General features: G+C 61.5%; 107 protein-coding genes and 2 tRNA genes (2 of these 109 only partly in view). 51 read left to right on the forward strand and 58 right to left on the reverse strand.

Features of this window, described 5'->3' with window-relative positions; genetic code table 11:
* On the reverse strand, nt 1-475 hold the 5' portion of the coding sequence (locus ASC97_RS26745; RefSeq protein WP_057471371.1) for an N-formylglutamate amidohydrolase. 407 nt of this gene lie to the left of the window's left edge; the window shows 475 of its 882 coding nt (coding positions 1-475); its start codon is at nt 473-475; its stop codon lies off the left edge, out of view.
* Nucleotides 476-664: 189 nt separating this feature from the next.
* On the opposite strand from ASC97_RS26745, the gene cpdR1 reads away from it, so the two are divergent.
* From cpdR1 to ASC97_RS26770, 5 genes are all read left to right on the forward strand, one after another.
* Entirely contained in the window at nt 665-1027 is a 363-nt protein-coding gene (gene cpdR1, locus ASC97_RS26750) for a response regulator CpdR1 (RefSeq protein WP_003542883.1), read from the forward strand.
* An 83-nt stretch (nt 1028-1110) separates the two neighbouring features.
* A tRNA-Val gene (locus tag ASC97_RS26755) sits at nt 1111-1185 on the forward strand.
* A gap of 105 nt (nt 1186-1290) precedes the next feature.
* Complete coding sequence (locus ASC97_RS26760; protein WP_057471372.1) at nt 1291-2283, forward strand: tyrosine-type recombinase/integrase; 993 nt, start codon at nt 1291-1293, stop codon at nt 2281-2283.
* A gap of 123 nt (nt 2284-2406) precedes the next feature.
* Complete coding sequence (locus ASC97_RS26765; protein ID WP_156390476.1) at nt 2407-2730, forward strand: hypothetical protein; 324 nt, start codon at nt 2407-2409, stop codon at nt 2728-2730.
* An 838-nt stretch (nt 2731-3568) separates the two neighbouring features.
* Complete coding sequence (locus tag ASC97_RS26770) at nt 3569-4126, forward strand: recombinase family protein (RefSeq protein WP_057471374.1); 558 nt, start codon at nt 3569-3571, stop codon at nt 4124-4126.
* Here ASC97_RS26770 and ASC97_RS26775 read toward each other — a convergent pair.
* Nucleotides 4123-5031: an AbiTii domain-containing protein gene (locus ASC97_RS26775; protein WP_057471375.1), complete on the reverse strand. Its 909-nt coding sequence runs from the start codon at nt 5029-5031 to the stop codon at nt 4123-4125. The two genes, ASC97_RS26770 and ASC97_RS26775, sit on opposite strands and share 4 nt — an antisense overlap.
* Nucleotides 5032-5369: 338 nt before the next feature.
* Between ASC97_RS26775 and ASC97_RS26780 the strand changes: the two genes are divergently transcribed.
* The 3 genes from ASC97_RS26780 to ASC97_RS34800 all read left to right on the forward strand — a co-directional run bounded on the left by ASC97_RS26780 (nt 5370) and on the right by ASC97_RS34800 (nt 7744).
* Nucleotides 5370-6071 carry a hypothetical protein gene (locus ASC97_RS26780; protein ID WP_057471376.1) on the forward strand — a complete coding sequence of 234 codons (702 nt, stop codon included), beginning with the start codon at nt 5370-5372 and terminating at the stop codon, nt 6069-6071.
* A 9-nt stretch (nt 6072-6080) separates the two neighbouring features.
* A complete protein-coding gene (locus ASC97_RS26785; protein ID WP_057471377.1) occupies nt 6081-6872 on the forward strand; it encodes a hypothetical protein in 792 nt (263 codons plus the stop codon).
* A 125-nt stretch (nt 6873-6997) separates the two neighbouring features.
* Nucleotides 6998-7744 carry a hypothetical protein gene (locus ASC97_RS34800; protein ID WP_200959552.1) on the forward strand — a complete coding sequence of 249 codons (747 nt, stop codon included), beginning with the start codon at nt 6998-7000 and terminating at the stop codon, nt 7742-7744.
* Between the two features lie 506 nt (nt 7745-8250).
* Here the strand turns inward: ASC97_RS34800 and ASC97_RS26795 are convergent.
* From ASC97_RS26795 to ASC97_RS26825, 7 genes are all read right to left on the reverse strand, one after another.
* Nucleotides 8251-8709: a hypothetical protein gene (locus ASC97_RS26795; protein ID WP_156390477.1), complete on the reverse strand. Its 459-nt coding sequence runs from the start codon at nt 8707-8709 to the stop codon at nt 8251-8253.
* Nucleotides 8710-8912: 203 nt separating this feature from the next.
* Nucleotides 8913-10214 carry a virulence-associated E family protein gene (locus ASC97_RS35980; protein WP_057471378.1) on the reverse strand — a complete coding sequence of 434 codons (1302 nt, stop codon included), beginning with the start codon at nt 10212-10214 and terminating at the stop codon, nt 8913-8915.
* Complete coding sequence (locus tag ASC97_RS26805) at nt 10204-10407, reverse strand: hypothetical protein (protein ID WP_057471379.1); 204 nt, start codon at nt 10405-10407, stop codon at nt 10204-10206. Before ASC97_RS26805 ends, ASC97_RS35980 begins: the two co-directional genes overlap by 11 nt.
* Nucleotides 10400-11008, reverse strand: coding sequence for a hypothetical protein (locus ASC97_RS26810; protein WP_057471380.1), 609 nt, complete (start codon nt 11006-11008; stop codon nt 10400-10402). The genes ASC97_RS26805 and ASC97_RS26810 overlap by 8 nt, the downstream gene beginning before the upstream one ends.
* Nucleotides 11005-11385 carry a hypothetical protein gene (locus ASC97_RS26815; RefSeq protein WP_057471381.1) on the reverse strand — a complete coding sequence of 127 codons (381 nt, stop codon included), beginning with the start codon at nt 11383-11385 and terminating at the stop codon, nt 11005-11007. Before ASC97_RS26815 ends, ASC97_RS26810 begins: the two co-directional genes overlap by 4 nt.
* Complete coding sequence (locus ASC97_RS26820; protein ID WP_057471382.1) at nt 11375-11728, reverse strand: hypothetical protein; 354 nt, start codon at nt 11726-11728, stop codon at nt 11375-11377. The genes ASC97_RS26815 and ASC97_RS26820 overlap by 11 nt, the downstream gene beginning before the upstream one ends.
* Nucleotides 11729-11772: 44 nt before the next feature.
* Entirely contained in the window at nt 11773-12033 is a 261-nt protein-coding gene (locus tag ASC97_RS26825) for a helix-turn-helix transcriptional regulator (RefSeq protein WP_156390478.1), read from the reverse strand.
* Between the two features lie 216 nt (nt 12034-12249).
* On the opposite strand from ASC97_RS26825, the gene ASC97_RS26830 reads away from it, so the two are divergent.
* The 3 genes from ASC97_RS26830 (at nt 12250) to ASC97_RS26840 (ending at nt 13870) form a co-directional block, all read left to right on the forward strand.
* On the forward strand, nt 12250-12741 hold the full coding sequence (locus ASC97_RS26830) for a hypothetical protein (RefSeq protein WP_156390479.1): 492 nt from the start codon (nt 12250-12252) through the stop codon (nt 12739-12741).
* Nucleotides 12742-13067: 326 nt separating this feature from the next.
* Nucleotides 13068-13142: transfer RNA gene (locus ASC97_RS26835), tRNA-Val, on the forward strand.
* A gap of 242 nt (nt 13143-13384) precedes the next feature.
* Entirely contained in the window at nt 13385-13870 is a 486-nt protein-coding gene (locus ASC97_RS26840; RefSeq protein ID WP_443216783.1) for a hypothetical protein, read from the forward strand.
* Between the two features lie 2 nt (nt 13871-13872).
* On the opposite strand, the gene ASC97_RS26845 is transcribed toward ASC97_RS26840, so the two are convergent.
* From ASC97_RS26845 to ASC97_RS26860, 4 genes are all read right to left on the reverse strand, one after another.
* Complete coding sequence (locus ASC97_RS26845) at nt 13873-14751, reverse strand: DMT family transporter (protein ID WP_057471385.1); 879 nt, start codon at nt 14749-14751, stop codon at nt 13873-13875.
* 212 nt (nt 14752-14963) lie between these two features.
* Nucleotides 14964-15659 carry a hypothetical protein gene (locus tag ASC97_RS26850; RefSeq protein ID WP_057471551.1) on the reverse strand — a complete coding sequence of 232 codons (696 nt, stop codon included), beginning with the start codon at nt 15657-15659 and terminating at the stop codon, nt 14964-14966.
* A 100-nt stretch (nt 15660-15759) separates the two neighbouring features.
* Nucleotides 15760-15984 carry a hypothetical protein gene (locus tag ASC97_RS26855; protein ID WP_057471386.1) on the reverse strand — a complete coding sequence of 75 codons (225 nt, stop codon included), beginning with the start codon at nt 15982-15984 and terminating at the stop codon, nt 15760-15762.
* A 40-nt stretch (nt 15985-16024) separates the two neighbouring features.
* Nucleotides 16025-16270 carry a hypothetical protein gene (locus tag ASC97_RS26860; protein WP_200959553.1) on the reverse strand — a complete coding sequence of 82 codons (246 nt, stop codon included), beginning with the start codon at nt 16268-16270 and terminating at the stop codon, nt 16025-16027.
* Nucleotides 16271-16617: 347 nt separating this feature from the next.
* Between ASC97_RS26860 and ASC97_RS26865 the strand changes: the two genes are divergently transcribed.
* On the forward strand, nt 16618-17709 hold the full coding sequence (locus tag ASC97_RS26865) for a DUF475 domain-containing protein (protein WP_057471387.1): 1092 nt from the start codon (nt 16618-16620) through the stop codon (nt 17707-17709).
* 121 nt (nt 17710-17830) lie between these two features.
* On the opposite strand, the gene ASC97_RS34805 is transcribed toward ASC97_RS26865, so the two are convergent.
* From ASC97_RS34805 to ASC97_RS26880, 4 genes are all read right to left on the reverse strand, one after another.
* The gene (locus ASC97_RS34805) at nt 17831-17998 is read right to left on the reverse strand and encodes a hypothetical protein (RefSeq protein WP_200959554.1); all 168 of its coding nucleotides are present in this window, start codon (nt 17996-17998) and stop codon (nt 17831-17833) included.
* A 199-nt stretch (nt 17999-18197) separates the two neighbouring features.
* Nucleotides 18198-19715 carry a tripartite tricarboxylate transporter permease gene (locus ASC97_RS26870; RefSeq protein WP_057471553.1) on the reverse strand — a complete coding sequence of 506 codons (1518 nt, stop codon included), beginning with the start codon at nt 19713-19715 and terminating at the stop codon, nt 18198-18200.
* A gap of 11 nt (nt 19716-19726) precedes the next feature.
* Nucleotides 19727-20218 carry a tripartite tricarboxylate transporter TctB family protein gene (locus ASC97_RS26875; protein WP_057471388.1) on the reverse strand — a complete coding sequence of 164 codons (492 nt, stop codon included), beginning with the start codon at nt 20216-20218 and terminating at the stop codon, nt 19727-19729.
* Nucleotides 20215-21159, reverse strand: coding sequence for a Bug family tripartite tricarboxylate transporter substrate binding protein (locus ASC97_RS26880; protein WP_057471389.1), 945 nt, complete (start codon nt 21157-21159; stop codon nt 20215-20217). The genes ASC97_RS26875 and ASC97_RS26880 overlap by 4 nt, the downstream gene beginning before the upstream one ends.
* A gap of 339 nt (nt 21160-21498) precedes the next feature.
* Here ASC97_RS26880 and ASC97_RS26885 point away from each other — a divergent pair, with 339 nt between their 5' ends.
* A complete protein-coding gene (locus ASC97_RS26885; protein ID WP_057471390.1) occupies nt 21499-21687 on the forward strand; it encodes a hypothetical protein in 189 nt (62 codons plus the stop codon).
* A 28-nt stretch (nt 21688-21715) separates the two neighbouring features.
* Here ASC97_RS26885 and ASC97_RS26890 read toward each other — a convergent pair whose 3' ends face one another.
* The 3 genes from ASC97_RS26890 to ASC97_RS26900 form a co-directional block, all read right to left on the reverse strand.
* Nucleotides 21716-22903 (reverse strand): GAF domain-containing sensor histidine kinase, encoded by a 1188-nt coding sequence (locus ASC97_RS26890; RefSeq protein ID WP_057471391.1) that lies wholly within the window; start codon nt 22901-22903, stop codon nt 21716-21718.
* 113 nt (nt 22904-23016) lie between these two features.
* Nucleotides 23017-23409 carry a response regulator gene (locus ASC97_RS26895; protein WP_057471392.1) on the reverse strand — a complete coding sequence of 131 codons (393 nt, stop codon included), beginning with the start codon at nt 23407-23409 and terminating at the stop codon, nt 23017-23019.
* A 124-nt stretch (nt 23410-23533) separates the two neighbouring features.
* Nucleotides 23534-24601 carry an ABC transporter substrate-binding protein gene (locus tag ASC97_RS26900; RefSeq protein WP_057471393.1) on the reverse strand — a complete coding sequence of 356 codons (1068 nt, stop codon included), beginning with the start codon at nt 24599-24601 and terminating at the stop codon, nt 23534-23536.
* A 149-nt stretch (nt 24602-24750) separates the two neighbouring features.
* Between ASC97_RS26900 and ASC97_RS26905 the strand changes: the two genes are divergently transcribed.
* From ASC97_RS26905 to ASC97_RS26970, 14 genes are all read left to right on the forward strand, one after another.
* The gene (locus tag ASC97_RS26905) at nt 24751-26601 is read left to right on the forward strand and encodes an adenylate/guanylate cyclase domain-containing protein (protein ID WP_057471394.1); all 1851 of its coding nucleotides are present in this window, start codon (nt 24751-24753) and stop codon (nt 26599-26601) included.
* Nucleotides 26602-26687: 86 nt separating this feature from the next.
* Nucleotides 26688-27365 carry a response regulator transcription factor gene (locus ASC97_RS26910; RefSeq protein WP_057471395.1) on the forward strand — a complete coding sequence of 226 codons (678 nt, stop codon included), beginning with the start codon at nt 26688-26690 and terminating at the stop codon, nt 27363-27365.
* A complete protein-coding gene (locus tag ASC97_RS26915; RefSeq protein ID WP_057471396.1) occupies nt 27362-28744 on the forward strand; it encodes a sensor histidine kinase in 1383 nt (460 codons plus the stop codon). Before ASC97_RS26910 ends, ASC97_RS26915 begins: the two co-directional genes overlap by 4 nt.
* A gap of 110 nt (nt 28745-28854) precedes the next feature.
* The gene (locus ASC97_RS26920; RefSeq protein ID WP_057471397.1) at nt 28855-32175 is read left to right on the forward strand and encodes a transglutaminase family protein; all 3321 of its coding nucleotides are present in this window, start codon (nt 28855-28857) and stop codon (nt 32173-32175) included.
* A gap of 12 nt (nt 32176-32187) precedes the next feature.
* Complete coding sequence (locus tag ASC97_RS26925) at nt 32188-34605, forward strand: circularly permuted type 2 ATP-grasp protein (RefSeq protein WP_057471398.1); 2418 nt, start codon at nt 32188-32190, stop codon at nt 34603-34605.
* A gap of 5 nt (nt 34606-34610) precedes the next feature.
* Nucleotides 34611-35489, forward strand: a complete 879-nt coding sequence (locus ASC97_RS26930) for a transglutaminase family protein (protein WP_244481608.1) — start codon at nt 34611-34613, stop codon at nt 35487-35489.
* Between the two features lie 160 nt (nt 35490-35649).
* Nucleotides 35650-36870, forward strand: a complete 1221-nt coding sequence (locus tag ASC97_RS26935; protein WP_443216784.1) for a pilus assembly protein TadG-related protein — start codon at nt 35650-35652, stop codon at nt 36868-36870.
* Nucleotides 36871-37145: 275 nt separating this feature from the next.
* A complete protein-coding gene (locus ASC97_RS26940) occupies nt 37146-39608 on the forward strand; it encodes a glycogen/starch/alpha-glucan phosphorylase (protein ID WP_057471400.1) in 2463 nt (820 codons plus the stop codon).
* A complete protein-coding gene (gene glgB, locus ASC97_RS26945) occupies nt 39605-41812 on the forward strand; it encodes a 1,4-alpha-glucan branching protein GlgB (protein WP_057471401.1) in 2208 nt (735 codons plus the stop codon). Before ASC97_RS26940 ends, glgB begins: the two co-directional genes overlap by 4 nt.
* Nucleotides 41813-41832: 20 nt before the next feature.
* Nucleotides 41833-43095, forward strand: a complete 1263-nt coding sequence (glgC, locus tag ASC97_RS26950; protein WP_057471402.1) for a glucose-1-phosphate adenylyltransferase — start codon at nt 41833-41835, stop codon at nt 43093-43095.
* A gap of 3 nt (nt 43096-43098) precedes the next feature.
* Nucleotides 43099-44541, forward strand: a complete 1443-nt coding sequence (gene glgA, locus ASC97_RS26955) for a glycogen synthase GlgA (RefSeq protein ID WP_057471403.1) — start codon at nt 43099-43101, stop codon at nt 44539-44541.
* 6 nt (nt 44542-44547) lie between these two features.
* Nucleotides 44548-46179, forward strand: a complete 1632-nt coding sequence (locus tag ASC97_RS26960) for an alpha-D-glucose phosphate-specific phosphoglucomutase (protein ID WP_057471404.1) — start codon at nt 44548-44550, stop codon at nt 46177-46179.
* Between the two features lie 10 nt (nt 46180-46189).
* Nucleotides 46190-48160, forward strand: a complete 1971-nt coding sequence (glgX, locus tag ASC97_RS26965; RefSeq protein WP_057471405.1) for a glycogen debranching protein GlgX — start codon at nt 46190-46192, stop codon at nt 48158-48160.
* An 88-nt stretch (nt 48161-48248) separates the two neighbouring features.
* A complete protein-coding gene (locus tag ASC97_RS26970; protein WP_057471406.1) occupies nt 48249-48734 on the forward strand; it encodes a MaoC family dehydratase in 486 nt (161 codons plus the stop codon).
* A gap of 116 nt (nt 48735-48850) precedes the next feature.
* Here the strand turns inward: ASC97_RS26970 and ASC97_RS26975 are convergent, their stop codons facing one another.
* The 5 genes from ASC97_RS26975 to ASC97_RS26995 all read right to left on the reverse strand — a co-directional run bounded on the left by ASC97_RS26975 (nt 48851) and on the right by ASC97_RS26995 (nt 54554).
* Nucleotides 48851-49243, reverse strand: coding sequence for a VOC family protein (locus ASC97_RS26975; RefSeq protein WP_057471407.1), 393 nt, complete (start codon nt 49241-49243; stop codon nt 48851-48853).
* Between the two features lie 172 nt (nt 49244-49415).
* Nucleotides 49416-49964 carry a sarcosine oxidase subunit gamma gene (locus ASC97_RS26980; protein ID WP_057471408.1) on the reverse strand — a complete coding sequence of 183 codons (549 nt, stop codon included), beginning with the start codon at nt 49962-49964 and terminating at the stop codon, nt 49416-49418.
* Entirely contained in the window at nt 49957-52950 is a 2994-nt protein-coding gene (locus ASC97_RS26985) for a sarcosine oxidase subunit alpha (protein WP_057471409.1), read from the reverse strand. The genes ASC97_RS26980 and ASC97_RS26985 overlap by 8 nt, the downstream gene beginning before the upstream one ends.
* The gene (locus tag ASC97_RS26990; RefSeq protein WP_057471410.1) at nt 52947-53288 is read right to left on the reverse strand and encodes a sarcosine oxidase subunit delta; all 342 of its coding nucleotides are present in this window, start codon (nt 53286-53288) and stop codon (nt 52947-52949) included. Before ASC97_RS26990 ends, ASC97_RS26985 begins: the two co-directional genes overlap by 4 nt.
* A 12-nt stretch (nt 53289-53300) precedes the next feature.
* A complete protein-coding gene (locus ASC97_RS26995) occupies nt 53301-54554 on the reverse strand; it encodes a sarcosine oxidase subunit beta family protein (RefSeq protein WP_057471411.1) in 1254 nt (417 codons plus the stop codon).
* Between the two features lie 188 nt (nt 54555-54742).
* Here ASC97_RS26995 and ASC97_RS27000 point away from each other — a divergent pair, with 188 nt between their 5' ends.
* From ASC97_RS27000 to ASC97_RS27010, 3 genes are all read left to right on the forward strand, one after another.
* Nucleotides 54743-55423: a response regulator transcription factor gene (locus tag ASC97_RS27000; protein WP_057471412.1), complete on the forward strand. Its 681-nt coding sequence runs from the start codon at nt 54743-54745 to the stop codon at nt 55421-55423.
* Nucleotides 55420-56772: a sensor histidine kinase gene (locus tag ASC97_RS27005; RefSeq protein WP_057471413.1), complete on the forward strand. Its 1353-nt coding sequence runs from the start codon at nt 55420-55422 to the stop codon at nt 56770-56772. Before ASC97_RS27000 ends, ASC97_RS27005 begins: the two co-directional genes overlap by 4 nt.
* An 84-nt stretch (nt 56773-56856) precedes the next feature.
* Nucleotides 56857-57411 (forward strand): class I SAM-dependent methyltransferase, encoded by a 555-nt coding sequence (locus ASC97_RS27010; RefSeq protein ID WP_057471414.1) that lies wholly within the window; start codon nt 56857-56859, stop codon nt 57409-57411.
* A gap of 186 nt (nt 57412-57597) precedes the next feature.
* Here the strand turns inward: ASC97_RS27010 and ASC97_RS27015 are convergent, their stop codons facing one another.
* The 3 genes from ASC97_RS27015 to ASC97_RS27030 all read right to left on the reverse strand — a co-directional run bounded on the left by ASC97_RS27015 (nt 57598) and on the right by ASC97_RS27030 (nt 58783).
* The gene (locus tag ASC97_RS27015; RefSeq protein ID WP_037069613.1) at nt 57598-57825 is read right to left on the reverse strand and encodes a hypothetical protein; all 228 of its coding nucleotides are present in this window, start codon (nt 57823-57825) and stop codon (nt 57598-57600) included.
* 42 nt (nt 57826-57867) lie between these two features.
* The gene (gene rpsU, locus ASC97_RS27020) at nt 57868-58107 is read right to left on the reverse strand and encodes a 30S ribosomal protein S21 (protein ID WP_007527643.1); all 240 of its coding nucleotides are present in this window, start codon (nt 58105-58107) and stop codon (nt 57868-57870) included.
* A gap of 466 nt (nt 58108-58573) precedes the next feature.
* On the reverse strand, nt 58574-58783 hold the full coding sequence (locus ASC97_RS27030; protein WP_037069619.1) for a cold-shock protein: 210 nt from the start codon (nt 58781-58783) through the stop codon (nt 58574-58576).
* Nucleotides 58784-59213: 430 nt separating this feature from the next.
* Here ASC97_RS27030 and rpsU (ASC97_RS27035) point away from each other — a divergent pair, with 430 nt between their 5' ends.
* From rpsU (ASC97_RS27035) to ASC97_RS27050, 4 genes are all read left to right on the forward strand, one after another.
* On the forward strand, nt 59214-59429 hold the full coding sequence (gene rpsU, locus ASC97_RS27035) for a 30S ribosomal protein S21 (protein WP_057471415.1): 216 nt from the start codon (nt 59214-59216) through the stop codon (nt 59427-59429).
* A gap of 135 nt (nt 59430-59564) precedes the next feature.
* Nucleotides 59565-60431, forward strand: a complete 867-nt coding sequence (locus ASC97_RS27040; RefSeq protein WP_057471416.1) for a tetratricopeptide repeat protein — start codon at nt 59565-59567, stop codon at nt 60429-60431.
* Nucleotides 60432-60456: 25 nt separating this feature from the next.
* Nucleotides 60457-61518 carry an NAD(P)/FAD-dependent oxidoreductase gene (locus ASC97_RS27045; protein WP_057471417.1) on the forward strand — a complete coding sequence of 354 codons (1062 nt, stop codon included), beginning with the start codon at nt 60457-60459 and terminating at the stop codon, nt 61516-61518.
* A gap of 216 nt (nt 61519-61734) precedes the next feature.
* Nucleotides 61735-63414 (forward strand): sensor histidine kinase, encoded by a 1680-nt coding sequence (locus ASC97_RS27050; RefSeq protein WP_057471418.1) that lies wholly within the window; start codon nt 61735-61737, stop codon nt 63412-63414.
* 109 nt (nt 63415-63523) lie between these two features.
* Here ASC97_RS27050 and ASC97_RS27055 read toward each other — a convergent pair whose 3' ends face one another.
* From ASC97_RS27055 to ASC97_RS27080, 6 genes are all read right to left on the reverse strand, one after another.
* Nucleotides 63524-64918, reverse strand: coding sequence for an NAD(P)(+) transhydrogenase (Re/Si-specific) subunit beta (locus ASC97_RS27055; protein WP_057471419.1), 1395 nt, complete (start codon nt 64916-64918; stop codon nt 63524-63526).
* Nucleotides 64919-64925: 7 nt separating this feature from the next.
* Nucleotides 64926-65324 (reverse strand): proton-translocating transhydrogenase family protein, encoded by a 399-nt coding sequence (locus tag ASC97_RS27060; protein ID WP_057471420.1) that lies wholly within the window; start codon nt 65322-65324, stop codon nt 64926-64928.
* Nucleotides 65324-66472 (reverse strand): Re/Si-specific NAD(P)(+) transhydrogenase subunit alpha, encoded by a 1149-nt coding sequence (locus ASC97_RS27065; RefSeq protein WP_057471421.1) that lies wholly within the window; start codon nt 66470-66472, stop codon nt 65324-65326. Before ASC97_RS27065 ends, ASC97_RS27060 begins: the two co-directional genes overlap by 1 nt.
* A gap of 103 nt (nt 66473-66575) precedes the next feature.
* Nucleotides 66576-66800, reverse strand: coding sequence for an aa3-type cytochrome c oxidase subunit IV (locus ASC97_RS27070; protein ID WP_057471555.1), 225 nt, complete (start codon nt 66798-66800; stop codon nt 66576-66578).
* Nucleotides 66801-66977: 177 nt separating this feature from the next.
* Entirely contained in the window at nt 66978-67676 is a 699-nt protein-coding gene (locus ASC97_RS27075) for an N-acyl amino acid synthase FeeM domain-containing protein (RefSeq protein WP_443216787.1), read from the reverse strand.
* A gap of 213 nt (nt 67677-67889) precedes the next feature.
* Entirely contained in the window at nt 67890-70193 is a 2304-nt protein-coding gene (locus ASC97_RS27080) for a putative bifunctional diguanylate cyclase/phosphodiesterase (protein WP_057471423.1), read from the reverse strand.
* 337 nt (nt 70194-70530) lie between these two features.
* On the opposite strand from ASC97_RS27080, the gene ASC97_RS27085 reads away from it, so the two are divergent.
* Nucleotides 70531-71070, forward strand: coding sequence for a TRAP transporter small permease subunit (locus tag ASC97_RS27085; protein ID WP_057471424.1), 540 nt, complete (start codon nt 70531-70533; stop codon nt 71068-71070).
* A gap of 21 nt (nt 71071-71091) precedes the next feature.
* Complete coding sequence (locus tag ASC97_RS27090; protein ID WP_057471425.1) at nt 71092-72618, forward strand: TRAP transporter large permease; 1527 nt, start codon at nt 71092-71094, stop codon at nt 72616-72618.
* A 72-nt stretch (nt 72619-72690) separates the two neighbouring features.
* On the opposite strand, the gene ASC97_RS27095 is transcribed toward ASC97_RS27090, so the two are convergent.
* Nucleotides 72691-73797, reverse strand: a complete 1107-nt coding sequence (locus ASC97_RS27095; protein ID WP_057471426.1) for a TRAP transporter substrate-binding protein — start codon at nt 73795-73797, stop codon at nt 72691-72693.
* Between the two features lie 284 nt (nt 73798-74081).
* Between ASC97_RS27095 and ASC97_RS27100 the strand changes: the two genes are divergently transcribed.
* On the forward strand, nt 74082-74861 hold the full coding sequence (locus ASC97_RS27100; RefSeq protein ID WP_057471427.1) for a gamma-glutamyl-gamma-aminobutyrate hydrolase family protein: 780 nt from the start codon (nt 74082-74084) through the stop codon (nt 74859-74861).
* A 204-nt stretch (nt 74862-75065) separates the two neighbouring features.
* Complete coding sequence (locus ASC97_RS27105; RefSeq protein WP_057471428.1) at nt 75066-75437, forward strand: COG4315 family predicted lipoprotein; 372 nt, start codon at nt 75066-75068, stop codon at nt 75435-75437.
* 65 nt (nt 75438-75502) lie between these two features.
* On the opposite strand, the gene ASC97_RS27110 is transcribed toward ASC97_RS27105, so the two are convergent.
* The 3 genes from ASC97_RS27110 to ASC97_RS27120 form a co-directional block, all read right to left on the reverse strand.
* On the reverse strand, nt 75503-76450 hold the full coding sequence (locus ASC97_RS27110; protein ID WP_057471429.1) for a 2-hydroxyacid dehydrogenase: 948 nt from the start codon (nt 76448-76450) through the stop codon (nt 75503-75505).
* A gap of 16 nt (nt 76451-76466) precedes the next feature.
* On the reverse strand, nt 76467-77489 hold the full coding sequence (locus ASC97_RS27115; RefSeq protein ID WP_057471430.1) for a LacI family DNA-binding transcriptional regulator: 1023 nt from the start codon (nt 77487-77489) through the stop codon (nt 76467-76469).
* Between the two features lie 125 nt (nt 77490-77614).
* Nucleotides 77615-78181: a MarR family winged helix-turn-helix transcriptional regulator gene (locus ASC97_RS27120; protein ID WP_057471431.1), complete on the reverse strand. Its 567-nt coding sequence runs from the start codon at nt 78179-78181 to the stop codon at nt 77615-77617.
* 30 nt (nt 78182-78211) lie between these two features.
* Between ASC97_RS27120 and ASC97_RS27125 the strand changes: the two genes are divergently transcribed.
* From ASC97_RS27125 to cysE, 4 genes are all read left to right on the forward strand, one after another.
* A complete protein-coding gene (locus ASC97_RS27125; RefSeq protein ID WP_057471556.1) occupies nt 78212-79003 on the forward strand; it encodes a creatininase family protein in 792 nt (263 codons plus the stop codon).
* A 192-nt stretch (nt 79004-79195) separates the two neighbouring features.
* A complete protein-coding gene (locus ASC97_RS27130; RefSeq protein WP_057471432.1) occupies nt 79196-80299 on the forward strand; it encodes a CobW family GTP-binding protein in 1104 nt (367 codons plus the stop codon).
* Complete coding sequence (locus ASC97_RS27135; RefSeq protein WP_057471433.1) at nt 80299-81288, forward strand: WD40 repeat domain-containing protein; 990 nt, start codon at nt 80299-80301, stop codon at nt 81286-81288. Before ASC97_RS27130 ends, ASC97_RS27135 begins: the two co-directional genes overlap by 1 nt.
* A 9-nt stretch (nt 81289-81297) precedes the next feature.
* Nucleotides 81298-82113 carry a serine O-acetyltransferase gene (gene cysE / locus ASC97_RS27140; protein ID WP_082530185.1) on the forward strand — a complete coding sequence of 272 codons (816 nt, stop codon included), beginning with the start codon at nt 81298-81300 and terminating at the stop codon, nt 82111-82113.
* A 3-nt stretch (nt 82114-82116) separates the two neighbouring features.
* Here cysE and ASC97_RS27145 read toward each other — a convergent pair whose 3' ends face one another.
* On the reverse strand, nt 82117-83274 hold the full coding sequence (locus ASC97_RS27145; RefSeq protein ID WP_057471434.1) for a GGDEF domain-containing protein: 1158 nt from the start codon (nt 83272-83274) through the stop codon (nt 82117-82119).
* Between the two features lie 146 nt (nt 83275-83420).
* Nucleotides 83421-83657 (reverse strand): DUF6719 family protein, encoded by a 237-nt coding sequence (locus ASC97_RS27150; protein ID WP_057471435.1) that lies wholly within the window; start codon nt 83655-83657, stop codon nt 83421-83423.
* Nucleotides 83658-84306: 649 nt separating this feature from the next.
* Here ASC97_RS27150 and ASC97_RS35985 point away from each other — a divergent pair.
* On the forward strand, nt 84307-84441 hold the full coding sequence (locus tag ASC97_RS35985) for a hypothetical protein (RefSeq protein ID WP_274534180.1): 135 nt from the start codon (nt 84307-84309) through the stop codon (nt 84439-84441).
* Nucleotides 84442-84579: 138 nt separating this feature from the next.
* Here the strand turns inward: ASC97_RS35985 and ASC97_RS27160 are convergent, their stop codons facing one another.
* The gene (locus tag ASC97_RS27160) at nt 84580-85170 is read right to left on the reverse strand and encodes a GNAT family N-acetyltransferase (RefSeq protein WP_057471437.1); all 591 of its coding nucleotides are present in this window, start codon (nt 85168-85170) and stop codon (nt 84580-84582) included.
* Between the two features lie 89 nt (nt 85171-85259).
* Nucleotides 85260-86393 carry an ornithine/lysine decarboxylase gene (gene odc2 / locus ASC97_RS27165; RefSeq protein ID WP_057471438.1) on the reverse strand — a complete coding sequence of 378 codons (1134 nt, stop codon included), beginning with the start codon at nt 86391-86393 and terminating at the stop codon, nt 85260-85262.
* Between the two features lie 527 nt (nt 86394-86920).
* On the opposite strand from odc2, the gene ASC97_RS27170 reads away from it, so the two are divergent.
* From ASC97_RS27170 to ASC97_RS27180, 3 genes are all read left to right on the forward strand, one after another.
* The gene (locus tag ASC97_RS27170; protein ID WP_057471439.1) at nt 86921-87814 is read left to right on the forward strand and encodes a LysR family transcriptional regulator; all 894 of its coding nucleotides are present in this window, start codon (nt 86921-86923) and stop codon (nt 87812-87814) included.
* Nucleotides 87815-87904: 90 nt separating this feature from the next.
* Complete coding sequence (locus tag ASC97_RS27175) at nt 87905-88546, forward strand: DUF1007 family protein (RefSeq protein WP_057471440.1); 642 nt, start codon at nt 87905-87907, stop codon at nt 88544-88546.
* Nucleotides 88540-89619, forward strand: coding sequence for a nickel/cobalt transporter (locus ASC97_RS27180; RefSeq protein WP_057471441.1), 1080 nt, complete (start codon nt 88540-88542; stop codon nt 89617-89619). Before ASC97_RS27175 ends, ASC97_RS27180 begins: the two co-directional genes overlap by 7 nt.
* A 100-nt stretch (nt 89620-89719) precedes the next feature.
* Here the strand turns inward: ASC97_RS27180 and ASC97_RS27185 are convergent, their stop codons facing one another.
* The 3 genes from ASC97_RS27185 to ASC97_RS27195 form a co-directional block, all read right to left on the reverse strand.
* Entirely contained in the window at nt 89720-89935 is a 216-nt protein-coding gene (locus ASC97_RS27185; RefSeq protein ID WP_057471442.1) for a hypothetical protein, read from the reverse strand.
* Between the two features lie 75 nt (nt 89936-90010).
* On the reverse strand, nt 90011-90733 hold the full coding sequence (locus ASC97_RS27190) for a tellurite resistance TerB family protein (protein WP_057471443.1): 723 nt from the start codon (nt 90731-90733) through the stop codon (nt 90011-90013).
* A gap of 109 nt (nt 90734-90842) precedes the next feature.
* Entirely contained in the window at nt 90843-91481 is a 639-nt protein-coding gene (locus ASC97_RS27195; protein WP_057471444.1) for a 2-dehydro-3-deoxy-phosphogluconate aldolase, read from the reverse strand.
* A 156-nt stretch (nt 91482-91637) separates the two neighbouring features.
* On the opposite strand from ASC97_RS27195, the gene ASC97_RS27200 reads away from it, so the two are divergent.
* The 3 genes from ASC97_RS27200 to trhO are packed head-to-tail and all read left to right on the forward strand — an operon-like array spanning nt 91638 to nt 94013.
* Entirely contained in the window at nt 91638-92126 is a 489-nt protein-coding gene (locus ASC97_RS27200) for a CYTH domain-containing protein (protein WP_057471445.1), read from the forward strand.
* A complete protein-coding gene (locus ASC97_RS27205; RefSeq protein ID WP_057471446.1) occupies nt 92104-93012 on the forward strand; it encodes a CHAD domain-containing protein in 909 nt (302 codons plus the stop codon). The genes ASC97_RS27200 and ASC97_RS27205 overlap by 23 nt, the downstream gene beginning before the upstream one ends.
* A gap of 59 nt (nt 93013-93071) precedes the next feature.
* Nucleotides 93072-94013, forward strand: coding sequence for an oxygen-dependent tRNA uridine(34) hydroxylase TrhO (gene trhO, locus ASC97_RS27210; RefSeq protein ID WP_057471447.1), 942 nt, complete (start codon nt 93072-93074; stop codon nt 94011-94013).
* A gap of 66 nt (nt 94014-94079) precedes the next feature.
* Here trhO and ASC97_RS27215 read toward each other — a convergent pair whose 3' ends face one another.
* The 6 genes from ASC97_RS27215 to ASC97_RS27240 all read right to left on the reverse strand — a co-directional run bounded on the left by ASC97_RS27215 (nt 94080) and on the right by ASC97_RS27240 (nt 101548).
* On the reverse strand, nt 94080-96290 hold the full coding sequence (locus tag ASC97_RS27215) for a putative bifunctional diguanylate cyclase/phosphodiesterase (protein ID WP_057471448.1): 2211 nt from the start codon (nt 96288-96290) through the stop codon (nt 94080-94082).
* A 137-nt stretch (nt 96291-96427) separates the two neighbouring features.
* Complete coding sequence (locus ASC97_RS27220) at nt 96428-96979, reverse strand: NADPH-dependent FMN reductase (RefSeq protein ID WP_057471449.1); 552 nt, start codon at nt 96977-96979, stop codon at nt 96428-96430.
* Between the two features lie 46 nt (nt 96980-97025).
* The gene (locus ASC97_RS27225) at nt 97026-98399 is read right to left on the reverse strand and encodes a GH1 family beta-glucosidase (protein ID WP_057471450.1); all 1374 of its coding nucleotides are present in this window, start codon (nt 98397-98399) and stop codon (nt 97026-97028) included.
* Between the two features lie 214 nt (nt 98400-98613).
* Nucleotides 98614-99000 carry a hypothetical protein gene (locus ASC97_RS27230; RefSeq protein WP_057471451.1) on the reverse strand — a complete coding sequence of 129 codons (387 nt, stop codon included), beginning with the start codon at nt 98998-99000 and terminating at the stop codon, nt 98614-98616.
* Between the two features lie 110 nt (nt 99001-99110).
* A complete protein-coding gene (locus ASC97_RS27235; protein ID WP_057471452.1) occupies nt 99111-100298 on the reverse strand; it encodes a Gfo/Idh/MocA family protein in 1188 nt (395 codons plus the stop codon).
* Nucleotides 100299-100495: 197 nt separating this feature from the next.
* Nucleotides 100496-101548, reverse strand: a complete 1053-nt coding sequence (locus ASC97_RS27240) for a sugar phosphate isomerase/epimerase family protein (RefSeq protein WP_057471453.1) — start codon at nt 101546-101548, stop codon at nt 100496-100498.
* Nucleotides 101549-101831: 283 nt separating this feature from the next.
* Between ASC97_RS27240 and ASC97_RS27245 the strand changes: the two genes are divergently transcribed.
* A complete protein-coding gene (locus ASC97_RS27245; protein WP_057471454.1) occupies nt 101832-103604 on the forward strand; it encodes an adenylate/guanylate cyclase domain-containing protein in 1773 nt (590 codons plus the stop codon).
* 52 nt (nt 103605-103656) lie between these two features.
* Here the strand turns inward: ASC97_RS27245 and ASC97_RS27250 are convergent, their stop codons facing one another.
* The 3 genes from ASC97_RS27250 to ASC97_RS27260 form a co-directional block, all read right to left on the reverse strand.
* Nucleotides 103657-104604, reverse strand: coding sequence for a substrate-binding domain-containing protein (locus ASC97_RS27250; protein WP_057471455.1), 948 nt, complete (start codon nt 104602-104604; stop codon nt 103657-103659).
* Between the two features lie 73 nt (nt 104605-104677).
* The gene (locus ASC97_RS27255) at nt 104678-105679 is read right to left on the reverse strand and encodes an ABC transporter permease (protein WP_057471456.1); all 1002 of its coding nucleotides are present in this window, start codon (nt 105677-105679) and stop codon (nt 104678-104680) included.
* Between the two features lie 85 nt (nt 105680-105764).
* On the reverse strand, nt 105765-107288 hold the full coding sequence (locus ASC97_RS27260) for a sugar ABC transporter ATP-binding protein (protein ID WP_057471457.1): 1524 nt from the start codon (nt 107286-107288) through the stop codon (nt 105765-105767).
* A 167-nt stretch (nt 107289-107455) separates the two neighbouring features.
* Between ASC97_RS27260 and ASC97_RS27265 the strand changes: the two genes are divergently transcribed.
* Complete coding sequence (locus tag ASC97_RS27265) at nt 107456-108487, forward strand: LacI family DNA-binding transcriptional regulator (RefSeq protein WP_057471458.1); 1032 nt, start codon at nt 107456-107458, stop codon at nt 108485-108487.
* Nucleotides 108488-108606: 119 nt separating this feature from the next.
* Here ASC97_RS27265 and xylA read toward each other — a convergent pair whose 3' ends face one another.
* The 4 genes from xylA to ASC97_RS27285 all read right to left on the reverse strand — a co-directional run.
* Nucleotides 108607-109917, reverse strand: a complete 1311-nt coding sequence (gene xylA, locus ASC97_RS27270) for a xylose isomerase (protein WP_057471459.1) — start codon at nt 109915-109917, stop codon at nt 108607-108609.
* A 226-nt stretch (nt 109918-110143) separates the two neighbouring features.
* Nucleotides 110144-111604 (reverse strand): xylulokinase, encoded by a 1461-nt coding sequence (gene xylB, locus ASC97_RS27275; protein WP_057471460.1) that lies wholly within the window; start codon nt 111602-111604, stop codon nt 110144-110146.
* An 18-nt stretch (nt 111605-111622) separates the two neighbouring features.
* Entirely contained in the window at nt 111623-112648 is a 1026-nt protein-coding gene (locus ASC97_RS27280; protein WP_057471461.1) for a LacI family DNA-binding transcriptional regulator, read from the reverse strand.
* A gap of 132 nt (nt 112649-112780) precedes the next feature.
* Nucleotides 112781-114190 carry the 3' portion of a DHA2 family efflux MFS transporter permease subunit gene (locus tag ASC97_RS27285; RefSeq protein WP_057471462.1) on the reverse strand. 183 nt of this gene lie beyond the right edge of the window, so the window shows 1410 of its 1593 coding nt (coding positions 184-1593); the start codon falls outside the window, past its right edge — the gene reads right to left on this strand; it ends in the stop codon at nt 112781-112783.

The raw sequence follows: 114190 nt of genomic DNA on the forward strand, positions 1-114190 counted from the left end.
GCGTGCGGGCAATAAGCCGGCGCAGCGCAGCATGATAGGGCTTGTAGACGGCCTCGATGCGGTCGAGGCCTTCCTGCACCGACAGGCGCCTGCCGTAGATTTCCATGTTTTCTGCGACGATGCGCGGGATCGTGCCGAGACCGCCCGCAACCCTCAACGAGTTGACGTTCGCATAGGGCGGCAACAACCCGTCGAACATCCGCGGATCGAGCTCGTAGGGCTCGCGGTTCACATCGAGGTAGGCCCGCGGAAAATTGGCAACGAGCAACGGCGCACCGAGCGCGCTTGCCTCGGCAAACAACTCGTCCACGTAGTGATCTTCCGAGCGGCGGATCGAAATGCCCTGGAGCCGCGATTGCGCGATAAACTCCGGTGGATAGACGCGACCGCTGTGGGGGGAGTTATAAACGAAGGGAATTGCATGCGACACAGGCTCCCGGATCTCAAAAAGCTCGTATTCGGGGATTTCGTGCACCTTTTTCCCTCTTAACCATGCCAGGAGGCCGCCGCTTTGCCCATGTTGCCAGTTGCCGGGCTCCAAGTCCATACTATCTCATGGGGATGACGGTTCACGCAGGCAGTTCACCGGTTGTTTACTGGCCGAACTCTAGTGTAAATGGCTCAAGCCTCACGCGTAAATTCCCACTGATCAGCGGTCTGGATAATGACTCAGAAGATACTTCTTGCAGAAGACGACAACGACATGCGCCGCTTCCTCGTGAAGGCGCTCGAAAAGGCCGGCTACAAGGTGCTGTCCTATGACAACGGCGCCAGCGCCTACGACCGGCTTCGCGAAGAACCCTTCTCTCTTTTGCTGACCGATATCGTCATGCCCGAAATGGACGGTATCGAGCTCGCACGCCGCGCGACCGAACTCGATCCGGACCTCAAGGTCATGTTCATCACCGGTTTCGCGGCTGTGGCTCTGAACCCTGATTCGAAGGCGCCGAAGGATGCGAAGGTCCTTTCCAAGCCTTTCCACCTGCGCGACCTGGTCGACGAAGTGAACAAAATGCTTGCCGCATAAGGGTTCGCGCGGCGCGTGTCACAAATCCGAAAAAAGCCTATTGACGGCAAAAAGGGTTTGTGGTCTATGCGCCGCCATCGGATGGGCGTGTAGCTCAGCGGGAGAGCACTACGTTGACATCGTAGGGGTCACAGGTTCAATCCCTGTCACGCCCACCATCCGAAATCCTCCTTTAAGTCAAAGACTTATCGGAGCGGCGGTCGCCAGAAAAAACCATCGCAATTCATCGCTGTCACACCACGGTCACAGCACGAGGTTTTGCAATGGCGACAATTCGCAAGCGTAACGGCAAGTATCAGGTCCAGGTCCGCATTCAGGGCTGCACCCCCATCTCCAAAACATTCACCCGATTAGACGACGCGAAGACGTGGGCACGGCTCACCGAGGTCGAGGCCGAACAAACCGGCCTACCCGCAGATCCCCGCGCCCTCACCCGCATCACAGTAGGCAAAATCCTTGAGCGCTACCGGGACGAGGTCATCCCGAAAAAGCGCGGGCGCGAAATTGAGACGATCATCGTCAACGCGATGCTCCGTCAGCCTTGGTGCAACCGATCCCTCGCCCAGATCGACGGGGCCGCATTTGCCGAGTACCGGGACGCCCGGCTCCAAGTCGTCCAGCCCTGCACGATCAAGCGCGAACTCGGCATCCTCCAGCACGCTTTCGACATCGCCGCCCGGGAATGGGCAATCCCCCTCAGGAGCAACCCCCTCAAAGCAATCGCCAAGCCGGGGGCGTCAATGAGGCGGGAGCGGCGCATCCGACAGGGGGAACGGGCTCGCCTCTATCGGGCGGCGAGGCAGTGCCGGGTCAAGAACATGCGGGCCCTGATCTTGGTCGCCCTTGAGACGGCGATGCGACAGGGGGAATTGCTCGCGGCGAAGTGGCACGACATCGATCTCGCCGCCCGCCTGTGGCTCATCCCCCTCACCAAGAACGGCGAACGTCGGACGATCCCGCTAACGCGGCAGTGCGTTCGGTTGCTCCGCGTCTTGAAGGCCGGGGCGGTGGAGGACGGCGCTCGCGTGTTCGACCTATCGCGGGAAGCCGTGAAGTGCTCGTGGAGGCGGATCATGAAGCGCAGCGCCCTCGATGACCTCAACTTCCACGACCTCCGCCACGAGGCCATCAGTCGGTTCTTCGAGCGCGGTTTGTCGGTGCCGGAGGTCAGCCTGATCAGCGGCCACAAGGATGCCCGGATGCTGTTCCGCTACACCCACATGACCGCCGCGCATGTGCTGGCGAAACTGGACTAAGCGGCAAAGAAAAGGGCGGCGGTTCACCAACCCGAACCGCCGTCCGATTGCTAATCCGCCCGCAGATGAACATTGTCCTTCTTGAGGACGATTCGTCTACGGGACGACTTGATGGGGGCGAGGATGAGAAAAGCAATAACGATTGGGACGGCACTGTTCTTAGTTGCGGCCACAGCCAGCAGCGCGGGTTTAATGGACCGGTCAGATTGTTTGAATGGACCGACGAGCTTCTACAGTGGGGTGGACGGCGCTTTGTCCTCCCTACAAAAGCGTCTTGTCGCGTGCTTCAATTACGGCAACGAAGTCGAGGTCGAGAACCACAATGCGCAAGCCCGAGAGATCGGGTTGCTCCATGCCAAGATCGATCGACTTGAACAGCAACTGGCAATTCAAGAAAGTAAGCTTTCGATACTGGAAACGAGATTGCTTGCGGCAGCGGATAAGTAGCCCAACCAACGACAGCCAAGAGTCCCAAAAATCCCACACAATTTGCGAGGGACGTCTTGGGGGGTCGGGGGTACCCGGTATCGGCGAAAGCCCTCCCGCGCGGTCCTGAAACTGCATGGGGGGGGTAGGGGCCGAGGGGGAGCCATACGCTTTGCGCGCCGCGAGGATGATCATGTGCGGGGGCGGATGGGCGGGCCGGGCGATTGACCATCCGACCGATTGAATGCCCCAAGTGCCGCCCGGTGTGGCGCGCCGCCCCGTTCCCCCGCCCCGCTTCGGCTCAGGTCCGATATGGTCCGTGTCTCCGGGCCACGAGCCATACCATGCTCCGCTTCGCTTACCGTTTCGGAGGTGGGTATGGCTCGTTTACTTATTAAACGATATGGCCCAAGGCTGGTATGGTTGCGTCCAATTTGGACAGATATGGCCGAGGTGGGTATGGCCCTACAATTCAATTGTGGGTATGGCTCCCGCCGCTCCGGTATGGCTGTGCAACGTGGTTTACAAGCCATACCATGCTCGGCCCTCTTCCCCCCTTCCCGAGCCTCGTATGGTTGTGTGCCTTAAGCACAGGTACGTATCGGAGGGCGGTATGGTCCGTTCACCAAGTGAGCGAGCCATATCCCCACTCGGCTTTTCTTTCCCCACCTGAGGGTCGGTATGGTCGGTAAACTTAGTTTACGATATGGCCCCAACCTCCCCGCCAGTATCACATGGGCAAGCCCGAGTGATCCCCAGCCAACCCCCGCATTCCCAGTATCACAAGAGTGGTTATTGACATTTTGAGCCTACAGTATCACAGTGTCCTTAATGTCGTTGAGCCCCGGAGTTCCTCCCCATGTCACAGCTTGTCGGATACGCCCGCACCTCCACCACCGATCAGAAGGCCGGGCTCGAAGCCCAACTCCGCGACCTCCGCGCCGCAGGCTGCACCAAGATATTCCACGAGGAACTCTCCGCCCTCGCCACCAAGCGCCCCGAGCTCGACCGCATGCTGGATTACGTCCGGGAGAGGGATACCCTGATTGTGACGAAGCCCGACCGCCTTGCGCGATCAACTGCCGACCTGCTCGCAATCGCCAAGGGCCTCGAAACCGAGGGCGTGACGCTCCGCATCCTCTCCATGAACGTGAACACCGCCACCCCCACCGGCAAGCTCATGTTGACCATCCTCGGGGGCATCGCCGCGTTCGAGCGGGATTTGATGCTGGAGCGCCAGCGGGAGGGCATTGCGAAGGCGAAGAGCGAGGGGAAGTACAAGGGGCGCGCACCGACCGCGAGGGCTAAGGCGGGTGAGGTGAAAGCGCTGAAGGCGGAGGGGCTGACGGGCGATGCGATTGCCGCGCGGCTGGGGATCGGGCGGGCGAGTGTGTTTCGGATCTTGCGGGCCGATTAACTCAGCCCGTAGTATCCAAACAATGCCTTCTGCGCGACCGCGCTCCCGACTTCGAGGCCAACGCCCCAGACCCCGCTCGCTGCTTTGCCTGCCATCTTCCCGAGCCAGCCAGACACCTTCGGGCCAAACTTCTTGTCTTCCCCGATCTTCGGCTCCTCCGCCAGCGCCGCTTCCAACTCCGCAACATCCGCCGCGTCAACTCCATGTGTGGTGAGTTGATTGCGAAGGTCCTGGAGATTGCCGTGATTCACCGTGAAGTTAACGGTCGAGTGGTTCGCGTTTCCGACCACACCGGCGTTGCCGTTGATAGTCGTGTGGAAGATGTGCTGCACCGTGCCCACGGCTAGCTCTTTGGTCGTCATTCCGTCTACCTCCCCCGCGTTCGGATATTTTTTCTTGAGCGTTAAAACAAAATCTAGGACCCGGTTGCGCACGGCGTCTATGATCCCAAGCACTTGAGACGCGGAAAACTCTCCCCAGAAACTATGGATGTCGTAGCTTTCGTCGACTACCTTGCCGGGCAATAAATGGCTGTAATTGTTCATGCTTACGGTCATCGGCTTCGTGGCATCGATGTCGACCGCAATAATTGTGCCGATGGGCTGGCGGCATTGAAAGATATGAATGTCTTCGATACCGGTCGCAGCGGCCACTAGTCTCGTAGGAACGGGCATAGCGGTAGCCTTATAAGCGATGTTCGCACCGCTGGCTTTGAAAGCCATCTTTATTCGACGGTACTCGGGAACCTCAACTTCCGGGGGATACCCGTTCATCTCCAGTTTGACCCAATCCTCAAGCACGCCGCTGTCGAGATTGGAGGCAAGTACCAGCACCTTCCGCAACAGCGTCGCAACCGGCGTAGTATCGTTCACTGCGTCGTTCTGTATTTCGGCAAGTAGCCCCATTTGCGCACCCGTTTTGATGCGTGTAAATGTAGCTGTCCGCTTACTTCCCCGCTAGTGCCTAGGAGAGTTATCCGCAACTCTCAGGTCTACACTAGGAAGTCACCACTACCTTAGAACGCGATCATTCCGGTCCGATCAGAAGAAGTGTTCCACGGGTGGGTACCGAACTCAATGAAACGTCGCCACCCAATCCGTAGTGAGATCGGCGGCATCGCTTGAGGCGCACAGGCGGCAAATTATTTACGTGGACAGCAACTAATTCCTCCAACTACCCAATAGAAAAACCCGCGAAAGTTGCCAAGATCGACTTCCAAAAGCAACCGAGTAGGAAACCGGAAATGGCGCGCACGCCGACAAGAAGTATGGTCAACTTGGCTGCAATAGGGGCGGGTGCGACTATAGCGTACTTCGTCATCGTCTCAGTTCTCGCGTGGGCGGGAAATCATTGGCTCGCCACTAATGAAAATACCCAGCCGGTTAAGACGATGGTTGAGAGTACCGGCCTGAATAGTCTGGGAGATTTCTTGTCCGGCTTTTTCGCACCTGCAACGTTCCTTCTTGTCCTGGTGTCCACCTATATCCAAGGATATCTGGGAGAACGCAGCGGCGCTCTGGCGAAGGTAACTGCGAACGCGAACTACAAATTTGCGCTCCACGACAAACGTTTGTCGGTATATCGCGGGCTAAAAGAGATGAGTTGGGAGTTGATGCGAAACGGGACGTTCACCGGAGACGACTTTCCGCGCCTCGGCATACTGTTCGCTGAAGGCCAGTTTGTCTTCGGCGTAGAGGTCAACGACTGGCTGACACAAGTCAAGGAGCAGGGCGACAGGCTTCGTCTCGCAAATTGGCACCGCGATACCCTGAACTCTAGACTATCGGCTACGGGCGAATTGAGCCCGATAGATGTGACACGACTGGATGAGAGCATCGATACAGCAATAGAGATCGATCAGTGGATGTATCTCCATCTTTCCGAAGCAAGGATTGACGAGGTCATGATCCCATACCTGCGCCTCCCCGCAAATATCGACGCCTAGGGGGAGGATATGGCTAGGAAGAATGGCTGGCTGTGGTTCGGCTTTGCTGCGACGTTTTTCTATTTCTTGCTGGTTGGGCTATTCAACCAGTATGAGAGCGACTTAATTCGAGACTTTCCAAAATTGCCATTGAACGAGAAGGGCGACGCCCTGGCTGGCTTCTTCGCCCCGCTGGCGTTCCTCTGGCTGTTTGTAGCAACGATGATCCAGTCGCAAGAACTTGCCGCACAACGTCTGGAGATCGAAGAGAACCGCAAGGTAATGCAGGAGCAGGCGAACGCAGCACAAGACCAAGCATCTTTCCTAAAGGCCCAGACCGACGCGATGGGAGCGCAGACGCTACTGCTTACAAGGCAAGTAGCAATAACCGAACGAACTGCAGAAAGAGGCCACAAACTCGCGTTGTTTGAAAAACGTATCGAGACCTACAATGCGTTGATTTCGTTCGGTGCGCGGGATTGGTCAAGTATGTTATTCTCGGAACCAGACGAAGATCACCTTCTGGAGATAGCGAACAAAGCAGAATTTCTATTCGATGATGAAATAGTCAGTTGGATAAAAAGCATCATGGAAACGATCGACTACATCGGCGTTGAAACCCGGAAGGTCAATCGCGAAGAGCGAAATCGGGAGGTGGGTGGGCCGAGCTACAGAAAGCAAATTAGCGATGAAGATCTGCGAGATATCAAAAACCATCGAGACGACGCGATAGGCTGGTTCTATGAACAGCTGAGCGACTTCGTCCTGAAAAGTAAGCTCGGACACTACCTTACTCTCTACGAGCCGGAGACCCAAGTTTAGAAAAATTACTGTGGATCGACAATTGCGCACCCCTTTGGGTTGAACAAAACGTCCATGGTACAGCTTCCAATTTTGAAATTTCTCAGTAAAGCTCAACAAAACGATATCCACCTTGGGGGTGAGCAATGGCAGGGCGTTCGAAAACAGCGAGTGGAGATGCGCCTGAGAAATCGCCGATAGTCGAAGCGGAGTTGCGTCGTCGACGATCTCAGCGTTCGTTTCCGGCTTCGACTTTCGAAGAACCGCTGGAATTTGCGAAGGCAGTTTTTCGAATTGGTAGCGGCCAGCCAGTCAAGCGCCTCACCTTGTTCGACCAGTTGGGAAAGTCGCCAGAAAGCGGCGGATCGAGACAGTTGATCATAAATTCAAGCCGATACGGTCTCACCCGCGGAGGCGTGCAAGCCGAGAACATCGACCTGACGCCAGAGGGTTTGCGAGTAGTTGATGAGCAGACCAGCGCCAGAGAGCGCGCTATCTTGAGTGCCCAACTAGCGATTTCCAATATCGAGCCGTTTCAAAAACTCTACGACAAATTTGTGGGCAATAAACTTCCGGCTCACGCGGTTCTGATCGACGCAGCTAGGGACGTTGGTATCGAGTCCAACCATGCCGCCGAGGCGGTCGACACTTTTGTTGTCAATTTGCGCTTTGTGGGTCTCCTGAAAACTTTGTCGGGTGCGGAGCGAATTATCTCCCAGGATTTGCTACTCAGCGAACTTCCTAGCAGCCCAATAGGCACGTTGTCGGCGCATAGGGCATTGCCGAATGCTGGAACCAGCATCGTCACCTCGGATCATGCTCAATACCAGAGCACGTGTTTCTACATTGCTCCAAATTGGCGAAGAGCATTCCGAAGCCCGAAAACATTCTGATTTGTTCCTAGGTACCATTATCGAACCGGCACTCGAGCCTTTTCAATTAAAGGTCGTACGTGCCGATGCCATAGACAAACCGGGCGTCATTACGCGCCAAATACTTGAGTATATAATGCGATCGAGGTTGGTGATCGCGGATCTCTCCTTTCACAACCCCAATGTTTTCTATGAACTGGCTCTCCGGCATTCGGTAAAGCTACCAATCGTGCAGATCATTCGCAGTTCTGACAAAATCCCCTTTGATGTCAATCAGATGCGCACGGTAGCGATTGACACCAGCGATATTTACTCATTTGCCCCGAGGATTGACTCATATCGATCAGAAGTCGCGAACCAAGTTAGGCGAGCACTCGAAGCCGATCATATTGTAGACACACCGATATCGGTCTACTTTCCTGACATGAAGGTCACTTTTTAGTCCTCACGTTCCATCCGTTCTTAATCGGGCGGGGTATCGCGTCATCAAGCGCTATCCCTTGGGTAGATCTAAAACGATGACGTCCTTAGTTCCCGACCCGAATCCGCGCCGCCTCCAGCGCAACCGCAGCCCCTTCCCCTTCGACGACCATCCCGCGAACCGGGTCTACTTCTTCCTGCCACCCCTCCCGCGCTGGCCACTGCCCACCCCGCATCAACTCAACCCGCCGCTTCGCTATCGCCAGCCTCCTGCCAAGCGCCATCGCCGCCACCGAGTCCACCGCCGTCGCGGTCCCCGGCATCACCCGCTTTGCCTCGACCTTCCGCAGCAACTTCAGGACCTCCAGCCGCAGCTTCACGTCCTGTCCCTTGTCCTCCGCCACCCCCACGAGGTAATCCCGGGTTATGTCGAAGACCTCCACCGGGGCCTCGTATTCGATGATCGCCCCCGCCGCCTCGACGCACCGGGCCTCCGCGATGTCAGAGGAGAGCATGATGTCCAGGAGTGCCCCGAGGGCGGGGGAAATGATTTCGGCCTCAGCCATGTGTTGGTCTCCGATGATGGTTTGTTACCGTAACTAGGGGCGAAGGCCGATTGATCGGTAACGGGAATTTCTCTTGTTTTTCAATGGTGTTACCGTAGTTACCGTAGTTACCCATCTTTTCTAAGAAATCATTCAAACGGTGTCTTTGGGAAACACGGTGAGAAACGTACGGTAACTACGGTAACGGTAACACGGCCATTCGGTCATTCCCCAGCCATACCAACCTCCCGCACATACCCTTTCACCAGCGCCCCATCGATCCGCATCGCCTTCGGCCCCGTCCAGCCCAGCCGCCGCATGCAATCCGCCAGCCGCACCGTGTCATGTCGGCGTACGAGCTTCGGTTCCATCTTCAGGACCTTCTCGAACACCGTCCCCGCCGTAATACGCAACTCGTCCTCGACCGGCTTCGCGACCTTCGATAACTCGGGTTCCAGCAGTTCGTCCCACAGGTCGCCCGCCACCCTCTCCGCTTGCCGCTTCGCCGCCTCGCCCCACAGGTCCTCCGGGATCGTGATCGGATCAGCCGCCTCCGGTTCTTCCGCCGCCGCCTCCGCCCACAGTTGGTCCCGCACCTCCCGCAGCCCCGCGAGGTCGATCTTCCCCACCGCGACCGGCCAGAACCTCCGGTTCCCCGTCTGGTCCTTCAGGTACTCGGAGTCGTTCGTCGTGCCGATCATGATGCACCGTCTCGGGGCCTCCTCGACCGACCGCTGAAAGGCCCCGCGAGCCCGATCATGCGTCTTCGAGACAAAGGCCTTCACCTTCCGCACCTCGGCACCGCTGAGGCCCGCCAACTCGGGGATCTCGACAATCCACTTGCCCCGCAGCAGCTCCTGTTGCGCCTTGTAGTCCTCCCCCACCAGGATCTCGTCCGAGAAGTACTCCTCGCCCCCCGCCAGCACCTTCAACAGCGTTGACTTGCCCCCGCCCTGCGGCCCCTCCAGCACCATCACGAAATCGAACTTGCAGCCCGGCCTCCGCACCCGCCGCACGCCCGCCACCAGCACCGCCCGGCCAATCGCCCTCGTCAGCCCATCATCCGCCGCCCCGACGTAATCCCGCAGCCACGTGTCGAGCCGCTTCACCCCGTCCCATTTCAGCCCATTGAGATAGTCCTTCACCGGATCGTAGGCATTCTGCATCGCAAGCAGCCGGATCGCGTCTCGGGTGTATTTCGGCTCGGGGTCGAACCCGAGTTCCTCATTCACGAGGTCCCGCACCTTGAGCTCGATGTCATCAAGCGTCTCACCGAGACCCTCCTCGTACCCCTCGATCTCGACCCGTTGCCGGAACAGGTTGAAGCGGAACTTGATCCCGAAACGCTGGATCGCCCGTTTCGCATTGTCGAGGCTCGCCACGATCCCGCTCGGGTTTTTGATCCGCGTGAGTTCGTTGGGGTCCTTAGCGGCCTTCACCGGCACCGCCTGTTCTTTCCCCTGCTTGCGCTTCAGCGCCTCCCAGTGACCGAGCGTGACCACGTTCTTCCCTGCATCATCGGCCATGCCGCACTCCTTCCTCTCTCATCAAGAGCATCTCGACACCGTCGTAAACGGCCTGCCGAGCCAGCGCCCCGCCCTCAACCTCGTCCAGCAGGTCAAGCGCAACAAAGAACCGCTCAACCAACACGTCGAACGAGGGGACCGGCGCGGGCCTCTTCCTCGCCCGCACTCTCTCTAGCGAAACAACATCACCCATCGCGCAGCGCCTCCGTGTCAGCATGTGTAAATTCATACGCCCCGACGTGCCCGATCTCCCGGCTCAGGTCATGGTCGATGAGAACGGGATAGGGCACGGTTAGGCAGAAATGGCTGTCCTCCCCCGTGAAGCTTTCGCGTTTGGCATCCCAGCCGTCGCAGAACCACGGCCTCGACATCGCCCGGAACACGTCCACCTCGATCAGGCAAAAGCCCAAGCCAATGCCCCGCACCCGTTCCAGCCCCTGCTGATCAGTCTCGTAAATCAGTCGGCCTTCCATACCCACCGCCGTAGGCCTCACCGGACGGCGGCGGGTTGGGTAATTTGTTCCGACAAGCGACTCTCCGTGTGCAAGTAATCGCTTTAGGCCGTCACTGGGAAAGGTCATGTCCGAGTCCACAAAGAGAATGTGCGTGGCGTCCTGCGCCATGGCCTCATCGACAATGTGATTGCGGGAGACGGAAAGCAGACTTCCTCTGGGATTGATGAAACCGAAAGTTTCTCCCCTTGCCACCTCATACGCGGCGAGTGCTGCAAGGCAGAACGCCGTGTCTGTCACCATCTCGTCTCGGGTCGGAATGCCCACGACCACACGGTTCATGGCTCACCCCCATCCCGTCGCGCCAATTCCCTCTCGGCCATCACGGCGACCCGGCACACCCCAGCGGGGTCAGGCAAGCCCATCGCCCGAAGCGTCTGCACCGAGCCCACGGCCCGCTCCACGGCAGGCAGGCTGTTGAGTTCCCCCGTCCACAACTCCGGGAACAGCTGGACATACAGCCGGAAGTACTTGGCCGAGCCGGGCCACTCCGCCGCGCTCAAAACGTAGAACGCGGCGATGACGTCGAGGATCTCATCATCCGAAGGGTCCCGCCGCATGCGCGAGACCAGCTGGCGATTGATGTCTTCGGAGTTCTCGCCAAAGGTGAGGCCGAAGATCAGTTCTTGAGTACCGCGCCGACGCATCTTACGCCCCATCCGGCTTCATGGTCGGGCGGAAAATCGAGTCTGCCGCCGTACCGCCCGAGGTAGAGGGGGCCTCGTGTGCCACGCCCTGTCCAAAGGCCCCGGCGTAGGACGTGTCCTTGTACAGTTCGATGACCGAAAGCTCGCGGGCCGAGATCGGCATCTTGTGGCTGGCGTAGTACGAGGCTACCTCGCGATGACCGGCAAGGCCCTTCGCCGTGATGAGGGCAACCGCCTCGGCGTGCTCAGCCGGGAACCGCTTTGCGCCGTAGGCGAAGTTCTCTCCGGCCCGTCGGATTTCTTCGTCCGTCAGCGTTGCCCGCGCCGCCTCGGCATACTTCTGGTTCTTGTTCATCGTTCTTGCTCCATTGGTTTTCGGGGCCGCGCCCCGGTCGTGGTTCAGGCTGCGGTCGTCCGAGCGGTCTCGCATTCGGACACGGAGAAGCCGTAGGGCGAGGACCGCTTTTCGGCCCACTCCATCAGGTCTCCCTTCCGATAAAGAGGCACGCGCCCGAACCGCTTAAATTGAGGCCCAGTGCCTCGGCTCGCCATCGTCGCCAGTGTTGTCGCAACGATGGGATATCCCGCCGCATTCAACAGGGCGGCTGCTTCCGATCTGCGAAGTAGCGTCTCACTATCTGCATCTTGAGTTGAGTTCATGTATGGCTCCATGTAACGCGGTAAGATGTCAAAGTATTTCCCGCATGTGTTTGAATATATTGGGATTTATACATCAAAACAACACGCTTTTTACGTGAATTACTTAGGTGAATTATAGGCATACAAAATAAGGCACTTCAATCAGGACGCGAGTTTACACTGGAGCCAGTCAGGTATTATCTGCCATCAGCGACGATGTTCGTGGTGGGGGCTGGAATGCTGGATATCTTTCAGGGATTGGGTGCACTGGCGGGCGTGGCCAGTTTTATCTTCGTTATTTGGGAGAAGTGGTTCCGCTTCTATCCCTCGGCATTTTTGGTTGCTCATCCGCTCATAGAAGGCGGCGCGGCAAAGAGCCCGTTTCTTCGCGTGCAAAATCGAAGTGATAGACCGATCATTCTAACTTGGGCGGATGGGCCGTCGAGGACCGCATTTCGCATCGGGAAAGATCAAACGACCCGCGCACTCGTTCGGTCGCTGGTGGCAACCGAAACATCAACTCCGGTAGAGGGCCTCGCAGTAAGGGTGTTTCCCGTCTACCGGCCCGAGGGCTTTGACGATCTTGACGCGGAGGCCGTAATTGAGTTGGAGTTCTTGTGGCGCTTCGCTCAGCCTATGATTTACAAACGCGACCGACGGGTACGGATGCAAATTGACAAGCGCTCCGTGCTTACCCTTACAGACTCCGAGGACGGCGACCTCCTGTAGCGCTGCGCTCTTAGTCCAGCTGAGAGTCGGAAGGATGAAAACAGGGACTCATCAACGAACGGCCTCCGGCCTGCTCGGTCATGTTGGGTTCCTTTGAGGTGGGTATGGCTCTGTAATTCAATTGAAAGTATGGCTCACAACTCGATGAAGTATGCGGCGGTGGAGCGCTCGAAGAACTCTTGAGCAGCCCTCCCCGCCCCACAATTTCGGTCACACTACGGTCACAGTGACCGAGGGCAAAGCTTGCAAGACCGCCGCCCGCCCATTATGGTCCCGGCTGTGAAGCGTATGAATTAGCAATAGTTTTTTATGCGCCGCCATCGGATGGGCGTGTAGCTCAGCGGGAGAGCACTACGTTGACATCGTAGGGGTCACAGGTTCAATCCCTGTCACGCCCACCATCCTTTTCAAGGGCTTAGCGGGAAACCGCCGAGCCCTTTGTCGTTTCGCCGCCGGCGAACCTTCGGCCGCGGCTCGTTCCGATTGAAAATCCCCACGTGGCTTCCATTCGCCATCGAGCCTTGCCAGAAGTGAGCCGGCCAACCCGGTGATTCGACCCATTTCGGACACAGAAGAATGGCATGGCACTGCTCATGAGAGGCGCTGCCCGTACGGTGCGCCGCAACTGGATCGCTTGCGAGGTATGAAGGTGAAACTGCTAACTCTGGCAACGGCTTCGCTGTTTGCAACGGCGCTTGCTACGGCCGCCAACGCCGCACCCCAGAATTTCCCCGGCGCGCCGGGCGCGCTGACGCTTGCCGGCAAATGCGCCAAGCTCGTGGTCGGCAAGGTCGATGCGACGAAGGAGTGCCAGGGCGAAATCGCCAGCGTGACGTTGATCAACGGCCAGGTCACCTTCATTTTCACGTCCGGCGGCAAGATGCTCGGCTTCCAGGGCGACGGCACCAAGATCAAGCCGGCGTCCGCCGGCAATGTCAGCCTGCCGCTCAGCCTCATCGTCACCGGCGTCGGCCAGAAGATGACCGGCCAGGTGAAGGTGACGGGATCCTGCACGATGGGCAACCCCTACGGCGGCAAGCCGGTCGCCATCGAATGCACGGCCAAAAGCGCCGACACCGCATTCGCAGGCAATTTCCGCACCAACGGCAAGGCCCCGAAACAGAAGTAGTTTCACCGGCGAAGGAGCCTGCCGTCTATGATGAGCAGACTGGAGACGATCAACGCCATTCCAGCGAATTCGAACGGCTCCAGCCTTTCTCCCAGAAAGACCGCGCCAAGTAGGATGGCACTCACAGGCACCAGAAGCGTCACCAGGGATGCGTTTGTCGCTCCGGCGGAAGCGATGATGTTGAAATAGAGAATGAATGCGAGCGCCGTGGTGAAGACCGCAAGAACACCGACCGCTGCCCAAATTGGCACGCTTGATGTCGCGAGCGCCGCCGGACTGTAAAGAACGAAGACGATTGGCGCCATGATTGCAGTGGAGGCCGTGAGCTGACCGGTTGCCACGACTGATGGCGTGATGTCCTTGAACCGCTTCGCGTAGACGACGCCGAAAGCGTATGAGATGGCGGCACCGGTCACCGCGAGCTTCGCCCAGACCGGGCCGCCAAGATTGGACAGAAGGCCGGGGCCGATCATGATGGCGGCTCCCGAAATTCCGAGCCCTACTCCCACGAGCTTGGTCGCCGACAGCTTCTCATCCGCCGTCAGCAAGTTTGCGACGAGGATCGTCCAGAGAGGTGTCGTTGCATAAAAGATGGAGGCGAGACCGGCGCCGATCTGCGTTTGCCCGGTGAAGATCAGGGAGAACGGAATCACGTTGTTGAGCAGTGCGAGGCACAGGAACGAGCCTGGCCGTGCAAGAGCAGGCGCAAAGGGAACGCCGCGTATCCTCAGCCATAAGTGCAGAACGAATGCGGCAATGGACACACGGTATAGGACGAGGGCGAGCGGTGGAATTTCAGCCACCGCGATACGGGCAAAGAAGAACGAGCCGCCCCACAGAAGGCCGAGAAGCAGCAGTTGCCCCCAGTCGCTTGCCGACATGGACCTTGTCAACGCTGTCGCTCTCAACGGTTTGCCTATGGGATTCTGTGGCCGTCTGGACAGTCTAGCGATGCAGCGTTTCACTTGGGTGGAACGGCGATCCAATGTTCTCAGCCAATCGAAACGAGATTTCTCCTAAATCCACGCAGCTTCGAAACTGCCGCTATCGCTCCCGGTCACGATGCTGCCCGCTGCTGTATGGGTGCGCCTGATCAGGCGCACCACGCGCCGCTGCCCGGCTTGCGTGCGAGGCCTTCGTCGATGAGCTGCACGCCGATCGACCGCCCGTCGCGGGAGATGACACGCGGCGCTCCGGCCTTGCCCGGTTGCCCGGCGGGGTTCATCGCGAAGGATCCGGCATTGAGGATGTTCAAGAGCCGCAGTTTGGCGGCAAATCCGACGCGTCGTTCGCCGTCGCAGCGCGCGTCGTCGATGCCCGGGCTGACGATATCGGCAATGACGATTTTCTCGCCCTTGTACCAGAAGGTGCCGCCATCAGCGACGCAGTTGATGTGTTCTCCCTGCCCGCAGTAGCCGAAGGCCGCCTTTGCGGCCTGCGTCTGCGCCGGCGAGATCGAAACGGGTACGGCCTTTTCAGGCACGACCGGCGCCTTTGCCGGAATAGGCACGGCCGCGGGAGGCACCATGCGCGAGACGGCGGAAATCGAGGCGGTCTGCTTCGGCCCGGCATCGCGCGCCGGCTCGCTTTTTGCGACAGAGACCGCGCGCGCCGCAACAGGCGCGGGCGCATGCGCCGCCAGGATGGGCTTCACGCTCTTCCAGTTGTCGTAGACCGCGATGCCGCCAACGGCGATCGCGCCGATGATGGCCCAGGGCAATGCGCTTCCGCCTCCCCTGCCTTTTGCGCGTGTCGATGATCTGCGGCGGCGTGTCGCTGTCTTGGCCATGTGTCCGAATCCCGTGAGCGCCGGATTATCGCCGCGCAATCCTTTCGGAAAGGTTGGCGAACGACATTTGGTACCAAGCAAGTTTTTGCAGTGTCGGCCGCTATGCGGTCTGCCGCTTCTGGGATGCATCCGAGGAAATGATCGGTTTCCAATCTGCGAGCCCACTCTGTCTCGACTCCGGCCTGAGGGCGGCGGCGTTGAAATGAAAATCGTCCGATCTTTTCGCCCGACCGACCTCGATCCGGCTTTCGGCGGACTGGCGCAGCGCCTGCCACTCGTTCTCGTGTTTCATATAGACGTCCTGCGGCACTAAATCTGTCTTCATGTATCCCTCACCGACATGTTGATAACGCTGACCGCCCCTGTCAGCGGCGGGGCTTTGCAATCGTTCTCTTCTCGTCTACCGCAGGCTCTGGACCGCCGCGCGACAGGTCCGCGCCGCTCACATGGGCGGGGACATGGACATCGTGCAGCACGCCGGGGGGCAACGTCAGGTCGACCTGATGCGGCGGCATTACCTGCGCTTTTTTCATGCGGTTCGGCCGTGCCTTTTTCATTCGGTCCGGCGCTTCGGTGCGTTTGTCGGGAACGTGGGTCGAAGTGTGCATCATCGGCCTCCTTTTTTCAGCTCAACCGAATCGTAACGGCCCGGTGGTTCGATGGTTCCAAAGAAAAGCGCCATGCCACAGACCGCCCAGCCTTGACTGGCAGCGGAAGTTCACTACCTTTGCCTCATCCGTCGGCCTCAGACATCGGCTGACGGGCAACCTGGTGCCGGGCCCCTCTGGCGAGAGTTTTTACGGCGCTCTCGTGATGTCGGTACCGCCTGCAAATGAGCCGGCGGATTTTCTTCTATGAAAAAACACACCATGCCTCACGCGCATGCCCGTTGTGGTATGTCGCGTTTCTCCTGCGTATCCCTTTATCCCGAGAGTGTTCCTGGCTGCGGGGTGCGGCCATGAACCAGACCTCCACCCAGAAATCCTCGCTCAGCTATTTCCGCTGGGCATTCATCGTCACCGTCCTCGGCCTGATCCTGGGTGCTGCCCTCGGCTGGCAGACCACCGGAACGATCGGCGGCATGGCGACGGTCTTCTTCGTCTGTACGGTCCTTGCCGTGCTGGAGATTTCGCTCTCCTTCGACAACGCCATCGTCAATGCAAACAAGCTCAAGGAAATGACGCCGGTTTGGCAGCATCGGTTTCTGACCTGGGGCATCGTCATCGCCGTCTTCGGCATGCGCATCGTCTTCCCGCTGGCGATCGTCGCGATCGCGGCAAAGATCGGCCCCTGGGAGGCCCTTGTGCTTGCGGCGCGCGAACCGGCCGAATACGCCCGCATCATGAACGACGCGCATCTCCCGATCGCCGCCTTTGGCGGCACCTTCCTGATGATGGTCGGCCTCAACTACTTCTTCAATCACGAGAAAGACGTCCACTGGATCGCCGGGCTGGAAAAGCTGATGGCGCGCTCCGCCACGATCAAGGGCATTGAGATAGCGCTCGTACTGGCCCTCGTGCTGGTCTTCTCGTCCTTCCTTGAGGCAGAGGAAGCCACCACCTTCGTCCACTGCGCCATCTACGGCCTGCTGACCTTCCTCGCTGTCGAGGTTGTCGGCGGTCTGCTCGATGCCTCGCAGCAGACGATGAGCGCCGCCGCCAAGGGCGGTCTCGGCGCCTTCATCTATCTCGAAGTGCTGGACGCCAGCTTCTCCTTCGACGGCGTCATCGGCGCCTTCGCGTTGACGCAGAACCTCTTCGTCATCGCCATCGGTCTCGGCATCGGCGCCATGTACGTGCGCTCGATGACGATCATGCTGGTGGAAAAGGGAACGCTTGCCGAATACCGCTATCTCGAGCACGGCGCCTTCTATGCCATCCTGATCCTTTCGGTGATCATGTATGTCCAGACGATGGTGCACATCCCCGAGGTCATCACCGGCCTTGGCGGCGCCACGCTGATCGGCATCTCGCTCTGGTCCTCCATCCGTCACAACCGGAAGGAACAGGCAGAGGAGCATGCCGCGGCACGCGAGCAGCTGCAGTCCTGACGCAGCTGAAGCCGCAGCACCCGCTGCGGCTCGCCTCCGGCAAAAATAAAGCCCGCGACCATCCGGTTGCGGGCTGTTTCGTCGCTGCTGATCTGTCGGAGCGCCTGTTCGGGCAGGAGCGTTACAGGTTGATCTTGCCGAACATGTTCGGATCGATGCCGAGTTCGCGCAGATCGCGATGCTTCGGACGGCGTCCGGATTCGATGGTGGCGCTGACGGCATTGGCAGCACCGATCATCGCAAAGGCGCGACCAAGGAAGCCGTCGCGGATAGCCTGACGGAAGGACATTTCTTTCTCTCTTGCTCTATGATTGACTACTTACATATGTGTCTCCGCACGCCCGGCCACAAGCGACGGAAATTCAGCCCTGCCATGCAAGAACGTGTGAGCCGGCGTCTGTTGTGCTTGGCACCATCGCTGACGGAAAACGGCCGGCTGATGTTTCCATCGCCGGCCGCAAGCTGTGGGATCGTTTAGTCTTTTTATTTTAGTCTTCGTTGGCCGCCAATTGCGCGAGCATCTGGCCGCGACCGCGGATTCTGAGGATCAGCGGGACGAGGAACGCGGCGGCGGCGACGATCAGCAAGCCTGCGGCGATCGGCGACATCACCAGCGTGGTCACGTCACCCTGGCTGATCGCGAGCGCCCGGCGCAACTGCTGCTCGGCAAGCGGCCCGAGGATCAGGCCGACGACCGCTGGCGCGATCGGATAGCCGAACAGGCGCATGATGTAGCCGAGGATGCCGAAGGCGAGCAGCATGCCGAGTTCGAACACCGACGGGTTGGCGCCGATGGTGCCGAGGGTCGCGAACAGCAAAATGCCGGCATAGAGCCAGGGCTTCGGGATCGTCAGCAGGCGCACCCAGAGGCCGATCATCGGCAGGTTGAGCACGAGCAGCATCGCGTTGGCGATGAGCAGGCTGGCGATCAGGCCCCAGACGAGCTGCGGATTGGTCGCAAACAGCAGCGGACCGGGCTGCAGGCCGTATTGCTGAAAACCGGCCAGCATGATCGCAGCCGTCGCCGTCGTCGGCAGGCCGAGCGTCAGCAGCGGCACCAACGTGCCGGCAGCCGAGGCATTGTTGGCCGCTTCCGGGCCGGCGACGCCCTCGATGGCGCCATGGCCGAACTCTTCCGGGTTCTTCGCCAGCCGCTTTTCTGTGGCATAGGAGAGGAAAGTGCCGATCTCGGCGCCGCCTGCCGGCATCGCGCCGATCGGGAAGCCGATCAATGTGCCGCGCAGCCAGGGCTTCCATGAACGCGACCAGTCCTGCGCCGTCATCCACAGAGACCCCTTGACCGCCTCGATCTTGTCCTCGATGCGATTGCCCTGAGCCGCGATATAGAGCGTCTCCCCGATCGCGAACATGGCAACCGCAAGCGTCGTCACTTCGACGCCGTCGAGAAGATCGGGAATGCCAAAGGAAAGCCGCGCCTGCCCCGTCTGCTGGTCGATACCGACCATGGCGAGCGCGAAGCCGATGAACAGCGAGGTCAGCCCGCGCAACGCCGAATCCCCGAAGGCCGATGAGACCGTCACGAAGGCAAGAACCATGAGGGCGAAATACTCGCGCGGCCCGAAGACCAGCGCCAGCTTGACGATGAAGGGCGCGATGAAGGCAAGTCCGAGCGTGGCGATCAGGCCGGCCACGAACGAGCCGATCGCCGCCGTTGCCAGCGCGGGGCCGCCACGGCCCGCACGCGCCATCTTGTTGCCCTCGAGCGCGGTGACGATCGACGCGCTTTCACCCGGCGTATTGAGCAGGATCGAGGTCGTCGAGCCGCCGTACATGCCGCCGTAGTAGATGCCGGCAAACATGATCAGCGAACCGGCCGGATCGAGCTGGTAGGTCACGGGCAGGAGAAGGGCCACGGTCAGCGCCGGACCGATGCCCGGAAGGACGCCGACGGCCGTGCCGAGGGTGACGCCGACGAAGGCATAGAGCAGGTTCATCGGCTGCATGGCGACCAGGATGCCCTGGAAGAGGAATTCGAAGGTGCTCATCGCATCCAATCCTAGAAGAAGAGTCTTTCAAGCGGCCCTGCTGGCAGGGTGAGCTGCAGCAGCTGCGAAAAGATAGCCCAGACGACAAAACTGAAGACGATGCCGAAGGGGATCGAGAACCAGAGCTTGCGGCGACCAAACCCGCGCGCCGTGAAGGCGAACAGGATTCCGGTCGCAATCGAGAAGCCGGCGGTCTTCAGAAGCAGCATCTGCGCGGCAAGGCCGGCGATGACCCAGACGACGGGTGCGATTTCCTGATGCTCGCGCTCCGGGAACTCGCCCCGAAAGGCCTCGAAGACCGTCCAGATGCCAAGACCGATCAGCCCGACGGCGACGGCCTTGGGTGCGGTGGCCGGTCCGATGCGGGCATACTGCGCGATTGTCTTGAGATGCATTGCGTCCCACAGCATCACCGCAGCGACGATGAAAAGACAGATGGCAATGATCAGCGCCGCCCAATCCGGGCGGCGCTTCGTTGCCAAGGGTGCGTTACCCTGGCTCATTGAACAAGTCCGATCTCTTTGAGGATGCCTTCGGTCGCCGAGACATCCTTTTCAAGCTGCGCCTTGAAGGCGTCGCCGGCAAGGTACGTGTCTGCCCAGCCCTTGGTCTTCAGGATTTCCTGCCAGCTTGCGGACTTGGACAGCTTGTCGAAATCGGCAGTCACGGCTGCCGTCTGCTCGGGCGTCAGGCCCGGAGCGGCGGCGACCATCCGCCAGTTCTGCACGCTGACATCCACCCCGGCTTCTTTCAGCGTCGGGGCGTCGACGCCCTCGATTCGCTTGTCGCTGGAGACCGCGAGCAGACGGAGCTGGCCGGCCTTGACCTGCGATTCGAATTCGCCGTAACCGGAGATGCCGGCCGTGACCTGCCCACCAAGGATGGCTGCAAGCGCCTCGCCGCCGCCGGAGAAGGCGACGTAGTTGATCTTTGTCGGGTCGACGCCGGAAGCTTTGGCGATCAGGCCGACCGCGATATGGTCGGTGCCGCCGGCCGAACCGCCGCCCCAGGAGACAGAGCCCGGATCCTGCTTCAGCTTGGCCACGAGGTCGCCCATCGTCTTGATGTCGGAGGCCGCCGGAACGACGATGGCTTCATACTCGCCGGTAAGGCGGGCGATCGGCGTGACGTCCTTCAGTGTCACGGGCGACTGGTTGGTGAGGATCGCGCCGACCATGACATAGCCGCCGACGATCAACGCGTTCTGATTGCCGCCGTTCTGGCTGGCGAACTGCGCCAGGCCGATGGTGCCGCCTGCGCCTGGAACGTTCTGAACCTGAACGTTGCCGCCGATGCCTTCCTTCTGCATGACGGCCTGCAGCGAGCGTGCCGTCTGGTCCCAGCCGCCGCCGGGCGCCGCCGGTGCCATGATGGTGTAGTCGCCCGCATAGACGGGAAGCGCCATCGCGGCTGCAAAAATGGTCGCAAGGAAAGTATGCTTCATAATGTGTCCTCCGTGGCGCGGCTGAGGACCGCGCAATTGTTCTCGATGGAATCGGGAAGGACACACCGCAGACGGACCCGAGGTCCGATAAAACAAGTGAAAATTCCTCCCGAAACTTCCGCTCTCCGCCTCCACGGATCAGAAGTTATGTGAACGGACCACAACAAGCTGTCATTTAGCTGACATCGGCCGGTTATCCAGTGACGCCGACACCTTTTTGCCGCATTTGGCGCAGGCGGCCCGGTTTGTCGGAGCATCGCCGCCGGACCAAACAGTCTTTGTCGAAGGCAACTTGTTTGCCCTGCCGGCGTTACAGGACTGAATGAGAGAGGTGGTGCCTTGAGTTCACATCTCGACACACGGAGAATCGACAATGACCGCCTGCGGGAGGTGTGGAGCGTGCGGGACTTCGCCCGACGCCGTCGATTGGACGAGGCAGAGGAGAAGCGCCTGCTGATCGTGTTCGGATCGTTTGCGACGAAACAGGAGCTGTTCGACAACGCGCAGCGCCCCTGCCTCTTCCGCTAGATGTCATCAAGGGGAGATGGTCGCCGGGTCACTCGGCGGCTTGGCTTTTTGACGCGACGGCCGGAATGCGAAGCGTGAAACGTGTCTCTCCTTCGTTGGAGACGACCGACAGGGTACCGCCGTGAGCCTTGGCGATCTGGGCCGCAATGTAGAGCCCGAGCCCGAGGCCTTCAGCGCGCAATCCTCGACGCTTGAACGGCTGAAAAATGCCCGAAATCATGTCCGCGGAAATTGGCGCTCCGCAGTTTGCGACCCACAGTTCGAATGCACCGGCGCTCACCTCCGCGCCGACACGGATCCGGCCGGCCTTGTCTCCGTGTACGATGGCGTTGGACAGAAGGTTCGCAAAGAGCTGGCCCAGGCGATTGCTGTCGGCGTAGACGTCGCTGTCGATCGCGAAATTCGTCTCGATCCGGCGATCCGGATATACCTGCGAAAATTCGGCCACGATCGCTTCGAGTTCCCGAGTGAGCCGTGTGAATTCAGGCTTCAAAACCATGCCGCCGCCCAGGCCTCGCGCGAAGTCCATGACGTTTTCGACGATGTTCGACACGCGCGTGATCGTCTGCTCCATCAGCCCCAGGACGGCACTGCCCTGCGAATCGGCCACCGAATTGCGCAGCAGCCTTGTACCGGCGGCCATCGAAGCAATCGGGTTCTTGATGTCGTGGCCCAGGATGGCAATGAACTGATCGCGGAGCTGCGAAGTCTCGAGCTCAGCAACGAGCCGCTGCTCGACCGCGATGAGCTCTCGGCGGGCATCGATGTGTCGGGCAATGAGATCGGCAAAGAGCTTCGTGGTGCTGAGAACCCTGGGATTGTCAACCTGCGCCGGATTGGGATCTATCGCGCACAACGTGCCGAAAAACGAACCGTCGCCGAGAATGATTGGAACCGAGATGTAGCTCTGGAAGCCGTATTGCAGCGGCGTGTGGTGGCCGACCCAGGTCGAGCTCTGGCTGACGTCGTCGATGGCGACGGCCGTGTGGTGCTGCCGGATTTCGTGACAGATCGTTGTCTCGACCGCAAGTTCACCGCCGGGCTGCAGACCGAAATCGATGGTGTCGAGCACCGCACAGGCAACCCAGCGTTCCGACGTCACGCGCGCGACGGCGGCAAAGCCCATAAGCGTGGTGGCCTGCATCACCTGCAGGATCGTCGGAACGACGTCGATGGATGCGACTGTATCGAGATCGTCCTGGAAGTCGTGCGTCACCGCAGGTCTCCTACCCCCAAGAGGTGCTTGGGGCGATTGGTATCGCGTTTTCGGTCCTGCGTCATTTCACTAAGACGTATGTCGTCGGATGGCATCGGCGGCAGGGCTCTCGATCAGGACGCAAGGGGCGTTAGAAAATGCGGGGATGACAAAGGAGAACCCCTTCGAACCGCCGCGGCGTATTCGAGGGCTTCGGATACTTTTGCCGGCCAGTGCGGCTTGGAGACGATGCCCACCGCGCTGCCGCTGTCACGCACCAATTCCGGATTGCCGGTCATGAAAACCACAGTCACTCCGTAGGCGCTGGCCAGGCGTTCCGCAATCGAGGGGCCCGTGATGCCATCGGCAAGGTGCACGTCCACCAGTGCCACCTCGGCCTCCCGTGCAAGCTCCATCGCTTCACCGAAGTTGCGTGCCGGACCGATCACCTCGTGACCGAGATCCAGAACGGTGGATTCGAGATCGAGCGCTATCAGCAACTCGTCTTCGACAATGAGAACTTTCATGCGGAAATTGCCCGTTTCGCTGTCGCGGTCTTATGCGCGAGAACAAGAAACGCCTAACCCCGACATTGGTTCCCCGCCGCCGAAAATATCTTCGCAGGGCTGCAGCCCTTCCATGTCGCCTGAATCACTGCGTGCGCAGTACTTCGTTCCAGCGGGCAATCAGACGGGCGCGCTTGACCTGATCGAGATAGACCATCAGGCCCGGGCTCACCGGCACTGGCCGCAACTGTGCGCCAAGCAGTTCCTGCATCGTGTTGGCCGTATTCTCGCCGGTCACTTCAGGGCTAACGGCCGGAATCTGCAATTCACGCGCCATGATGGTCTGCCCTTCCTTCGACATGAAAAAGGAGAGGTAGCGGCGCCCGAGTTCCGGATCGCCGGCGGCTTGCGGCACGAGGCCGATCCGCGACATTACCACCGTATAGTCCTTCGGCAGAACGATCCCGACATCCGGGTGCCGTTTCGCCCAATCGGCAGCGTAGGAGCCGAGAATATTGTAGCCCAGCACGAAGCGCCCGTCGGCGACGCGCTCAAGAATCGCCGAGCTTGTCGAATAGAGTTTGACGCCCGCCGCTCCCATCGCTCCGATCACCGACCAGATATCTCCGAACTGCTCCTGATCGCGCGCCATGAACAGGAAGCCCACGCCCGACCGTTCGATGTCGTAGGTGCCGATCCGCCCGTGCACGGCATCGCCCTTGCGTTTCAGGTAGTCGATGAACTCGGCCCGCGTACTCGGTGGCGGTTCGCTGACGAAACTCGGCTTGTGATAGACGAACACCGCAGGCTCGAAGGTCAGCGCATAGGCAGTGTTCCGCCAGTTCGCCCACTTCGGCCAGCGTCCACTCATCGGCAGGTTGCTCGGCTGCGCGTAGCCGTCATTGGAGAGCTTCACCTGCAGGTCCATGGCCGAGGAAAAAGCAAAATCCGCCGTCCGCTGGCCCGCATCGGTTTCCCTGACGATGCGATCATAGATCTCCCCGGTGAGCATGTCCTCGTATTTGACCGCTACATCCGGGTTGGCATCCTGAAATCCCCGGATCATTGGCTGCGCCAGCGGCTCGTCGAGCGACGAATAGACCACCAGCGCCGGCGCATTCGCACTGGCAGATTTCGCCGGGTAGAAGACCTCGTCCGCCAGCGCCATGCACGGACAGAGCGTCAAAAATAAAAGTAAAGTCAGTGTCCTCATCCGCCTAGAATGCATGACCGCGAAGGGCGGCACAAGAGACGGACAGACAGGGATGCGATCGCGGCACGCCCCTCCAAAGGCGTAACGGCGACGCAGGACAAAGCCCGCCAAAACCGCTAGTGTTTGCAAAACCTATCCCGGAGGATGCATTGGAGCGACGACTGACCGCCATTCTCGCCGCCGACGTTGTCGGGTACTCCAGGCTGATGGGCGTCGATGAAGCGGGAACGCTGGCAGCCGTCAATCGTCATCGCAGCGAACTGCTCGGGCCGGCGATCGTCAAGCACAGCGGTCGGCTGGTGAAGCTCCTCGGCGACGGTCTGCTCGCGGAATTCGCAAGCGTCGTCAATGCGGTTGCCTGCGCCGTCGAAATCCAGCGCGGCATGGCGCAACGAAGCGAAGGCGTCGCCGAGGAGCGCCGCATTCAGTTGCGGATCGGCGTTAATTTTGGAGACGTCATCGTCGAGAACGGCGATATTTTCGGTGACGGCGTGAACCTTGCGGCACGGCTGGAGGCAGTAGCCGAGCCCGGCGGCATCGCCGTCCCGCAGACGGTCTGCGACCAGATCGGCACACGCCTGGATCTGCGTTTCGAAGACCGCGGCCAGCAATCGCTGAAGAACATCCAGCACCTCGTTCGCGTCTACGCCGTGCGCTTCGATGGACCTGTCGAGACCGCCGGGACGCCTGCCGGCGCCGGAATTCCCGACCAGCGGTCGATCGTGGTGCTGCCGTTTACCAACATGAGCGGCGACCCCGATCAGGAATATTTCTCCGACGGACTGACGGAAGACATCATCACGGACCTGTCGAAGATCTCCGGTCTTCTGGTGACGCCGCGCAACACCACATTCACCTACAAGGGCCGGCACGCGAAGATCGGCCAGATCGCCCGCGAGCTGTCGGTACGCTATGTCCTGCAGGGCAGCGTCCGCAAATCGGGCGAGCGCGTCAGGATCAGCGCGCAGATGATCGACGCCGACAACGAGGATCATCTTTGGGCCGATCGCTACGACCGGGACCTGACCGATATCTTCGCGATCCAGGACGAAATTGCCCACGCCATCGTTGGCCAGCTGAAAATCCAGCTCAGGCCGGAAGAGATACGGGCGATCGAAACCGAGCCGACCCGCAACGTCGAGGCCTATACCTACTACCTCCGCGGACGCAAATTCGCCCGCTCGATGACGATGTCCTATCTCAGCCTCGCGAGACGGATGTTCTCGAAGGCCATCGAACTCGACCCGGACTATGCGCGCGCCTACGCAGGGATTGCCGATTGCGATGCTGCCCTTCACATCTGGTACGCGGCCGAGCTGCCGATCCAGGAGATTCTCGAAACGAGCGCCAAGGCGCTGACGCTGGACCCCGACCTTGCCGAGGCCCACGCGGCGCGGGCCATCGCCCTGCACCACAATGGAAGGGACGACGAGGCCGATCCGTACTTTGAGCGCGCTCTTGCTCTGGACCCCAACCTCTTCGAGGCGAATTTCCATTTCGCACACCGGCTTTTCAAGCGGGGACAGTTCGAAGAAGCGATCGTCTATTTCGAGCGCTCTGCGTCCCTCTATACCGACGACTACGTCTCCCCGATCCTTTTGGCGGCCGCCTGCCGTTCTCTCGGCCGCATGGAAGAGAGGCGAAAATGGGCTATCGAAGGAATTGCCCGTGCCGAGCGGGCGTCCGAGCAGAACCCCGGCAATTCCGCACCCGTCCATCGCGCAGCGCTCGCCTATGCACAGCTCGGAGACCGGAACCGCGCGTTGTCCTGGATCACGCGTGCGCTGGCCATGGATCCGAGCGATGTCATAACGCGCTACAACGCAGTCTGCGTTCACGCCGTACTCGGCGACGTCGACCACGCCATCTATCTGCTCGAGCGCCTGGTGCCGAACAGTTCGTCCTATCAGCTCGGCTGGTTCACCAACGATTCCGACCTCGACAACATCCGCTCCGACCCGCGTTTCGACAAGCTGATGGCCGTCATTGCACAACAGTAGGGATCTTGCTGCGCGCTCCCAAAACAACGGACGGTGACAGCGTTTCCGCTGCCCTGTAATCTGCTTCGAAAATCAAGGGAACATCCGTGCGCATTCTACTGGTCGAGGACAACATCGCGCTTGCCGACGGGCTGTCGGCCATTCTGCGCGACACCGGCCATGCAGTCGATGTCGTCCACGACGGCGCCTCGGCGAATGCAGTCACGGCCGCCGAGGCCTTCGATCTCGTTGTGCTCGATCTCAACCTTCCCGAGGTGGACGGCCTCGATGTGCTGCGCGCCATGCGGGCTCGCAAAAACCAGGCTGCCGTGTTGATCCTCACCGCCCGCGGCACGCCGGAAGAGCGCGTGAAGGGGCTCGATCTGGGCGCCGACGACTACCTCATCAAGCCCTTCGATATTGCGGAGTTCGAGGCACGCGTGCGGGTGCTGCTACGCCGCCAGGCCGGCCTGCATTCGGCAACAGTGAGTTTCGGGGGCGTCTCGTTCGATCTCAGATCCCGCGCCTTCTTCGCCGGATCGACGCCGATCGACATCCCCGCCCGCGAACTCGGCCTTCTCGAAATCCTCTTCATGCGCGCTGGAAAGGTCGTCGCCAAGAATGCGATCATCCAGTCGCTGACCGCCTTCGACGACGACATCTCCGCCAATGCCATCGAGCAATATGTCAGCCGCCTGAGAAAACGCCTGTCGCCTTACGGGCTGACCGTAAAGACCGCGCGGGGCATCGGCTATTACCTCGACAAGCTGCCAGAGGCTTCATGACGGCAGCTTATTCGCTTCGACGCAGGCTGCTGTTCTGGTTGCTGATATCGACCGCGATTATCGGCATGGTGGCGCTGGCCGATACCTATCGCGAGGCGGTGCAGACCTCCAACATCGTCTCCGACCGCGTTCTTGCCGGCTCAGCACTGGCGATTGCCGAACGCGTCGTGGTCGCGGAGGACGGCTCGCTGCAGGTCGATATTCCCTATGTCGCGCTGGAGATGCTGACCTCGGCGGCACAGGACCGCGTCTTCTACCGGGTCGACGGACCGCCCGGAAACTTCATCACCGGTTATCAGGCGCTCCCGGTTCTCAAGGAAACGCAGGGCGACAGCGCAGCTTTTGCAGACGATACCTTCCGCGACGAACCGATCCGCGTCGCGACGCTCAGGCGCTCCGCCTCGACAGGTATCCGTTCCGTACCGTTCACCGTGACCGTCGCCGAGACGACGATAGCCCGGCGTCATCTCGCACGAGCAATCCTTTTCCGTTCGGCGCTGCGCCTCTCGCTGATGATAGCAGGTGCGGCCATCATCGTCTGGATATCCGTCACCGTGGCGCTGCGCCCGCTCTACGAGCTGCGCGACGCGATCGGGGAACGCAGCCCCGACGACCTGCACCCCATTCAGCAGTCCGTTCCAAGCGAGGTCCAGCCACTGGTCGATACGGTCAACGGCTTCATGGTCCGCCTGCAATCGGCACTCGACGCGCTTCGCAATTTCACCGGCAATGCCAGCCACCAGCTGCGCACCCCGCTTGCGATCATCCGCACCCAGCTTGCCCTGTCGGCCCGCGCCACGTCGCTCCCGGATGCGCAGATAGCCGCCCTGAAAGGCGACCATGCGGTTGCTCACGCGGAGAGAATTCTGGCGCAGCTGCTTCTGATGGCCAAGATAGACGCTGCGGCCGCAAGGGAGGCTTTGACGGCCACGTCGATCGATCTGGCGGCGATCGCGCAGGACATTACCGGCGAACTCATTCCCGCCGCAGGTGCCGCCGGGATCGACCTCGGCTTCGAAGGCGACGGCCCGCAGACTATCCGGGCCGAGCCGCTTTTGATCGGCGAGCTCCTGCGCAATCTCGTCGGCAACGCCATCGCCTATGCCGGCAAGGGAGCCGAGGTGACAGTCCGCATCCGCCGCAGCGACGATTCCGTTTGCCTCGAGGTCGAAGACAACGGTCCCGGAATTCCGCCGGAGAAACTGGCGGCCGTGCGCCAACGCTTTTCCCGCGGCAACCAGTCCGGAGCGCCCGGTGCCGGGCTTGGATTGCCGATCGTCGAAGAGATCGCAGGCCTCTTCGACGCCGTCCTGAACCTGGAGCCGGCCGCCGCCGGCCAAGGGCTCCGGGCGACGGTCACGTTTGCAGCCGCTGTCTAAACGCTTAGCGGCATTAACCTTTCCGCCTTGCATTCTTTCGCTGCATTGCACACACTACCCTCGGGAACAGCAAATGCCGCACAAAGTCGTGGCGCCGGATAAGGCAAGATATGTCAATCAAAGCCAGCATCTATCACCTGACGCACTACAAATACGACAAGCCGGTTCGTCTCGGCCCACAGGTCATCCGCCTGAAGCCGGCGTCGCATTCGAAAACCAGGGTGATCAGTCACTCGCTGAAGGTCACGCCCTCCAACCATTTCGTGAACCTGCAGCAGGATCCCTACGGCAACTATCTCGCCCGCTACGTGTTTCCGGACCCCGTCACCGAGTTCAAGATCGAGGTCGATCTCGTTGCCGATATGACGGTCTACAACCCCTTCGACTTCTTTATCGAGGAAAGCGCCGAAACCTGGCCTTTCGCCTATCCGGAGGACATCAGCGACGACTTGAAAATCTACATGCAGCCACAGCCGATGGAGCCGGCTCTCGCGGCCTATGTTGCCGGCATCGACCGCACGCCGGTGCGCACCATCGATTTCATCGTCGGCCTCAACGCGCGCCTCAAGCAGGACATCGAATACGTCATCCGCATGGAACCCGGCGTCCAGACGCCCGAGGAAACGCTGCGGCTTGCCCTCGGATCCTGTCGCGATTCGAGCTGGCTGCTGGTCGAAATCCTGCGCAACCTCGGGCTCGCCGCCCGCTTCGTGTCGGGCTATCTTATCCAGCTGACACCCGATCTGAAGGCGCTCGACGGACCTTCCGGCACGGATGTCGATTTCACGGACCTGCATGCATGGTGCGAAGTCTACCTGCCCGGCGCCGGCTGGGTCGGCCTCGACCCGACCTCCGGTCTGCTGACCGGCGAAAGCCATATCCCGCTCGCCGCCACCCCGCACTACCGCAACGCCGCGCCGATCTCGGGCGCCCTCTTCGGCCAGGCCAACACAGAATTCGACTTCGACATGAAGGTGTCGCGCGTCGCCGAGCATCCGCGCATCACCAAGCCTTTTTCCGACGAGAGCTGGGATGAACTCAATGAGCTCGGCGCCAAAATCGATCGCATTCTCGCGGCCGAGGACGTCCGCCTGACCATGGGCGGCGAACCGACCTTCGTCTCCATCGACGACTTCGAGTCCGAAGAGTGGAACACCGAGGCCGTCGGCCCGACCAAGCGCGAAAAAGCCGACCAACTGATACGCAAGTTGCGCGAGCGCTTCGCGCCCGGCGGCTTCCTGCACTACGGCCAGGGCAAGTGGTATCCCGGCGAAAGCCTGCCGCGCTGGACCTTCTCGCTCTACTGGCGCAAGGACGGCAAGCCGATCTGGCAGAATCCGGAGCTGATAGCAGGTGAGGGCACGGACACCGGCGTCAAGGCGGAAGACGCCTCCAGTCTCCTCAACGCGATTGCCAGGGAATTGGCGATCGAACCCGAGATGGTGCTGCCGGCCTACGAGGACCCGGCCGAATGGATCATCAAGGAAGGCAGCCTCCCCGAGAACGTCGATCCTTCCAACTCCAAGCTGAAGGACCCGGAGGAGCGCAGCCGCATCGCCCGCGTCTTCGAACGCGGCCTGACCGCCCCGACAGGCTATATCCTTCCGGTACAGGCCTGGAACGCCAAGGCCTCGGGCCAGCGCTGGGTCAGCGAAAAATGGAAGACGCGCCGCGGCAAGATCTTCCTCGTGCCCGGCGACAGCCCGGTCGGCTACCGCCTGCCGCTCGGCACGCTGCCCCATGTCCCGCCGGCGCGATATCCCTACATCCACACCGCGGACCCCTCGATCCCCCGTCAGCCGTTACCTGAGGTGTTTGTTCCGGCGGGTCGTACCATGCCGGAAGCGTCCCGCCAGGCGGATGACAGCAGCCAGAACCGCGTCGAACAGACGGTCGGCGAAATCGGCGGCGCCGTGCGAACCGCGATCTCCGTCGAACCGCGTGACGGCAGGCTCTGCGTCTTCATGCCGCCTGTCGAACGTATCGAGGATTATCTCGAACTGATCGCGGCCGCCGAAAACGCCGCCGCCGAACTTGGCCTCCCCGTCCACATCGAAGGCTACTCGCCGCCGCAGGACGAGCGCATCAATGTCATCCGCGTCGCCCCGGATCCCGGTGTCATCGAGGTCAATATTCATCCCGCCTCCAACTGGCAGGATTGTGTCGACATCACCACTGTCATCTACGAGGAAGCGCGCCAGACCCGCCTCGGTGCCGACAAGTTCATGATCGACGGCCGCCACACCGGCACCGGCGGCGGCAACCACGTGGTCGTCGGCGGTGCGAACCCCGGCGACAGCCCGTTCCTGCGCCGCCCGGATCTGCTGAAGAGCCTGGTGCTGCACTGGCAGCGCCATCCGGCCCTCTCCTATATGTTCTCCGGCATGTTCATCGGCCCGACAAGCCAGGCGCCGCGCATCGATGAAGCCCGTCACGACAGCCTCTACGAACTCGAAATCGCGATGGCACAGGTGCCGCAGCCAGGCCGCGGTGCACCGCCGCTGCCCTGGCTGACCGACCGCCTGTTCCGCAACCTCCTGATCGACGTGACGGGCAACACCCACCGCGCCGAGATCTGCATCGACAAGCTGTTTTCGCCCGATGGGCCGACGGGCCGTCTCGGTCTGGTCGAATTCCGCGGCTTTGAAATGCCGCCGAACGCGCGCATGTCGCTTGCCCAGCAGCTTCTCGTCCGCGCCCTCGTCGCCCGCTTCTGGACCAACCCGGCAGACGGAACATTCGTACGCTGGGGAACCTCGCTCCACGATCGCTTCATGCTGCCGCATTTCGTCTGGCAGGACTTCCTGGACGTGCTGGCAGATCTCCGTCAGAACGGCTTCGATCTCAGCCCGGAATGGTTCAAGGCGCAGCTCGAATTCCGCTTCCCCTTCTGCGGCGAGGTCGAATACGAGGGCTCCAGGCTCGAACTGCGCCAGGCGCTGGAGCCCTGGCACGTCATGGGCGAGGAAGGTGCCATCGGCGGCACCGTGCGCTATGTCGACAGCTCGGTCGAGCGCCTGCAGGTGCGGCTCGAAACCAGCAATTCGTCACGCTATACGGTCACCTGCAACGGCCGCACCGTACCGCTCAAGCCGACCGGCACGTCCGGCGTTTCCGTCGCCGGCGTTCGCTTCAAGGCATGGCAGCCGGCGTCGGGATTGCATCCCGTTCTGCCGGTCAACACGCCGCTGACCTTCGATATTTATGATACATGGTCGAAGCGTTCGATCGGCGGCTGCATCTATCATGTTGCCCATCCGGGCGGGCGAACCTATGACACCTTCCCGGTCAATGGTAACGAAGCGGAAGCACGGCGCCTTGCGCGATTCGAACCGTGGGGACATATGGCGGGCAGCTACACACCGGCCGCCGAAACGGGTTCCCCGGAGTTCCCGCTGACGCTGGACCTGAGACGACCGGCAGGACTTTAGACTTAGGGCTTTATGGGCAAGAAACCGGCAAGAGAGCTGAGGACTGACACCAAGGACCGTATCGGCAACGATGCGGCGAGCGGATATGCGCCGCTTCCCGGCATCGCGGACGAGATGGTCGACACCAACGGGGCGATCCGCCCCGTGTGGCAGCGTTTCATCTCCCATCTCAATCGCATTCCGGAAAAGGATCTGACCGAGCGTTTCGCCCGCGCCGAACGCTATCTGCGCGATGCCGGCGTGTTCTACCGCGCCTATGGCAGCACCGGCAGTGCCGAGCGATCCTGGCCACTCTCACACGTTCCCGTGCTGATCGACGAGCGCGAGTGGGAGACGCTGTCGGCGGGCCTCGTTCAGCGCGCCGACCTGCTCGAGGCGATCGTCGCCGACCTCTATGGCGCCAACAGGCTGGTGGAGGAAGGCGTCCTGCCGCCCGCGCTCATCGCCGCCAACCCTGAATTCCAGCGTCCGCTCGTCGGCATCACCCCGGCCGGCGGCCACTACCTTCACTTCTGCGCCTTCGAGATCGGCCGTGGTCCAGACGGCAACTGGTGGGTCCTCGCCGACCGCACCCAGGCACCATCCGGCGCCGGCTTCGCGCTCGAAAACCGTGTGGCGACGACGCGTGCCTTTTCCGACATCTACGCCGAAACCCCGGTCCATCGGCTTGCCTCATTCTTCGGCGCGTTTCGCGACGCCCTGCAGGGCATGAAGCACAGCGGCGACGACCGCATCGCCGTCATGACGCCGGGACCGGCCAACGAAACCTACTACGAACACGCCTATATCGCCCGCTATCTCGGCTTCATGCTGCTCGAAGGCGAGGATCTTGCGGTCGTCAACGGCAAGGTCATGGTGCGCACCGTCGCCGGCCTGAAGCCGATCAGCGTGCTCTGGCGCCGCCTCGATTCGGGCTATGCCGACCCGCTGGAGCTGAACCAGAATTCGCACATTGGCACGCCGGGCCTTGTCGCGGCGTTGCGCGCCGAGAACGTCACCATCGTCAATGCGCTCGGCACCGGTATTCTGGAGACGCGCGCCCTCCTCGCCTTCATGCCGACGATCTGTCGCGAACTCTTCGGCGAGGAGCTGAAGCTGCCTTCGATCGCGACATGGTGGTGCGGCCAGAAGAGCGAGCGCGAGCACGTCGCCGCAAACATCGAGAAGATGGTAATCGGCCCTGCTTATTCCCGTGCGCCGTTCTTCGACGACAACGGCGAATCCGTGCTCGGGTCGTCCCTGCGAGCCAATGCGCGGGACTCGATCGGCGAATGGCTGAATTCCGACGGTCCGAAACTCGTCGGCCAGGAAACGGTGACGCTTTCCACCACGCCGGCCTGGGTCGGCGGCAAGCTGACGCCGCGGCCGATGAGCCTGCGCGTCTTTGCCGCCCGCACCGCCAACGGCTGGCAGATCATGCCGGGCGGCTTTGCCCGCATCGGCGCCGGCGACGATGTCGCGGCAATCGCCATGCAATCGGGTGGGGCTGCAGCCGACGTCTGGATCGTCAGCGACAAGCCGGTGGAGCGCCACACGCTGCTTCCGGCCGAAGGCAGCTTCACCCGCAACATGCCCGGCAGCCTCCCGAGCCGGGCCGCTGACAACCTTTTCTGGCTGGGGCGCTACATCGAGCGGGCCGAAGGCGCATTGCGCATCCTGCGCGCCTGGCACGCCCGCTTCGCAGAAGCCGCCGACCCGAGCCAGCCGCTGCTGGCTGACGTTTCGGAGTATCTTGCCGCAGTCGACATCGACACCGAGGACGCGGTGCCGGAAACCCTGCTGCGCAACATCGACAGCGCCGTCTATTCGGCAAGCAACATCCGCGACCGCTTCTCGCCGGACGGCTGGCTCGCGCTGACCGATCTCGCCAAGACGGCGCGGCGTTTCCACGCGACCGTTTCTCCGGGCGACGACGCCAGCCATGCGATGACGATCCTGCTGCGCAAGCTTGCCGGCTTTGCCGGTCTCGTGCACGAAAACATGTACCGCTTCACCGGCTGGCGCTTCCTGTCGCTCGGCCGCCACATCGAGCGCGCCCTTCACATGACGCGCCTGCTCGGCCACATGTCCGGCACCGACGCCCCCGACGGCGCGCTCGACATGCTGCTGGAGATCGGCGACAGCGTGATGACCCACCGCCGGCGTTACAACGTCAATACGGCGCGCCTGACAGTGACCGATTTGCTGGCGCTCGATCCGCTCAACCCGCGCTCGATCCTGTTCCAGATGAACGAGATCCACCGCGAGGTCGAGCAACTGCCGAACGCGCTCGTCAACGGCCAGATGTCCCCCTTCTACCGCGAGGCCATGCGCCTCCACTCCGGCCTCGCCGTGATGACGCCCGAAGCCATGAGCGACGAGGTCTATCACCGTTTCGAACGCGAGCTGGAGCATCTGTCCGATCTCCTGGCGCAGACCTACCTGGGGTAACGCCGGTGCTCTACGATCTCTCGCTGCACATGGGCTACATCTACGACACGCCGGCCTCGGGCGCGCGCCACATCATGCGGCTCATGCCACTGTCGCTGCCCGATCGCCAGCGCCTGGTCGCCGGCTCGATCAAGGTCTCTCCGACGCCGGACGAGCAGTCGAACTTCGTCGACTTCTTCGAGCATCCGGCAACCGCCTTCATGGTGCGCGCACCGCACGAAAAGCTCGACATCCGCATGCAGGCCCGCGTGCAGGTGGATAGCCATTCGATTGCCGCGGACTTCTCGCCCTTGCTGACGCGCATGCCGGACGAGATCGCAGGCGTCTGGTCGCTGAAGCCGGGATCCCCGCATCATTTCCTCGGCAACAGCCCCCGGCTGACCGAGACGCGGGCGATCTCCGACTACGCGAAACAGGCGCTGGAGCCCTCACGCACCGTCCTGCAGATCGCCGATGCGCTCTGTGCCCGCATCCACAAGGACTTCACCTACGATCCAGACGCCACCAGCGTCGATACCTCACCGCTCGAAGCCTTCCAGCTGAAGCGCGGCGTCTGCCAGGATTTCGCGCACGTCATGATCCTGGCATTGCGAAGCCTCGGTATTCCCGCGGGCTACGTCTCCGGCTTCCTGCGCACCATCCCGCCGCCGGGCAAGGAGCGGCTGGAAGGTGCCGATGCCATGCATGCCTGGGTGCGCGTATGGTGCGGCGCGACGCTCGGCTGGGTCGAACTCGATCCGACCAACAACATCCCCGCCGGCTCCGACCATATCGTCGTCGCCTACGGCCGCGACTATTCGGACGTCGCGCCCGTCATCGGGGTGCTGAAAAGCTACGGCAGCCAGCGCTCCGTTCAGGCCGTGGATGTTATTCCGTTGAAGTAAGCAAACGCCAGGCGCTGCCCCCTATGCGATATCGGCGCCTTTTTACCCTCATAGATAGCGCATCAGCCACAAATCCGCGCAGGAAAGCGACAATTCGTTAGGATTGTAGCGAATCCTTAAATTTGGCTTCAAGACATGCGGCGCAAGAGTGGTTGCATTAATGGGGCAACCAACTCAGGTGAACATGATGCGCACCTCGCATTCGCTGAAGACCAGCATGCTTAATCTATGGAACGATCGCGGCGGCAATTTCGCGATGCTGACTGCAATCGCACTGCCGGTGCTGATCGGTTCGGCCAGCGTGGCGATCGATATTTCCAACGCAGCGCGATCCAAGGGGGAGTTACAGGAAGCATCGGACTCCGCTGCCCTCGCTACGGCATCAGCACTGGCCGACGGCAAGATCAATACTGCTGGCGCCTCCGCGTTTGCCAAGGACTTCGTGGCCGGCCAGATGGCAAACTACTTGGGCGACACAACCGCTCTCAAGGACGCAACGACCGCAAGCGCCACCCAAACTACCTCGGGTAAGGCCACGAGCTACAGCGTCAGCGTTTCATCCTCGTACAACCTTGAGCTGAGCGGTCTCGCGCATGTGCTCGGTTTCACGACCACGACCATCGGCGCATCAAGCCAGACGGCCAGCGGTTACTCCGAGACGCAGGGTTCTGTCTCGATGTTCCTCGCATTGGACAAATCAGGATCGATGGGAGATCCGACCACCACGATCAACGCCTCGCAGCCGACGATAAGCTGCGGAACCACGAAGAAGCCGAAGACGTGCGACAACTACTATACAAAAATTGAAGCGCTAAAACTTGCGGTCGGCAGCATGACGGCGCAGCTGAACACCGCCGATCCTACGCATATCTATGCCCGCACCGGTGCTGTTTCCTACGATCTTGTCGAGTACGCTGCAAGCAAGCTTGCCTGGGGCACCAGCGCCGTCACAAGCTACGTCAACGCACTGGTGGCAGCCAACGGTACGAACTCCAGCGGCGCCATGAACACGGCCTATACGTCCTTGATGGCCAAGAACAGCGCCGGAAACGACAACGAGGATGCACTGCACAAGGCTAAGACTGGACAGACGCCCAAGAAATACATCGTCTTCATGACCGACGGCGATAACAACAACGACAAGAACGGCGGCCGTTCGTACGACACATTGACCAAGGCGACATGCGACACCGCCAAGAACGCCGGTATTGAAATTTACACCGTCGCCTTTATGGCGCCTTCAACCGGCCAGGCGTTGCTGAAATACTGCGCCACGGACGCGTCGCACTACTTCGCTGCGGAAAGCATGAACGATCTGCTCGACGCCTTCAAGAAGATCGGCGCAAAGGCCGCCAACCAGACAACCCGTCTGACAAACTAGCAATGGCATGATTGCCCAAAACGAAAAGCCGCTCCGGAACAAACCGGAGCGGCTTATCGTTGTGTCGTAAATCCTGCCCATCAAAGTCGGAAAACCGATTGAAATCAAGTTCTTTCCGTAGCCGGATGCGAGGCTTCGTCAATTTTCTCGTTTGCACAATTCACTTGTTGCAACTGCGTAATAACGGTGCATAAACTGTGCTTTAGTGCGTGAGACTAATCGATTGAAGCTAGCATAACATACTGAAACCCAATCAGAATTGGCGAGGATTGACGATGAACACCGTTGCGAAGCCGACTATCCCCTCCCCCGCGCCGCGCAGTTCAAAGCCCGACATCCTCGCAGAAGAAATCATCGAACGCCTGACCTACCGCATCGGCAAGGATGCCAAGGTCGCCAAGCCGCACGACTGGCTGACCGCCACCATTCTCGTGGTGCGCGACCGGATCATCGACAAGTGGATGGAATCGACCCGCAAGGTCTATGCGACCGGTGACAAGCGCGTCTATTACCTCTCGCTGGAATTCCTGATCGGCCGCCTGATGCGCGATGCCGTCTCGAACCTCGGCCTCATGGAGCAGGTTCGCGATGCACTCGCTTCGCTCGGCGTCGATGTCGCCGTCATCGCCGGCCTCGAACCGGACGCAGCGCTCGGCAACGGCGGCCTCGGTCGTCTCGCCGCCTGCTTCATGGAAAGCATGGCGACGGTGGAGGTCCCCGCCTATGGCTACGGTATCCGCTATGTGCACGGCCTCTTCCGCCAGCAGCTCGCCGACGGCTGGCAGGTCGAGCTGCCCGAAAGCTGGCTTGCCCACGGCAATCCCTGGGAATTCGAGCGTCGCGAGAGTGCCTACGAAATCGGCTTCGGCGGCACCGTGGACGTCGCCAACAGCGCCGAAGGCGAGCCGCGCTACGTCTGGAAGCCGGCCGAGCGGGTCATTGCCGCCGCCTTCGACACCCCGGTCGTCGGCTGGCGCGGAAACCGCGTCAACACGCTGCGCCTCTGGTCGGCGCAGCCGATCGACCCGATCCTGCTCGCCGCCTTCAATGCCGGCGACCACATTGGTGCCCTGCGCGAAAGCAACAAGGCCGAAAGCCTGACCCGCGTTCTCTATCCTGCGGATGCGACGCCGGCCGGTCAGGAGTTGCGCCTGCGGCAGGAGTTCTTCTTTTCCTCGGCCTCCCTGCAGGACATCCTGCGCCGCCACCTGCAGCAGTACGACGACTTCACCTCGCTTCCGGACAAGGTCGCGATCCAGCTCAACGACACCCATCCGGCCGTGTCCGTGGCCGAACTCATCCGCCTGCTCTGCGACGTGCATGGGCTGGAGTTCGATCAGGCGTGGGATATCACCCGCGGCACGATCGCCTACACCAACCACACGCTTCTGCCGGAAGCGCTGGAAAGCTGGCCTGTCCCGCTCTTCGAGCGGCTGCTGCCGCGCCACATGCAGATCATCTATGCGATCAACGCCAAGGTCCTGCTCGAAGCCCGCAAGAGCAAGAACTTCTCCGACACGGAGATCCGCTCCTTGTCGCTGATCGAGGAAAGCGGCGAGCGCCGCGTGCGCATGGGCAACCTTGCCTTCGTCGGCTCTCATTCGATCAACGGCGTGTCGGCGCTGCACACCGAGCTGATGAAGGTCACAGTGTTTGCCGACTTGCACAAGCTCTATCCCGACCGCATCAACAACAAGACCAACGGCATCACGCCGCGCCGCTGGCTGCAGCAATGTAATCCGGGGCTTACGGGCCTCATCCGCGAGGCGATTGGCGACGACTTTCTGGATGACGCCGAAAAGCTGAAGCCCCTCGACAAGTTCGCGACCGATGCGAGCTTCCAGGATAAGTTTGCCGCCGTTAAGCGGGCCAACAAGGTGGCACTCGCCAATCTTGTCGCCAGCCGCATGGGCGTCAAGATCGACCCGTCGGCGATGTTCGACATCCAGATCAAGCGTATCCACGAATACAAGCGCCAGCTCTTGAACGTCATCGAGGCGGTCGCCCTGTACGACCAGATCCGCTCGCATCCCGAGCTCGATTGGGTGCCCCGCGTCAAGCTTTTCGCGGGCAAGGCAGCGCCGAGCTATCACAACGCCAAGCTGATCATCAAACTGATCAACGATGTTGCCCGCACCATCAACAACGACCCCTCCGTGCGTGGCTTGCTGAAGATCGTCTTCGTGCCGAACTACAACGTCTCGCTGGCGGAAATCATGGTTCCTGCCGCCGACCTGTCCGAGCAGATCTCGACGGCCGGGATGGAGGCATCCGGAACCGGCAACATGAAATTCGGGCTGAACGGTGCGCTCACGATCGGAACGCTCGACGGCGCCAATGTCGAGATGCGCGACAATGTCGGCGACGACAACATCAAGATCTTCGGACTGCGGGCCGACGAGGTGACGAACCTGCGCGCCGACGGCCACAACCCGCGCGCTATCATAGAGAGTTCCCGGGAACTGTCGCAGGCACTGTCGGCCATCAGCTCCGGCGTGTTCTCCCCCGACGACCGCAACCGATACTCGGAGCTGATCGACGGGATCTACGCCCACGACTGGTTCATGGTCGCGGCCGATTTCGACGCCTACGCCCAGGCGCAACGTGAAGTCGACCAGCTGTGGATCGACACGGGTTCGTGGTACCAAAAGACGATCTGCAATACGGCTCGGATGGGCTGGTTCTCGTCCGACCGCACGATACGTCAATACGCCAAGGAAATTTGGAGAGCCGGATGAAGACGCCGAAGGCTGCCCCTGACGTCAAGCTTCCCTGGGAAATTTCGGCAGACGAGATAGCGGCAATCCTCGCCGGTTCGCATTCCAACCCTTTTGCCGTTCTCGGCATTCACAAATCGGGCAACGTCTACGTCGCGCGATGCTTCATTCCGGGCGCCGAGGAAGTGACCGCCATGTCGCTCGACGGCAGCGTCGTCGGCGAATTGACGCTGCAGCATCCGGACGGCTTCTTCGCAGGAACCGTATCCGTGACCAAGCAGCAGCCGGTGCGTTATCGCGCCCGCCGCGGCGATGCGGAATGGGCGGTGACCGATCCCTACAGCTTCGGGCCGGTTCTCGGGCCGATGGACGATTATTATGCGCGAGAAGGTTCGGACCTGCGCCTCTTCGACAAGATGGGCGCGCACTGGATCAGGCATGAGGGCGCGCAGGGCATCCATTTCGCTGTCTGGGCGCCGAATGCACAACGCGTCTCCGTCGTCGGCGATTTCAACAACTGGGATGGTCGCCGCCACGTGATGCGCCTGCGCGCCGGAGCCGGTATCTGGGAGATCTTCGCACCCGACGTCCCGACGGGCGTCGGCTACAAGTTCGAGATCCGCGGCCAGAACGGCGTATTGCTGCCGCTGAAGGCGGACCCCTTCGCAAGGCGCAGCGAATTGCGTCCGAAGACAGCCTCGGTCACCGCGCCCGAATTGCTGCAGGAATGGGAGGATGAAGCCCACCTCAAGCACTGGAGCGAAACCGACAAGCGACGTCAGCCGATCTCGATCTACGAGGTTCACGCCGGCTCCTGGCAGCGCCGCAATGACGGCTCGTTCCTCTCCTGGGACGAAATGGCTTCCAGGCTCATCCCCTACTGTGTCGACATGGGTTTTACCCATATCGAGTTCCTGCCGATCACCGAACACCCCTACGATCCGTCCTGGGGCTACCAGACGACCGGTCTCTATGCGCCCACCGCCCGTTTCGGCGAGCCGGAAGGCTTTGCCCGTTTCGTCAACGGCGCCCACAAGGTCGGCATCGGCGTCATCCTCGACTGGGTACCGGCCCACTTCCCGACCGACGAGCACGGTCTCGGCTGGTTCGACGGCACGGCGCTCTATGAGCACGAGGATCCGCGCAAGGGCTTCCATCCCGACTGGAACACCGCGATCTACAATTTCGGGCGCACCGAGGTCGTTTCCTACCTCGTCAACAACGCGCTCTACTGGTCCGAGAAATTCCATCTCGACGGTCTGCGCGTCGATGCCGTCGCCTCGATGCTCTACCTCGACTATTCCCGCAAGCACGGCGAATGGATCCCGAACGAATACGGCGGCAACGAGAACCTGGAAGCCGTGCGTTTCCTTCAGAGCATGAACACCCGCATCTACGCCGAGCATCCGGGCGTCATGACAATCGCCGAGGAATCCACCTCCTGGCCCAAGGTCTCGCAGCCCGTCCACGAAGGCGGCCTCGGCTTCGGCTTCAAATGGAACATGGGCTTCATGCACGACACGCTGAGCTACATGAGCCGCGAGCCGATTCACCGCAAGCATCACCACAACGAGCTGACTTTCGGCCTGCTCTATGCCTACTCGGAAAATTTCGTGCTGCCGCTTTCGCACGACGAGGTTGTGCACGGAAAAGGCTCGCTGATCGCCAAGATGCCCGGAGACGATTGGCAGAAGTTCGCCAATCTTCGGGCCTACTACGCCTTCATGTGGGGCTACCCCGGCAAGAAACTGCTCTTCATGGGCCAGGAGTTCGCCCAGTGGAGCGAATGGAACGAGGCCGGCTCGCTCGACTGGAACCTCCTGCAGTACCGTATGCACGAAGGCATGCGCCGGCTGGTTCGCGATCTCAACTTTACCTACCGCAGCAAGGCGGCACTGCATGCCCGCGACTGCGAAGGCGAAGGCTTCGAGTGGCTGATTGCCGACGACCACGAAAACTCCGTCCTCGCGTGGTTGCGCAAGGCTCCCGGCGAGAAGCCGATTGCCGTCATCAGCAACCTGACGCCGGTCTATCGCGAGAACTACGCCGTACGCCTGCCGTCGGAGGGCCGCTGGCGGGAAATCCTGAACACGGATGCCGATATCTACGGCGGCAGCGGCAAGGGCAACGGCGGCCGCGTGCAGGCCGTCAACGCCGGCGGCACCATCGCCGCTTCTCTGACCTTGCCGCCGCTGGCGACGATTATGCTTGAACCTGAGACTTGAAGACTGGTGGGAGGAAAGTCATGGTAGAAAAACGCATTCAGCCACTTGCCCGCGATGCAATGGCTTATGTTCTTGCCGGCGGCCGGGGGAGCCGCCTCAAGGAACTCACGGACCGCCGCGCCAAGCCGGCTGTCTATTTCGGCGGCAAATCGCGCATCATCGATTTCGCCCTCTCCAACGCCCTGAATTCCGGTATCCGCCGCATCGGCGTGGCCACCCAATACAAGGCGCACTCGCTGATCCGCCATATGCAGCGCGGCTGGAACTTCTTCCGCCCCGAGCGAAACGAGAGCTTCGACATTCTGCCGGCCTCCCAGCGCGTCTCGGAAACGCAGTGGTACGAAGGCACCGCCGACGCCGTCTACCAGAACATCGACATCATCGAGGATTACGGTGTCGAGTACATGGTTATCCTTGCCGGCGACCACATCTACAAGATGGACTACGAGTACATGCTGCAGCAGCATGTGGATTCCGGCGCCGACGTCACCATCGGTTGCCTGGAAGTGCCGCGCATGGAGGCTGTCGGCTTCGGCGTCATGCATGTCGACAAGACCGACCGGATCATCGACTTCATCGAAAAGCCCGCCAACCCGCCGGGTATCCCCGACAAGCCGGAGTTCGCGCTGGCGTCGATGGGGATCTACGTCTTCCACACGAAATTCCTGATCGAGGCGCTGCGTCGCGATGCTGCCGACCCGAACTCCAGCAAGGACTTCGGCAAGGACATCATCCCCTATATCGTCAAGAACGGTAAGGCGATCGCCCATCGCTTCGCCAACTCCTGCGTCCGCTCCGATTTCGAGCGCGAGCCCTACTGGCGCGACGTCGGAACGATCGACGCCTACTGGCAGGCCAATATCGACCTGACGGCAATCGTTCCGGAACTCGACATCTACGACAAGTCCTGGCCGATCTGGACCTACGCGGAAATCTCGCCGCCCGCAAAATTCGTCCACGACGACGAAGATCGGCGAGGCTCGGCCACGTCGTCCGTCGTTGCCGGTGATTGCATCATCTCCGGTGCGACGCTCAACAACAGCCTCCTGTTTACGGGTGTGCGCGCCAATTCCTATTCCAAGCTGGAGGGCGCCGTCGTTCTGCCGAGCGTGAAGGTCGGTCGGCACGCGCAGCTCCGGAACGTGGTGATCGACCACGGTGTCATCATTCCGGAAGGGCTCATCGTCGGCGAGGATCCGATACTCGACGCGAAGCGGTTCCGGCGAAGCGAAGGCGGCATTTGCCTCATCACGCAGCCCATGATCGACAAGCTGGATTTGTAACAGATGAAAGTTCTTTCGGTTTCGTCCGAAGTCTTCCCGCTGGTCAAGACAGGGGGCCTTGCCGATGTGGCGGGCGCCCTGCCGATCGCGCTGAAGCCCTTCGGGATTGAGATGAAGACACTCATGCCCGGTTATCCCGCGGTCATGAAGCTCATTCGCGATCCTGTCGTCAGGCTGCAGTTCGACGATCTCCTGGGAGAACCCGCGACGGTTCTGGAAGCCAGGCACGAGGGCCTGGATATCCTGGTCCTCGACGCCCCCGCCTACTATGACAGGGCTGGTGGCCCCTATCTCGATTCAACCGGCAAGGACTATCCCGACAACTGGCGCCGCTTCGCAGCCCTTTCGCTGGCCGGCGCCGAGATCGCTGCCGGACTGATGCCGGACTGGCGGCCCGATATCGTGCATGCCCACGACTGGCAGGGTGCGATGACACCGGTCTATATGCGCTACTACCCGACGCCGGAACTGCCGAGCGTTCTGACCATTCACAACATCGCCTTCCAGGGCCAGTTCGGCGCGGAGATTTTTCCCGGCCTGCGGCTTCCGCCACAAGCCTTCTCCGTCGAAGCCATAGAGTATTATGGCCATATCGGCTTCCTCAAGGGCGGATTGCAGACCGCCCATGCAATCACCACCGTCAGTCCTTCCTACGCAGGCGAAATATTGACTGCAGAGTTCGGCATGGGGCTGGAAGGCGTGATCGGCACCCGTATCGATTCTCTGCACGGCATCGTCAACGGCATCGATGACGATGTCTGGAATCCCGCGACCGATCCGGTTGTCCACACCCACTACACCGGAACGTCACTGAAAAACCGGGTGGCAAACCGTGCTGCCATCTGCGAGTTCTTCGGCCTTCACGATGACAATGCACCGATCTTCTGCATCATCAGCCGGCTGACATGGCAAAAAGGCATGGACCTCATCGCCGCCACCGCCGACGAAATCGTTGCGATGGGCGGCAAGCTTGCGATCCTCGGCTCCGGCGATCCGGCCCTGGAAGGCTCGCTGCTGGCCGCAGCCGCCCGCCATCCCGGCCGCATCGGCGTCTCCATCGGCTACAACGAACCGATGTCGCACCTCATGCAGGCCGGCTGCGATGCGATCATCATCCCATCGCGATTCGAGCCCTGCGGCCTCACCCAGCTCTATGGCCTGCGCTACGGATGCGTGCCGATCGTCGCCCACACCGGGGGTCTCGCCGACACCGTGATCGATGCCAATCACGCGGCACTTGCGGCCAAAGTGGCAACGGGCATACAATTCTCGCCGGTGACCGCCTCCGGTCTGTTGCAGGCAATCCGCCGTGCGCTACATCTCTACGCTGATCAAAAAGTCTGGACCCAATTGCAAAAGCAGGGCATGAAATCGGATGTTTCGTGGGAGAAGAGCGCCGAGCGCTATGCTGCCCTCTATTCAAGCCTCGCCCCGAAAGGCAAGTGACAGAAAATGAACAAGTCCGTACCCACTACGCCCTATCAGGATCAGAAACCCGGCACCTCCGGTCTTCGCAAGAAAGTTCCCGTATTCCAGCAGCCGAACTACGCCGAGAACTTCATCCAGTCGATCTTCGATTCGCTGGAAGGCTACCAGGGCAAGTGCCTCGTCATCGGCGGCGACGGACGCTATTACAACCGCGAAGTCATCCAGAAGGCGATCAAGATGGCCGCCGCCAATGGCTTCGGCAAGGTCATCGTCGGCAAGGGCGGCATCCTGTCGACCCCGGCGGCATCCCACATCATTCGCAAATACAAGGCCTTCGGCGGCATCATTCTGTCCGCCAGCCATAATCCCGGCGGTCCGACCGAAGATTTCGGCATCAAGTACAACATCGGCAATGGCGGTCCTGCCCCGGAAAAGATCACCGACGCGATCTACGCCCGCAGCAAGGTGATCGACAGCTACAAGATCGCCGACTTCCCCGACGTCAACCTCGACCGCATCGGCAAGGACGAAATGCCGGGCGGCATGATGCTCGCGGTTCTGGACTCGGTCGAGGACTACACGGCTCTCATGGAAGAGCTCTTCGATTTCGGCGCCATCCGCAACCTCGTGAGCCTCGGCTTCCGCATCGCCTTCGACGCCATGAGTGCCGTTACCGGCCCCTACGCCAAGGAAATCTTCGAAAATCGCCTGGGTGCGCCGTCGGGCTCGGTTCGCAACTTCATGCCGTTGCCTGATTTCGGCGGTCATCACCCGGATCCGAACCCGGTTCACTGCAAGGAACTCTACGACGAGATGATGGGCGACGACGCGCCCGATTTCGGTGCAGCCTCCGACGGCGACGGCGACCGCAACCTCATCATCGGCCGCGGCATCTTCGTCACGCCCTCCGACAGCCTGGCGATCCTGGCTGCAAACGCCCATCTCGCACCCGGTTATTCCGGCGGTCTTGCCGGCATCGCCCGCTCGATGCCGACATCGGGCGCCGCCGACCGCGTCGCAGAAAAACGCGGCATCGGCATGTACGAAACGCCGACCGGCTGGAAATTCTTCGGAAACCTCCTCGACGCCGGGATGGCGACGATCTGCGGCGAGGAAAGTGCCGGCACAGGCTCCAACCATGTCCGCGAAAAGGACGGTCTCTGGGCTGTTCTGCTCTGGCTGAACATCCTTGCCGTACGCGGCGAGAGCGTCCAGGACATCGTCACCCAGCACTGGCAGACCTACGGACGCAACTACTATTCGCGTCACGACTACGAAGGCGTCGACACCGACGCAGCCAACGGCCTGGTGGACAATCTTCGCAGCCAGCTGCCCACGCTGCCAGGCCGGTCTTTCGGCCCGCTGACGGTCGAGGCGGCCGACGATTTCGCCTATCACGATCCGATCGACAAGTCGGTCAGCGAGCACCAGGGCATCCGCGTCCTGTTCGAAGGCGGCTCGCGCGTCGTTTTCCGGCTCTCCGGCACGGGTACGTCGGGAGCCACGCTGCGCGTCTATATCGAGCGCTACGAGGCGGATTCCAGCCGGCACAACATCGAGACCCAGGAAGCGCTTGCCGATCTGATCGCCGCGGCTGAAGCCATTGCCGATATTCGCAGCCGCACCGGGCGCGACGCTCCGTCCGTCATAACCTGACCGGAGCGACATGGCGGCGAAACAATCGGGGCAAGGCGGAGCGGTCATCTTCGAAACCGGCGTCGATTTCGCCGTCTGGTCGCACCATGCCGGACAGATCGAGCTTTGCCTGTTCGACCGGGACGACAAGGAGTTCACCCGACTGCCGATGGCGCGCGGCGATGACCATGTGCATCGCCTCTTCGTCGACGGCCTGAAGGAGGGCGCGCGCTACGGCTATCGCGCCGACGGTATCTACGCCCCCGACAACGGGCTCTGGTTCGATCCCTCGAAGCTGCTCGTCGATCCCTATGCCAAGGAACTCGACCGGCCGTTCCATCACGACCCGCTGCTCGGCACCTTTGGCGCCGACACCCGGCATCTCATGCCGAAGGCAATCGTGACCCGCGATGTCTACGCGAAGCCCCAAAGGCCGCTCTTCCGGCCGGGAGGCTTCATCTACGAAGTTGCTGTCAAACCCTTCACGATGCTGCATCCCGAGGTGCCGAAGGCACAGCGGGGCACCGTCGCGGCACTCGCCCACCCATCCGTCATCGCACATCTGAAACGGATCGGCGTCGATGCCGTCGAACTGATGCCTGTGACCGCCTGGATCGACGAGCGCCACCTGCCCCCGCTTGGCCTGAGCAACGGCTGGGGCTACAACCCCGTCGCCTTCATGGCACTCGATCCGCGTATCGTTCCCGGCGGCATGGTGGAACTGCGCGAGACGGTTGCCAGGCTTCGCGCCGAAGGTATCGGTGTCATCCTCGATCTGGTCTTCAACCATACCGGCGAAAGCGATCGCTACGGCACCACGCTGTCGCTGCGCGGCCTCGACAATCTCTCCTTTTATCGTCACCTGCCCGGTCGTCCGGGCGAACTCGTCAACGACACCGGCACCGGCAACACGGTTGCCTGCGATCATCCATATGTCAGGCAGCTGATTATCGACAGCCTCCGCCATTTCGTGCTTGGCGCGGGCATCGACGGCTTCCGCTTCGATCTGGCGCCGGTCCTTGGCCGCACCGCCGGCGGCTTCGAGGCGCATGGCGAAACGCTGGCGGCCATTCTCGCCGACGACGTGCTCGCCGACCGCGTCGTGATTGCCGAACCCTGGGACATCGGCCCGGGCGGCTACCAGCTGGGCAACTTTCCGGAGCCTTTCCTGGAGTGGAACGACCGCGTGCGCGACGATCTGCGCTGCTACTGGCGCGGCGACGCTTACAAGACCGGGCCGCTCGCCTCCGCCCTCGCCGGCTCCTCGGATGTCTTTTCGCGCAACGGCGGCGTCTCGACACGCAGCGTCAATTTCCTCGCTGCCCACGACGGCTTCACGCTCAACGACCTCGTCTCCTACGGCGGCAAGCACAATGAGGCGAACGGCGAGGAGAACCGCGACGGTCACAACGAGAACCACTCGTGGAACAACGGCGTCGAGGGCGCAACCCGCTATCCCGACATCGTCAGAAAACGCCGCGACGACGTGGAGGCCCTGCTGTCGACGCTCTTTGTCACCCGCGGCAGCGTCATGCTCACGGCAGGCGACGAAGGCGGCCGCACCCAGCGCGGGAACAACAATGCCTATTGCCAGGACAACGATATCACCTGGCTCGACTGGGGAGCGCTCGATGACGAGTTGATCGCTCATGCAGCGTTCGTATCGGCACTGCGCAAACGCTTCGACGTGTTTTCGCAAGCCTCGTTCTTCTCTGGAAACGGCGACGTCGAATGGATTTCGCCATCCGGCCAGCCGATGACGGTGTCCGACTGGGAGACCCCCGATTTCGCGACGCTTGGCATGCTTCTCTCGACTGTCGACGGCAGCAATCGCAGGAAGGCGCGGCTCGCAGTCCTTTTCAATCGCTCCTGGACCAGTCAGGCATTCTTGCTGCCCGGGGAGCCTGCATCCTGGCGTCGGCTCACCGCCGGCGGGACTGAGAAAATCGAGACGCAGGTCATCGTGCCGCAACGCTCCGTCGTATTCTATCTCGAAACCTAGCCCGCTTCATGGTTGCAACAAAATCCTTGTCGCAATCGTCACAAAGCCGTTGTAAGGCTTTGAACAGCAGCCTTTTCATGAGGAATCAATGGTCAAGGAAATCTCGCTCGCGGACGTACGTGGGCTGATCGGCACTGAAACCGGCCTCTCGGACTGGATTGTCGTCGACCAGACCATGATCGACGCGTTTGCCCATGCGACGGACGATCATCAGTTCATCCATGTCGACCCGGTGCGCGCTGCGGGAAGCCCTTTCGGCGGCACGATCGCTCATGGCTTCCTGACGCTGTCGCTGCTGTCGACCATGAATTTCAATTGCCTGCCCAGGGTGCGCGAGCAGACGATGGGCATCAATTACGGCTTCGACACCGTGCGCTTCGTCGCCCCCGTCAAGGCAGGCGCGCGCATCCGCGGTCACTTCATCCTCGCCGAAGCCCGCTTTCGCGGCGCCGGCATGCTGATGACGACCTACGACGTTTCGATCGAGATCGAAAACGAGAGAAAGCCGGCGCTGACGGCAAAATGGATCACGATCATCCAGTTCGACCCGAAGGACCGGCCGGAAAACGTCTGAGGCCAGGCTTTTCCGCGGTCAAGATTCCGTTTCGAAATCGATCCCATGACGGATGATGCGCCGGTCGCCGGGCGCGTCGACACGACATCGCCAGGCAGCGCATGCCCCGCGGTCGTTCAGGGCGCGCCGTTCACTTCGATGATGTTCCAATCGGGATCGAGCAGGTAGGCCTGCGGGAAGCCCGCGACGCCATCGCGGACGAGCAGCCGCTTGGGGTCGCCTTCGACGGCATCCTCGCGAAATCCCTTCGCGATCAGCTGGCGGATCGAGCCCTCGAAATCATCCATTCGAAAGGCGAAATGGGTATCGGCGCTGTCGATGGTCGCCGTTTTCCGGAACGTTCCATTGGGGTTGAGGATGATGTGGACTTGAAGCGCGCCGCAAGCGAACCAGGCACCGGAAGTCGAGAAAGGCGGCCGCTCGATCCGCCGGAGACCGAAGACGTCGCTGTAGAAAGCGATGGACCGCGGGAGATCCGCGGTGACGATGGAAACGTGATGCAGCATCATCGGTATACCCCCGGATCGGTGGCGGCACATGCGCAACCGCAAGCACCCGAGAGTAAGGCCGGCAACCCGCTGTGACAAGCCGGCGATGGCGAGCCTTGGCCGCCTGGGGTTGCGAAGGCCACGCCGAGAAACCGCGCCGCGGCCGCCGATCGTCAGCAGATCGGCTTGTCCGTCAGTGAGCGGCGTCTTCCGCGCCTTCGGCGAGCAGCCCGAACACGAAGTCGGCAAACGACCGCCAGCATTCGACGCGGAACGTATCGTCTTCCGTCCGGAACAGGACGATCTCGGCCTTGCCGAAAAGCGTGCGCGTGCAGCCACCGACCGGGAAGGCGCCGAGCGACAGATCCTGCGGGCAGCCTGCCGAAATCGTCGCTTCGGCGCCGGGGCCGGATACGACGATCGCGACATTGCGGTGGGAAACGTCCGTTGCCGAATGCAGCACGCCGCTCTTGGCCAGCGCCGTCATCGGGTCGCCGCCGGTCTCGTCGATGACCAGCCATTCGTCCGGTCCGAGCCAGAGAACCGAACGGCCATCCTTGCGGCCGGAGGTCTTGGGAGTAGCCGGGATCGTCACGCCGAGAGCGGAGGAAAGAGCCTTGAGCGAGCCCTCCGGAGCACGAAGCGCCACGCGGCTTGCGTTTGGCGCAGGCGTCAGCCTTACGCTGGCAGAACCGCCGTGGCGGCCGGAAAGAGCAGATTTGCGAACCGCCGTGTCAGCCATTGATGCGGCCTCCTTCCTTGTCAAAGAACACCATGTCAGTCACCTCGACTGCAATCGTCTTGTCGGGCATCGGCACGAAGAGCGTTTGGCCCATCCTGGCCCGTCCACCCGCAACCACCGCAAACGCAATCGACTTGCCGAGGTTTTCCGACCAGTAGGATGAAGTCACATGCCCCAGCATGGTCATCGGCTTCGGCTCGTTCGGATTGGCGACGATTTGCGCGCCCTCCTCGAGCACCAGCTGCGGATCCTTGGTGACGAGGCCGACGAGTTGCTTGCGGCCTTCCTTGACGAGATCGGGACGCTTCAGCCCGCGAATGCCGACGAAATCGGTCTTCTTCTTGGAAACCGCCCATGAAAGACCGGCATCGTCAGGCGTCACCGTTCCGTCGGTATCCTGGCCGACAATGATGTAGCCCTTCTCGGCGCGAAGGACGTGCATCGTTTCCGTGCCGTAGACGCAGGCGCCGAGCGGCTCGGCATTGGCCCAGACCGCTTCCAGAACCGACTGGCCGTAATCGGCGGGCACGTTGATTTCAAACCCGACCTCGCCGGTGAACGATACGCGGAACAGACGCGCCGGCACGCCCATGACCGTGCACTCGGCAACGCTCATATGCGGGAAGGCCTCGTTCGAAATGTTGACGCCGTCCACCAGGGGCGCGACGATCTCGCGCGCCTTCGGACCCTGCACCGCAATGACCGCCCACTGCTCGGTGACCGATGTCAGCCAGACGTTGAGGTGCGGGAATTCCGTCTGCAGATAGTCTTCCATGTGGTTCAGAACGCGCGGCGCGCCGCCGGTCGTCGTCGTCACGTGGAAACGATCGTCGCTGAGGCGCCCAACGACGCCGTCGTCATAGACGAAGCCGTCTTCGCGGGTCATGATGCCGTAGCGGCACTTGCCGGGCTTCAGCGTGTCCCAGGCGTTGGTGTACATCAGGTTCATGAACTCGGCGGCGTCAGGGCCGACGATCTCGATCTTGCCGAGCGTCGAGGCATCGAACACGCCGGCGACATCGCGCGCCGTCTTGCATTCGCGCGCAACCGCCTGGTGCATCGTTTCGCCTGCACGCGGATAGAACCATGCACGCTTCCAGTTGCCGACATCCTCGAATACCGCGCCGTGGGCTTCCTCCCATTGGTGCAGCGGCGTCTTGCGCGTCGGGTCGAACAGCTCGCCGCGCGAATGTGCGATCAGGGTGCCGTAGGTCACCGGCGTATACGGCGCGCGGAAGGTGGTGAGCCCGACCTGCGGGATTTCCTTGCCCAGCATCTCGGCCGCGATCGCCAACCCATGCATGTTGGAGAGTTTGCCCTGGTCGGATGCCATGCCGTTGGTGGTGAAGCGCTTGATGTGCTCGATCGAGTGCATTCCCTCGCGCACCGCAAGGCGGATATCCTTGGCGCAGACGTCATGCTGGAAATCGATAAACGCCTTGGCGCTTGCCTCGGGACCGGCCCCCTCGGCGGCGCCGATCATGCCGCCCGTCCATTGATGCGCCTGTTCTGCGGAAAGGCTGATCTTGCCGCTGGCGGACTTGCCGGCCGCCTGGGCCATGAGCTCGCCGGCAGCCAGCGATTCCTCGATCGTCTGCTGCAGGTCGTCCGTGCCGTTGCAGGCCCCGACCGAAAGGCAATCCTGCGCGTAGGTGCCGGGCAGGAAGCGTTGGGTTTCCGGCTCGAAGGCAACCTTGCCTCGCGACTGCGAGAAAAGGTGCACCGATGGCGTCCAGCCGGCCGAAACCAGCAAGGCATCGACCGCGATCTTGCGCGGCGAGCCGCCGCCGTTGCGGGCGACCGTCATCGTGGAGATACGCAGCTTGCCGGAGGTGTTGACCACCGACTGGCCGGCGAGAACGTCGATGCCGAGCAAACGGGCTTCCGCCAGAACGGCGGCGCCCGGCGTCTGGCGGCAATCGACGATCGCCGCAATCTCGACACCGGCGCGCTTCAGGTCGAAAGCTGCTTCGTAAGCCGAGTCATGCGCCGTGTAGACGCCGACCTTCTGACCCACGGCAACACCGTACTGGTTGAGATACATGCGCGCGGCCGACGCAAGCATGATGCCCGGACGGTCGTTGTTCGGAAACACCATATGGCGCTCGATCGCACCATTGGCGAGGATGACGCGCTTGGCGCGCAACTGCCACAGGCGCTCGCGCGGAAGGTGGCGACCGGGGTTTGCAATATGATCGGTGACGCGTTCCACGAGACCGACAAAGTTGTGGTTGTAATAACCGAAAGCCGTCGTGCGGGTCAGGACCTGCACATTCTCCATGGCCTTGAGCGCGGCGACGGTCTTCTGCGCCCATTCGTAGCCATCGATCCCGTCGATCCTGACGCCGCTGTCGAAGCGGAGCGCTCCGCCTGCGTCCGCCTGCTCGTCGCAGAGAACAACCTTGGCACCGGCCTGTGCCGCCGCAAGGGCCGCCGAAAGGCCGGCAACGCCGGCGCCGACCACCAGCACGTCGCAATGAGCGTAGCGGCCGGCATAGTGATCCGGATCGGCTTCCGTCGGCGCGACGCCGAGACCGGCCGCACGGCGGATCATCGGCTCGTAAATGTGCTTCCATGCCGCTTTCGGCCACATGAAGGTCTTGTAGTAGAAGCCGGCCGCAAAGAATGGCGACATCAGGTTGTTGATGGCGCCGATATCGAAGGCGAGCGACGGGAACCGGTTCTGCGACTGCACGATCATGCCGTCGAAGACCTCCTGCACCGTCGCGCGCACGTTCGGCTGCCTGCGGGCGCTGTCGCGGGCAACGTCGATCAGCGCGTTCGGCTCTTCGGCGCCGGCCGAAAGAATGCCGCGCGGGCGGTGATACTTGAACGAGCGGCCGACCAGATGGATGTTGTTGGCGATCAGCGCCGAAGCGACGGTGTCGCCTTCCAGCGCCGTATAGCTCTTCCCGTCGAAGGTGAAGCGCGCCGTTCTGGCGGGCGTCAGGCGACCCTTGCCCGGTATACGGTTCGTGCCGCTCATGATGCTTCTCCCTCCGTCGCTTCATAGGTTTCGACGGGAGCATGCGGAACGGACGCCGCACCGATCTCGGGCTTTGGCTCGCCTGCCTTGTAGGTCACGATGAACTTGTCGCTGATGGTGTCGCGGGCCGCATTGAAGAAGCGGCCGCAGCCGTGCTGGTGGCGCCAGCGTTCGAAGATCAGCCCCTTCGGGTTGTCGCGCAGGAAGAAATACTGCTCGAATTCCTCGTCGGAAACCGTGGCGATGTTCTGTGGGCGCGCAATATGGGCGTCGCCGGCACCGCGGAACTCGAGTTCCGAGCGCTCTTCCTGACAGTATGGGCAATAGATCAGAAGCATGATGTCCTCGTGTCAGTGCGCGACAGCGGCGGCGGCGGCTTCGTCGATCAGGCGTCCGGTGCGGAAGCGATCGAGCGTCAGCCCTGCATTGAACTTGTGCGCCTCATCGCGAGCCATCAGATGCGCGAAGAGGTTTGCCGAACCCGGCGTCGCCTTGAAGCCGCCGGTGCCCCAGCCGCAGTTGACGTAGAGTCCCGGCACCGGTGTCTTCGACTGGATTGCCGAACGGTCCGGCGTATTGTCGACGATTCCACCCCACTGACGCATCATCTTGACGCGGCGGAACATCGGGAACAATTCGCAGATGGCATCGAGCGTATGCGTGATGATCTGCAGGCCGCCGGTCTGGCTGTAGGAATTGTACTGGTCGGTGCCCGCGCCGATCACCAGTTCGCCCTTGTCGGACTGCGAGATATAGGCGTGCACCGTGTTCGACATGACCACGCAGGGGAAGATCGGCTTCAGCGGTTCGGAAACCAGCGCCTGCAGCGGGCTCGATTGCAGCGGCACGCGCACATCGGCCATCTTCATGATGGTCGTCGTATGGCCCGCGGCCGATACGCCGATCTTCTTGGCGCCGATGAAGCCGCGATTGGTCTCGACGCCCGTGACGCGCCCATCAGGGCCGCGGCGGATGCCGGTCACTTCACAGTTCTGGATGATGTGAACGCCGCGATCCGACGCCGCACGGGCATATCCCCAGGCAACCGCATCGTGACGCGCCGTGCCGCCGCGACGCTGCAGGGCAGCACCGTTGATCGGGTAGCGGGCGCTGGCGGAGATATCGAGCGGCGGACAATAGGCCTTGGCCTGCTCCGGTGTCAGCCATTCGTTGTCGATGCCGTAGAGCCGGTTTGCGTGGATATGGCGCTTAAAGGACTGCTGATCGTGAACGTTGTGAGACAACATCATCACGCCGCGCGGCGAGTACATCACATTGTAGTTGAGATCCTGAGACAGGTTCTCCCAGAGCTTCATCGAATGCTCGTAGATGTGCATGCTCTCTTCGTAGAGATAGTTCGAGCGGATGATGGTCGTGTTGCGGCCCGTGTTGCCGCCGCCGAGCCAGCCTTTTTCCAGGACGGCGACATTGGTGATGCCGTGCTCCTTGGCGAGGTAGTAGGCAGCACCAAGACCATGCCCGCCGCCGCCGATGATGATGACGTCGTATTCGGCGCGAGGTTCCGGCGAAGTCCATTGCCTTTCCCAGCCCTTGTGACCCCTCAGAGCCTCCCGTGCCACGGCAAAAACCGAGTATCTGCGCATCCGCCTTCATCTCCTTCGGGGGAACGATCCCGTGTCGTCGGCCATACAAATCGCAAATCCAAAAGCGGCACAACGTTTCTTTTGCGACGTGAATGGGCTTTTGTTTTGACACCGTGCGAGATCGGTCGCGCCACGCGCGTCATTTTCACGCAATGTTGGAAGAGCATCGACAATGGCGAGGGAACCGGATGCGCATACTGCTGGCGGAAGATGAGACCGAGCTTGCTGCCATTCTGATGACGGCACTGCGGAGCTATGACCTGATCATCGATCATGTCGCAACGCTTGCCGACGGTAGCGAGGCCCTCAAGCTGACCAGGTATGACGCGCTGCTGCTGGATCGCAGCCTGCCCGACGGCGACGGACTGACGCTTCTTGGCATTGCCCGCACCACCGGCAACGCCAGCACGCCCGCCATCATGCTGACGGCACGCAGCGACCTGAAGGACAGGATAGAAGGACTGGACAGGGGCGCCGACGACTATCTGGCCAAGCCCTTTGCCGTCGAGGAATTGATGGCGCGCCTGCGTGCGGTGCTCCGCCGTCCGGGGACGGTTGATGCCACCCCGTTGCGCCTCGGCATTCTCTCGTTCGATGTGCTCAATCGCGAAGCCAGCCTTTCCGGCGAGCCGATTCCCATGCCGCGCCGCGAACTTCTTGTCCTCGAGGCCCTGATGCGGCGCAGCGGGCGAACGGTGGAACGCTCCACGCTGGAAAACGCCGTCTATGGAATGGACGACGAGATTCAGTCGAACGCGCTCGACACGCACGTCTCCCGCCTCCGCCGCAGGCTCGACGCGGCAAAAGCAGGGGTCGAAATCCATGCCATCCGCGGCATTGGTTACCTGCTCAGGCAAGCCCGGCAATGAAGCGGCAATTTCCATCTCTGAAGTGGCGCCTGATCCGCCGCCTGTTTGCGCTGCAGGCGCTGACGATCCTCTCGCTTGGCGCCGCCTTCGTTCTCGGTCTCTGGAGCCTGGGCTTTGTGGGGATCGTCGCACCGGGCGAAGATTCCATCGCCAGTGTCGCATCCGCCGTCACCCGGACGGACGACGGCGGCATCGTCGTCACTGAAACCAGCGAGCTCGCGGAGGAGCGCGCGGCACCCGGTTTCTGGTTCGTTATCCGGGACAGGAACGGCCGCGTTGCGACGGAGGGACCTGTACCGGCCGAATTCATGACGATTGCGGCACTGGGCAGCGGGATCGCCGAAGCCCGCTTCAATGGGGATGAAAGCCGGCCAGATGCGGTTGGCGCCAGAATGCAGGTCGTCGACGGCAAGGACGGACCGCTGACGATCATTGTCGGTCGCCGCGGGATACTGCCGCCGACGCTTCTGTTGCTGACGTTGACAGCGTTTGCATCGAGTGCGGTTTTCCCGGCCATTCTGTTGACGGGTTTGATCACGCTCGCGGTGACGCCTTTCATCATGCGCGGGATCACCCGCGATCTCGAGACTGTTGCGGCAGCGGCCGGACGCATCGACGCGGAACACCGCGACTATCGGCTGCCGTTCGACGCCGTTCCGGCGGAAATCGCACCGCTGGTGATTGCCATGAACGAGACCCTGGCGCGGTTGGAGCAAGCCTACCACAGGCAGAAACGCTTCATGCTCGCTGCAGCACACGAGTTGCGAACCCCCATCGCGATCCTGCAGGCGCGAATAGAAACGATGGTAAAGAACGAGGTATCCGGGCGGCTCCTGGAAGACGTTGCCCGCCTTGCGACGCTGGCGGAACAGCTTCTCGATCTGCAAAGGCTGAACAACGAACCGGAACAGCTCAAGCCGCTGGATCTGGTGGCTGTCGCAAGGCGCCAGGTCGCAGACCTCGCGCCGCTGATCGTTGCCGCGGGCTACGAGACGGATTTCCAGATTGCTTCCCTGCCGAAGGCGATCCTCGCGGACGCCTCTTCAATCGAGCGCGCTCTTGCCAACCTCGTGCAAAATGCCGTCAGGCATGGCGGGAGAACAGGGACGATCACCATACGTGTTCAGGCGCCGGCACAGATTTCCGTCGTCGACAACGGTCCGGGCATCGCTGCGGCAGACCGCGAACGGATATTCGAGCCGTTCCAGCGCCTCGTTTCCGATCGCAACGGCATCGGGCTTGGCCTCCACCTCGTCCGCGACATTGTCGAATTTCACGGGGGGCGCGTGTGGGTCAGCGACTCGCCCGGCGGCGGCGCAAGCTTCAACATGAGTTTCCCCACCACATAGACCGGCTGCGTCTGAAAAGCGCAATGCTAACATCATTTGACGTCCTCAGGATGGCTTCACAAGACCTTCCTGGAGATACCGCTCATGCACCCTTCCGTCACCTCTGCTTTTCTCAAGGCCCTGCTCGCGGCTCCGCGAACGGTTGGCGCGATCGCACCGTCGGGAAGGCAGCTCGCCCGGCTGATGACCAGCGAGATAGATCCCGGAGGTGGACGCGTTCTCGAACTCGGACCCGGAACCGGTATCTTCACAAGAGCGCTGCTCGCACGCGGCGTGTCGCCGGCGAATCTGACGCTGATCGAAATTGAAAAGAGCTTTGTCGCACTGCTTCGGCGCCGATTTCCGCAGATCACCGTGCTCCAGCACGATGCCCGCCGTTTGCCGGAGCTCGGCTGCGAGGGTTTCAGTTCGGTCGTCAGCGGCTTGCCGCTACGCAACATGAGCCAGGAGACCGTTCACGCAATCATGGCCGGCGCCTTTTCCCTGATGCCTCCCAGTGGCACCTTCTATCAGTTCACCTATGGTCATAGATGCTCGGTTCCGGACCCGGTCCTTCGATCGCTCGGTTTGCGGGTTGCCAGTCTGGGGCGCATCCGGCTCAACCTGCCGCCTGCTACCGTGTTCAGGTTTTCGCGATGAGGCGAGCGCGGGCCCGCCGCCAACGGAAAGACTCTCGCCGGAAGCTGCCGTTCGGAAAATAGTCGCGGCGTTTTGATCCGCGCCAACGCGCAGAAAAGCGTCCCCGCCGGAAGGCGGGACGCTTGCTGTCGTGTGATGACAAAGTGGAAAATCGAGCTTTGCACGTCCCGGCGGACGTGCGACCCCCTAGGACGAGGAAGCCGACTTGGACGCCGCCCGCCGTTTTTTGGCAGGGGCGGCGGCCGGTGGCGCTTCGGCCGCCTGCTGCAAGCGCAGGGCCTTCAGCTTTTCCGTTTTCTTTTCGCGAGCGGCGGCCTCGGCAGACACGATTGCTCTCGCAGTCGTATCGGTCGCCGCCGCTTTATCGCGTGATGAGAGCTTGGCCGGATTGAAGAATTCGCTTTTTGAAGTCATCTGCACTCTCTCTATCTAGACGAAGCCTGCCGGATGGGCAGATCAGCGTGCCGGACGCACAGCCTTCTTCGGGGCCGGCAGAAGACCTTCGCGCTGAAGCTTCTTCCGCGCGAGCTTGCGCTGGCGGCGGACTGCTTCGGCCTTTTCGCGAACGCGCTTCTCAGACGGCTTTTCATAAGCGCTGCGCGCCTTGAATTCGCGGAAGAGACCTTCGCGCTGCATCTTCTTCTTCAGGACGCGAAGCGCCTGATCGACATTGTTATCCCTGACGAGAACCTGCAAACTCTTTCCTTTCATGCGGCAATCGTGATTGCCAGTTAGACGGCGAAGCCAGAAATTACTTCCTGACCTTGATGCTGGAAGACTTCAGCCAGGAGCCAGTCTCCGCACTCGCCACGGTTTCAATGTTTGGCACCGAAGATGCCGACTGAATAACGTCGATGTCGCTTTCGACGATCCGACGTTCAAAATTTTCGGTCTCGAAGCGGACCCGGTATTGCGCACGACTGCCGTCGAACGGAAGAACGCCGGCGATCGTGCATGTTCTTCCGGCTGTGTCCGTGCGGACGAATCCGTCCTTCAGGACTATTTTGTCTCCGACAGCGAATCTGGGAGTGCGTGCCATAATGTTCTCACCGAGTCATCGTCGTGATTCTTGAAAAGCATAAAAGGCCGGGTGTAACCCCGACCTCTTCCGTCATTGCCCGCAGCCGCCAGTACATCCGTGGTCGGCCAAGGCGAATGACAATTACGCGGCGCGCAGATTGTCTGCAGAGTTCTTGCCGGACTTCTGATCGCGCACGAGGTCGTAGCTAATCTTCTGACCGTCGGCCAGACCGCGCATGCCAGCGCGCTCAACCGCCGAAATGTGAACGAAAACGTCAGCAGCGCCGTCGTCCGGCTGAATGAAGCCGAAGCCTTTGGTGCTGTTGAACCACTTTACGGTACCTGAATTCATAACGATCGCCTTTCAATGGTCGTTAGTACCCGGCGAGGATTCGCTGGGTTTGATCGATTTTGAGAGGAGATCTGACGGAGCGATTTGGCTCTTTGACAAAGGTCACAAGCAATGGTCGATGGGCCTACTATAGAGCAAATGGCGGCCGATGCAAGGAACGAACCCGAATTAGGGGCTTCGACACCGTGGTTGGCAGCGTCCTGCATGCAAACGATCAGGCCGGCAGCTGCGCCTCGAAACGGCCGCCGAAAGCGTCCGGACCGGGCCATCCCGGATTTTTCCCTCCAAATCCGCCGCTCCATATGGACTTATGCGCCATGATCTGTTATCCCGCACCCAATCGCAAGGCCACAGCCGCGCGAATAGAATATTTTTGCCTCTGGCGCCATGCTGATGCAGGCCGCAACCAAACCAAAGGAACGTGACTCTCGTGCAGGTACTTGTCCGCGATAATAATGTTGACCAGGCTCTCCGCGCTCTCAAGAAGAAGATGCAGCGCGAAGGCATCTTCCGCGAAATGAAGATGCGCGACTACTACGAGAAGCCTTCGGAAAAGCGCGCTCGCGAAAAAGCCGAAGCCGTTCGTCGCGTTCGCAAGTTGGCTCGCAAGCGGGCACAGCGCGAAGGCGGCGTTGCAGCGCGCTAAGTGTCGCTGTCGTTATTTCGACGTTTTCAAATGTATGTTGGCGGGGGCGATTATGTCGCCACCGCTTTTTTAATTTGCTGTTGAAGCTTGCCCGTCCCTCGCCGGACCGGCTGCACTGGGGGAAAACGAGCCCGCATGGCTGATTTCATGTCGAATACCCGTTCCTTGCGTTTGCCGAAGATTGCCGCTCTGCCGGCATTGGCTGTCGTCACCGCACTCGGCCTGGCCGGCTGCACGACCAACAACACCTCGGATGCCGTTATCAGCATCGACAAGGCGCAGGGTTCGCAGGAAAATATCGCCTCGCTGACCTCGGTTATCAATGCCAACCCGAGAGATCCCGAAGGCTATAACGTACGCGGTTCGGCCTATGGGCGCGGCGGCGATTTCCGCCAGGCGCTGAATGACTTCAACACGGCGCTGCAGATCAATCCGAAGTTCTACCAGGCCTATGCCAACCGCGCGCTGGTCTACCGCAACATGGGGCAGCAGCAGCAGGCTATCCAGGACTACAACGCAGCGCTGCAGATCAATCCGAACTACGACGTGGCGCTCATCGGCCGCGGCAACGTCTACCGCGCCGCCGGCCAGGACGACGCCGCCTTCAACGATTTCAACAAGGCGATCCAGCTCGGGACGACCGACGGCCGCGCCTACCACAATCGTGGCCTGATCTATCAAAAGCGCAATCAGCAGGATAAGGCGATCGACGACTTCTCGAAGGCGATCTCGCTCTCTCCGAATTCGCCCGAGCCCTACAACGGCCGCGGCATCTCCTACATTGCGCTCAACGACGACGACAACGCGTTTGCCGATTTCAACCATGCGATCGAGCTCAACGGCAATGTCGCCGAATCCTGGGCCAACCAGGCGCTTGTCTACGAGCGCAAGGGCGACAAGCAGAAGGCTGCCCGCTCCTACCGTCACGCAATCGGCCTGGATGCGAAGTACCAGCCGGCGAAAGATGGACTTTCGCGCGTAGGCGTTCCAACCGCCGGCTAACGACAGGCAGATCGGGGCGGCAAGGATGACAACCAAACAGCATGTGGTCGTCGTCGGCTCGGGGATCGTCGGCGCTTCGATCGCCTGGCATCTGGCTCGCCAGGGTGCAAGCGTCACCGTCGTCGCCGAAAACAGCGGCGGTGTCGCCACGCCCTGTTCCTTTGCCTGGATCAATGCCAGCTGGGGCAATCCGAAATTCTACTTTCATTTCCGCCGTCGCTCGATGGGCGAATGGAGAAGGCTGGCCGGGGAACTGCCGGGCCTGCCGCTATCCTGGAACGGCAGCATCGGCTGGGACCTGCCGCCGGACCGGCTGGAGGCTTTCGCTGCAGAGCACGGCAGCTGGGGTTACGGAATAGAGCGCATCGGCCGCGAACAGATCAGTGTCCGCGAGCCTTATCTGAAGATCGTCCCCGAGCTTGCGCTTTCGGTTGCCGAGGAAGGCGCCGTCGAGCCGGTCGCGGCCGCCCGCCTGATGCTCGCGGATGCCGAGGCACGTGGTGCAAAATCCGTGACCGCGGCGGTCAGCGGACTGATCCGGAGCGGCGACCGGATCTCCGGCGTCGTCACGTCCGCCGGCATGATCGAGGCCGATCATGTTGTCCTGGCATGCGGCGCCGGCAGCCCGCCGCTGGCCGCTTCCATCGGCATCGTACTCCCCATCGAAACGCCGCCGGGCCTCATCGTCCATTCCCGGCCTTGCGAAAAACGCCTGAACGGCCTGGTCATGTCACCCGAGCTGCACATGCGCCAGACGGCGGAGGGCCGCATTGTCGCCGGTGGTGATTTCGGTGGGGCCGAGCCCGGGGCAGACCAGCAGGCGACGGCATCTGCACTCTTCGCCAAGCTGCGAGAAAGCCTGACCGACGGCCAGTCGCTTGCGATGGACTTCTTCACGGTCGGATACCGCCCGACCCCTAAGGACGGCCTGCCCATCATCGGCAACGCCTGCGACGGGCTTTATATCGCCGTCATGCACTCCGGGATAACCTTGGCACCGCTTGCGGGGCTACTCGCGTCAAGCGAGATTCTGGGCGGCAATGAGGACGCTGTTCTCGCGCCATACAGGCTTTCCAGATTCGGCTGAACATCTTCGCCACAGAAGCCCGTTAAATGCCGGCGAGGTGTTTTAGCAGGTTGCAAGGATTCGGACCTGTCCCTAACATGCGACTGCTTCGATAGCAGGCTATCGGCAGGATGAGGGTGCATTGAGGGCAATCGCGGTGATCCAATTCTTTGCTTTCGAGCTCGCAGGAGCAGAGGGCGCAAGCGTTTGCGCCTCCGGCACGGCGAGAATGCGCCGATGAAGATGTCCGCACGGATCTTTCCCAAGGCATCGATCGGCACCTATCTGATCGCCATGGCATTGGCGACCTCGCTGCCGATATTTGCGCTGGTCGCGTTGCTGCTCGGGCAGCTGGAGGACAACCAGCGCTCGATCCTGAGGCGGGAAACGGCACAGGACGCCACAGCCCTCGCCCGGTCCGTCGACCGCCAGCTGCAGGACATGGCCACAACTTTGAGGTTGCTGTCGACCTCGCCGGAACTCGAGAGCAACGACTTCGCCGCCTTTCACACCCGCACCGAAACCGCACTGCGCGCAAATACGCTTTTCGTCATCGCCGTGGACGCGAGCGGTCAGCAGCTGCTGAACACACGCGTCGACTACGGCACGACCCTTGGCCGGACCACCAACATGGCGGCCGTGAAAGCGGCGATCGCTTCGGGACGCATCGAGGCGTCCGACGTGTTTCAGGGCCGAACCAGCGGCGAATGGGTCTATAACGTCACCATGCCCTTGCAGCTCGGTCGCGTTGCTGCGCTGATCATCACCCAGAATGCCAAGGACCTTGCAAAACTTGTCTCGACGGAAGGCCTTCCCGCCGGCTGGTCCGCCGCAATCGTCGATCAGGGCGGCCACGTGGTCGCCTCGGCAGGCGCGAGCAGCATCGGCTTCGGCCAGCCGTTCGACCCGCGCATCCTGCCGTCGTTGATCGAATCGAGTGGCGTCTACGAAAACCGCGCCGTGTTGCCGAATACCATGCTCGGCTACGCCCAGATTCCGGGCTGGTCCTGGAAGGCAGTCATATGGGGACCTGTCGCCAGCGCCCAGGCCTCGATCCTCACGACCTGGCGCTTCCTGATCATCGGCGGCATCGCCCTCCTGTCCGTGGCGATCCTGGCGGCCTATGCCGTCGCCCGTCAGGTCAGAACCACCATACGATCCATTGCCGACATGGCGAACCGGTTGGGTCGGGGCCACATCGTAGCGCCGATCGACACCAGCGTGATCGAGGCGAACCAGGTCGCCGTCGCGCTTTCCAATGCCTCCTTTGACCGCAGCCAGACGGAAGACCGGCTGCATTTCGTCATGAACGAGCTTGTCCATCGCACCAAGAACCTGCTGGCCCTCGCCCAGGCAATGATGCGTCAGCTGGCGAAGCAGGCCGGGACCGTCGAGGAGTTCCAGGCAGCGGTCGCCGATCGCCTCGACGGCCTGTCGCGCTCGATCGAGCTTTTGACCAGCGAGCAATGGGCTGGCGCATCGCTTCGGCGCGTGATCGATATCCACCTTCAGGCCTTCCCCCAGGCCGCCCAGCAGATCGACATCATCGGCAAGGATTTCATGCTGAAGCCCGAAGCCGTCCAGAACCTCGGTCTCACCCTGCATGAGCTTGCCACCAATTCGATCAAGTACGGTGCACTCTCGGTGCCGCAGGGACGTGTCCGGCTTTACTGGCAGAACTTCCAGGAAGGCGATCGCAGCGAAGAAATGCTGCGCGTCACATGGGAAGAGCAGAACGGACCGCCGGTTAAAACCCCGGAGCGGTCTGGCTTCGGCACTACGGTCATCAAGAACCACGCAGCGGCCGCCTTCAGCGGCAGTGTGCAGGTTGATTTTTTGCCGCGGGGCCTGCGCTGGGAACTGACGGCACCACGCCGGGCACTCGAACGCACGGCATCGACGTCCGGCACGGCCTGACAGAGATCTCGCGGGCTTCGCCTGCGATGACCATTGCCCTGCAGGGCATGAAAAAAGGGCGCGGTGTCCGCGCCCTCAATCTGGTCGAAGCCTCAAGCTCGGCGATGCCTCAATGGTTGATCGCCTTGTTGATTTCTTCGGTCACCTTTTTGGCGTCGCCGAGCAGCATCATCGTGCCGTCCTTGTAGAACAGCGTGTTGTCGATGCCGGCGTAACCGGAGCCGAGCGAACGCTTGACGAAGATGCAGGTCTTGGCCTTGTCGACGTCGAGGATCGGCATGCCGTAGATCGGCGAGGTCTTGTCGTCGCGCGCCGCCGGATTGGTGACATCGTTGGCGCCGATGACGTAGGCAACGTCAGCCTGGGCGAATTCCGAGTTGATGTCCTCGAGTTCGAAGACTTCGTCATAGGGAACGTTGGCTTCGGCGAGCAGCACGTTCATGTGGCCCGGCATGCGGCCTGCCACCGGGTGGATCGCGTATTTCACCTCGACGCCGTTCTTCTTCAGATTGTCTGCGAGTTCACGAAGGGCGTGCTGTGCCTGCGCCACCGCCATGCCGTAGCCCGGCACGATGATGACCTTGGACGCGTTCGCCATCAGGTATCCCGCGTCCTCTGCCGAGCCGAGCTTCACAGTCCTGTCGGAGGTGTCGGTGGCGCCGGACGACGTCTCGCCGCCAAAGCCGCCGAGAATGACTGACACGAAAGAGCGGTTCATGCCCTTGCACATGATGTACGAGAGAATCGCGCCCGACGAGCCGACCAGCGCGCCGGTGATGATCAGCGCCAGATTGCCGAGCGTGAAGCCGATACCGGCGGCTGCCCATCCAGAATAGGAGTTCAGCATCGACACGACGACAGGCATGTCGGCGCCGCCGATCGGAACGATCAGGAGGACGCCGAGCGCCAGCGAAAGCACGACGATTGCCCAGAAGTCGAAATGGCTTTCCGAAGCCCCCAATCCGACGATGAAGAACACGATCAGCGCCAGCAACACTGCGTTGATCAGGTGCCGGAACGGCAGCATGATGGGCTTGCCCGACATGCGTCCGTCGAGTTTCAGGAAGGCGATGATCGAACCGGTGAAGGTCAGCGCACCGATCGCCGCGCCAAGCGCCAATTCGATGCGCGCTTCGGTGTGGATTTCCCCGATGTTGCCGATGCCGAAGGAGGCCGGTGTATAGAGTGCCGAGGCGGCGACGAGGACAGCGGCAAGGCCGACCAGCGAGTGGAAGCCGGCCACGAGCTGCGGCATCGAGGTCATCGGAATAACGCGAGCGATATAGGCGCCCGCGCCGCCGCCGATCGAGAGACCGAGAACGATGAGCACAAGACCGCCGAAGGACGGGGTGGCAAGCGTCAGCGTTGTGAGGATGGCAATCCCCATGCCGGCCATGCCGTAGAGATTGCCCTTGCGGCTCGTCGCCGGGTGGGAAAGCCCACGTAGCGCCAGGATGAAGAGCACGCCGGAGACGAGATAGAGAAAAGCTGCGATACTGGTCATGCGATTCTCACTTGTCCTTCTTCTTGTACATCGCCAGCATTCGCTGGGTGACAAGGAAGCCGCCGAAGATGTTCACCGACACGAGGACGAGCGCGACGAAGCCGAAGCCGGTCGCCAGCCCGCTCGTCGAGATGCCGACCGCAAGCAGCGCGCCGACGACGATGACGGATGAAATTGCGTTGGTCACGGCCATCAGCGGCGTATGCAGCGCCGGCGTCACCGACCAGACGACGTAGTAGCCGACGAAGATCGCCAGCACGAAGATCGCGAACTGGAAGACGAAGGGGTCGATCACGCCACCGGTCGCAGCACTCGCCACTTCGGGTGCGTTGGCAGCAGCCGAGGCAACCGCGCTCACGGCCTGGTTCAGCTGATCAAGCGCCCGGTCCATTTGGTCTGTAGCCATTACTTGTCCCCCTTCTTCGCGCCGCCGAATGCCGGGTGCACGACATCGCCCGCATGGGTCAGCATGGTCGCCTTGATCAGTTCGTCCTCGAGATTGAGGACGATCGCCTTCGATTCCTTGTCGATCATGGTCTCGAGGAAGGTGACGAGGTTCTTGGCGTAGAGCGCCGAGGCGCTGGCCGCGATGCGCCCTGCCATGTTGGCAAAGCCGATCACCCGGACGCCATCGACATCGGCAACCTTGCCCGGCTTGACGCCCTCGATATTGCCGCCGCGCTCAACCGCGAGATCGACCGCGACCGCACCCGGCTTCATCGATTTCAGCATGTCGCGCGAGACGAGCTTTGGCGCCGGGCGTCCTGGAATGAGCGCCGTGGTGATGACGATATCCTGCTTGGCGATGTGCTCGGCGACGAGCGCTGCCTGCTTGGCCCGGTATTCCGCAGACATTTCCTTGGCATAGCCGCCTGCCGTCTCTGCCGCCTTGAACTCTTCGTCCTCGACGGCGATGAACTTTGCGCCGAGCGAAGCGACCTGCTCCTTGGCAGCGGGACGAACATCGGTAGCCGACACCGCCGCACCGAGGCGCCGTGCGGTGGCGATCGCCTGCAGGCCGGCAACGCCCGCCCCCATGACGAACACCTTGGCGGCCGGAACGGTACCGGCGGCCGTCATCATCATCGGCATGGCACGGTCATAGACCGCTGCCGCCTCGATGACCGCCTGATAGCCGGCAAGATTGGCCTGCGACGACAGAACGTCCATCGACTGCGCCCGCGTGATGCGCGGCATCAGTTCCATGGCGAACGTGGAGAGACCGGCTTTCGCCATTCCCGCGATCGCCTCGTCGTTGCCATAGGGATCCATGATGGCGATGACCACGGCGCCGCGCTTGTAGCCGCCGATTTCCACTTCGGTAGGGCGTCGCACCTTGAGAACGACATCGGCGGATGCCGCCTCTCCCGCCGACCCGATCAGAGCCCCGACGGCCTCGTAATCGCTGTCGGGTATCCTGGAAAGCTTGCCCGCGCCCGCCTCGACGACAACGTCGAGCCCGAGGCCCTTGATCTTCTTTACGGTTTCAGGAGACGCGGAAACACGCGTCTCGTCCCCCGTGGTTTCCTTGGCCACGAAAATAATATTGCCCAACCGCCCCCTCCTCCGGGTCAGCAAGACCGCAGCAGGTCTCCCTGCTCAGCTCAAGCGTCATTAAAAAGTTTTTTTGAAAACTTGCCTCTCTCCCCTGCGGCGCTTAGCGCAGCAGGGCGATACCGGCGATAAATACGATCAGAAGGACGACAAGGCCGCCGAGGAAGCCCGCACCGGCGAAGAAACCAGCCGTCATGCCGAGCAACAGGGCTACGAGAAACAGCGTCCCGTATTTCGTGGCCGAGAGGAACATGTTGTAGGTGTTCTCGTGTTCCTTGTAGTCCATCGGCGCGCCGACTTCGGCAGGTCCGGTGTGATGTTCGGCCATGATATCGTCTCCCTCAAAAATCCTGGCCTGCATGATGGTGCGGCCACGCGACTGGCATGCTTCCCTCGGTCCCACGAGGAAAATTCCCTTGAGAGGCCATACACAAAGCGCGAAGAAAGCGCAATGCATGAGAATGCCGCAGGCGAGCGGCCTTCTCGTGCAATTCAGCGCATTGGATCAAAGCGGCAGATCGGTTCCGAATTCACCCTCCGGCACGAAGCGTGCAGTCGGAATGATGGTGAGCGGCGGCAAGGTATCGTCCGGCTTGCGGGAGAACATCAGGCGCTGTTCGCTGGCGCTGGAGATGAAGAACGGATAGCGCGTCAACAGCTTGCGGCCGACTTCGATCACATTCGTCGCCATGAGCGTCATGTCGATGCCGTAGTTCTTCGCCAGTCGGCCCGGAACGATCGTATCGGCATAGAAGACCCGCTTGTAGAACGCAGCGTGCGGCGGGCGGCAGAACTGAAGAACGCGGTCGGCACGGAAATACGCCGCCGCGACGATGCTCGGCCTCAGCGTCAGGTACGGAAGCCACGGCAGATCGACGGTCAGTTCCGGATCGGCGGCGAAACGCGCCGGATCGATCAGCGTAAGCCCGGCATCCAGGAGCGCATCCATCGCCTCGGGAAACGCACCGGCGGACTGACTGACCCGATGCTCGGGTGTTACATAATGGAGCCGTATCGTACTGACGAGTTCCCCATAATAGTACAGGCCGAAGACATGGGCATGGCTGTCGAAATCGCTGGCGTCCAAGAGGCCTTTCGGTGCGAGCGCCAACGTGTCGCGGGCCTTGTAAGCCTTGTAGCGCAGCCGTTCTATCTCGACCATGTCCTCGTTGCTTTCGATGCGCCGATACTCGACATGGTCCAGAATTTCGAGAAGCTTATTGCTGAAATCGCTTGTCGTCACAGGAGTACTCACAACGTTGCTCCGCTCGTCAGTTAACGAAGCATTAATCATATGAAAACGGGGTGCGGAGCAAGGAACTAAGACAATTTGCGTTATATTTGAATTATTAAGGTTAACGGCACCTCGTCCGCGGCTAGGGAGAGCAGGCGGTCAGGTCGATGTGATTGTGGAGGATCAGGCGACCCTGGGCCGGCGTTTCGACGACGCGCGGCGGCTCAGGTTCTGGGACAGGATCGTGATGTTCTGCGATGGGACCGGCTGCGAGAACACATAGCCCTGGACGAGATCGGCACTGCGGTGCTTGTTGAGAACCGCGAGCTGTTCCTGCGTTTCAACGYCCTCGACGACGATCTTCAGACCGAGTTCGCGAGCAAGATTGACGGTCCCGCGCAAGAGCTTCAGGCGCCGCGAATCCTCGACGATGTTGCGCACGAAGGACCGGTCGATCTTGACGATGTCGAGCGGCAGCGTATCGAGATAGCTGAGACTGGAGAAGCCGGTGCCGAAATCGTCGATGGCAATGGTGATGCCGCGCGAACGCAATTCGGCAAGGATCGTCCGGACGGCGGCCGGCTCGTCGATGAGGCAGCTTTCGGTGACTTCCAGATGGAGCCGGCGCGCGTCCAGTCCCGAATGCGCAAGCGCCTCCAGGACGACGGACAGGATATCGGCATCGCGCAGGTCGCGCGCGGAGAGATTGACTGAAACGCCGATATGCTCCGGCCAGGTCACGCAATCGCTGCAGGCCTTGAAGAGGATGAACCGGGTGATATCGGAGATGATGCCCATGTCTTCGGCAAGCCGGATGAAAACATCCGGCGGGATGGAACCCTTCTCGGGATGCACCCAGCGGGCCAGCGCCTCGGCGCATTCGATGGATGAGCCGTCCGCCTTGAACATCGGCTGGTAGGCGACGCCGAGGCTCTGGTTGTCGACAGCCTCGCGCAGATCAGCCTTCAGCTTCTGCTGCTCGATGTAGCGTCCGTCCATCTCGCGTTCGAAGCCGGTAATCCCGCCGCGCAGCCGCGACTTGCTTTCGAAGAGCGCAAGATCCGCCTTGATGCTCCACTCGTCCATCGCGAAGGCGTCGCTTTCGAGGATGGCGTAACCGGCGCTCAAAGATACGAGGAACTTGACCTCGTCGGCCTCGTAGTTGCCTTGGAGATCGGCATGCACGCGGCGGATCTCGGCCTCGAGCACATCGACGTCTTTGGCATGCTGGAAGAACAGGATGAACTGGTCGCCCATCAGCCTGCCGACGATGGCCTTGCCCGAAACGTCCTTGACCTGGGCGGCAATCGCGCACAGCAGATGATCGCCGGTGATGTGGCCGCGCATGTCGTTGACGTGTTTGAACTCGTCGATATCGAGCACCATGAAGCCGAGCGGTCCGCGTTTCTTCGGGTTCCTGTCGAGATACTCCTGCACGAGGTGGCCGAAATACTGCCGGTTCGGCAAGCCCGTCAGCGCATCGAAACGCACCATGTGCAGGATCTTCTGCTCCGCCTTCACGCGGCTTGACACGTCTTCGAAGATCAGCACCGCACCACCGTCGGCGCGGCGGCTGGCCGAAAACTCGAGCGACAGATCCTCGGGGAAATGAATGAGCGTGCGCGACAGCTTGCCTTCGGCAACATGCGTCATCTGACGAAGGATAAGCTCCGGCTGCGTCGAATCCATGAAGCTGTAACGTGCCCCGTAGCGCAGCACGGCGCCGAGATCGCGCTCCTTCAGCCGCTCAGGATCGCCGATCTTCAGGAGCTCGCAGGCCTTGCGGTTAATCACCTGGATCCGGTTTTCCGGATCGACCATGACCAGGCCATGCGGCATGTTGTTGAGAGCAGTATCGAAACGGTCGGCGATCGACGTGATTTCCCTGCGCGCAATGACATTCTCGTACAAGAACTCACGCACGCCGTTCGCCATGGCCCGCGTGGTCAGCCAGAAGGGAATGAGGAAAATCGACAGAATGCCGCGATAGAAATCCAGCGCCATCAGGCTGCAGATGATCATCGGCAGGCAGCAGGAAAACGTCTGCAGGTCGACGGCAATGCGCGACCCATAGTTGCGGCCGACGACGGAGACCATGGTCGCCATGGTGACTGAAATACAGGCAAGCTCCGCGAAGGAATCGCGCAGGATGAAGATCGCGTAGCCGCTGGCAAAGCCGAGAAGGGTGGTCGTACAGGCGGCACCGGCAACCAGGATCCGCTCCCAGCGCTCTATTCCGGCGCGCGACAGCGTCTCCTTGTCCACGCGATCGAACTGCCGGAAGATGGCCATGCGGGCACAGAACACCGCGGAAATGGCAATAGACAGAAGGACATAAAGGAAAGACTGCGTTTTGGCTGCGACAGCGAGGAAAGTGGCCACATGCACGATGACGCCAGCCAAAAGCGTCATGCGGTTCCCGGAAAGAGAACTTACAAACGACAGATACACATCAGTGGGGACCCTATCCGGGCTATGTGGCTTCATCCATACTTTCCCTGTGCGGCGAAACCATACCGCCAACCCTTTAAAATTTGATTTCGGGTAAACCACGGATTTTGTGGAATTTTTTGAAACCATAACGCGAATATCGTAGTATTATAAGAAATTTGCGCATCTTAAAGGGGATGTTTTGTCCCGATCCGGGCATGGTACTGTGCCGCGATGAATATCGGGCAGCAAGTCGACCCCGCGCGCTCCTCGCCGGTGAATAAAGGCCTCCTCCAACTTTGGGGGCATTTCCTTCCAACCTGAAAATCCCTAGTCTGACCACTACCAAAGGGAGAACGTGCCGCAAAAGGCGCGTCAGATAGGGGGGAAGGGCATGCCGGCATTCTTGACCGTCAGCCGGCTGATCGACTCGATCAGCCAATTCGTGGGCAGGCTCGCCGAATACATGGTGCTGTTCTGTTGCCTGATCAGTGCCGCCAACGCATTGATCCGCTACTCGTTCAACTACAGTTCAAACGGCTGGCTCGAAATCCAGTGGTATCTCTTCGCCTTCGTCGTCGTGCTGGGCGCGGCTCACACCTTGCGCATGAACGAGCACGTGCGCGTCGATCTCATCTACGGCGCGGTCTCCGATAGGGCAAAGCTCTGGATCGATACGATTGGCCTCGTCGCATTCCTGATCCCGGCCTGCATCTTCCTCACCTGGCTCTGCTGGCCCTTCTTCTGGGTGTCTTTCCAACAGCAGGAAGTATCGGCCAACGCCGGCGGCCTCATCCGCTGGCCGGTCAAGCTCATCCTTGTGCTGGGCTTCGGTCTCCTGACCCTGCAAGGCATTTCGGAGCTGATCAAACGGATCGCCGGTCTGACCGGCCACATCCGGATCGACACAAAATACGAAAAGCCGCTCCAGTAAGCCTTCCCGGGAGGAACACTTTTGTTTGATTTCGGCATTATTCCGCCGGCAATGTTCGTGGGCATGGTTGTCTTCATGCTCTACGGCTTTCCCGTCGCCTTCTCGCTCGCGGCCGTCGGCCTGTTCTTCGCCCTGATCGGCATCGCCACCGGCCATTTCAGCGAAGCCTTCCTGCAGGCCCTGCCGCTGCGCTTCTTCGGCATCGTTTCCAACGACCTGCTGCTCGCCATTCCCTTCTTCACTTTCATGGGTGCCATCCTTGAGCGCTGCGGACTGGCAGAGGACCTGCTCGAAGGAATGGGCAAGCTCTTCGGCCGCATTCCCGGCGGCCTGGCCTATGCGGTGATCCTCGTCGGCGCCGTGCTTGGCGCGATTACCGGCACTGTTGCCGCCTCGGTCATCACCATGGGCGTGATTTCGCTGCCGATCATGCTGCGTTACGGCTACAGTCCAAGGCTCGCCACCGGCGTGATCGCCGCCTCCGGCACGATTACGCAGGTCATTCCGCCCTCCCTGGTGCTCGTCGTCCTCGCCGACCAACTCGGCAAATCCGTCGGCGACATGTATCTCGGCGCCATCGGCCCCTCGATCCTGCAGGTGGCGATCTTCATGGGATACATCCTTGTCCTGTCGATCGTAAAACCCCGCTCGATGCCGCCACTGCCGAAAGACGTGCGCGGCGAATTCACCTGGGCGTTGATCCTCAAGGTGCTGGCTGGCATGGTACCGTCGATCGTGCTGATCTTCCTTGTGCTGGGCACCATCTTCATGGGGCTTGCCACGCCGACGGAAGCCGGAGCGCTGGGCGTCGTCGGCGCCATGGTGCTGGCCGCCATGCACCGCCGCCTCACCTGGCCGCTCGTTCAGGAAGCGATGCGCTCTACCACGCACATCACGTCCATGGTGGTGATGATCCTCATCGGCTCGACCTGCTTCAGCCTCGTCTTCCAGGGCATGGACGGTTCGCGCTGGATCGAGCACATGCTGTCGGGCATTCCCGGCGGTCCCGTCGGCTTCCTGATCTTCGTCAACATTTTCATCTTCGTGCTGGCCTTCTTTCTCGATTTCTTCGAGATCGCCTTCATCGTCATTCCGATGCTGGCCCCGGTCGCCTCCGCCCTTGGCATCGACCTCATCTGGTTCGGCGTGCTGATCTGCGTGAACATGCAGACGAGCTTCATGCATCCGCCCTTCGGCTTCGCCTTGTTTTACCTGCGCTCGATCGCCAGCCGCGACGTGAAGACCTCCGATATCTACATGGGCGCTCTGCCGTGGGTCGGCATGCAGCTGATCCTCGTCGCGATCGTGATCTTCTGGCCCCAGTCGGTAACCTATTGGCTAAACAAGGGTCCGCAGGTCGACCCGAACTCGATCAAGATCGAGGTACCGGGCTTCGGCGGCAACGGCCTGTCGCTGCCTCCCATGACCGCGCCGGGTGGCGCCTCCGGTATCCCGGGTCTCACCCTGCCCCCGATGAACGGCCTGCCGAACGAGGCCAAGCCCGCAACCCGGCCGACGGATCTCAGCCAGCCGCCCTTGATCAAGTGACAAGCAAAAAAAGAGCCGCGCGGCGTGACCGCGCGGCTCCCGTATCGCAGATTTGAAGGAACCCTTCTCGCCCTACAGCTTGCCGGCTCGCTGCTGAATCATCATGAAGGTGTCGAAGGTATATTCCGAGAGCTGCATCCAGAGATAGGCGTCACGCTTGAACGCGGTCTGATCCTCGTAGATCTTCTTGAAAGAGGGATTCGACGCCGAAATCTCGGCATAGATTCCGAGTGAGGCCTGGAAGCAGGCTTCCATGATCTCCTGGCTGAAGGGGCGCAGCGAGGCGCCTTCCGCGACCAGCTGCTTCAACGCCGGCGGGTTCTTCATGTCGTATTTTGCCAGCATATTGGTATTGGCAAAGGCACACGCGTCGTTGAGCGCCGCCTGATAGTGCTTCGGCAGGCTGTTCCACTTCTCCAGATTGAAGAAGGCGTGGACGGTCGGGCCACCCTCCCACCAGCCGGGATAGTAGTAATACTTGGCGACCTTGTGCAGGCCGAGCTTCAGATCGTCATAGGGACCGACGAATTCGGAGGCATCGATGGTGCCCTTTTCCAGAGCCGGATAGATGTCGCCGCCGGCGATCTGCTGCGGGATGACGCCGAGCTTGCTGATCACCTGGCCTGCAAGGCCCGCGATACGCATCTTGACGCCCTTCAGGTCGTCGAGCGTATTGATCTCCTTGCGGAACCAGCCGCCCATCTGGGCGCCGGTGTTGCCGGCCGGCAGACCATAGATCCCCTGTGTCGCGTAGAATTCGTTCATCAGCGTATTGCCGTTGCCCTGGTAGAACCAGGCGTTGGTCAGACGCCCGTTCAAACCGAAGGGAATGGCGGTGCCGATCGCGTAGGTCGGATCCTTGCCGACGAAATAATAGGAGCAGGTGTGAGCCGCCTCGACGGTGCCCGTGCTGACCGCATCCGCAGCCTGCAGGCCGGGAACGATTTCGCCGGCGGCAAAAGGCTGGATGGTGAAATTGCCGTCCGTCGACGCGGCAAGATGCTTGGAAATATCGTCCGCCGCGCCGTAGATCGTATCGAGGCTCTTCGGAAACGACGAGGTCATGCGCCACGAAATCTTCGGATTTTCCTGTGCGATGGCGGGAGCCGCCAGCGCGGTTGCAGCCACCGCACCGGCGCCGGCGGTTCCTGCCTTCTTCATAAATGAACGACGATCCATCAAAAACCTCCAATCAGATGGGAACTGCGGGCACACCCTGTCCCTACCCGCAGCGTGACAATGAACTAAGCATGCTGACGCAAATGCGTCTACCTATCAATGTTGAGAGATCAAGGCGCCAATTTGAAGACGGAGGCATATCCATCCAAATCAGAAGCTTAGCGACGCTTTCAGGGAAGGCGCCGCCGGCTGCCGCAATTGGCGCCGCCATTGCATCGAAACGTTGACTCCGGAGCCTTTCTGGTCTTTCACAGTAGCCGACACCATCTTTTCCCGGGGTGAAAATGACGAAACCGATCGTCGCCGTTCCTGCCGATATCCGCACCTTCGACGGTGCCAGCTGGCATGCCGTTCAGCATCAATATGTCCGTGCCGCGTTGAACGCCGCGGGCGTCATGGCTTTCATCGTCCCAGCCTTCGAAGAAGGCTACGAGACAGATGCGATCCTCGACCGGGTCGACGGCGTTCTCGTGTCCGGTTCGGCGAGCAACGTACATCCGTCCTTCTACGGCAGGCAGGCCACCGACGCCGACGGACCGTTCGACACCGCACGCGACGCGACGACACTGCCGCTGATCCGCCGGGCGATCGACCGCGCCATACCGCTGCTTGCCATATGCCGCGGCATCCAGGAGCTGAACGTCGCACTCGGCGGCACGCTGGCCAGCGAAATCCAGGAGCAGCCCGGCACCTGGGACCACCGCAAGCCGGCTGACGTCGACCGTGACGGCATGTACGCCATCCGCCAGAGCGTTTTCGTCAAGGAAGGCTCCTGCATCGCCCGCATTATCGGGGCCGGCGAGGTCCAGGTAAATTCGCTGCATCGCCAGGCCATCGCGAAAACAGCGCCGCGCCTGCAGATCGAAGCCGTGGCGGAAGATGGAACCATCGAAGCCGTCTCCGTGATCGGCGCCGAAGCCTTTGCCGTCGGCGTGCAGTGGCACCCCGAATACTGGGCCGAGACCGACAAGCCGTCGAACCAGATCTTCGCAGCATTCGGCGACGCTGTCCGGGACTATGCGGGCAAAATCCCGGCGGCGCGGCCCCCGAAGGTTGTGGCCTGAACCCGAGCGTTGATACCCGCACCTCGCACGAGGCTGGTCATTCCCGGCTTGGCCGGTTGACCTTGCCGTACCCGCCCGACTCGGCCCCGGGGTCCGCCATCACGGGGCGCTGAACCATGGAACAGCCATCCCCGCCAAAACGTTTTACTGGGTTCGATCGGGCGCTACCGGCATCCCGCCGGCACTCCCGAACGGGAGGTACTCATGAAAACGCTCCTACTCTCTTTAGGCTTGCTGGCAGCGACCGCCTTTTCGGCAGTTGCGGCAGAGCCGGCCATGATGGTCGATACCAAGATGGGCAAGGTCATGGCCGACGCAAAAGGCATGACCCTCTACACCTTCGACAAGGACACCATGGGCAAATCGAACTGTGACAAGGACTGCCTGAAGAAATGGCCTGCCTTCCATGCCGCAGCGAAAGCCAAGGCAGAGGGCGAATGGTCGATGGTCAAGGCCGCCGACGGCAAGGAAATGTGGGCCTATGACGGCAAGCCGCTCTACACGTTCGCCGGAGACAAGAAAGCCGGCGAAACAAACGGTGACGGCATGGGCGGCGTTTGGCATGTCGCCAAGTAGCCGATCCGCATGACCGGCGAGCGCACGAGGGATTGCTTCCGCTCGCGCGCCTCGTCGGTAGACAGTCAGCCCTTCACGGGCGCTTCCGGAACCGGCGTGAGGGCCTTGCCGTTCCCGAACCACTCGATCAGATTGTCCACGACCAGATCCGCCATCGCATTGCGCGTCGGCACCGAGCCGGATGCCATATGCGGCAGGAGAACGGCGTTCGGCAAGGCGAGAAGTGCCTCGGGTACGTTCGGTTCGTCGTAGAAGACATCGAGGCCAGCCGCACCCAGTGCGCCTGAAGACAATGCTGCTGCAAGCGCGTCCTCGTCAACAATCCAGCCGCGGCCGACGTTGATCAGAACGCCGCCGGGCCCGAGCGCCGCCAGGATCTCCGCATTCACCGTCTTGTGCGTCTGCGGGGTCTTCGGAACAATGGCGATCATCGTATCGACGGCCTCAGCCAGGGCCTTCAACGTCGGATAGTAGTCGTACGACGCATCGGCGTGGCGCGAACGGGTGTGATAGCTGATCTTCACCTTGAACGGCTCGAGGCGGTTGGCGATTTCCCGGCCGATACGGCCAAGGCCATAGAGCCCGACATGTCTGCCCTTCAGCGAAAACCGCGACAGCGGATAGTTTTGCCCCGGCTTCCAGTTTCCGTCTCGCAGCCAGCTTTCGGCGCGGGGAAATTCGCGGATCGTGTTCAAAAGCAGGCCGATTGCCGTATCCGCGACGTCGTCGTTCAAGACCTCCGGCGTATTCGTCACCACGACGCCCTTCGAGCCCGCATGCTTGGCATCGACCCCGTCATAGCCGACACCGAAACTGGAAATCAGCTCGACGTTCGGAAGGCTGTCGATCGCCTGAGCCCCGAACGTGCCGGAGACCGCCACGCCGCGAATGCGCCCGGCAGTCTCGGAGTCGAGCGCCGACGCATCGGCCTCGATGATATCGAAGCATTCCTTCAGGCGCGCGAGAACGCGTTCGTGTATCTTCCCGGGGACGAGAACCGCGATGCGAGACATGGCATTTCCTCTTTGATTATGTCCGCGCCCGATAAGGGCTTGTCGATTGACGGATACGCATCTCGGGTTTGATGAGATGGATGCCGTCAGGTTCGTGACTGCCGGCCAGGCGGTCAAGAAGGGCGCGGGCGGCAAGCCGCCCGACTTCCGCCTGACCGTTCCACACGGTAGTCAAAGCCGGCATGGAGATTGATGCCTCCTCGAGGTCGTCGTAGCCGGTGACGGAAATGTCGCTGCCCGGGACGAGGCCCGCACGCGCAATCCCGTTCATCAGCCCGATGGCGACGAGATCGTTCCAGCAGACTGCCGCGGTCGGCTTCTGCGGCAGGGACAGGAAATGCACCGCCGCCTCGAATCCGCCCTGCATCGAGCGGGGGCCGGGAATGCGGAGGCCGGGATCGACTTCGATCTCTGCCTTGCGAAGCGCATTGACGTAACCCTGGTAGCGATCGCGGCCGGTCGAGGTCTGGTCCGTGCCGCCGATCATGGCAATCGAGCGATGCCCGAGACCGATCAGGTGGTTGGTGGCAAGCGAGATGCCGTAGCTGTCGTCGCCGCGATAAGTCGGCAGGGCAGAGCCTTCCATCGAACGGGCAACCAGGATTGCCGGCATGCCGTTGTCCTCGGCAAGCTGCATATCCTCCGGCGGCGTACCGATGGCCGGCGACATGATCACGCCGTCGCCCCCGAGCTGCAGCAGCGTCTCGATGAAGGTGCGCTGCTTTTCGACCGAGTCGTAGTGATTGGACAGAATAAAGGTATGACGGCTGCGGTCGAGCTCGCTCTCGATGGCCTTCAGGATCTCGCCGTAGAACGGGTTCATGATGTCGTGCACGACGACGCCGATGATGCCGGAGCGCGAGGTGCGCAGGCTGGCGGCGCGCCTGTTGTAGATATAGCCGAGTGCCCGCGCCTGCTCTTTGATTTTGTCTCGGGTCGTCCCTGCGACCAGCGGACTGTCGCGTAAGGCAAGAGATACGGTAGCAGTGGAAATGCCGAGCGTTTCGGCGATCGTCGACAGCTTGATCTTCTGAGCCACGTGTCCTCCCCAGGCAACGCGCGGGTTTATCCTGGCGCCCGGGCCGTATGACACGCCGAGCGCCTCTTAAAATGTTTAATTAAAAGATTAAATCCGCAGAGGCAATTCTAAATTTCACAAATCTGTCAGTTTTCATCGGGCTCATCGAGGGGAACGGCTTCTGCCTGGAGATTGGCATCGATCGCCTTGAGAAGGCGCACGAGGTTGCGGATTTCCTTCTCGGTGAATGCCTGCGTGGCGAGCGCATCGCATGCTGCAGACCCCATTTCGATGGCCTTGACGCTGCCGCGGCCGAGCTCGGTCAGGTATACCTTGGTAAGGCGCGCATCGTCGGCATCCGCTTTGCGCTCCAGAAAACCCTGGGCTTCCATGCGCCCGATGGTGCGTGTCATCGTCGGCGCCTTGACGCCGAGCTTCTGCGCCAATCCGCCGGCCGTCATGCCGTCGGCCTCGGCAAGGGACAGGATCACGCCGTCCTGGCCGGCATACAGCCCGCTGTCGAGCAGATTGCGGGACAGAACGGTGCGCATGGAGCGCGCGGCCTGAGTCAGAGCCGGCGAAAGATCGGCCACCGTATACTCGGTCTGGTCCTTCTTCTTGGACTTCTGCTTCTTGCCGTCCTTGTGCTTCTTGCCCATCGCCATCCCTTTGATCTTTAAGCCTTGAAAGCGCTGCGCTATGACATTGCGCATGATCTCGTCATAAACAAGGGGCTTAGCCGGATGATCGCGCCTTCACTTGACTTCGAGGACAACGATCCGAACCTCTCGCCCGATGACCGCAGGCGCTGGATCGCCGTCCTTCCGCTCGGCGCGCACGAACAGCACGGGCCGCACCTGCCCTTCGACACGGACACGCTGATCGCCAAAGGCATCGTTGCCCGGCTCAGGGTTGCCGTCCCCGCCGAACTGCCCGTGACGTTTCTGCCGGCCGAAGCCGTTGGTTACTCGGTCGAGCATATGGACGTGACCGGCACGCAGACCCTGGGCTACAACGAGGCGATCGCTCGCTGGCTGGGGATCGCCGGGCGGCTGTCCGAACAGGGTATCCGCAAATTCGTAATGCTCAATGCCCACGGCGGCAATTCGCCGCTGATGACGATCGTGGCGACTGAGGCGCGCGTCCGCTTCGACATGTTGGCTGTCGCCACCAGCTGGACCCGCTTCGGCATCCCCCCCGATATCATTTCGCCGGAGGAGAAGGCAATCGACATCCACGGCGGCGACATCGAAACGTCGGTCATGCTGGCGCTCTATCCGAGCAACGTCGACATGACGAAGGCTGCGAATTTCCCCTCCCGGCAGACCGAACTTGCAGCCCGTTTCAAGCATCTGCGCGCCTACGGCCCGCATGCTTTCGGCTGGAAGATGTCGGACCTCAACACGCAGGGCGTTGCCGGAAATGCCGCCGCAGCCACGGCGGCAAAGGGCGAGGCACTGATCGCGCATGCGGTGAACGGCCTGGTGGAGTTGCTAAAGGACGTGGATACGTTTGATGCAGGAACGCTCACCTAGTGGGTCGCCTTAGTCTGTCGCTTGGATTATCCTCGATGAAATATTCAGGAGCGGTCCCGTCTCGCCGGTAATGTGATCTTATAACATACAAAACCCTTTGAACTGCTGCGCTCAACTCCTTATATGAGACCGACGAAATTACAGAGCCCTTGGCCTCCTGGCTTTGGGCGAGCTCCCATCTTCGAGGTTCTCATGACCGACGCAATCTCCACGCAGCCAAAGCCAATTCCCGTTACCGTTCTCACCGGCTATCTCGGCGCCGGGAAGACGACATTGCTCAACCGCATCCTGTCGGAGAACCACGGCAAGAAATATGCGGTCATCGTCAACGAGTTCGGCGAGATCGGCATCGACAACGACCTCATCGTCGAGTCGGACGAAGAGATCTACGAGATGAACAACGGCTGTGTCTGTTGCACGGTGCGCGGCGACCTGATCCGCGTTGTCGAAGGCCTGATGCGTCGCCCCGGCCGCTTCGACGGTATCATCGTCGAGACGACAGGCCTTGCCGATCCGGTGCCCGTGGCCCAGACCTTCTTCATGGATGACGACGTGCGCGCCAAGACCGAGCTCGACGCCGTCGTTGCCCTCGTCGACGCCAAGCATCTGCCGCTGCGCCTCAAGGACAGCCGCGAGGCAGAAGACCAGATCGCATTTGCCGACGTCGTACTCATCAACAAGACCGATCTCGTATCGCCGGAGGAACTGGCGCAGATCGAGGATATCGTCCGCGCCATCAATCCTTCGGCCCGCGTCTACAAGACCAGTCGCTCCGGCGTCGATCTCACCCGCGTTCTCGACCAGGGCGCATTCAATCTGGAGCGTGCACTGGAAAACGACCCGCATTTCCTCGATCATGACCATGACGATCATGTCTGCGGCCCGGATTGCGATCACGACCATGGCCACGACCACCATCATCACGACCATGATCATGACCATGATCATCACGGACACGACCATCATCACCACGGCGCCGTATCGCCGATCCATGACGTGACGGTACAGTCGGTGTCGCTGCGCGGCGGTGAGATGAACCCGGAACGTTTCTTCCCCTGGATCCAGAAGATCACCCAGACGCAGGGGCCGAACATCCTGCGCCTCAAGGGCATCATCGCCTTCAAGGAGGACGCCGAGCGCTATGTCGTTCAGGGCGTGCACATGATCGTCGAAGGCGATCACCAGCGCGCGTGGAAGGATGGCGAGAAGCGCGAGACCCGTCTCGTCTTTATCGGCCGCGAACTTGACCGCGAAAAGCTCGAAGCCTCCTTCAAGGCGTGTGAGGCCTCCGCCTGATGCCCACAGTTGCCCCGTTCGATCTCGACGGCCATATCCTGGCCGTCGAATTTTTAGGTGATGTCCCCTTCTTCGCAAACGCCAGCGGCAGCTTTCACCGGCTGGACGGCGGCGAAAGGGTCTCGGAAGCCCACCAGGGTATGATCGCCTGTATCCGGGATCCCTATAGCGAAAGCCTGATTTCAGGCGGCGAGGACGGCAAGGTGCTGCGCATATCGGCGGACGCCGGTGTCACCGAACTTGCCAGCGCACCGCGCAAATGGATTTCGCAGGTCGCAGCCGGCCCGCAGGGCGCCGTCGCCTTTTCCTACGGCAAAAGCTCGTTCGTCCGTCTGTCCGACGGCACGACCAAGGAATTTCCCGAAGAACGCACCGTGGAAGGCCTCGCCTTCGCACCCAAGGGGCTGCGGATCGCCGCCGCGCGCTACAACGGCGTCTCCATGCATTGGGTCGGCACCGCGGCAAAGCCCGTCGATCTCGAATGGAAAGGCGCCCACACCGGCGTCACCTTCTCGCCGGACGGCAATTTTCTGGTCACGACCATGCAGGAAAATGCCCTGCACGGCTGGAAGCTGGACGCCAAGCCGGGCGCTGAAGCCCGCCACATGCGCATGACCGGTTATCCCGCCAAGGTGAAGTCGCTGTCCTGGTCCGCCAAAGGCAAGTGGCTCGCTTCGTCGGGCGCCCCGGCTGCCATCGTCTGGCCGTTCCAGGGCAAGGACGGCCCGATGGGCAAGGCACCGCTCGAACTGGGGACGCGTGCGAACATCATGGCGACCTCGGTAAAATTCCATCCGGCCGAAGATATCCTCGCGATCGGCTTCATCGACGGCATGATCCTGGCGGTTCGGCTCGCGGACAACAAGGAAGCCCTGCTTCGCCGCCCCGGTAAGGGCGCGATCACCTCGATGAGCTGGAACAAGGACGGAAAGCTGCTGGCCTTTGCCTCGGAAGCGGGCGATTGCGGCGTCGTCGATATCGCAGCATAGGATAAAGACATGCCGCAATTCGGAAACGCCATCACCGAAACCATTCCTGCCGTTGCCGAAGAACCGTCGGCGTGGGCGGCGATTCGCACGGAAGCGGCTGCATTGGCAGTGCGCGAGCCCGTCCTGAGGCATCTCCTGCAATCGCAAGTCATCGACGCTGACAGTAATGCCGCCATCGTCGCGCGCGTGCTCGCCTCTCGGCTTTCCGTGGCCGAGGTCGAAACGGCAGCCCTGATCGATCTGCTGGCCGGCACCCTGACGCCGGATATCCTGGCCAGCGTTGAAGCCGATCTGATGGCCGTGCGGCAGCGCGATCCCGCTTGCACCACCTACCTGCATGCCCTGCTGAATTTGAAGGGCTTTCATGCCCTGCAGATCCACCGCATCGCCCATGCGCTCTGGAATGCCGGGCGCGTCGAAATGGCAAGCTGGCTCGCCAACCTTGCCTCGCTGGCATTCGGCCCGGATATCCACCCCGCGGCGCGCATCGGCTCAGGCATCATGCTCGATCATGGTTCCGGCATCGTCATCGGCGAAACGGCCGTCATCGAGGACGAGGTCTCCATCCTGCAGAACGTCACGCTCGGCGGCACCGGCAAGGAAAGCGGCGACCGGCATCCCAAGATCCGCCGCGGCGTCATGATCGGCGCCGGCGCCAAGATCCTCGGCAACATCGAGATCGGCGCCTATAGCAAGGTCGCCGCCGGCAGCGTCGTGGTGAAACCCGTTCCGGCCCACTGCACCGTTGCGGGTGTGCCGGCGGAAGTCGTGCGCATCCACCGCGCCGACGAAATCCCGGCGGAGACGATGGACCAGAACATTTAAGCCCTAGGCAGCGTGTTCCTGCTCCAGGAACGCTTCGACCCGGTCCCTGCCCTGGCGTTTTGAGGAGTATAGCGCCTCATCCGCTTGCTTCAGGAGCCGTTTGAAATCGACAGCCGCCTCCTTGCTGGTCGCAACCCCGATGCTGAGTGTGGGAGACATGGCCAGCCCGGGCGCTTGCGAAGCGGCAGCCGAGAAGGTCAGCCTTATGCGTTCGGCTACGGCCACCGCTCCGTCACCGGAGATATTGTTCAGCACCGCCAGGAACTCGTCCCCGCCCTGGCGCGACAGAAGATCGCCAGGGCGTAGCGCAGCCTGTGCCACCTGGGCGAAGAGCCGAAGTATGTCGTCACCGACGACGTGGCCATGCCGGTCGTTCAATTGCTTGAAATGATCGATGTCGATGACCAGCAGGGCGAGCGATAGCGACCGTGGAAAGGTCAGGCGCTGCATCAGGCCACTGCGGTTCAGCACGCCGGTCAGCGGATCGTGATGTGCCATCTCGACGAGTCTGTTTCTGCTGCGCTCAGCTGCCATGAGAACGATGACCATGCTGCGTAGCGCGATGAAGACCACCGCCGTTGCCCCCATCCAGCCGTGCGCCGGGCTGTTTCCGAAAGAATCCGGCCCGGCAATGTCCCCGGTTGCCGCCAGAGCCGCACGAACGAGAAAAATTGCTGCCGTCAGCGCATAAAGGAAGGCAAGCAGACCGGCCGAGAAGAGTTTTTCGCGCCTGAAGATGCCGACCCCTTCCCGCAAAATTGCAAGATCGCAGAGGCAGCAAACGATGGAAACATAGAAAATCCGCGCGGACACCGCCGTGGGATCGATCGTGAAGATCAGGACGGGCAGGCTGATACCGCAAACGGCGAGCCCGCACAAACGCTTGTCGACGGGCCGGTCGGCAAAGATGCGAACGGCGAAGACCATCAGGAGGTAGCCGGCAATCGTCGTGACGTTGCCGGCATCGAAGGACACGAACGACGGAACCGCGCCGCGCAGGGAGACGAAGAAGGATCCGATGCCGACAAGCAGATTGCTCGCTCCCCACCACGCGGGCCAGCGTCCGAAACGCCCGGTGTGATAGGCCGCGAGGTGAACGCTGCCCAGCACGAAGCATGTCATTGCAGAAACGACGTAGATCGTCCGCAGATCCAGTATCATCGAAATCCCCGAGAAGATGTGGTCCTCTTATACGCGGGGACGTTTGCAATTTTATTGGGGGCACGTTTAAGATTTTAACGGTCGATCGGCGGCCGTCCCGCGATCCCTGCCGCCGGTCTTTCGTTCAGGCAAGGCGGCTGCTGTTGCTATTGGTGAACACAGGCCCGCTTCATCTGGCTTTTTTTCGGTGCCTTGGTGAACTTGGCAATCATGCCTGCCGGACAACGCTTGTCGTCGTAGTACACAGACTCGCCCGGCGCCAGCGTTGCCAACGTGGGCTGAGCAGTGACAACCTGCGTCGCGCCGGCGGCCGCTGCCGGAGTGATGGGGAACGCGGAAAGCAACAATACGCCCGAAGAGAGAATGATGATCGCACGCGTCATTGGAACACCTCTCAATTATGGATTGCTGCTTTACGATCCTACAGCATGGGGACATGCGCAAGCTGGCCGAATTGATACGGCGGTTGGACTTCTGCGAACGACAGCCCGCGTCCATCGCCAGCACGAAACGCCGCGCCGGAGAGGTCTCCGCGACGGTCTGCAAAGGCGGGAAAGGGCAGGCGGCATGCTGGTAGAAATATGGTGTCAGGCTGTTCCGCCTGCCCGATCACATCAGATTTTCCGGCTTCTCCAGTCCGGCAGGAGGGGCTCCCGGCTTGGTCGTGCCGGTGAATCATCGGCCCCTGACAGCATCCGATTCACCTGTTGCGACCGTCATCGCGCGCCGAAATATGAACGGTAGGCGTACCGGTTCGTGAACCCGGCTCCCTGCTCGATGACCAGCCGACTATAGGCGGTCTCACACAGGAGGAGGAAAATTACTGCCTAAAAATTTTGCTACATGCTTGATTTTATTGCAATATAAGCGGAACAAACCATGAAATTCATCCCCGCCAGGCCGTGGCTGAGGTGTTGCTAAAATATCGTTAATTTTTGCTCTCACAGTTTTTTGTTCATCTGGCGTTCAGAAAACTCTTGGGAAAGCCGTTTTTTGAGCCCACATTGAACTCCTGAGAATAGGAGTGCATTGATGATTCTAAAAGCCACAGGGGCAGTGACGATCTTCGCAGTCTATGCTTTCACGATGTTTTTCATTGCTGCCATACCTGAAAATGTCGTTCAGACCGCCGGTACCCAATTGGTTGACGCGAGCGTCGTCAAGTAGCCGGGGTATCCCAAGAGGTACGCGGCCTGCAAACATCCACGGGATTTGCCTGCCGGCTCTTCCGGCACCGCTGAGATCTGATTTCCCACAATGGGAAACTATGAGACGCCCCTCCCCGCCGGGGAGAGGCTTGGCCGCTCAGGCGGCTCTGCGGATCAGCGCGGTGGTCAGCATCCGCCCCGACGCTACGATCATGCCGGCTGCTCCATCAAGCCAACCCTCGACAAGCTCGAGCGCCAGAAAGCGGGACCGTTCGAACGGACCCGGCATGACAAGGTGCTGGGCCTTCTCCCCGAAGAAGCCGAAACGCTCGTAGTACGGCGCATCGCCGACAAGCAGGATGGCGCCATGGCCGCGGTTCTTCGATTCCAGGATTGCCGCCCGCATCAGCGCCGAACCGACACCCTTGCCTTCATAGGTCTCATCGACGGCCAGTGGCCCGAGCAGCAGCGCGTTGATCGGCGTGCCCTCGGCATTGACGCCGGCTTCGATGTTCCAGAGGCGCACCGTGCCGATGACATGGCCGTCGTGGTCGCGCGCCACGATCGCAAGGCCCTCCGCCGGAATACGGCCGCGGCGGATCTTTTCAGACGACTTCCTGCGGCGGTTCGGACCCATGGCGCGATCGAGCAGATTCTCTCGCGCCACGACATCGCCGGGATTTTCGGCGTCGATGGTGAAGACAGAGGGCGCAAAGAATGCGCGGACAGAATCAAGAACAGCGGCCATCGTGGCCTCCCGTACCCAAAACCGTTATCAGCGGCGGTGAATGGAAATTGTGAAGGTGCCGCCCCGCCTGTGTTGCGGGGCCGGCGCTATTAGATGACGTAGGCCTTCAGCGGCTCGAAGCCGTTGAACGCGACCGCCGAATAGGTGGTCGTGTAGGCGCCGGTGCCTTCGATCAGGATCTCGTCGCCGATCGAAAGGGAGATCGGCAGCGGGTAGAGATTCTTTTCGTACAGCACGTCAGCCGAATCGCAGGTCGGGCCGGCAATGATGCAGGGCTCCATGTCGTCGCCGTCACGCTCGGTGCGGATCGGGTAGCGAATGGCTTCGTCCATCGTTTCAGCGAGACCGCCGAACTTGCCGATGTCGAGGAACACCCAGCGGGCAGCATCGTTGTCGGACTTCTTCGAGATCAGCACGACTTCCGTCTTGATGACGCCGGCGTTTCCGACCATGCCGCGGCCCGGCTCGATGATCGTCTTCGGAATCTGGTTGCCGAAGTGATCGCGAAGGCTCTGGTAGATCGCACGACCGTAAGCTTCCGCCGACGGAACGTCGCGCAGGTACTTGGTCGGGAAGCCGCCGCCCATGTTGACCATCTGCAGGTGGATTCCCTGCTTGGCCAGCTGGACGAAGACGCGCTTGGCATCGGCGAGAGCCGAATCCCAGGCATCGACCTTGGTCATCTGTGAACCGACATGGAAGGACACGCCGTAGGACTCCAGACCGAGCTGATGAGCGTAGACGAGAACGTCGACAGCCATCTGCGGCACGCAGCCGAACTTGCGCGACAGCGGCCATTCGGCGCCTTCGCCATCTGTGAGAACGCGGCAGAACACGCGGGCGCCGGGAGCGGCACGCGAGATCTTCTCGACTTCCTCGTGGCTGTCGACCGCAAACAGGCTGACGCCGAGCGCATGCGCGCGGGCGACGTCGCGTTCCTTCTTGATCGTGTTGCCGAAGGAGATACGGGCAGCGGTCGCACCGGCATTGAGCGCCATTTCGATTTCAGCGACGGACGCGCAATCGAAGCTGGAACCCATGTTGGCGAGCAGCTTCAGGACTTCCGGAGCCGGGTTTGCCTTGACGGCATAATAGATGGCACTGTCCGGCATCGCATGACGGAAGGCGGAGAAGTTGTCACGCACGACGTCGAGGTCGACCACGAGGCAGGGACCATCGGGACGTCGGGTTGCGAGAAAGTCGCGGATGCGCTGAGTGGTCATATCAATCCCTCTTCCAATTCCAGAGCTCCGGAAAACACCGGAGGACAAAGGGCAACCAGTCACCTGCGCAGGAACCAGCCGGTGGAGACCCCGGAACCTTTGCAAGCGCTTGGATGCGCGAATGATGAATCAACGCCGCGAAAGCGACATGGATCCGGCTTTGTCTGCCATGGATTGGAGGGAGTTCCCTACCGCACTTCCGGCAATGAAGGTGTGCCTCTTCAGTAACCCCCGCTGATGGAAAGCAGGGAGAGAACAAAAAGGCCCGCACCGTCGTTGCTTCAGGCGTCCTCGCATTTTCCGGTTGGCCGGAATAGCGACTGGAGGGGTTAATTCCAGGTACCTTACCGATTTCCTCACCAATTCGAGGGTTCGGCGGACACCCATGGGCACGTGCGACTTTGGGCTGATGTCGAGATAAGAATATTCGACGTCATAATCAAGAAATTTTTTGCCTCACCCTCAAAAAAATAAATTGAACAGCGGGACGTAATTTGTTCAATATTCTTTAACGACGGAGGACAGCCATGGATACCCTGACCCGCATTCGCGCCTTCATCGATGTCGTTGAAGCGGAAGGCTTTTCGGCCGCTGCCCGGCGCACCGGCCGCTCCAAGGCGTTGCTGTCCAAATACGTGCGCGAGTTGGAGGACGAACTGGGCGCTCTGCTGCTCAACCGCACCACCCGCCAGTTTTCCATGACCGAAGCCGGCCACACATATTTCCGCACCGCCTCCGACATCCTGAAGGAGATAGACAACCTCGCCGATCTGGTGCGCGAGAACAATGCCCAGCTGAAGGGCCGGTTGAAGATCTCCGTGCCGCGCACCTTCGTCGATGCCGAGGTCGGCCAGTCGCTGATCGATTTCGCCAGGGAGAACCCGGATCTGTCGCTGGAGATCGCCGCCGACGACCGGTTCGTCGACCTGATCGAGGAGGGTTTCGACGTCGCGGTGCGGGTCACCAAGCTCGAGGACTCCGGCATGATCGCCCGCAAGATCTCGGATTTTCGCATCCATCTCTGCGCGACGCCGGAGTTCCTGGAGCGTTATCCGGATCTCCAGCATCCCTCGGATATTTCCAACGTGCCCTTCGTCATCGATACCAACTCACGCACCCAGGGGAGCATCCGCTTCCACAATCCGGACAATACCTCCTTTGCGGTTGCCGTCTCGGGTCCGCTGGAGGTCAACAGCCCACACGCGACGTTGCGCGCGGCGCTTGCCGGGATCGGCATCGCCTTCATCCCGGACTTCATCGCCCGCAAGCCGATCGAGAGGGGCGAACTGGTAACGCTGTTCAACGACTACATGCCGACCGATCGCGGCATCTATGCCGTCTACCCGCACCGGCGCTACCTGCCTGCCAAGGTGCGCATCTTCGTCGACTATCTTCACAACTGGTTCAAGAAGCATCCCTGACCGGTCTGTTGCGGGGAGCCGGTCCCAATTCCGTCCCAATTTCTGGCAAGGAATCAAATTGAACAACGGGATCGCGCGGTAACCGGACGCATGAGAAAATCGATACTCCTGATGGCGTCACTGCTGTCGCTGCTGCCCGCCGCCGCCTTCGCGCATCCGCATGTCTTTGTCGAGGCCCGGCTGGAAGTCGTTGCCGGCGACGACGGCACCATTTCGGAGCTGCGAAACGTCTGGCGCTTCGACGAGGTCTTTTCCTCCTCCGTCGTCATGGACTTCGACAAGAACACCGACCTGAAGCTGGATCCGAACGAACTTGCCGAAGTGGGGAAGACGGTCCGGGATTCGCTGGTCGATTACGACTACTACATGAACCTCACGATCGACGGGAAGAACGTCAAGGTTCAGAAGCCCGATCTCATCCATGTCGACTACAAGCAGGGACAGCTTCTGATGTTTTTTGCCGTCAAGCCGGCGGAACCGATGCCGCTCAAGGGACGCCTGACCTTCGGCGTCTACGATCCCACCCTCTACACATCGATCGACTTCCCGACCGACGATGAGCTCGTCCTGGTCGGCGACGCCCTGAAGAGCTGCAAGCACCAGGTCGTCCGACCGGACGCCGACCAGGTGATTGCCGACAACAAGCAGTCGCTGACAGATGCCTTCTTCAACGACCCGACCGGCACCAACATGTCCAAACTGTTCGCCACGAGGCTGGACGTCACATGCTGAAACACCGGCTTCAGGCGATCCTGTGGGGTGCCGCCCTGATGCTGGTGGCGGGCGTTGCCGCCGCGCATGCGCAATCGCCGCTCGGCATCGGAAGCTCGGAGCCGAGCATTCAGCCGACCGGCGGCCCGCTCGCTCCGCTTCTGCTCTACGTCAATGCCGAGCAGCAGTCCTTCTACCGCGCTTTGACCGGCGCGCTGAAAGCCATGCGCGAGGACCCCCGGCAGCTGGCGGCGCTCATCGGGCTTTCCTTCGCCTATGGTATCTTCCACGCTGCCGGTCCCGGCCACGGCAAGGCGGTGATTTCCTCCTACATGATCGCCAACGAGATCGAATTGAAGCGCGGCGTCGCGATCTCCTTCGTGTCCGCCTTTGTTCAGGGGATCGTTGCGATCCTGCTCGTCGGCGTCGCCTGGGTGGCGCTACGCGGCACCGGCATAACGCTGACAGCGGCAACGCAGGCGATGGAGATCGCCAGCTTCGTGATGGTCATTCTCTTCGGTATCTGGCTGCTCGTCCGCAAACTCCGCCCGATGATCACAGGCATGGCGCGCCGCGATGTGGTGGCGACATCGGCCGGTCCCGTCAGCATGATGCTCGACTGGCAGGACGCCGACGCCCGCACGGACGGCGACGCCTATGCCTTCGGCGAAACGCAGGCGCTGCAGGCGGGGCACCGGTTCATTTCGGGCATGGCTTGCGAGACCTGCGGCCAGTCGCATATGCCCAACCCGGCCATGCTCGGTGCGGAGACGTTCAGCATTCGCGAGGCCTGGTCGGCCATCGTCGCCGTCGGCCTTCGCCCCTGCTCGGGCGCACTTCTGGTGCTCACCTTCTCCATGCTGAACGGACTCTATCTCGGCGGCATCCTGTCGGTCTTCGCCATGTCGCTCGGAACGGCCGTCACGGTTGCCATCCTCGCGACCCTCGCCGTCACCGCCAAGGGTACCGCCATGCGCCTCGCCGGCCGCGGCTCCCGTGCCTCGGTCTGGATCGGCAACGCGATCGAGATCCTCGGCGCCGTCCTGGTGATCGCAATGGGTGCCCTGCTGCTCGGCGCCTCCCTGCAGGGGTAACGGAGACCCGATCGGACAGCCGCCACGAGTCTCTTCTCCCCAACGGGGACAAGGTGCCGGCAGGCGGCTGAGGGGCGCCGCAGACGTCGAACGTCGAAACCTACCGCCCCTTGCTGCGCTGATACCGCGCCCGCAGCCAGAAGACGGCGAAAAAGGCCATCACCAGACAGATGCCGACTGCAGTTGCGAGCCATGGGGAATAGTTGCCGATCCAGAGAACGATCGTCGGCATGAAGTAAATGACGAGGCCGGCGCAGACGAGAATGACGGCCGCGGCAATGGCCTGCGAACGACTTTCGGATTTCGGATCTGCCATGCACTGCACTCCTCTCGATGAAGAGAAGGCCTTAGGCCAGCCGCCTGCGAAAGGCAACCGGCCCTGTCACAATGCTCAAAGGCTGATCTTGGCCGAGGACACGGTAGCGTCGATGTGGTCGACCAGCGCGTCGGGAAGACCGAGACGCCCGGCAAGCAGGTCGAGATAACCGCGCTCGGACCGCGAATCCGGATCGATCGTCAGCCGGGAAGCAGTGTAGAGCTCGACACGCTGCTCTTCAGTGACCGCTGCGGCAATCAACGCATCGAGATCGGTCGGCTGCGATAGTTCGCGCTCGATGAAAGCCGCCGCTTCGCCGCTGATGTCGGCCGCCTTGATCTTGTCGAAGATCAGCGCCCGTTCAGCGTCGTCGATATGGCCATCGGCCTTGGCGGCGCCGATCATTGCCCGGATCAGCACCAGGACGAATTCGTTGCTCTGGGCAGGGGATGCGGCGCCGAACCCGGAATCGGAAGGCGGCGGCAGAACCGCGGCCGTCTTGGTCAGGGCATCCGCGGGCGTGGCTGGTGCCTGAGTTGGCGCCTGGCCGCTCTGGTAGTTCTTGTAGGCCTGGTAGCCGAGGCCGGCGATCGCAGCCAGCCCGCCGATGGCCAGTGCATTGCCGGCGATGTTGCGGCCCGTCTTCGTGCCGAGGATGGCGGTCGCGAGCGCGCTGGCCTTCCACGGATTGTCCTTTGCCATCTGGATCGCGTCGCCGGCCCTGGCTCGGACGCTGCCTCCCACACCCGGCACCTGCAAACCCAGAAACTGCTCAAGAAGTTTCTTAGCGTCGAACATTCCTCATCGTCTCCCTGTCTGTAAAAGCAAAAGAAAGATAGGAAGCGAACGCGCAAATACAACTACGGGCGGCAAGCCGCCCGTATGCGTAACTGGCAGACGGTGAGCTTCAGGCCGCGAGCGCAGCGGCCTCGGCAGCAAGCTTGGTGATGCCGGCCCAGTCGCCGGCGGCGATCAATTCCTTGGGAGCGACCCACGAGCCGCCGACGCAGATCACGTTCGGCAGCGACAGGTAGTCGCGCGCGTTCTTCAGCGAGATGCTGCCGGTCGGGCAGAAGAGCGTGCCGGCGAGCGGTGAGGAAAGCGCCTTGAGATAGGCGGCGCCGCCTGCCTGCTCGGCCGGAAAGAACTTCAGGACCTGATAGCCCTCTTCGCGCAGCGCCATGACTTCGCTCGCAGTCGCGGCACCCGGCAGAAGCGGCACGGACGAACCGCGCGCAGCGTCAAGCAATTCCTGTGTCGTGCCCGGGCTGACGATGAACTTGGAACCTGCAGCAACGGCAGCTTCCCAATGGGCGACGTTGAGAATGGTGCCGGCACCGACCTCAGCGCCTTCGACTTCGTTCGCCACGGCGCGAACGGCATCGAGGGCGGCTGGCGTACGCATGGTGATCTCGATTGCCCGCAGGCCGCCGGCCACCAGCGCGCGCGAGAGCAGCACGGCCGACTTGACGTCGTCTACCACGAGAACCGGAACGACAGGCTGAAGTTTCAGGATTGAAAGGAGCTTTTCTGTCTTCTCGCCCATGACCGTTGTTTCCTTTTAAACGATTGAAATCCGGGGTTCGGAATAGCGCCAAGGGTAGACTTTGTCGAGACCGAAGCCATGTTTGGAATAGAATGGGTATCAACGCCGAGAGAATTGCGCTAGCGTGTTGCGGTCGTCACAGAAGGTACACCAGACATGGCGAAAGAGATCGAGCGGAAATTCCTGGTACGCAACGATAGCTGGCGCGCCGGAGCCGAAGGCAAAGCCCTCCTGCGGCAGGGTTACATCGCGTCGATGGATGATCGCTCGGTCCGCGTGCGCGTGCTCGACGAAACGAAAGCACGGCTGACCATCAAAATCGGCCGTACGAGCATCACCCGCGAAGAGTTCGAATACGACATCCCGGTTGCCGATGCCGAGCAGCTTCTCGACGATGCGATCGGCGTGGTGATCGAAAAGACGCGGTATCGCGTCCCGCACAAAGGCTTTGTTTGGGAAGTCGATGTGTTCGCTGGTCGGCATGGCGGTCTGGTGATCGCCGAGGTCGAAATGCGGTCCGAAAGCGACAAGCCGGACCTGCCGGCATGGCTGGGCCGCGAGGTAACCGGCGATTTTCGCTATTCGAACCAGGCGCTTGCAACGGAATTCGAGCGCGACCGGCATGCCATTCAGCATACGGCCTGACCGCGCCTTCACGGTTCAGTTTCGCAAGGCCGCGCGGCGCCAGCTACGCCACGCGACGAAAATTCTCGATGAACGGCCGGAAGGCCTGGACGAAGCGATCCACGAGGCCCGCAAGCGGCTGAAACGCGTTCGCTCGCTCTACCGCCTCGTTTCCAGGGAAACGCCGAAATTCCATGCGCGGGAAAATGCACGCTTGCGCGATATTGCAGCATCGCTCTCGACGCTGCGTGACGCCTCGGCACTCGTGGAAACGGCGACCTATCTGCAAGACCGCGCGCGAGATGCCGAAGAGGCTGAGGCAATTGGCCGCATCGTCGCGGTGCTGGCCGCGCGGCGCGATCAGATTGCCGCCGCCGACACCGATATCGAAGCGATGGTGCCTGACACGATCGTGGCGTTGAAGGCGGCAATCAACGCTGTCGGCGAGATCGATTTCGCCGGCGGCCACCGAAAGCATGGACGGGTGCTTGCGAGGGGCTGGAGCGACACGATCCGCAAGGCGCGCAAAGCGTTGGCGGCGTGCGAGGAAAAAGTGTCGGCGGAAGCATTTCACACGCTGCGCAAGCGGACCCAGGACTACAGGGCCTATCACAAACTGCTGAGCCCGCTCTGGCCGGCCGCCATGGCTGCGAAATACGACGTCGCCAGCCGCCTTATCGACCTGCTCGGCCGGGTCAACGATCTCGAACTGCTCTGCGACCTCGTTGAAACCGAGCATCACCATTTCGACAATGCCGATGATCTCGCTCATCTGCTCTACGCCATCATCTTCCACCAACAACAGGACCGCCAGGCCGCACTCGACGCCGCAGAGGAAATTTTCGGCGACGACGGGTGGGACGAAGCAAGCCGCATCGAATTGCTCTGGATCGCCTTCGGCGACTGAGTGCCGTTCGAAACGCGGGACGATTGCGCTTGCGCGCCGAAAGCTGTATTTCCAGCCGCATGACAGACACTCTGACCCAACCGACGTCTGTGGCGAGCCCATTCCTCGTCGCGGCCCTTTATCATTTCGTCTCCGTGCCGCGGTTCGAGAGCCTGCGTGAGCCGTTGCAGGCGCTATGCGAGACCAACGGTGTCAAGGGCACACTCCTGCTCGCCCACGAAGGCATCAACGGCACCATCGGCGGCCCCGACGACGGCATCAGGACGGTGCTTGCCTATCTGCGGGCGCAGCCCGAATTTGCCGGCCTGGAGCACAAGGAAAGCCGCGCATCGAAGATGCCGTTCCTGCGCATGAAGGTGAAGCTCAAGAAAGAGATCGTCACCATCGGCATCGAGAACATCGATCCCAACAAGGTTGTCGGCACCTATGTCGCTCCGCAGGACTGGAATACGCTGATCTCCGATCCCGACACGATCGTCATCGATACCCGGAACGACTACGAAACGGCGATCGGCACCTTCCGTGGCGCCCTCGACCCGAAGACGAAGACCTTCCGCGAATTTCCCGAATGGGTGCGCCAGAATACCGGCCTGCACAACAAGCCGAAGATCGCGATGTACTGCACCGGCGGCATCCGTTGCGAAAAGGCGACCGCCTTCATGAAGGACCAGGGTTTCGACGAGGTCTACCACCTCAAGGGCGGCATCCTGAAGTACCTAGAGGAAGTGCCGCGGGAAGAAAGCCTCTGGGATGGTGCCTGCTTCGTCTTCGACGAGCGGGTATCGGTCGAACATGGGCTGAAGGAAGGCGAGCACAAGCTCTGCCACGCCTGCCGCAACCCGATCACCTCTGAAGAAATCACCTCTCCCCATTACGAGGAAGGCGTTTCCTGCAGCCATTGCTACGGTACGCGCAGCGAAGAGGACCGGTTGCGCTATCGCCAGCGCCAGCATCAGATTGCGCTCGCCCGGCGGCGCGGGCAGAAGCATATCGGAACTTAGAGCGCCTGACCTTACGGTAGAGCGGCGTTCGGATATCAGGTCCATTGGACCTGATATCAACCCGATCTAGGCTGCGTTGGTGCGATGGCTCTTCATTTTGCGGGCGCGCGCTTCGTGCAGTCTTTCGGTGATCTGCTCGGCCGGCATCGGCTTGCCGAAGAAATAGCCTTGCAGGGTGTCGCAGCCGAAGAGGCTGACGATGACTGCCTGCTCTTCGGTTTCAATGCCTTCGGCCGTTACCGGGATATCCAGTGAACGCGCGAGCGCGACCGTCGCCTGCAGCATCTCGCGCTGGCTGTCGCTTTCCTGAATTTCCATCACAAGCGAACGATCGATCTTGATGCGGTCGAAGCCGAACTGGCGAAGATAGCCGATGGATGAGAAGCCTGAACCGAAGTCGTCGAGCGCAATCGTGACCCCGAGCGTCTTCAACCGCTCGATCGACTGGCGCGTGCGCTGGGGATTCTGGATCATGTATCCTTCGGTCACTTCAAGCGTAACGCGCTTTGCGGCGATATCGGTCTGCCGCAGGACATAACGTACATAGTCGGTGAACGCGGGGTTGCGGAACTGGCCTGGCGACACGTTGACCGAAATGCGCAGTTCCGGCCATTGCTTGGCCGTTTCGCACGCCTTGCGCAGCACGAAGAGGCCGAGTGCCTCGATCAGTCCGCTGGTTTCGGCAATGGGAATGAAGACCTCCGGCGATACCGGCCCATGTCCGGGACGGTTCCAGCGCACCAGCGCCTCGACGCCGGTCATTTCATGGCTCGAAGCATCGATCAGCGGCTGGTAGGCGAGCGCCAGGTCGCCGCCTTCTATCGCCATCCGCAGGTCCAGCTCAAGGGCGTTGCGCTCCTCGCGATCCGCGTCCATGGCCGGATCGTAAAGCGTCATGCGGGCCCGGCCGGCCTCCTTGGCCTTGTACATCGCCAGGTCGGCGCGACGCACCAGCTCTTCGCGTCCGACAGTGCCGCCGGCCGAGACCGCGATCCCGATGCTTGCGCCGATCACCACCACGCGGCGGCCGATTTCCAGCGGCTCGGCGAGGAAGTCAAGGATATGTTCGGAGAGCTGCAGTGCCGCTGCCTCCGCGTCGTTGGAGGCAAAGGCGATCGCGAACTCGTCGCCGCCGATGCGTGCCAGCACCGCACCATCGGGAATGAGAACCTTGAGACCTGCCGCCACGGCCCGGATCAGCTGGTCACCCGTACCGTGGCCGTAAGCATCGTTGACCTCCTTGAAGCCATCGAGATCGAGGTAGAGAACCAGCACGTTCTGCTTCGACTGCGTCGAAGCTGCGACAAGCGCGTCCACAGCCAGCCGCAGCCCGTCCCGGTTCAAAAGCCCACTCAAACGGTCACGAAGCGCGTCCTCGCGCGCATTGACTTCCTCGGCCTTGAGCCGCCGGCCGGCCATCCAGCCAATGATGAGAAGGACCAGGAAGAACAAGCCGACAAGGCAGAGGGCCTGAACGACCTTCGGCCGCACCTCGCTGTATCCGATGTCGCCAGGCGCCCGCGGCGTCCAGATAAGCTTGCCGAGGGATTTGCCCTGCGCATCACCGATATCGACGAAGTAACGCGCGGCAAAATCAGGCGCGACCTTCCTCAAGCCTGCGATCACATAGGTCGTCCCGAGCTCATCGATCCGATGAGCGTCGAGATGGCGGGCAAATATGAGATATCGATGACGGCCAGCCGGGACGCTGAGGGCCCCTGACTTTTCGCGCACGAGCGCTACGCCGACAACGGCGATACCGGATTGCGTTCCCACGAAACCGGTCGCTTCCGGTATGTCCTGCGTGCCTGCCGCCTTCACCCTGTCGAACAGCGCCCAGAGCGACGGGGCAAAGAAATCATCAAGCGAACCGTCCATCGGCTTGCCGTCGCGATAGGCCATGATCGGCTTTTTGTCGTCGCCGATCACGATCGCCACGTCGAAGAGCGAACTGTTGACCGACATTTCGCCGTAGTTGGAGATGGTCCAGGGCATGCCGTCGGCGGCATAGACGTTGGTGGCGGCGTCGTCCCAGGCTGCATAGTCGTTGAGCGTGGCCGCCAGCTGCGCAGCGAACGTCTGCAGGGCGCCCGACATCGTCTCCCGCGAGCGTTCGTCGTCCAGCACATTGGATTTCTGCGCGACGTGATCCAAAGCGTTCAGTACCATCATTGTGACAACGGCCACGACGATGGCGAACGAAAAAAGCACGCCCGTCACGGTTGTATGACGACCCGTACCCCAGACCTTTCCATTTACGCTGGAAATCGGCTCCATGCATTCTCCCCAATCGGGAAATACTGGCCGGCAACACTTCAAAAAACTGTTAAGGCAGCGCTACAAGGAGTCATCATTCAGCGTTTTTTTCAATGCATATGCAATTGAGGGAAACACTCTAGCTGTCGCCAAAGCGGTCAGCGCACGACCGGCTGGATCGCATCGCAGAATTTTGCAAGCGCTGCGGCCAGAATGCCCCTTTCAGAGCATTCACGCAGGCAGGCTGCCCGCGCATCGTCGGCCTTGCCGAGGAGACCGACACGCAAAAATGCAGCCGGGACGAGCGAAAATGACATGGCGCGGAGCACCTCGGTCAATTGCTCCAGCACAAGCTCGCCGCGGTGCGAGGCATGGGCGATCATAACAGGCTTGAAGGGAACCTCGTCTCCCGAAACCAGCCAGTCAAGCGCGTTCTTGAGCCCGCCCGGCAAGCCGTGCGCATATTCCGGGCACGCGATGATGATACCGTCTGCAGCGCGGACGCTTGCGGCGAACTGGCGGACGAGTGCCGGCGCATGCTCCCCTTCCCGATCCGGATTGAAGATCGGCAGATCGCCGATCAGCTCGCAGATTTCAACGGTTACACCCTCGGGCGCATGATCCCTGAGGGCCTCGAGGAGCTGGCGATTGGTCGAGACCTTTCGCTGGCTGCCGCAGAGCGCATAGAGGAAGAGAGGTTTTCGATCCATGTGCCCGGTTTAGAACACGGCGCCGATTCGCGCCATCCGTTGTGTCTCAGGCGCCCTTGTGGTTGCCCTTCGGGAATTGTTCCGCAAGGTCGGCGTACCACTTGCCGCTTTTCTTCACCGTACGGACCTGCGTCTCGTAATCGACGTGGACGAGGCCGAAGCGCATCCGATAGCCTTCCGCCCATTCGAAATTGTCCATAAGGCTCCAGGCAAAATAGCCGCGCATCGGATAGCCGTCCTTGATCAGGTCGGCGACAACGGCGAGATGGTCGCAGTAGTAGTCGAGACGCGGCTGGTCGTCCACCGCCCCGTCGACGACGTCCATGTTGTAGCAGGCGCCGTTTTCGGTGATGTAGCACGCCGGCAGCTCGTAGCGACGGTAGAGATCTTCGACGAGAAGCTTCAGCCCCGGCGCATAGACCTCCCAGCCGATATCCGTCTTCACGTCGCTGACCCGCGGCGCATCGACGGTCCAGGGGAATTCGCCGCTTCTTGCCGAATCGTCGGCAACGCGCAACGGCGTATAGTAGTTGAGGCCCCACCAATCCAGCTTCTGGCCGATGATCTCAAGGTCGCCATCCTCGACAGCAGGCATCCGGTCGCCGAGCGCTTCCAGGAACTCCGCGGGGTACTCTCCCTTGAACACCGGATCGAAGAAGGCGCCGTTGTGGAACTGGTGCGCCCGCTCGCCGGCGGCCTTGTCGGCAGCGCTGTCGGAGCCTGGAACGACGGACATGGCATTGAGCACGAGACCGACAGGTACCGCAGGCGCTTCCGAACGGATCGCCTCGACACCGAGGCCATGGGCAAGGTTCATGTGGTGCATGGCATGGAGGGCGGCCTGCATGTTGCGCTCGCCCGGCGCGTGAATGCCGTAGAGATGGCTGAGCCAGACGATGCACCACGGCTCATTGAATGTCGCGACACTGTCGAGACGGTCGCCGAGGCGAGCCATCACTGTCTTGGCATAGCGCTGGTAGGCATAGGCCGTCGAGCGGGCCGTCCAGCCTCCCTCGCCCATCAGCGTCAGCGGCAGGTCCCAATGGTAGAGTGTCGCATAGGTCTTGATGCCGCGTGCCTTGCAGCCGTCGACCAGGCGGTCGTAGAAATCCAGCCCCCGTTCGTTCACCGGCCCCGTGCCGTCGGGAATGATGCGCGGCCAGGCGATCGAGAAGCGATAAGCATCCACGCCCATGGACTTGATGAGGTCGAGATCCTGATCGAGCCGATTGTAGTGGTCGCAGGCGACATCGCCATTATGCCGGCCATAGACGCGACCCGGCATGTTGCAGAACGCATCCCATATGGACGGCTTGCGGCCATCGGCTTTGCTGGCGCCTTCGATCTGGAAGGCGGCCGTTGCAACGCCAAAGGTAAAATCGCCGGGAAAACGGGCGGCAAGGGTCTTCGGATCGATCATCTGGAATCCCGTCTATTCTGGTTTCGGGGGCGGTTTAGCCAAGCGAGGTCGGCTTGTACAGATAAAACTGCAACGTTGCAGGAAGGTGAATGCCCGCCTGTTTGCCAATCATCATTCGGCACATGGACGCTCCGGGTCAGGCCGTCGAAATCCGACAACGCCGAAGCCGGGGCGTCAACGCGCGACCCGGCCCTTATGTCCTGGGAGAGCCGTATCAGGGCTTCTGCGAATCACCCTTGAGCTTGACGGCCATCGTGACCGTACCGCGAACGATGATATCGTTCCGCGCACCGCGGTTGAGATCGGCAGTGTTGGTGAGGTTGGTGATCTGGCACGTCTCGGCCAGCGTCTGCAGGATGAGATCGCATTGCCCGCCTGCCAGGAGGTAAAACGCCTTCTGCGCCGCCTTGATCTGATCGCCGGGCTCCTGTGCCGGATCGACGGAAACCGACATCGAGACCGTGGTCTGCACGCTGATCGTTCCTGGAACCTTTTGGCCGTAGAAATTAGACACGCGAACGGGAGGCTGTTGCGAGAACGCGGGGAATGCAACAGACGTCAGCGTGAGCGCATAGGTCAAAACTCTGCCGGCAAAGATCATGGGGTCTCTCCATTCGTGGACCCCATTTCTCTCACGCAGCCGTTAAATGCGGGTGGGCGCATTCCCTAAGATTGTAGGAAATGCGCTCACTGGTTGCGATTTCTTGAGGCTTAAACCTTGACCCAGGCGCCGTTCTTCTTTGAAGACGCGACGCAGGCATCAACGAATGCCACGCCCTTTACGCCGTCGTCGACCGTCGGGTAGACAACGGCCTTGTCGACTGCCTTGCCCTTCTTGTGAGCGTTGATGGCATGAGCCGCTTCCGTGTAGATCGTCGCGAACGCTTCGAGATACCCTTCCGGGTGCCCCGACGGAATGCGTGAGACACGGGCTGCAGCCGGCCCGGAACCGGCGCCGTTGCGGGTGATCAGCCGCTTCGACTCGCCGAACGGCGTGTACCAGAGGTAGTTCGGATCCGCCTGAACCCATTCGAGGCCGCCCTTGGTGCCGTAGACGCGGACCTTCAGGCCGTTCTCGTGGCCGGGCGCCACCTGGCTGCACCAGAGCATGCCCTTCGCCGGCTTTTCGCTGCCCTTCGCCTTGAAGCGAAGCATCACGTGAGCGTTGTCGTCGAGACGACGGCCTTCGACGAAGCTGTCGAGATCGGCGGCAAGGCTGTCGAGTTCGAGGCCGGAAACGAAGGAGGCGAGGTTATAGGCATGCGTGCCGATATCGCCCGTCGAACCGCCCGCGCCCGATTGCGCCGGATCGGTACGCCAGACTGCCTGCTTGGCGCCGCTCTGCTCCACCGCTTCCGTCAGCCAGTCCTGCGGATACTCGGCCTGCACGATGCGGATATCGCCGAGATCGCCGTTGGCGATCATCTCGCGCGCCTGGCGGACCATCGGGTAGCCCGTGTAGTTGTGCGTCAGGATGAAGAGAGCGCCGCTTTCGTCCGCCACCTTTTTCAGCTTCTTGGCATCGGCCAGATTGGACGTCAGCGGCTTGTCGCAGATGACATGGATGCCGCGGCGCAGGAATTCCTTGGCGGCATCGTAGTGCACATGGTTCGGCGTAACGATCGAGACCGCCTCGATGCCGTTCTTCAGCTTGGCTTCGCGGATCGCCATTTCGCGGTAGCTGGAATAGGTGCGCGACGGGTCGAGACCGAGATCGCGGCCCGAAGCGATCGCCTTTTCGGGCGTGGACGACAGCGCGCCCGCGATGAGTTCATACTGATCGTCGATACGGGCGGCGATCCGGTGAACCGCCCCGATGAATGCGCCGGCGCCGCCGCCGACCATGCCGAGGCGGATGCGCGGCTCGCGCGTCTGTTCCGTTGATGCTTCGATTGCCATTGGTTCCTCCTGAAAAAATAAGGTCTTGCGCTGAACGGCGCCACAAGTCCCTTCTCCCCTCGGGGAGAAGGCGGCGGCGGAACGAGGGGGCCACCGCGAATCGACAGGATGCCCTTCGCTTGCGCTCACGGCGTCGCTCGCTCCTCCCCCTCATCTGCCCTGTCGGGCATCTTCTCCCCGCGGGGGAGAAGATGAAATCAGAGCCCGAGCATCCGGCGGTTCGCCGCCTGGTCCGTGCCGCTGCCGGCGAAGTCGTCGAACGCCTTCTCGGTGACGCGGATGATATGCGCCTTGACGAACTCGGCGCCCTCGCGCGCACCGTCCTCCGGATGCTTCAGCGCGCACTCCCACTCGACCACGGCCCAGCCGTCGAAATTGTTGGCGGTCATCTTCGAGAACACCGCCCCGAAATCGACCTGGCCGTCGCCGAGCGAGCGGAACCGGCCGGCGCGCTCGACCCAGCCCTGATAACCGCCATAGACGCCCTGGCGGCCGGTCGGATTGAACTCGGCATCCTTGACGTGGAACATCTTGATCCGGTCCTTGTAGATGTCGATGTTGTCGAGATAGTCGAGGCACTGCAGGACATAGTGGGACGGATCGTAGAGCATGTTGGCGCGCGGATGGTTGCCGACGCGCTCCAGGAACATCTCGAAGGTGATGCCGTCGTGCAGGTCTTCACCCGGATGGATTTCGTAGCAGACGTCGACACCGTTGGCATCGGCATGATCGAGGATCGGCTTCCAGCGGCGGGCGAGTTCGTCGAAGGCGGTCTCGACGAGACCAGCCGGGCGCTGTGGCCACGGATAGATGAACGGCCAGGCAAGCGCGCCCGAAAAGGTCGCATGCGCCTTGATGCCGAGGTGCTTGGAGGCAGTCAGCGCCATCTTCACCTGCTCGACCGCCCATTCCTGCCGCGCCTTCGGGTTGCCGCGCACTTCAGGTGCGGCAAAACCGTCGAAAGCTTCGTCATATGCCGGATGCACGGCAACCAGCTGGCCCTGCAGATGGGTCGAAAGCTCGGTGATCTCGACGCCGTTCTCACGCGCCTTGCCGGCAAATTCGTCGCAATAATCTTTCGAAGACGCGGCCTTCTTGAGGTCGATCAGCTGGCTCGCCCAGGTGGGAACCTGCACGCCCTTGTAGCCGATGTCGGCAGCCCATTTGGTGATCGAATCCCAGGAGTTGAAAGGTGCGGCGTCGCCCGCGAACTGCCCGAGGAACAAGCCGGGGCCTTTGATCGTCTTCATGTCAGATTCCTCCCTGAACAATGACCGTAAACGTTTCTGGTAGAGTTCTACCACTTAGTTTGCCGTCCGCAAGCCGATTCGGGCTCAACGACAAATTTGCCCGACGGGCGAAAATCGAAGGGCCGGACTTAACCACGGCATGCCCTCCCCCGCAAGACGTACGTACCGCATTTCTTGCATCCGCCGGCTGGTGTCCCGCCACCGCATGCCTGGGCCTGAACAGGTCCGTTAATGGAACTTCCGGTCGTGCCGTGATACTCTCTGCGGACCAGGAGGTTGGCGGATGACGCGGCGACTGGCAGCAATCATGGATGCCGATGTTGTTGGCTTCTCCCGGCTGATGGGCCTCGATGAAGCAGGCACCTTTGCGACGTTGAAGGCTCACAACGCCGAGCTCATCGTGCCTGCGATCGCACGGCACCACGGACATGTCGTGAAATTCGTCGGCGATGGGACGCTTGCGGAGTTCGCCAGCGTTGTCGATGCCCTGAGTTGTGCGATGGAAATTCAAAAGGCAATTCTCCTGCGCAACGAGGACGTCGCCCCCGAGCGTCGGATGATTTGGCGCATCGGCGTCCACCTCGACGACATTCTGGCCGAAGACGACGACATCTACGGCGACGGCGTCAACGTCGCCGCACGGCTGCAGGGCCTGGCCCCTCCGGGCGGGATTTGTGTCTCGCAACAGGTTTGCGATCAGATCGGCTCGAAGCTTGACTTCAAGGCCACCGATTTCGGCAACCGCCGGCTCAAGAATATCGATCATCTGGTGCGCGTCTGGCGGTGGTTGCCGGCCGGACAGGACGAGACCGCCCAGGAAGTGCCGCCTGCCGCTCCATTGCCGATCCAGAAGCGCCCGTCGATTGCGGTCCTGCCGTTTGCCAACATGTCGAGCGTGGAAGGGCAGGAGCACTTCTCGGACGGCTTTACGGACGAGTTGATCGCAACGCTTGCGCGCTGTCGCTGGCTGCTCGTTGCCGCACGCAATTCGTCCTTCAGCTACAAGGGACGATCGATCGATGCCCGCAGGGTCGCGGAGGAACTCGGCGTGAAATACGTGCTGGAAGGCAGCGTCAGGCGGTCGAACACCAAGATCCGCATCACGGCGCAGCTGCTCAACGGCAGCGACGGCACGCTGCTCTGGGCAGAGCGCTACGACCGCACGCTGGCTGACATTTTCGACGTTCAGGACGAAATCGCTTCCGAGATTACCGGCACCATCGAGCCGGAACTCGGCGCCATCGAATTCGCTGCGCTTCGAGGACGTTCGGCTGTCGATATGACCGCCTGGGAAATCTATCTCAAGGGCCTGTGGCACCTCTACAAGTTCACCCTCGTCGATCTCAATATGTCCAGGGATCTGTTCGAGCAGGCAATCCGCATCGATCCGACGTTTGCGCAGGCTCAGGCGCGGCTGGCCTATGTGCATATCCAGCTCGGCTGGTATGGCTCCATCGATGAGCGGGCAGGACGCATATGCGAGGCGATCGATCTTGCCGAGCGTGCGATCGCGCTCGACCAGAAGGAGCCCGCCGCACATCTGGCGCTTGGCCGGGCGCTCGCGCTCGACGGCGCGACCGCGGCAGGCATCGCCCATCTTCGCAATGCGATAGAACTGGATCACAGTTTCGCTCAGGCACATTTCGCGCTCGGTCAGGCACTGTGCTACATCCAGCGCCCCGAAGAGGGTATGCCGGAAATCAAGGAAGCCTTTCGCCTCAGTCCCCGTGATCCGCATTTGTGGACTTTCTACAATATGCTTGCGATCGCCCATTATCAGATGGGCAATATGGAGGAGGCTGCCGGGGCCGCCCGCGCATCGCTGCGTTCACCGAACGTAACCTTCTGGCCGGCGATGATACTGGTGGCAATTCTTGGGCGGCAGGGCAAGGTGGACGAGGCAAGGGAGGCGATCGGGACGCTTCATCGCTTCCGCCCGGGCATGAACCTCTCTGCCGCACGGCGCGAATTCTACTTCGGCGACAATGCCACCATGACGGAGGCTTTCGTCGATCAGTTCATCGCCGATCTCGCAAGCGCCGGTCTTCCTCAGTAGCAGTCGGGAAAGGCGCTCACCCGTTCGGATGAGCGCCTCCATTTCGCAAGGATCAGAACGGAGAATCCGGGAAGTAGAAGTCCTTCGCGTTGTCCTTCGTCACCAGCGTCGCGTCGAGGATGTAGGTGCCGCGGACCGGAACCTGATCGTAGAGCGAAGCAGCGGTCAGTTCCATCGCAGTACCCACCATCGCCGGCGGATAGAGGACGTCGACCGGGATCAGCTTGTCGCCGTCCATGACCTTCTTGACCATGTCCTTGGAGCCGGCGCCGGCGACGACATACTGGATGTCGGTACGCTTGGCCTGCTCGATCGCCTGCAGCACGCCGACGGCCATGTCGTCGTCCTGGCACCAGACCACGTCGATCTTCGGGTACTTGGTCAGATAGTCCTGCATCACCTTGAAGGCGTCGTCGCGGTTCCAGTTGCCGAACTGGCGGTCGAGAACCTTGACGTTGGAGCCGGCGATGCCCTTGTCGAAGCCGTCCTGACGCTGCTGGTCGATCGGGATCGGCAGGCCGCGGATGACGACGACCTGTGCATCAGGGGTGGTGTCCTTGATGTACTTGCCGGCGACTTCGCCGAGCGCCGGGTTGTTGCCGGCGACGTAGAGGTCACGCACGGAATCGTCGTTGGCGCTCGGGGCGCGGTCGACGAGCGCGACGAACGTGCCCTTGCCCTTCACTTCCTTGATGGCGTTGACCAACGGATCCGGATCGGACGGCAGGATGACGAGGGCGTCCATGCCCTGCGTTGCAAGGTCCTGCACGGCGTTCGCCTGGCTGGCAGCGTCAGGGGACGTCTTGACGATGACGTTGAGGCCCGGATGCTCGGCCATGAGCAGCTTGGCGACACGCTCCGCGTGGAACACCACGCCCGAGGTCCAGCCGTGGTCGGCCGCCGGAATGGAAACGCCGATCGTCACTTTCTTGTCTTGGGCTTGGGCAACGCCGGCGAGCAAAGCCGCCGCAACCGCCAAACCATACATTGTCTTACGCATGTTTATTCTCCTCCCAACGAACTTCAGGGCTTGCAGACTTCCGACCGGGCGCCCCGTTGACCCAATCAATTCCTTATCTGCGTGCCAGCGACCGCTGCACGAGCATGGCGATGATGATGATGGAGCCCTGGATGGCGCCGATCAGGTACTCGCTGATGAAATTCGACAACAGCATGATATTGCCGACGAGCTCCAGGATGAACGCGCCGCAGATCGTGCCCCATACCCGGCCCGCACCCCCCTTGAGCGCAGTTCCGCCGACGACGACGGCCGTGATGGCTTGCAGCTCCCACAATATGCCTGTGGTCGCCGAGGTCGACCCGAGACGCGGCACATAGAGCAGCACCGCAATGGCGACGCAGAGGCCCTGGATGACGAAGGCGATGGTGCGAACGCGGTTGACGGCAATACCGGAATAGCGCGCGACATCGCTGTTCGAACCGACTGCCACGACATGCCGGCCATAGCGGGTGCGATAGAGGATGAACGCCGCAACGGCGGTCACCGCGAGGATCACGACGATGGGCACAGGCACGCCGGCGATAGAGCCGAAATAAACTGGGCGGTAGAGCGCCTGCTGTTCGGCAGAGCGCAACGTGATCGCACCGCCTTGGGACAGCCAGGTCGTCAAGCCGCGATAGATGCCCATGGTGCCGAGCGTCGCGATAAAGGGTTCGATTCTGCCCAGGGTCGTGATCAGGCCGTTGGCCAGGCCGCAGAGGGCGCCGGCAACGACAGTGAAGACCACTGCGACGACAAGCATCAGCACAGGATTGGCAATGATCCCGGAATTCATCAGCAGGATCATCAGGCTGGCGACGAAGGCCACCATCGAGCCGACCGACAGATCAAGGTCGCCCGACGAAATCACGAAGGTCGCGCCGACCGCTATGATGGCGATGAATGCGCTGCGGGTGGCGACGTTGGCAAGATTGGTAATGCCGATGAAATTCGGGTTCACCAGCGCACCGACAACGAGCAGCAGCGCGAGCGCTGCAAAGGGCGCGACCGCCCTGAGGTCGATATCCCGCCAGGAGCGCCGTCTGATCTCCCTGGTCTCCTCGTTTACACTCATCTCCAAAACCAACCTCCCGTCCCATCCCTGCTGGGCATTCTGTCTGGCCACCTGAACGGCGGCTGTTGTTATTCAACGGTCCGCGTCAGGCAGCCTTCTTCTTCAGGCCCGCCGCGTAGCGCATGATTTCCTGCTCGGAGATCTCGTCTCCCTCGAGCACGCCAACGATACGCCCCTCGCGCATGACGGCCACCCTCGTACAAAGGCCTATGACCTCCGGCATTTCGGATGAAACGACGATGATCGAGCGTCCGTCGCGTGCCAGCGCCGAAATGAAATGATAGATCTGCTGCTTGGTGCCGACATCGATGCCGCGTGTGGGCTCGTCGATGATGATGATCTCAGGCTCGGTCTCCATGACCTTGGCGAGCAGCAGCTTCTGCTGGTTTCCGCCCGACATGCGACCAGCCACGATATTGCTGTCACGAACGCGGATATCGAAGCGGCGCGTTGCCTTCGACAAGGCCGCCGCTTCGCTCCTTGGGTTCAGGTATCCGTGATACGAATGCTGCCCGAGCGACTGCAGGGTCAGATTGGCCATCATGCCCGATCCCAGCAGAAGACCTTTCGACTTGCGGTCTTTGGTCATGTAGGCGAGCCCGCTGCGATTGGCGGCATGCGCGTCGCCGGCCGGGATCGCTTGATCCTTGATGGTCACCTCGCCCGACGTGCGCGCGCGCAACCCCGCGATCGCCTCCATGAGCTCGGTGCGGCCGGACCCGATCATGCCGGAGAAACCGATGATCTCGCCCTTGCGAAGCTCGAAACTGGCATCCTGGACATAACCCGTCGAAACGGAATCGACACGGAGCACGACCTCCTCGTCGACATCAGGCTCGATCTTGGTCGGATACAGGCTGGAGAGCTCGCGACCCACCATCAGCTGCGCAATCGATTCGCCGTCGAGGATCGCCGTCGGCGACGTCTTGACCCACTGCCCGTCCCTCAGCACGGTGATCCGGTCGGTCAGCTCCATGACCTCGTCGAGCTTGTGCGACACGAAGACAAAGCTTGTGCCCTTGTCGCGAAGCTTTCGAACCTGCTTGAAGAGGAAATTGGTCTCCTCGCGCGACAGCACCGCCGTCGGCTCGTCCATAAAGACGACTCGCGCGTCGCGGCTGATCGCCTTGGCGATTTCGACCATTTGCTTGTCGGCGATCGAGAGCGTGCTGATCAACGCATTCTCGTCGACATGCGAGCCCAGCAGATCGAGCGCCTTGCGGGTTTCCGCGCGCATATACTTGCGGTCCAGCATGCCGAAACGCGTGACTTCGCGACCGAGAAACAGGCTCTCGGTGACGGTCAGATGCTCGGCGAGATTGAATTCCTGATGGATGATGACGATACCGAGCGCCTCTGCGGCACCGTTCGGCGGCAAGGCCACCGGCTTGCCGTCAAGCAGGATTTCGCCGGAGGTCGGCTGCTCGAAGCCGGACATGACCTTGACGAGCGTCGATTTGCCCGCACCATTTTCTCCCATCAGCGCGTGGATTTCCCCGGCGCGAAGATCGAAGTTGACGCTGAAGAGGACCTGCACTCCGTTGAAGGATTTGCATATACGCCTGGCGGACAACACCACGGGCGCCGCCTCGGCAGTCTCCACACTCATGATTTCCTCCCTGCGGGCTCCCAGCCGCTTTAACCCCTATGTAAACCTTTACATACGCGATGTAAAGGTTTACATCATGGCTTTACACAGTTCTGTCGCCGTCAGCCTTTGACGTATCGCTCAGTCTGTGTAGTGTCGCCGCGAATGCAGCCCCAAGGCAGAACGCAGTGTCGAATTCCGCACCCGCCACAATCGAAGACGTTGCCAGAATCGCCGAGGTCTCCATCGCGACGGTCTCCCGGGCGATCCATACGCCGGAGAAGGTCGCCAATTCTACGCGGCTCAAGGTAAACCAGGCAATCGCCATCACAGGCTACACGACCAACGCCATGGCGCGCAGCCTGAGGCTCGGTCGCTCCAACATGATTCTGGTCGTGGCGCCCGATATCGGCGACCCCAATTTCTCCAATATTCTTGTCGGCCTGGAAAACGAAGCACGTGCGCATGGCTACGGCGTCCTGATCGGCCACACGCAGAACGACGCCCAGCGCGGTCTGGAATATCTAAAGTTCCTCAATTCCAATCAGGCCGCCGGCTTGATCCTGTTCACCGGCATCCTGCCGTTCGGCCACCAGACGATGACAGCCAGGCTGCCGCCGAGCGTCGGCGTGTTCGAACCCGTCTTCAACGGCGGTATTCCCTATGTCGGCGTCGACGACACCGAAGGCGCACGCAAGGCAGTGGATCTTCTGCTCGCCGAAGGACATCGCAAGATCGCCTTCATCGGCGATTCGCGCACGAGGCTTGCCTACAGCAGACGGCGTCAGGGCTACGACGAAGGTCTGGATGCTGCCGGTGTGCCCACAGATCTCCGCATCGTACTCGAAGGCGACGGCACCCTCGAAAGCGGACGCCACGCCGTCGAGCAGCTTTTCATGCGCGACACGCTGCCGACCGCCTTCATGTGCGTCAACGACCAGACCGCGATCGGCGTGATGATCGGGCTCAATGCACGCGGCTACGACATCCCGCGCGATTTCTCCGTAACGGGCTTCGACGACGTGCCGCAGGCTGTCTTCATATCCCCGCCCCTGACGACGATCCGCCAGCCGCGAACAGCAATCGGCAAGCAGGCCATGGCGCTCCTGCTGGAACTCCTGTCGGACGGCCAGCCCGCCGAGACGGAAATCCTGCTCCGACCCGATCTGGTGGTCCGAAACTCGGTCTCCGCGCCATCGCGCAGGTGGACGAAACGCTGATTTTGCGGGATGGCGGAGCGAAGGTTCCGAGGATCGGGCACTCCCTCACGACATCAGACAAACAAAAAAGCCGGGAAACTCTCGCTCCCCGGCTCGCCTCCGCAGAAATCAAATCCGCATCAGACGTAGCGGTTGACGACGTTTTCCAGCAGTTCCTGCTTGCCGGACTTCGGCTGCGGGTTGATGTCCTTGCTTTCGACCCACTCGGCGATCTGCTCGAGCGAATATTCGCCGCGCAGCAGCTTCTGGCCGTCGGCCGAGTTCCAGCCTGCGTAACGATCCTCGAGCGGCTGCGACAGGGCCTTGTCCTCGATCATCTTGGCGGCAGCCTTCAGACCGCGGGCGCAGCAATCCATGCCGCCGATGTGGCCGATGAGCAGATCCGCCGGGTCGAGCGACTGGCGGCGCAGCTTCGAATCGAAGTTGGTGCCACCGGTCTTGAAGCCGCCGCCTGCCAGAACGTGATAATAGGCCAGCGCCATCTCCGGAACGTTGTTCGGGAACTGGTCGGTGTCCCAGCCGGACTGGTAGTCGTTGCGGTTCATGTCGATCGAGCCGAAGATGCCGAGCGCGTTGGCAAGCGCCAGTTCGTGCTCGAAGGAGTGGCCGGCGAGGATCGCGTGGCCCTGCTCGATATTGACCTTCACTTCGTTTTCGAGGCCGTTCTTCTTCAGGAAGCCGTAGACCGTCGCGACGTCATAGTCGTACTGGTGCTTGGTCGGCTCCTGCGGCTTCGGCTCGATCAGGATCGTGCCCTTGTAGCCGATCTTGTGCTTGTACTCGACGACGAGGTTGAGGAAGCGGCCGAGCTGGTCGAGCTCGCGCTTCAGGTCGGTGTTCAGCAGGGTTTCATAGCCTTCGCGGCCGCCCCAGAGAACGTAGTTCTCGCCACCGAGCTTCTGCGTGGCATCCATGCAGGTTTTCACGGTCGCGGCGGAGAATGCGAAGACATCCGGATCCGGATTGGTGGCTGCACCCGACATGAAGCGGCGGTTGGAGAACAGGTTCGCCGTTCCCCACAGCAGCTTGACGCCGGTTGAGGCCTGCTTCTCGGCGAAATAGTCGACGATCTCGTTGAGGTTCCTGGTGTTCTCCGCGAAGTTCTTGCCTTCCGGGCGCACGTCGGCGTCGTGGAAGCAGTAGTAGGGCGAGCCGAGCAGTTGGAAGAATTCGAAGGCAACGTCCGCCTTCAGCTTCGCAGCCTTCATCGTGTCTTCGAACCACGGGCGCAGGAACGTCTGGCCGCCGAAGGGGTCGCCGCCCGGCCAGGTGAAGGTGTGCCAGTAGGCAACGGCAAAGCGCAGGTGGTCTTCCATGCGCTTGCCCATGACGATTTCGTCAGGCTGGTAGTAGCGGAAGGCCAGCGGGTTGGTGCTGTCGGGGCCTTCGTACTTTACTTTCTGGATATCGCCGAAAAATCCGGTGCTCATGATCTGTCTCCTTGTGTTGGTCATTCAGGTATTTTCGTTCCGCCCAGCCCTGTGCGGCAGTTTCGCGAACCTCCACGCCCGCTCTGCCTGCCGGCATCTCCCCCACAAGGGGGGAGAAAGCTGGTGGCCACCGCCTCGCCGTGCGGAAGGGCGGCACTGGGTCACGGAAGCCCCCTTGTGCGGAGGGTTGGGGAGGGATCTTTAAGATCTTCCCGGTTCGTGTCCCCTAGTGCACGGCCCCCAGCGACTTGATCGCCGGATAGAGCGCGCGGTAGCGCCGGTACGCATCCTCGTAGGCGGCGCTCAAGGCCTTGTCGGGTTCGATCGTGCCGTCCGTTTCCGGCGGCGTGCAGACGGCAACGGGGTCCGCACCCGTGGCGGCGATCAGGCCGAGGCGGGCGGCACCGAAGGCCGCGCCGAAATCGCCATCGGCCGGCAGATCGACGGGGACGCCGAGCGCCGTCGCGATCGAGGCCAGCCAGTAGCGCGAGCGCGAGCCGCCGCCGATGGCGGTGACGCGGCCGATATTGGTGCCGGCGGAACGCAGCGCCTCGAGATTGTCGCGGATCGCGAACGATACGCCTTCCAGCACCGCCTGTGTCAGCACGACGCGGCTGCTCTCGTGCTCGAGGCCGATGAAGGCGCCACGGATGACGGCATCGTTATGGGGTGTACGCTCGCCCGAGAGATAGGGCAGGAAGGTGACTCCCGAAGGCGTCTTCAGCGTTTCGCCGAGTTCGGCGGTGAGGTCCGCCGGCGATTTGCCGGTCACGTCGGAATGCCAGTTCAGTGCATCCGTGGCCGACAGGATCACGCCCATCTGGTGCCAGGTGTTCGGTAGTGCGTGGCAGAATGCATGCACCGCGCTTTCCGGCTTCGGCAGATAGGCGCCGTTTGCAGCAAACAGAACGCCCGAGGTTCCTAGCGAGACAAAGGCCGCACCATGGCTGACCGTACCCATGCCGCAGGCCGATGCCGCATTGTCCCCTGCCCCGCCGGCGACGACGGGAGCACCGGAAATGCCCCATTTGGCGGCGAGTTCCGACCGCAGCTTCCCGCCCTGCTCGGTGCCTTCGATGAGCGTCGGCATCTGCTTTTCATCAAGGCCGGTCGCAGCCAGAAGCTCGGACGACCATTTGCGCTTGCCGGTATCCAGCCAGGAGGTGCCTGCCGAATCAGACATCTCGGATATGTGCTCGCCGGTCAGCCAGAGGCGCAGGTAATCCTTCGGCAGCAGCACCTTGGCGACCTTGGCAAAAATATCAGGCTCATGCTTGGCGACCCAGGCGAGCTTCGGCGCGGTGAAGCCGGGGAAAACGATATTGCCGGTCAGCTTGCGGAATTTCGGATCGGCATCGAGCGCGGCCGCCTCGACATAGCTGCGCGTGTCGTTCCAGAGGATGCAGGGGCGCAGCACCCTGTCGTCGGCATCGAGCAGCGTGGCACCGTGCATCTGGCCCGAGAGGCCGATGCCCTTGACGGCAGCGAGTTCCTTGGGGTGCTTCGCCTTCAGCCCGGCAACAGCCTCCTCGGTGGCGCGAACCCAGTGCGACGGCTCCTGTTCCGACCAGCCGGAATGCGGACGCGAGACATCGAGCGACCCATTGGCCGAACCGACGATCCTCTGATCGCCGTCGATCAGCATCGCTTTGACGCCGGAGGTTCCGAGATCGAGACCCAGATACATGTGTTTCTCCCTTTGCCGTTACGGCAGATTGTCTTTCAGGAATATGTCGAGGCGGATGCGCTCCTGGCCGTCGATGACGGCAAGCCCGTCGGCCTTCGCCTTGAGGACGCGAATGGCGCTGCGCACCTCGTGCCCGGCGTCCTGATTGAGGATCGCGTCGATCGTGCCATCCAGAAGAGCGGCCCGGGTATGCGTGGTTAATTCATGGGCGATAACGGTCAGCGCCCGATCGCCCGCCTTTTCCTTCAGCGCCCTGATCAAACCGCGGTTGCCGGCACCCAGGCTGTAGACGCCGATTATTCCGCGCTGCTTCGAGAGCGCATCGGCAACCAGCATATGCGCCAACTCCGGATCGTCACGACCCTCGATCACAGGCAGGAGCGACAGAGACGGAAATTCCTTGGCGATGACGGTAGCAAACCCTTCAAGACGTTCCCGATGGTCGCGCACCAGCATCGAACCGGCAAGAACGGCGACATCGCCGCTGGCACCACCGAGAAACCGGCCAAGCAGGCGCGCGGCAGTACGGCCCGCCGCGATATTGTCGACCCCCGCATAATGATGACGCTGTGAACCGGTGAGATCGGACACCACGGTGACAACCGGAATACCCTCCTTCACCAAGCGGTCGACGGCATCGCGCACGTCGGGTGCATCCGTCGCGACGAGAGCGATCCCGGCTGGCCGCTCCTCGCCGAGCTTTTCAAGGACGGCGACAAGCGCTGCGGGATCGAAGGCCGGAACTTCGATCGTACGGATTTCGGTGCGGTCGACCGGCGAGCGCGCGACAGCGGCGCGCACTTCGGCATTCAGCGCGTGCATGAAGGAATTGTCGCTGGCGGGAAGGATGAAGACGAAAGGATACGTGCGGCCCTTCGCCAGGTTGGCGGCTGCCACGTCCCTGACGTAGCCGAGTTCGCGGATGGCTCTCTCGACCTTCTCGCGCGTCACGTGCCGTACGCCCGGGCGCTGGTTCAGAACCCGGTCGACGGTGGCAAGGCTGACACCCGCGACCGCGGCGATATCGTGAACTGTTGGTCTCATCGCTCCTCCTGCGAGACCTTTAACTCCAAATTTGATGTACGTAAATCAAAATCTGCACGCGGCTGTTTTCATACAAAAAAACGCCGGCTTTGGTTTCCCGAAGCCGGCGATATTATGAGTTGGTCATAGAAATTAGTGGCCGCCGCCGCCCCCGCCGCCGCCTTGCGGCGCGGGCTTGTCGATCAGCACGATGCCGACGATCATCGCGACGAAAAGCACGGTCAGCATCAGGAAGATGTCGCTGAACGACAGCACCATCGCCTGCTTGGTCACCAGCCCGACCATCTGCTTGACCGCAACCGCCGCCCCGTCCATGCCATAGGCATCGAATTTCGCCGCCATGTTCTTCATCTGGTCGACCGCCGCCGGATTTCCCCAATCGAAGCCCTCGCGAAGCCGCTGGAAATGCACGTCCTGACGGTTCGTAAGCACGGTGTTGATGACCGCCAGCCCGACGGCACCGCCAAGGTTACGCGTCAGGTTGAAGAGGCCTGACGCACCGCGCATGCGCGCCGGCGGCATCGTGCCGAGCGCGATGTTGTTGATCGGCACCATGCACATCATCAGGCCGAAGCCGCGCAGGATCTGCGGAATGAAGAGCTCGTAGAAATCCCAGTCCGTCGTCACGCCAGTCATGATATACGTGCCGGCCGCGAAGCTCATGAAGCCGAGCACCATCATCATGCGCAGGTCCATCTTGGTCGACAGCTTGCCGGCGATCGGCGCGGTGACGAACATCGCAAGGCCGGAGACGAACATCGTCTGGCCGATCATCAGCGAGTCGTAACCCCGGATGCGCCCGAGATAGAGCGGGTAGATATAGGTCAGCCCATAGAGGCCGATGCCCATGACGAAGGAAAACAGCGAGCCGACGGAAAAATTCCGGTTGCTGAAGGCCCTGAGGTCGACGACAGGGAAGTCGACCTTGAACGCGCGGTAGAAAAACACCACGCAGCCGATCGCCGAGGCAATGGCAGCCATGGTGATATGGTCATCGTTGAACCAGTCGTTGGAATTGCCCTCTTCCAGAACGTATTCCAACGCGCCCAGGAAGACGCCCATCGAGAGCAGGCCCCACCAGTCGAACTTCTTGAAAAGCGAAAATTCCGGCTTGTCGAAGTCGATGAAGTTCCAGGTCACCAGCGTCACGATGATGCCGGGTATAATGTTGACCAGGAACAACCAATGCCAGGAGAAGGCGTGGCTGAGATAGCCGCCCACTGTCGGACCAATGGTCGGCGCCAGCGTCGCGATCAGGCCGATGATCGGTGAAACGATGCTGCGCTTGGACGGCGGGAAAATCGTGAAGGCCGCAGCGAAAACCGACGGGATCATGCCGCCGCCGATGAAGCCCTGTATGGCACGGTAGACGATCATCTGGTCGATGTTCGTCGCCGTCGCGCAGAGCGCGCTCGCCATCGTGAAGCCGGCAGCGGAGAGAGCAAAAAGATATCGGGTGGAGATGATGCGCGCGAGTGTGCCCGACAGCGGAATCATGATGACTTCGGCAATCAGGTACGATGTCTGCACCCAGCCGATTTC

Origin of the sequence: Rhizobium sp. Root1203, from assembly GCF_001424945.1 — a bacterium.
In the GTDB taxonomy this organism is placed as follows: domain Bacteria; phylum Pseudomonadota; class Alphaproteobacteria; order Rhizobiales; family Rhizobiaceae; genus Rhizobium.

Bases quoted from the DNA above. Each gene is read 5' to 3' on its own strand.
- ASC97_RS27220 (WP_057471449.1), bottom strand. From the start codon at position 96,979: ATGGATCGAAAACCTCTCTTCCTCTATGCGCTCTGCGGCAGCCAGCGA.
- ASC97_RS26970 (WP_057471406.1), top strand. From the start codon at position 48,249: ATGGTCAAGGAAATCTCGCTCGCGGACGTACGTGGGCTGATCGGCACT.
- ASC97_RS27195 (WP_057471444.1), bottom strand. From the start codon at position 91,481: ATGGGCGAGAAGACAGAAAAGCTCCTTTCAATCCTGAAACTTCAGCCT.
- ASC97_RS26990 (WP_057471410.1), bottom strand. From the start codon at position 53,288: ATGCTTCTGATCTATTGCCCATACTGTCAGGAAGAGCGCTCGGAACTC.
- ASC97_RS27010 (WP_057471414.1), top strand. From the start codon at position 56,857: ATGCACCCTTCCGTCACCTCTGCTTTTCTCAAGGCCCTGCTCGCGGCT.
- ASC97_RS27225 (WP_057471450.1), bottom strand. From the start codon at position 98,399: ATGATCGATCCGAAGACCCTTGCCGCCCGTTTTCCCGGCGATTTTACC.
- ASC97_RS27175 (WP_057471440.1), top strand. From the start codon at position 87,905: ATGAGAAAATCGATACTCCTGATGGCGTCACTGCTGTCGCTGCTGCCC.
- ASC97_RS27255 (WP_057471456.1), bottom strand. From the start codon at position 105,679: ATGAGTGTAAACGAGGAGACCAGGGAGATCAGACGGCGCTCCTGGCGG.
- ASC97_RS26765 (WP_156390476.1), top strand. From the start codon at position 2,407: ATGAGAAAAGCAATAACGATTGGGACGGCACTGTTCTTAGTTGCGGCC.
- ASC97_RS27125 (WP_057471556.1), top strand. From the start codon at position 78,212: ATGATCGCGCCTTCACTTGACTTCGAGGACAACGATCCGAACCTCTCG.
- ASC97_RS26810 (WP_057471380.1), bottom strand. From the start codon at position 11,008: ATGAACCGTGTGGTCGTGGGCATTCCGACCCGAGACGAGATGGTGACA.
- ASC97_RS27235 (WP_057471452.1), bottom strand. From the start codon at position 100,298: ATGGCAATCGAAGCATCAACGGAACAGACGCGCGAGCCGCGCATCCGC.
- ASC97_RS27160 (WP_057471437.1), bottom strand. From the start codon at position 85,170: ATGGCCGCTGTTCTTGATTCTGTCCGCGCATTCTTTGCGCCCTCTGTC.
- ASC97_RS27190 (WP_057471443.1), bottom strand. From the start codon at position 90,733: ATGTTCGACGCTAAGAAACTTCTTGAGCAGTTTCTGGGTTTGCAGGTG.
- ASC97_RS26850 (WP_057471551.1), bottom strand. From the start codon at position 15,659: ATGGCCAAGACAGCGACACGCCGCCGCAGATCATCGACACGCGCAAAA.
- ASC97_RS27015 (WP_037069613.1), bottom strand. From the start codon at position 57,825: ATGACTTCAAAAAGCGAATTCTTCAATCCGGCCAAGCTCTCATCACGC.
- ASC97_RS27145 (WP_057471434.1), bottom strand. From the start codon at position 83,274: ATGATACTGGATCTGCGGACGATCTACGTCGTTTCTGCAATGACATGC.
- ASC97_RS26855 (WP_057471386.1), bottom strand. From the start codon at position 15,984: ATGAAGACAGATTTAGTGCCGCAGGACGTCTATATGAAACACGAGAAC.
- ASC97_RS26960 (WP_057471404.1), top strand. From the start codon at position 44,548: ATGAACAAGTCCGTACCCACTACGCCCTATCAGGATCAGAAACCCGGC.
- xylB (WP_057471460.1), bottom strand. From the start codon at position 111,604: ATGTATCTGGGTCTCGATCTCGGAACCTCCGGCGTCAAAGCGATGCTG.
- ASC97_RS26975 (WP_057471407.1), bottom strand. From the start codon at position 49,243: ATGATGCTGCATCACGTTTCCATCGTCACCGCGGATCTCCCGCGGTCC.
- ASC97_RS27260 (WP_057471457.1), bottom strand. From the start codon at position 107,288: ATGAGTGTGGAGACTGCCGAGGCGGCGCCCGTGGTGTTGTCCGCCAGG.
- cpdR1 (WP_003542883.1), top strand. From the start codon at position 665: ATGACTCAGAAGATACTTCTTGCAGAAGACGACAACGACATGCGCCGC.
- ASC97_RS27150 (WP_057471435.1), bottom strand. From the start codon at position 83,657: ATGACGCGTGCGATCATCATTCTCTCTTCGGGCGTATTGTTGCTTTCC.
- ASC97_RS26775 (WP_057471375.1), bottom strand. From the start codon at position 5,031: ATGGGGCTACTTGCCGAAATACAGAACGACGCAGTGAACGATACTACG.
- ASC97_RS26995 (WP_057471411.1), bottom strand. From the start codon at position 54,554: ATGCGCAGATACTCGGTTTTTGCCGTGGCACGGGAGGCTCTGAGGGGT.
- ASC97_RS27055 (WP_057471419.1), bottom strand. From the start codon at position 64,918: ATGACCAGTATCGCAGCTTTTCTCTATCTCGTCTCCGGCGTGCTCTTC.
- ASC97_RS27050 (WP_057471418.1), top strand. From the start codon at position 61,735: ATGAAGATGTCCGCACGGATCTTTCCCAAGGCATCGATCGGCACCTAT.
- ASC97_RS27215 (WP_057471448.1), bottom strand. From the start codon at position 96,290: ATGGAGCCGATTTCCAGCGTAAATGGAAAGGTCTGGGGTACGGGTCGT.
- ASC97_RS26880 (WP_057471389.1), bottom strand. From the start codon at position 21,159: ATGAAGCATACTTTCCTTGCGACCATTTTTGCAGCCGCGATGGCGCTT.
- ASC97_RS27250 (WP_057471455.1), bottom strand. From the start codon at position 104,604: ATGCGTAAGACAATGTATGGTTTGGCGGTTGCGGCGGCTTTGCTCGCC.
- ASC97_RS26895 (WP_057471392.1), bottom strand. From the start codon at position 23,409: ATGAAAGTTCTCATTGTCGAAGACGAGTTGCTGATAGCGCTCGATCTC.
- ASC97_RS26785 (WP_057471377.1), top strand. From the start codon at position 6,081: ATGGCTAGGAAGAATGGCTGGCTGTGGTTCGGCTTTGCTGCGACGTTT.
- ASC97_RS26985 (WP_057471409.1), bottom strand. From the start codon at position 52,950: ATGAGCGGCACGAACCGTATACCGGGCAAGGGTCGCCTGACGCCCGCC.
- ASC97_RS26915 (WP_057471396.1), top strand. From the start codon at position 27,362: ATGACGGCAGCTTATTCGCTTCGACGCAGGCTGCTGTTCTGGTTGCTG.
- ASC97_RS27135 (WP_057471433.1), top strand. From the start codon at position 80,299: ATGCCCACAGTTGCCCCGTTCGATCTCGACGGCCATATCCTGGCCGTC.
- xylA (WP_057471459.1), bottom strand. From the start codon at position 109,917: ATGAGCACCGGATTTTTCGGCGATATCCAGAAAGTAAAGTACGAAGGC.
- ASC97_RS26875 (WP_057471388.1), bottom strand. From the start codon at position 20,218: ATGAGCCAGGGTAACGCACCCTTGGCAACGAAGCGCCGCCCGGATTGG.
- ASC97_RS27060 (WP_057471420.1), bottom strand. From the start codon at position 65,324: ATGGCTACAGACCAAATGGACCGGGCGCTTGATCAGCTGAACCAGGCC.
- ASC97_RS35985 (WP_274534180.1), top strand. From the start codon at position 84,307: ATGATTCTAAAAGCCACAGGGGCAGTGACGATCTTCGCAGTCTATGCT.
- ASC97_RS26845 (WP_057471385.1), bottom strand. From the start codon at position 14,751: ATGTCGGCAAGCGACTGGGGGCAACTGCTGCTTCTCGGCCTTCTGTGG.
- ASC97_RS26815 (WP_057471381.1), bottom strand. From the start codon at position 11,385: ATGGGGCGTAAGATGCGTCGGCGCGGTACTCAAGAACTGATCTTCGGC.
- cysE (WP_082530185.1), top strand. From the start codon at position 81,298: ATGCCGCAATTCGGAAACGCCATCACCGAAACCATTCCTGCCGTTGCC.
- ASC97_RS27045 (WP_057471417.1), top strand. From the start codon at position 60,457: ATGACAACCAAACAGCATGTGGTCGTCGTCGGCTCGGGGATCGTCGGC.
- ASC97_RS26770 (WP_057471374.1), top strand. From the start codon at position 3,569: ATGTCACAGCTTGTCGGATACGCCCGCACCTCCACCACCGATCAGAAG.
- ASC97_RS27230 (WP_057471451.1), bottom strand. From the start codon at position 99,000: ATGATCTTTGCCGGCAGAGTTTTGACCTATGCGCTCACGCTGACGTCT.
- ASC97_RS27200 (WP_057471445.1), top strand. From the start codon at position 91,638: ATGGCGAAAGAGATCGAGCGGAAATTCCTGGTACGCAACGATAGCTGG.
- ASC97_RS27180 (WP_057471441.1), top strand. From the start codon at position 88,540: ATGCTGAAACACCGGCTTCAGGCGATCCTGTGGGGTGCCGCCCTGATG.
- glgB (WP_057471401.1), top strand. From the start codon at position 39,605: ATGAAGACGCCGAAGGCTGCCCCTGACGTCAAGCTTCCCTGGGAAATT.
- ASC97_RS35980 (WP_057471378.1), bottom strand. From the start codon at position 10,214: ATGGCCGATGATGCAGGGAAGAACGTGGTCACGCTCGGTCACTGGGAG.
- ASC97_RS27040 (WP_057471416.1), top strand. From the start codon at position 59,565: ATGGCTGATTTCATGTCGAATACCCGTTCCTTGCGTTTGCCGAAGATT.
- ASC97_RS26840 (WP_443216783.1), top strand. From the start codon at position 13,385: ATGAAGGTGAAACTGCTAACTCTGGCAACGGCTTCGCTGTTTGCAACG.
- ASC97_RS26935 (WP_443216784.1), top strand. From the start codon at position 35,650: ATGGGGCAACCAACTCAGGTGAACATGATGCGCACCTCGCATTCGCTG.
- ASC97_RS27030 (WP_037069619.1), bottom strand. From the start codon at position 58,783: ATGAATTCAGGTACCGTAAAGTGGTTCAACAGCACCAAAGGCTTCGGC.
- ASC97_RS26940 (WP_057471400.1), top strand. From the start codon at position 37,146: ATGAACACCGTTGCGAAGCCGACTATCCCCTCCCCCGCGCCGCGCAGT.
- ASC97_RS26920 (WP_057471397.1), top strand. From the start codon at position 28,855: ATGTCAATCAAAGCCAGCATCTATCACCTGACGCACTACAAATACGAC.
- ASC97_RS27130 (WP_057471432.1), top strand. From the start codon at position 79,196: ATGACCGACGCAATCTCCACGCAGCCAAAGCCAATTCCCGTTACCGTT.
- ASC97_RS27095 (WP_057471426.1), bottom strand. From the start codon at position 73,797: ATGGATCGTCGTTCATTTATGAAGAAGGCAGGAACCGCCGGCGCCGGT.
- ASC97_RS26805 (WP_057471379.1), bottom strand. From the start codon at position 10,407: ATGGGTGATGTTGTTTCGCTAGAGAGAGTGCGGGCGAGGAAGAGGCCC.
- glgX (WP_057471405.1), top strand. From the start codon at position 46,190: ATGGCGGCGAAACAATCGGGGCAAGGCGGAGCGGTCATCTTCGAAACC.
- ASC97_RS26980 (WP_057471408.1), bottom strand. From the start codon at position 49,964: ATGGCTGACACGGCGGTTCGCAAATCTGCTCTTTCCGGCCGCCACGGC.
- ASC97_RS27110 (WP_057471429.1), bottom strand. From the start codon at position 76,450: ATGTCTCGCATCGCGGTTCTCGTCCCCGGGAAGATACACGAACGCGTT.
- ASC97_RS27120 (WP_057471431.1), bottom strand. From the start codon at position 78,181: ATGCGCAATGTCATAGCGCAGCGCTTTCAAGGCTTAAAGATCAAAGGG.
- ASC97_RS27280 (WP_057471461.1), bottom strand. From the start codon at position 112,648: ATGAGACCAACAGTTCACGATATCGCCGCGGTCGCGGGTGTCAGCCTT.
- ASC97_RS26780 (WP_057471376.1), top strand. From the start codon at position 5,370: ATGGCGCGCACGCCGACAAGAAGTATGGTCAACTTGGCTGCAATAGGG.
- ASC97_RS26865 (WP_057471387.1), top strand. From the start codon at position 16,618: ATGAACCAGACCTCCACCCAGAAATCCTCGCTCAGCTATTTCCGCTGG.
- ASC97_RS26870 (WP_057471553.1), bottom strand. From the start codon at position 19,715: ATGAGCACCTTCGAATTCCTCTTCCAGGGCATCCTGGTCGCCATGCAG.
- ASC97_RS27100 (WP_057471427.1), top strand. From the start codon at position 74,082: ATGACGAAACCGATCGTCGCCGTTCCTGCCGATATCCGCACCTTCGAC.
- ASC97_RS26795 (WP_156390477.1), bottom strand. From the start codon at position 8,709: ATGGCTGAGGCCGAAATCATTTCCCCCGCCCTCGGGGCACTCCTGGAC.
- ASC97_RS27085 (WP_057471424.1), top strand. From the start codon at position 70,531: ATGCCGGCATTCTTGACCGTCAGCCGGCTGATCGACTCGATCAGCCAA.
- ASC97_RS34805 (WP_200959554.1), bottom strand. From the start codon at position 17,998: ATGTCCTTCCGTCAGGCTATCCGCGACGGCTTCCTTGGTCGCGCCTTT.
- ASC97_RS26925 (WP_057471398.1), top strand. From the start codon at position 32,188: ATGGGCAAGAAACCGGCAAGAGAGCTGAGGACTGACACCAAGGACCGT.
- ASC97_RS27245 (WP_057471454.1), top strand. From the start codon at position 101,832: ATGACGCGGCGACTGGCAGCAATCATGGATGCCGATGTTGTTGGCTTC.
- ASC97_RS27185 (WP_057471442.1), bottom strand. From the start codon at position 89,935: ATGGCAGATCCGAAATCCGAAAGTCGTTCGCAGGCCATTGCCGCGGCC.
- ASC97_RS27000 (WP_057471412.1), top strand. From the start codon at position 54,743: ATGCGCATACTGCTGGCGGAAGATGAGACCGAGCTTGCTGCCATTCTG.
- ASC97_RS27070 (WP_057471555.1), bottom strand. From the start codon at position 66,800: ATGGCCGAACATCACACCGGACCTGCCGAAGTCGGCGCGCCGATGGAC.
- ASC97_RS26900 (WP_057471393.1), bottom strand. From the start codon at position 24,601: ATGAGGACACTGACTTTACTTTTATTTTTGACGCTCTGTCCGTGCATG.
- ASC97_RS27005 (WP_057471413.1), top strand. From the start codon at position 55,420: ATGAAGCGGCAATTTCCATCTCTGAAGTGGCGCCTGATCCGCCGCCTG.
- ASC97_RS26825 (WP_156390478.1), bottom strand. From the start codon at position 12,033: ATGAACTCAACTCAAGATGCAGATAGTGAGACGCTACTTCGCAGATCG.
- ASC97_RS26820 (WP_057471382.1), bottom strand. From the start codon at position 11,728: ATGAACAAGAACCAGAAGTATGCCGAGGCGGCGCGGGCAACGCTGACG.
- odc2 (WP_057471438.1), bottom strand. From the start codon at position 86,393: ATGACCACTCAGCGCATCCGCGACTTTCTCGCAACCCGACGTCCCGAT.
- ASC97_RS26760 (WP_057471372.1), top strand. From the start codon at position 1,291: ATGGCGACAATTCGCAAGCGTAACGGCAAGTATCAGGTCCAGGTCCGC.
- ASC97_RS27205 (WP_057471446.1), top strand. From the start codon at position 92,104: ATGCCATTCAGCATACGGCCTGACCGCGCCTTCACGGTTCAGTTTCGC.
- trhO (WP_057471447.1), top strand. From the start codon at position 93,072: ATGACAGACACTCTGACCCAACCGACGTCTGTGGCGAGCCCATTCCTC.
- ASC97_RS27170 (WP_057471439.1), top strand. From the start codon at position 86,921: ATGGATACCCTGACCCGCATTCGCGCCTTCATCGATGTCGTTGAAGCG.
- glgC (WP_057471402.1), top strand. From the start codon at position 41,833: ATGGTAGAAAAACGCATTCAGCCACTTGCCCGCGATGCAATGGCTTAT.
- ASC97_RS34800 (WP_200959552.1), top strand. From the start codon at position 6,998: ATGGCAGGGCGTTCGAAAACAGCGAGTGGAGATGCGCCTGAGAAATCG.
- glgA (WP_057471403.1), top strand. From the start codon at position 43,099: ATGAAAGTTCTTTCGGTTTCGTCCGAAGTCTTCCCGCTGGTCAAGACA.
- ASC97_RS27105 (WP_057471428.1), top strand. From the start codon at position 75,066: ATGAAAACGCTCCTACTCTCTTTAGGCTTGCTGGCAGCGACCGCCTTT.
- ASC97_RS26860 (WP_200959553.1), bottom strand. From the start codon at position 16,270: ATGATGCACACTTCGACCCACGTTCCCGACAAACGCACCGAAGCGCCG.
- ASC97_RS27240 (WP_057471453.1), bottom strand. From the start codon at position 101,548: ATGAAGACGATCAAAGGCCCCGGCTTGTTCCTCGGGCAGTTCGCGGGC.
- ASC97_RS26830 (WP_156390479.1), top strand. From the start codon at position 12,250: ATGCTGGATATCTTTCAGGGATTGGGTGCACTGGCGGGCGTGGCCAGT.